General features: G+C 38.7%; 135 protein-coding genes, 1 pseudogene and 3 riboswitches (2 of these 139 only partly in view). Of the genes and pseudogenes, 34 read left to right on the forward strand and 102 right to left on the reverse strand.

Going from position 1 to position 115,343, the window contains the following annotated elements:
• The 8 genes from AC0VYH_RS17620 to AC0VYH_RS17655 form a co-directional block, all read right to left on the reverse strand.
• Positions 1 to 170, reverse strand: the 5' portion of a protein-coding gene (locus tag AC0VYH_RS17620; protein WP_226615069.1) for an ABC transporter substrate-binding protein. It extends 1,144 nt beyond the left edge of the window; 170 of the gene's 1,314 nt are visible here — the first part of the coding sequence; the start codon lies at positions 168 to 170; its stop codon lies beyond the left edge, outside the window.
• 90 nt (positions 171 to 260) lie between these two features.
• Positions 261 to 1,250, reverse strand: a complete 990-nt coding sequence (locus AC0VYH_RS17625) for a LacI family DNA-binding transcriptional regulator (RefSeq protein ID WP_430241768.1) — start codon at positions 1,248 to 1,250, stop codon at positions 261 to 263.
• Between the two features lie 129 nt (positions 1,251 to 1,379).
• The gene (locus AC0VYH_RS17630; protein ID WP_475372841.1) at positions 1,380 to 2,132 is read right to left on the reverse strand and encodes a sugar phosphate isomerase/epimerase family protein; all 753 of its coding nucleotides are present in this window, start codon (positions 2,130 to 2,132) and stop codon (positions 1,380 to 1,382) included.
• A 367-nt stretch (positions 2,133 to 2,499) separates the two neighbouring features.
• Positions 2,500 to 2,856, reverse strand: coding sequence for a HesB/IscA family protein (locus AC0VYH_RS17635; RefSeq protein WP_283153732.1), 357 nt, complete (start codon positions 2,854 to 2,856; stop codon positions 2,500 to 2,502).
• A gap of 327 nt (positions 2,857 to 3,183) precedes the next feature.
• Positions 3,184 to 4,044, reverse strand: coding sequence for a diaminopimelate epimerase (dapF, locus tag AC0VYH_RS17640; RefSeq protein ID WP_430241772.1), 861 nt, complete (start codon positions 4,042 to 4,044; stop codon positions 3,184 to 3,186).
• Positions 4,045 to 4,065: 21 nt separating this feature from the next.
• On the reverse strand, positions 4,066 to 4,305 hold the full coding sequence (locus tag AC0VYH_RS17645; RefSeq protein ID WP_226615075.1) for a hypothetical protein: 240 nt from the start codon (positions 4,303 to 4,305) through the stop codon (positions 4,066 to 4,068).
• A 136-nt stretch (positions 4,306 to 4,441) separates the two neighbouring features.
• Positions 4,442 to 5,665, reverse strand: coding sequence for a NupC/NupG family nucleoside CNT transporter (locus AC0VYH_RS17650; RefSeq protein WP_404683161.1), 1,224 nt, complete (start codon positions 5,663 to 5,665; stop codon positions 4,442 to 4,444).
• A 236-nt stretch (positions 5,666 to 5,901) separates the two neighbouring features.
• The gene (locus tag AC0VYH_RS17655) at positions 5,902 to 6,126 is read right to left on the reverse strand and encodes a DUF1450 domain-containing protein (protein ID WP_475365729.1); all 225 of its coding nucleotides are present in this window, start codon (positions 6,124 to 6,126) and stop codon (positions 5,902 to 5,904) included.
• 217 nt (positions 6,127 to 6,343) lie between these two features.
• On the opposite strand from AC0VYH_RS17655, the gene AC0VYH_RS17660 reads away from it, so the two are divergent.
• Complete coding sequence (locus AC0VYH_RS17660) at positions 6,344 to 7,408, forward strand: NAD(P)/FAD-dependent oxidoreductase (RefSeq protein WP_283153730.1); 1,065 nt, start codon at positions 6,344 to 6,346, stop codon at positions 7,406 to 7,408.
• 81 nt (positions 7,409 to 7,489) lie between these two features.
• Here AC0VYH_RS17660 and AC0VYH_RS17665 read toward each other — a convergent pair whose 3' ends face one another.
• A complete protein-coding gene (locus AC0VYH_RS17665; protein WP_194218999.1) occupies positions 7,490 to 7,798 on the reverse strand; it encodes a DUF1462 family protein in 309 nt (102 codons plus the stop codon).
• Between the two features lie 211 nt (positions 7,799 to 8,009).
• Between AC0VYH_RS17665 and AC0VYH_RS17670 the strand changes: the two genes are divergently transcribed.
• Positions 8,010 to 8,234, forward strand: coding sequence for a NifU family protein (locus AC0VYH_RS17670; protein WP_194218998.1), 225 nt, complete (start codon positions 8,010 to 8,012; stop codon positions 8,232 to 8,234).
• A 44-nt stretch (positions 8,235 to 8,278) separates the two neighbouring features.
• Here the strand turns inward: AC0VYH_RS17670 and AC0VYH_RS17675 are convergent, their stop codons facing one another.
• On the reverse strand, positions 8,279 to 9,280 hold the full coding sequence (locus AC0VYH_RS17675) for a protein kinase family protein (protein WP_430241778.1): 1,002 nt from the start codon (positions 9,278 to 9,280) through the stop codon (positions 8,279 to 8,281).
• Positions 9,281 to 9,447: 167 nt separating this feature from the next.
• Here AC0VYH_RS17675 and AC0VYH_RS17680 point away from each other — a divergent pair, with 167 nt between their 5' ends.
• Complete coding sequence (locus AC0VYH_RS17680; protein WP_194218996.1) at positions 9,448 to 9,945, forward strand: phosphatidylglycerophosphatase A family protein; 498 nt, start codon at positions 9,448 to 9,450, stop codon at positions 9,943 to 9,945.
• A gap of 31 nt (positions 9,946 to 9,976) precedes the next feature.
• On the opposite strand, the gene AC0VYH_RS17685 is transcribed toward AC0VYH_RS17680, so the two are convergent.
• On the reverse strand, positions 9,977 to 10,741 hold the full coding sequence (locus tag AC0VYH_RS17685; RefSeq protein WP_475372842.1) for a TIGR01457 family HAD-type hydrolase: 765 nt from the start codon (positions 10,739 to 10,741) through the stop codon (positions 9,977 to 9,979).
• A gap of 165 nt (positions 10,742 to 10,906) precedes the next feature.
• Positions 10,907 to 11,353 (reverse strand): DUF86 domain-containing protein, encoded by a 447-nt coding sequence (locus AC0VYH_RS17690; RefSeq protein ID WP_475373801.1) that lies wholly within the window; start codon positions 11,351 to 11,353, stop codon positions 10,907 to 10,909.
• Positions 11,354 to 11,533: 180 nt separating this feature from the next.
• Here AC0VYH_RS17690 and AC0VYH_RS17695 point away from each other — a divergent pair, with 180 nt between their 5' ends.
• Both AC0VYH_RS17695 and AC0VYH_RS17700 read left to right on the forward strand, forming a co-directional pair.
• Entirely contained in the window at positions 11,534 to 11,806 is a 273-nt protein-coding gene (locus tag AC0VYH_RS17695) for a DUF3055 domain-containing protein (protein WP_098444844.1), read from the forward strand.
• A gap of 49 nt (positions 11,807 to 11,855) precedes the next feature.
• The gene (locus AC0VYH_RS17700) at positions 11,856 to 12,125 is read left to right on the forward strand and encodes a hypothetical protein (protein WP_226615082.1); all 270 of its coding nucleotides are present in this window, start codon (positions 11,856 to 11,858) and stop codon (positions 12,123 to 12,125) included.
• An 11-nt stretch (positions 12,126 to 12,136) separates the two neighbouring features.
• Here the strand turns inward: AC0VYH_RS17700 and AC0VYH_RS17705 are convergent, their stop codons facing one another.
• Positions 12,137 to 12,442 carry a YutD family protein gene (locus tag AC0VYH_RS17705; RefSeq protein WP_194218993.1) on the reverse strand — a complete coding sequence of 102 codons (306 nt, stop codon included), beginning with the start codon at positions 12,440 to 12,442 and terminating at the stop codon, positions 12,137 to 12,139.
• Between the two features lie 126 nt (positions 12,443 to 12,568).
• Here AC0VYH_RS17705 and AC0VYH_RS17710 point away from each other — a divergent pair, with 126 nt between their 5' ends.
• Positions 12,569 to 13,228: a YhcN/YlaJ family sporulation lipoprotein gene (locus tag AC0VYH_RS17710; protein ID WP_303535528.1), complete on the forward strand. Its 660-nt coding sequence runs from the start codon at positions 12,569 to 12,571 to the stop codon at positions 13,226 to 13,228.
• Between the two features lie 51 nt (positions 13,229 to 13,279).
• Here AC0VYH_RS17710 and lipA read toward each other — a convergent pair whose 3' ends face one another.
• Positions 13,280 to 14,167: a lipoyl synthase gene (lipA, locus tag AC0VYH_RS17715; RefSeq protein ID WP_475372843.1), complete on the reverse strand. Its 888-nt coding sequence runs from the start codon at positions 14,165 to 14,167 to the stop codon at positions 13,280 to 13,282.
• A gap of 183 nt (positions 14,168 to 14,350) precedes the next feature.
• Between lipA and AC0VYH_RS17720 the strand changes: the two genes are divergently transcribed.
• Positions 14,351 to 15,337, forward strand: a complete 987-nt coding sequence (locus AC0VYH_RS17720) for a M23 family metallopeptidase (RefSeq protein WP_430241785.1) — start codon at positions 14,351 to 14,353, stop codon at positions 15,335 to 15,337.
• A 42-nt stretch (positions 15,338 to 15,379) separates the two neighbouring features.
• Here AC0VYH_RS17720 and AC0VYH_RS17725 read toward each other — a convergent pair whose 3' ends face one another.
• The 15 genes from AC0VYH_RS17725 to AC0VYH_RS17795 form a co-directional block, all read right to left on the reverse strand.
• Positions 15,380 to 15,484, reverse strand: a complete 105-nt coding sequence (locus AC0VYH_RS17725; protein WP_194218990.1) for a methionine/alanine import family NSS transporter small subunit — start codon at positions 15,482 to 15,484, stop codon at positions 15,380 to 15,382.
• A gap of 1 nt (position 15,485) precedes the next feature.
• The gene (locus AC0VYH_RS17730; protein WP_475372844.1) at positions 15,486 to 17,012 is read right to left on the reverse strand and encodes a sodium-dependent transporter; all 1,527 of its coding nucleotides are present in this window, start codon (positions 17,010 to 17,012) and stop codon (positions 15,486 to 15,488) included.
• Between the two features lie 233 nt (positions 17,013 to 17,245).
• Positions 17,246 to 18,823, reverse strand: a complete 1,578-nt coding sequence (locus AC0VYH_RS17735) for a Na+/H+ antiporter NhaC family protein (protein ID WP_475367896.1) — start codon at positions 18,821 to 18,823, stop codon at positions 17,246 to 17,248.
• A gap of 150 nt (positions 18,824 to 18,973) precedes the next feature.
• Positions 18,974 to 19,154: riboswitch (Lysine riboswitch) on the reverse strand.
• Positions 19,155 to 19,311: 157 nt separating this feature from the next.
• On the reverse strand, positions 19,312 to 20,082 hold the full coding sequence (gene yunB, locus AC0VYH_RS17740; RefSeq protein ID WP_475372845.1) for a sporulation protein YunB: 771 nt from the start codon (positions 20,080 to 20,082) through the stop codon (positions 19,312 to 19,314).
• A 137-nt stretch (positions 20,083 to 20,219) separates the two neighbouring features.
• Positions 20,220 to 20,513: a YunC family protein gene (locus AC0VYH_RS17745; protein ID WP_430246990.1), complete on the reverse strand. Its 294-nt coding sequence runs from the start codon at positions 20,511 to 20,513 to the stop codon at positions 20,220 to 20,222.
• Between the two features lie 93 nt (positions 20,514 to 20,606).
• The gene (locus AC0VYH_RS17750; RefSeq protein WP_475372846.1) at positions 20,607 to 21,995 is read right to left on the reverse strand and encodes a bifunctional metallophosphatase/5'-nucleotidase; all 1,389 of its coding nucleotides are present in this window, start codon (positions 21,993 to 21,995) and stop codon (positions 20,607 to 20,609) included.
• Between the two features lie 15 nt (positions 21,996 to 22,010).
• Positions 22,011 to 22,832 (reverse strand): sulfite exporter TauE/SafE family protein, encoded by an 822-nt coding sequence (locus AC0VYH_RS17755; RefSeq protein ID WP_430246987.1) that lies wholly within the window; start codon positions 22,830 to 22,832, stop codon positions 22,011 to 22,013.
• A gap of 11 nt (positions 22,833 to 22,843) precedes the next feature.
• Positions 22,844 to 23,698, reverse strand: a complete 855-nt coding sequence (locus tag AC0VYH_RS17760; RefSeq protein WP_475365732.1) for a DUF72 domain-containing protein — start codon at positions 23,696 to 23,698, stop codon at positions 22,844 to 22,846.
• 168 nt (positions 23,699 to 23,866) lie between these two features.
• Entirely contained in the window at positions 23,867 to 25,264 is a 1,398-nt protein-coding gene (sufB, locus tag AC0VYH_RS17765; protein WP_194218983.1) for a Fe-S cluster assembly protein SufB, read from the reverse strand.
• A gap of 101 nt (positions 25,265 to 25,365) precedes the next feature.
• Entirely contained in the window at positions 25,366 to 25,809 is a 444-nt protein-coding gene (gene sufU / locus AC0VYH_RS17770) for a Fe-S cluster assembly sulfur transfer protein SufU (RefSeq protein ID WP_430246986.1), read from the reverse strand.
• The gene (locus tag AC0VYH_RS17775; RefSeq protein WP_430246989.1) at positions 25,799 to 27,019 is read right to left on the reverse strand and encodes a cysteine desulfurase; all 1,221 of its coding nucleotides are present in this window, start codon (positions 27,017 to 27,019) and stop codon (positions 25,799 to 25,801) included. Before AC0VYH_RS17775 ends, sufU begins: the two co-directional genes overlap by 11 nt.
• 3 nt (positions 27,020 to 27,022) lie before the next feature.
• Positions 27,023 to 28,330, reverse strand: a complete 1,308-nt coding sequence (sufD, locus tag AC0VYH_RS17780) for a Fe-S cluster assembly protein SufD (RefSeq protein WP_430246985.1) — start codon at positions 28,328 to 28,330, stop codon at positions 27,023 to 27,025.
• 18 nt (positions 28,331 to 28,348) lie between these two features.
• Positions 28,349 to 29,134: a Fe-S cluster assembly ATPase SufC gene (gene sufC / locus AC0VYH_RS17785; protein ID WP_430246984.1), complete on the reverse strand. Its 786-nt coding sequence runs from the start codon at positions 29,132 to 29,134 to the stop codon at positions 28,349 to 28,351.
• 345 nt (positions 29,135 to 29,479) lie between these two features.
• Complete coding sequence (locus tag AC0VYH_RS17790; protein ID WP_475365733.1) at positions 29,480 to 29,656, reverse strand: YuzK family famiily protein; 177 nt, start codon at positions 29,654 to 29,656, stop codon at positions 29,480 to 29,482.
• 228 nt (positions 29,657 to 29,884) lie between these two features.
• Positions 29,885 to 30,187 (reverse strand): carboxymuconolactone decarboxylase family protein, encoded by a 303-nt coding sequence (locus tag AC0VYH_RS17795; protein ID WP_194219604.1) that lies wholly within the window; start codon positions 30,185 to 30,187, stop codon positions 29,885 to 29,887.
• Between the two features lie 251 nt (positions 30,188 to 30,438).
• On the opposite strand from AC0VYH_RS17795, the gene AC0VYH_RS17800 reads away from it, so the two are divergent.
• Positions 30,439 to 31,389 carry an L-lactate dehydrogenase gene (locus AC0VYH_RS17800; protein WP_430246983.1) on the forward strand — a complete coding sequence of 317 codons (951 nt, stop codon included), beginning with the start codon at positions 30,439 to 30,441 and terminating at the stop codon, positions 31,387 to 31,389.
• 53 nt (positions 31,390 to 31,442) lie between these two features.
• On the opposite strand, the gene AC0VYH_RS17805 is transcribed toward AC0VYH_RS17800, so the two are convergent.
• From AC0VYH_RS17805 to metX, 14 genes are all read right to left on the reverse strand, one after another.
• Positions 31,443 to 32,282, reverse strand: coding sequence for a MetQ/NlpA family ABC transporter substrate-binding protein (locus tag AC0VYH_RS17805; protein WP_430246982.1), 840 nt, complete (start codon positions 32,280 to 32,282; stop codon positions 31,443 to 31,445).
• Between the two features lie 23 nt (positions 32,283 to 32,305).
• Complete coding sequence (locus AC0VYH_RS17810) at positions 32,306 to 32,974, reverse strand: methionine ABC transporter permease (protein ID WP_430246981.1); 669 nt, start codon at positions 32,972 to 32,974, stop codon at positions 32,306 to 32,308.
• The gene (locus AC0VYH_RS17815) at positions 32,967 to 33,989 is read right to left on the reverse strand and encodes a methionine ABC transporter ATP-binding protein (protein WP_475365734.1); all 1,023 of its coding nucleotides are present in this window, start codon (positions 33,987 to 33,989) and stop codon (positions 32,967 to 32,969) included. The genes AC0VYH_RS17810 and AC0VYH_RS17815 overlap by 8 nt, the downstream gene beginning before the upstream one ends.
• Before the next feature lie 179 nt (positions 33,990 to 34,168).
• Positions 34,169 to 34,278, reverse strand: a riboswitch (SAM riboswitch).
• Between the two features lie 132 nt (positions 34,279 to 34,410).
• Positions 34,411 to 35,421 carry a threonine ammonia-lyase gene (ilvA, locus tag AC0VYH_RS17820; RefSeq protein WP_475367899.1) on the reverse strand — a complete coding sequence of 337 codons (1,011 nt, stop codon included), beginning with the start codon at positions 35,419 to 35,421 and terminating at the stop codon, positions 34,411 to 34,413.
• Positions 35,418 to 36,008, reverse strand: a complete 591-nt coding sequence (gene leuD / locus AC0VYH_RS17825; protein ID WP_194219601.1) for a 3-isopropylmalate dehydratase small subunit — start codon at positions 36,006 to 36,008, stop codon at positions 35,418 to 35,420. The genes ilvA and leuD overlap by 4 nt, the downstream gene beginning before the upstream one ends.
• 15 nt (positions 36,009 to 36,023) lie before the next feature.
• Positions 36,024 to 37,430: a 3-isopropylmalate dehydratase large subunit gene (gene leuC / locus AC0VYH_RS17830; RefSeq protein WP_475372847.1), complete on the reverse strand. Its 1,407-nt coding sequence runs from the start codon at positions 37,428 to 37,430 to the stop codon at positions 36,024 to 36,026.
• A 27-nt stretch (positions 37,431 to 37,457) separates the two neighbouring features.
• Positions 37,458 to 38,564, reverse strand: a complete 1,107-nt coding sequence (gene leuB, locus AC0VYH_RS17835) for a 3-isopropylmalate dehydrogenase (RefSeq protein ID WP_303535511.1) — start codon at positions 38,562 to 38,564, stop codon at positions 37,458 to 37,460.
• Between the two features lie 16 nt (positions 38,565 to 38,580).
• A complete protein-coding gene (locus AC0VYH_RS17840) occupies positions 38,581 to 40,122 on the reverse strand; it encodes a 2-isopropylmalate synthase (RefSeq protein ID WP_430246976.1) in 1,542 nt (513 codons plus the stop codon).
• Complete coding sequence (ilvC, locus tag AC0VYH_RS17845; protein ID WP_475372848.1) at positions 40,109 to 41,134, reverse strand: ketol-acid reductoisomerase; 1,026 nt, start codon at positions 41,132 to 41,134, stop codon at positions 40,109 to 40,111. Before ilvC ends, AC0VYH_RS17840 begins: the two co-directional genes overlap by 14 nt.
• 33 nt (positions 41,135 to 41,167) lie before the next feature.
• A complete protein-coding gene (gene ilvN / locus AC0VYH_RS17850) occupies positions 41,168 to 41,689 on the reverse strand; it encodes an acetolactate synthase small subunit (RefSeq protein WP_194218971.1) in 522 nt (173 codons plus the stop codon).
• Positions 41,686 to 43,407 carry an acetolactate synthase large subunit gene (gene ilvB / locus AC0VYH_RS17855; protein WP_408962576.1) on the reverse strand — a complete coding sequence of 574 codons (1,722 nt, stop codon included), beginning with the start codon at positions 43,405 to 43,407 and terminating at the stop codon, positions 41,686 to 41,688. Before ilvB ends, ilvN begins: the two co-directional genes overlap by 4 nt.
• A gap of 373 nt (positions 43,408 to 43,780) precedes the next feature.
• On the reverse strand, positions 43,781 to 44,686 hold the full coding sequence (gene ilvE, locus AC0VYH_RS17860) for a branched-chain-amino-acid transaminase (RefSeq protein WP_430246974.1): 906 nt from the start codon (positions 44,684 to 44,686) through the stop codon (positions 43,781 to 43,783).
• A gap of 870 nt (positions 44,687 to 45,556) precedes the next feature.
• Complete coding sequence (locus AC0VYH_RS17865) at positions 45,557 to 46,855, reverse strand: O-acetylhomoserine aminocarboxypropyltransferase/cysteine synthase family protein (protein ID WP_430246973.1); 1,299 nt, start codon at positions 46,853 to 46,855, stop codon at positions 45,557 to 45,559.
• A gap of 1 nt (position 46,856) precedes the next feature.
• A complete protein-coding gene (gene metX / locus AC0VYH_RS17870) occupies positions 46,857 to 47,945 on the reverse strand; it encodes a homoserine O-acetyltransferase MetX (protein ID WP_430246972.1) in 1,089 nt (362 codons plus the stop codon).
• Between the two features lie 150 nt (positions 47,946 to 48,095).
• A riboswitch (SAM riboswitch) is annotated at positions 48,096 to 48,206 on the reverse strand.
• A gap of 213 nt (positions 48,207 to 48,419) precedes the next feature.
• Here metX and AC0VYH_RS17875 point away from each other — a divergent pair.
• Positions 48,420 to 48,845: a TlpA disulfide reductase family protein gene (locus AC0VYH_RS17875; RefSeq protein WP_430246971.1), complete on the forward strand. Its 426-nt coding sequence runs from the start codon at positions 48,420 to 48,422 to the stop codon at positions 48,843 to 48,845.
• 75 nt (positions 48,846 to 48,920) lie between these two features.
• Here the strand turns inward: AC0VYH_RS17875 and AC0VYH_RS17880 are convergent, their stop codons facing one another.
• The 5 genes from AC0VYH_RS17880 to AC0VYH_RS17900 form a co-directional block, all read right to left on the reverse strand.
• Positions 48,921 to 50,195, reverse strand: coding sequence for an anti-sigma factor domain-containing protein (locus tag AC0VYH_RS17880; protein WP_475372849.1), 1,275 nt, complete (start codon positions 50,193 to 50,195; stop codon positions 48,921 to 48,923).
• A 21-nt stretch (positions 50,196 to 50,216) separates the two neighbouring features.
• On the reverse strand, positions 50,217 to 50,981 hold the full coding sequence (gene sigI, locus AC0VYH_RS17885) for an RNA polymerase sigma-I factor (RefSeq protein ID WP_430241070.1): 765 nt from the start codon (positions 50,979 to 50,981) through the stop codon (positions 50,217 to 50,219).
• A 337-nt stretch (positions 50,982 to 51,318) separates the two neighbouring features.
• On the reverse strand, positions 51,319 to 51,636 hold the full coding sequence (locus AC0VYH_RS17890; RefSeq protein ID WP_430241072.1) for a thioredoxin family protein: 318 nt from the start codon (positions 51,634 to 51,636) through the stop codon (positions 51,319 to 51,321).
• Positions 51,637 to 51,705: 69 nt separating this feature from the next.
• The gene (locus AC0VYH_RS17895; protein WP_303535493.1) at positions 51,706 to 52,038 is read right to left on the reverse strand and encodes a toprim domain-containing protein; all 333 of its coding nucleotides are present in this window, start codon (positions 52,036 to 52,038) and stop codon (positions 51,706 to 51,708) included.
• Between the two features lie 153 nt (positions 52,039 to 52,191).
• Complete coding sequence (locus tag AC0VYH_RS17900) at positions 52,192 to 52,719, reverse strand: TraR/DksA C4-type zinc finger protein (protein ID WP_194218965.1); 528 nt, start codon at positions 52,717 to 52,719, stop codon at positions 52,192 to 52,194.
• 139 nt (positions 52,720 to 52,858) lie between these two features.
• On the opposite strand from AC0VYH_RS17900, the gene AC0VYH_RS17905 reads away from it, so the two are divergent.
• Positions 52,859 to 53,362, forward strand: coding sequence for a peroxiredoxin family protein (locus AC0VYH_RS17905; RefSeq protein ID WP_430241076.1), 504 nt, complete (start codon positions 52,859 to 52,861; stop codon positions 53,360 to 53,362).
• A gap of 219 nt (positions 53,363 to 53,581) precedes the next feature.
• Here AC0VYH_RS17905 and AC0VYH_RS17910 read toward each other — a convergent pair whose 3' ends face one another.
• The 9 genes from AC0VYH_RS17910 to AC0VYH_RS17950 form a co-directional block, all read right to left on the reverse strand.
• Positions 53,582 to 53,830 (reverse strand): YusG family protein, encoded by a 249-nt coding sequence (locus tag AC0VYH_RS17910; protein ID WP_194218963.1) that lies wholly within the window; start codon positions 53,828 to 53,830, stop codon positions 53,582 to 53,584.
• Between the two features lie 163 nt (positions 53,831 to 53,993).
• On the reverse strand, positions 53,994 to 54,383 hold the full coding sequence (gene gcvH, locus AC0VYH_RS17915) for a glycine cleavage system protein GcvH (protein ID WP_194218962.1): 390 nt from the start codon (positions 54,381 to 54,383) through the stop codon (positions 53,994 to 53,996).
• A gap of 101 nt (positions 54,384 to 54,484) precedes the next feature.
• A complete protein-coding gene (locus AC0VYH_RS17920) occupies positions 54,485 to 54,844 on the reverse strand; it encodes an arsenate reductase family protein (RefSeq protein WP_475372850.1) in 360 nt (119 codons plus the stop codon).
• Positions 54,845 to 55,116: 272 nt separating this feature from the next.
• Positions 55,117 to 56,901, reverse strand: coding sequence for an acyl-CoA dehydrogenase family protein (locus tag AC0VYH_RS17925; RefSeq protein ID WP_194218960.1), 1,785 nt, complete (start codon positions 56,899 to 56,901; stop codon positions 55,117 to 55,119).
• A 30-nt stretch (positions 56,902 to 56,931) separates the two neighbouring features.
• A complete protein-coding gene (locus AC0VYH_RS17930) occupies positions 56,932 to 58,107 on the reverse strand; it encodes an acetyl-CoA C-acetyltransferase (RefSeq protein ID WP_475372851.1) in 1,176 nt (391 codons plus the stop codon).
• Positions 58,108 to 58,126: 19 nt separating this feature from the next.
• The gene (locus tag AC0VYH_RS17935) at positions 58,127 to 60,523 is read right to left on the reverse strand and encodes a 3-hydroxyacyl-CoA dehydrogenase/enoyl-CoA hydratase family protein (RefSeq protein WP_194218958.1); all 2,397 of its coding nucleotides are present in this window, start codon (positions 60,521 to 60,523) and stop codon (positions 58,127 to 58,129) included.
• A gap of 186 nt (positions 60,524 to 60,709) precedes the next feature.
• Complete coding sequence (locus AC0VYH_RS17940) at positions 60,710 to 61,624, reverse strand: proline dehydrogenase family protein (RefSeq protein WP_194218957.1); 915 nt, start codon at positions 61,622 to 61,624, stop codon at positions 60,710 to 60,712.
• Positions 61,625 to 62,063: 439 nt separating this feature from the next.
• Positions 62,064 to 62,339, reverse strand: a complete 276-nt coding sequence (locus AC0VYH_RS17945) for a YusU family protein (protein WP_475372852.1) — start codon at positions 62,337 to 62,339, stop codon at positions 62,064 to 62,066.
• A gap of 45 nt (positions 62,340 to 62,384) precedes the next feature.
• Complete coding sequence (locus AC0VYH_RS17950; protein ID WP_194218955.1) at positions 62,385 to 62,717, reverse strand: hypothetical protein; 333 nt, start codon at positions 62,715 to 62,717, stop codon at positions 62,385 to 62,387.
• Positions 62,718 to 63,102: 385 nt separating this feature from the next.
• Between AC0VYH_RS17950 and AC0VYH_RS17955 the strand changes: the two genes are divergently transcribed.
• The 9 genes from AC0VYH_RS17955 (at position 63,103) to AC0VYH_RS17995 (ending at position 71,882) form a co-directional block, all read left to right on the forward strand.
• Positions 63,103 to 64,584: an FAD-dependent oxidoreductase gene (locus AC0VYH_RS17955; RefSeq protein ID WP_475372853.1), complete on the forward strand. Its 1,482-nt coding sequence runs from the start codon at positions 63,103 to 63,105 to the stop codon at positions 64,582 to 64,584.
• Positions 64,585 to 64,657: 73 nt separating this feature from the next.
• Positions 64,658 to 64,837: a hypothetical protein gene (locus tag AC0VYH_RS17960; RefSeq protein ID WP_475372854.1), complete on the forward strand. Its 180-nt coding sequence runs from the start codon at positions 64,658 to 64,660 to the stop codon at positions 64,835 to 64,837.
• Positions 64,838 to 64,909: 72 nt separating this feature from the next.
• Entirely contained in the window at positions 64,910 to 65,554 is a 645-nt protein-coding gene (trhA, locus tag AC0VYH_RS17965; RefSeq protein WP_194219595.1) for a PAQR family membrane homeostasis protein TrhA, read from the forward strand.
• Positions 65,555 to 65,663: 109 nt separating this feature from the next.
• Positions 65,664 to 66,527 carry an ATP-binding cassette domain-containing protein gene (locus AC0VYH_RS17970; RefSeq protein WP_475372855.1) on the forward strand — a complete coding sequence of 288 codons (864 nt, stop codon included), beginning with the start codon at positions 65,664 to 65,666 and terminating at the stop codon, positions 66,525 to 66,527.
• Positions 66,524 to 68,779, forward strand: a complete 2,256-nt coding sequence (locus AC0VYH_RS17975; protein WP_475372856.1) for an ABC transporter permease — start codon at positions 66,524 to 66,526, stop codon at positions 68,777 to 68,779. The genes AC0VYH_RS17970 and AC0VYH_RS17975 overlap by 4 nt, the downstream gene beginning before the upstream one ends.
• Complete coding sequence (locus tag AC0VYH_RS17980) at positions 68,776 to 69,342, forward strand: RNA polymerase sigma factor (RefSeq protein ID WP_226615125.1); 567 nt, start codon at positions 68,776 to 68,778, stop codon at positions 69,340 to 69,342. Before AC0VYH_RS17975 ends, AC0VYH_RS17980 begins: the two co-directional genes overlap by 4 nt.
• On the forward strand, positions 69,323 to 70,123 hold the full coding sequence (locus tag AC0VYH_RS17985; protein ID WP_226615126.1) for a hypothetical protein: 801 nt from the start codon (positions 69,323 to 69,325) through the stop codon (positions 70,121 to 70,123). The genes AC0VYH_RS17980 and AC0VYH_RS17985 overlap by 20 nt, the downstream gene beginning before the upstream one ends.
• Before the next feature lie 9 nt (positions 70,124 to 70,132).
• Complete coding sequence (locus AC0VYH_RS17990; RefSeq protein ID WP_475372857.1) at positions 70,133 to 70,999, forward strand: ATP-binding cassette domain-containing protein; 867 nt, start codon at positions 70,133 to 70,135, stop codon at positions 70,997 to 70,999.
• Positions 71,000 to 71,123: 124 nt separating this feature from the next.
• Positions 71,124 to 71,882 (forward strand): potassium channel family protein, encoded by a 759-nt coding sequence (locus tag AC0VYH_RS17995; RefSeq protein ID WP_475372858.1) that lies wholly within the window; start codon positions 71,124 to 71,126, stop codon positions 71,880 to 71,882.
• A gap of 151 nt (positions 71,883 to 72,033) precedes the next feature.
• On the opposite strand, the gene AC0VYH_RS18000 is transcribed toward AC0VYH_RS17995, so the two are convergent.
• From AC0VYH_RS18000 to AC0VYH_RS18015, 4 genes are all read right to left on the reverse strand, one after another.
• Positions 72,034 to 72,837, reverse strand: coding sequence for a cupin domain-containing protein (locus AC0VYH_RS18000; RefSeq protein ID WP_475372859.1), 804 nt, complete (start codon positions 72,835 to 72,837; stop codon positions 72,034 to 72,036).
• 316 nt (positions 72,838 to 73,153) lie between these two features.
• On the reverse strand, positions 73,154 to 74,158 hold the full coding sequence (locus AC0VYH_RS18005; protein ID WP_475372860.1) for a S8 family peptidase: 1,005 nt from the start codon (positions 74,156 to 74,158) through the stop codon (positions 73,154 to 73,156).
• Between the two features lie 114 nt (positions 74,159 to 74,272).
• Positions 74,273 to 75,634 (reverse strand): PhoH family protein, encoded by a 1,362-nt coding sequence (locus tag AC0VYH_RS18010; RefSeq protein ID WP_475373802.1) that lies wholly within the window; start codon positions 75,632 to 75,634, stop codon positions 74,273 to 74,275.
• Between the two features lie 150 nt (positions 75,635 to 75,784).
• Positions 75,785 to 76,555, reverse strand: coding sequence for a GNAT family N-acetyltransferase (locus AC0VYH_RS18015; RefSeq protein WP_475372861.1), 771 nt, complete (start codon positions 76,553 to 76,555; stop codon positions 75,785 to 75,787).
• Positions 76,556 to 76,711: 156 nt separating this feature from the next.
• Between AC0VYH_RS18015 and AC0VYH_RS18020 the strand changes: the two genes are divergently transcribed.
• On the forward strand, positions 76,712 to 76,870 hold the full coding sequence (locus tag AC0VYH_RS18020) for a Fur-regulated basic protein FbpA (protein ID WP_194218945.1): 159 nt from the start codon (positions 76,712 to 76,714) through the stop codon (positions 76,868 to 76,870).
• 135 nt (positions 76,871 to 77,005) lie between these two features.
• A complete protein-coding gene (locus AC0VYH_RS18025; RefSeq protein ID WP_226615133.1) occupies positions 77,006 to 77,278 on the forward strand; it encodes an HU family DNA-binding protein in 273 nt (90 codons plus the stop codon).
• Positions 77,279 to 77,432: 154 nt separating this feature from the next.
• Here the strand turns inward: AC0VYH_RS18025 and AC0VYH_RS18030 are convergent, their stop codons facing one another.
• The 3 genes from AC0VYH_RS18030 to AC0VYH_RS18040 form a co-directional block, all read right to left on the reverse strand.
• Positions 77,433 to 78,074, reverse strand: coding sequence for an MOSC domain-containing protein (locus AC0VYH_RS18030; RefSeq protein ID WP_475372862.1), 642 nt, complete (start codon positions 78,072 to 78,074; stop codon positions 77,433 to 77,435).
• 98 nt (positions 78,075 to 78,172) lie between these two features.
• Positions 78,173 to 78,292, reverse strand: coding sequence for an FbpB family small basic protein (locus tag AC0VYH_RS18035; protein ID WP_370314259.1), 120 nt, complete (start codon positions 78,290 to 78,292; stop codon positions 78,173 to 78,175).
• Positions 78,293 to 78,408: 116 nt separating this feature from the next.
• Positions 78,409 to 79,020, reverse strand: coding sequence for a TetR/AcrR family transcriptional regulator (locus AC0VYH_RS18040; protein WP_475372863.1), 612 nt, complete (start codon positions 79,018 to 79,020; stop codon positions 78,409 to 78,411).
• A gap of 148 nt (positions 79,021 to 79,168) precedes the next feature.
• Between AC0VYH_RS18040 and AC0VYH_RS18045 the strand changes: the two genes are divergently transcribed.
• The 5 genes and pseudogenes from AC0VYH_RS18045 to AC0VYH_RS18065 all read left to right on the forward strand — a co-directional run bounded on the left by AC0VYH_RS18045 (position 79,169) and on the right by AC0VYH_RS18065 (position 82,997).
• Positions 79,169 to 80,056: an ABC transporter ATP-binding protein gene (locus AC0VYH_RS18045; RefSeq protein WP_475365756.1), complete on the forward strand. Its 888-nt coding sequence runs from the start codon at positions 79,169 to 79,171 to the stop codon at positions 80,054 to 80,056.
• Entirely contained in the window at positions 80,053 to 80,859 is an 807-nt protein-coding gene (locus AC0VYH_RS18050) for an ABC transporter permease subunit (protein WP_475372864.1), read from the forward strand. The genes AC0VYH_RS18045 and AC0VYH_RS18050 overlap by 4 nt, the downstream gene beginning before the upstream one ends.
• Before the next feature lie 23 nt (positions 80,860 to 80,882).
• On the forward strand, positions 80,883 to 81,338 hold the full coding sequence (locus tag AC0VYH_RS18055) for an NUDIX hydrolase (protein WP_226615137.1): 456 nt from the start codon (positions 80,883 to 80,885) through the stop codon (positions 81,336 to 81,338).
• 111 nt (positions 81,339 to 81,449) lie between these two features.
• Positions 81,450 to 81,647: pseudogene (locus AC0VYH_RS18060) on the forward strand (c-type cytochrome); the annotation flags it as partial.
• Positions 81,648 to 81,890: 243 nt separating this feature from the next.
• A complete protein-coding gene (locus AC0VYH_RS18065; protein WP_475372865.1) occupies positions 81,891 to 82,997 on the forward strand; it encodes a hypothetical protein in 1,107 nt (368 codons plus the stop codon).
• Positions 82,998 to 83,056: 59 nt separating this feature from the next.
• On the opposite strand, the gene AC0VYH_RS18070 is transcribed toward AC0VYH_RS18065, so the two are convergent.
• Positions 83,057 to 83,224 carry a Fe3+ hydroxamate ABC transporter substrate-binding protein gene (locus AC0VYH_RS18070; protein WP_475367914.1) on the reverse strand — a complete coding sequence of 56 codons (168 nt, stop codon included), beginning with the start codon at positions 83,222 to 83,224 and terminating at the stop codon, positions 83,057 to 83,059.
• A 138-nt stretch (positions 83,225 to 83,362) separates the two neighbouring features.
• Between AC0VYH_RS18070 and AC0VYH_RS18075 the strand changes: the two genes are divergently transcribed.
• On the forward strand, positions 83,363 to 83,524 hold the full coding sequence (locus tag AC0VYH_RS18075; protein ID WP_194218936.1) for a DUF4021 domain-containing protein: 162 nt from the start codon (positions 83,363 to 83,365) through the stop codon (positions 83,522 to 83,524).
• 163 nt (positions 83,525 to 83,687) lie between these two features.
• Here the strand turns inward: AC0VYH_RS18075 and AC0VYH_RS18080 are convergent, their stop codons facing one another.
• The 3 genes from AC0VYH_RS18080 to AC0VYH_RS18090 all read right to left on the reverse strand — a co-directional run bounded on the left by AC0VYH_RS18080 (position 83,688) and on the right by AC0VYH_RS18090 (position 84,859).
• Positions 83,688 to 84,002, reverse strand: coding sequence for a TIGR04104 family putative zinc finger protein (locus tag AC0VYH_RS18080; RefSeq protein ID WP_475372866.1), 315 nt, complete (start codon positions 84,000 to 84,002; stop codon positions 83,688 to 83,690).
• 212 nt (positions 84,003 to 84,214) lie between these two features.
• On the reverse strand, positions 84,215 to 84,604 hold the full coding sequence (locus tag AC0VYH_RS18085) for a hypothetical protein (protein ID WP_475372867.1): 390 nt from the start codon (positions 84,602 to 84,604) through the stop codon (positions 84,215 to 84,217).
• 33 nt (positions 84,605 to 84,637) lie between these two features.
• A complete protein-coding gene (locus AC0VYH_RS18090) occupies positions 84,638 to 84,859 on the reverse strand; it encodes a hypothetical protein (protein ID WP_430241112.1) in 222 nt (73 codons plus the stop codon).
• A 243-nt stretch (positions 84,860 to 85,102) separates the two neighbouring features.
• Here AC0VYH_RS18090 and AC0VYH_RS18095 point away from each other — a divergent pair, with 243 nt between their 5' ends.
• A complete protein-coding gene (locus AC0VYH_RS18095; protein ID WP_475372868.1) occupies positions 85,103 to 85,558 on the forward strand; it encodes a LytTR family DNA-binding domain-containing protein in 456 nt (151 codons plus the stop codon).
• On the forward strand, positions 85,559 to 85,972 hold the full coding sequence (locus tag AC0VYH_RS18100; protein ID WP_475372869.1) for a DUF3021 domain-containing protein: 414 nt from the start codon (positions 85,559 to 85,561) through the stop codon (positions 85,970 to 85,972).
• Between the two features lie 231 nt (positions 85,973 to 86,203).
• On the opposite strand, the gene AC0VYH_RS18105 is transcribed toward AC0VYH_RS18100, so the two are convergent.
• From AC0VYH_RS18105 to AC0VYH_RS18215, 23 genes are all read right to left on the reverse strand, one after another.
• Entirely contained in the window at positions 86,204 to 86,647 is a 444-nt protein-coding gene (locus tag AC0VYH_RS18105) for a cell wall hydrolase (RefSeq protein WP_194218924.1), read from the reverse strand.
• 183 nt (positions 86,648 to 86,830) lie between these two features.
• On the reverse strand, positions 86,831 to 87,673 hold the full coding sequence (locus AC0VYH_RS18110) for a tyrosine-type recombinase/integrase (protein WP_194218923.1): 843 nt from the start codon (positions 87,671 to 87,673) through the stop codon (positions 86,831 to 86,833).
• Positions 87,674 to 87,790: 117 nt separating this feature from the next.
• Positions 87,791 to 89,203, reverse strand: coding sequence for a M1 family metallopeptidase (locus AC0VYH_RS18115; protein WP_475372870.1), 1,413 nt, complete (start codon positions 89,201 to 89,203; stop codon positions 87,791 to 87,793).
• A gap of 510 nt (positions 89,204 to 89,713) precedes the next feature.
• A complete protein-coding gene (locus AC0VYH_RS18120) occupies positions 89,714 to 90,043 on the reverse strand; it encodes a hypothetical protein (protein WP_136948889.1) in 330 nt (109 codons plus the stop codon).
• A gap of 306 nt (positions 90,044 to 90,349) precedes the next feature.
• Complete coding sequence (locus AC0VYH_RS18125; protein WP_404681170.1) at positions 90,350 to 90,745, reverse strand: hypothetical protein; 396 nt, start codon at positions 90,743 to 90,745, stop codon at positions 90,350 to 90,352.
• Between the two features lie 233 nt (positions 90,746 to 90,978).
• Positions 90,979 to 91,434, reverse strand: a complete 456-nt coding sequence (locus AC0VYH_RS18130) for a rhomboid family intramembrane serine protease (protein WP_206889187.1) — start codon at positions 91,432 to 91,434, stop codon at positions 90,979 to 90,981.
• A 294-nt stretch (positions 91,435 to 91,728) separates the two neighbouring features.
• The gene (locus tag AC0VYH_RS18135; protein ID WP_136948887.1) at positions 91,729 to 92,013 is read right to left on the reverse strand and encodes a hypothetical protein; all 285 of its coding nucleotides are present in this window, start codon (positions 92,011 to 92,013) and stop codon (positions 91,729 to 91,731) included.
• A 159-nt stretch (positions 92,014 to 92,172) separates the two neighbouring features.
• Complete coding sequence (locus AC0VYH_RS18140; protein WP_475372871.1) at positions 92,173 to 92,496, reverse strand: hypothetical protein; 324 nt, start codon at positions 92,494 to 92,496, stop codon at positions 92,173 to 92,175.
• 78 nt (positions 92,497 to 92,574) lie between these two features.
• Positions 92,575 to 92,997 carry a hypothetical protein gene (locus AC0VYH_RS18145; protein ID WP_475372872.1) on the reverse strand — a complete coding sequence of 141 codons (423 nt, stop codon included), beginning with the start codon at positions 92,995 to 92,997 and terminating at the stop codon, positions 92,575 to 92,577.
• Between the two features lie 128 nt (positions 92,998 to 93,125).
• Entirely contained in the window at positions 93,126 to 93,308 is a 183-nt protein-coding gene (locus AC0VYH_RS18150; RefSeq protein WP_475365772.1) for a hypothetical protein, read from the reverse strand.
• A 235-nt stretch (positions 93,309 to 93,543) separates the two neighbouring features.
• Entirely contained in the window at positions 93,544 to 93,891 is a 348-nt protein-coding gene (locus AC0VYH_RS18155; protein ID WP_475367584.1) for a DUF4260 domain-containing protein, read from the reverse strand.
• Positions 93,892 to 94,063: 172 nt separating this feature from the next.
• Positions 94,064 to 94,747, reverse strand: a complete 684-nt coding sequence (locus AC0VYH_RS18160) for a VOC family protein (protein ID WP_475367583.1) — start codon at positions 94,745 to 94,747, stop codon at positions 94,064 to 94,066.
• The gene (locus AC0VYH_RS18165; RefSeq protein WP_475367582.1) at positions 94,744 to 95,223 is read right to left on the reverse strand and encodes a VOC family protein; all 480 of its coding nucleotides are present in this window, start codon (positions 95,221 to 95,223) and stop codon (positions 94,744 to 94,746) included. The genes AC0VYH_RS18160 and AC0VYH_RS18165 overlap by 4 nt, the downstream gene beginning before the upstream one ends.
• 354 nt (positions 95,224 to 95,577) lie before the next feature.
• Positions 95,578 to 95,790 (reverse strand): hypothetical protein, encoded by a 213-nt coding sequence (locus tag AC0VYH_RS18170; RefSeq protein ID WP_475372873.1) that lies wholly within the window; start codon positions 95,788 to 95,790, stop codon positions 95,578 to 95,580.
• 204 nt (positions 95,791 to 95,994) lie between these two features.
• Positions 95,995 to 96,162 carry a Fe3+ hydroxamate ABC transporter substrate-binding protein gene (locus AC0VYH_RS18175; protein ID WP_475372874.1) on the reverse strand — a complete coding sequence of 56 codons (168 nt, stop codon included), beginning with the start codon at positions 96,160 to 96,162 and terminating at the stop codon, positions 95,995 to 95,997.
• 79 nt (positions 96,163 to 96,241) lie between these two features.
• Positions 96,242 to 96,463, reverse strand: coding sequence for a hypothetical protein (locus AC0VYH_RS18180; protein ID WP_475372875.1), 222 nt, complete (start codon positions 96,461 to 96,463; stop codon positions 96,242 to 96,244).
• A 539-nt stretch (positions 96,464 to 97,002) separates the two neighbouring features.
• The gene (locus tag AC0VYH_RS18185; RefSeq protein ID WP_475372876.1) at positions 97,003 to 97,263 is read right to left on the reverse strand and encodes a hypothetical protein; all 261 of its coding nucleotides are present in this window, start codon (positions 97,261 to 97,263) and stop codon (positions 97,003 to 97,005) included.
• Positions 97,264 to 97,524: 261 nt separating this feature from the next.
• A complete protein-coding gene (locus AC0VYH_RS18190) occupies positions 97,525 to 97,725 on the reverse strand; it encodes a hypothetical protein (RefSeq protein ID WP_475372877.1) in 201 nt (66 codons plus the stop codon).
• 458 nt (positions 97,726 to 98,183) lie between these two features.
• Entirely contained in the window at positions 98,184 to 98,579 is a 396-nt protein-coding gene (locus AC0VYH_RS18195; RefSeq protein WP_224600455.1) for a hypothetical protein, read from the reverse strand.
• 547 nt (positions 98,580 to 99,126) lie between these two features.
• The gene (locus AC0VYH_RS18200; protein ID WP_475372878.1) at positions 99,127 to 99,570 is read right to left on the reverse strand and encodes a hypothetical protein; all 444 of its coding nucleotides are present in this window, start codon (positions 99,568 to 99,570) and stop codon (positions 99,127 to 99,129) included.
• A gap of 547 nt (positions 99,571 to 100,117) precedes the next feature.
• Positions 100,118 to 100,492, reverse strand: a complete 375-nt coding sequence (locus AC0VYH_RS18205; RefSeq protein ID WP_475367578.1) for a DUF120 domain-containing protein — start codon at positions 100,490 to 100,492, stop codon at positions 100,118 to 100,120.
• Positions 100,493 to 100,681: 189 nt separating this feature from the next.
• Positions 100,682 to 101,131: a hypothetical protein gene (locus AC0VYH_RS18210; RefSeq protein ID WP_475372879.1), complete on the reverse strand. Its 450-nt coding sequence runs from the start codon at positions 101,129 to 101,131 to the stop codon at positions 100,682 to 100,684.
• Between the two features lie 180 nt (positions 101,132 to 101,311).
• Complete coding sequence (locus AC0VYH_RS18215; protein ID WP_194218895.1) at positions 101,312 to 101,461, reverse strand: hypothetical protein; 150 nt, start codon at positions 101,459 to 101,461, stop codon at positions 101,312 to 101,314.
• A gap of 365 nt (positions 101,462 to 101,826) precedes the next feature.
• On the opposite strand from AC0VYH_RS18215, the gene AC0VYH_RS18220 reads away from it, so the two are divergent.
• The gene (locus AC0VYH_RS18220; protein WP_475367581.1) at positions 101,827 to 103,023 is read left to right on the forward strand and encodes an MFS transporter; all 1,197 of its coding nucleotides are present in this window, start codon (positions 101,827 to 101,829) and stop codon (positions 103,021 to 103,023) included.
• Between the two features lie 53 nt (positions 103,024 to 103,076).
• Here AC0VYH_RS18220 and AC0VYH_RS18225 read toward each other — a convergent pair whose 3' ends face one another.
• From AC0VYH_RS18225 to AC0VYH_RS18255, 7 genes are all read right to left on the reverse strand, one after another.
• On the reverse strand, positions 103,077 to 103,337 hold the full coding sequence (locus AC0VYH_RS18225; protein WP_475367580.1) for a hypothetical protein: 261 nt from the start codon (positions 103,335 to 103,337) through the stop codon (positions 103,077 to 103,079).
• Between the two features lie 187 nt (positions 103,338 to 103,524).
• Positions 103,525 to 104,052, reverse strand: coding sequence for a GNAT family N-acetyltransferase (locus AC0VYH_RS18230; RefSeq protein WP_475367579.1), 528 nt, complete (start codon positions 104,050 to 104,052; stop codon positions 103,525 to 103,527).
• Positions 104,053 to 104,146: 94 nt separating this feature from the next.
• Entirely contained in the window at positions 104,147 to 104,683 is a 537-nt protein-coding gene (locus AC0VYH_RS18235) for a GNAT family N-acetyltransferase (protein WP_475369058.1), read from the reverse strand.
• A 121-nt stretch (positions 104,684 to 104,804) separates the two neighbouring features.
• Positions 104,805 to 105,224 (reverse strand): NUDIX hydrolase, encoded by a 420-nt coding sequence (locus AC0VYH_RS18240; protein WP_283153683.1) that lies wholly within the window; start codon positions 105,222 to 105,224, stop codon positions 104,805 to 104,807.
• Between the two features lie 144 nt (positions 105,225 to 105,368).
• Positions 105,369 to 105,704, reverse strand: coding sequence for a hypothetical protein (locus tag AC0VYH_RS18245; protein WP_475372880.1), 336 nt, complete (start codon positions 105,702 to 105,704; stop codon positions 105,369 to 105,371).
• 475 nt (positions 105,705 to 106,179) lie between these two features.
• A complete protein-coding gene (locus tag AC0VYH_RS18250) occupies positions 106,180 to 107,013 on the reverse strand; it encodes a DUF6843 domain-containing protein (RefSeq protein ID WP_475366334.1) in 834 nt (277 codons plus the stop codon).
• Positions 107,014 to 107,423: 410 nt separating this feature from the next.
• Positions 107,424 to 107,999, reverse strand: a complete 576-nt coding sequence (locus AC0VYH_RS18255) for a histidine phosphatase family protein (protein WP_303536498.1) — start codon at positions 107,997 to 107,999, stop codon at positions 107,424 to 107,426.
• A gap of 394 nt (positions 108,000 to 108,393) precedes the next feature.
• Between AC0VYH_RS18255 and istA the strand changes: the two genes are divergently transcribed.
• Positions 108,394 to 109,965, forward strand: coding sequence for an IS21 family transposase (istA, locus tag AC0VYH_RS18260; protein ID WP_475372881.1), 1,572 nt, complete (start codon positions 108,394 to 108,396; stop codon positions 109,963 to 109,965).
• Complete coding sequence (istB, locus tag AC0VYH_RS18265; RefSeq protein ID WP_224597157.1) at positions 109,962 to 110,726, forward strand: IS21-like element helper ATPase IstB; 765 nt, start codon at positions 109,962 to 109,964, stop codon at positions 110,724 to 110,726. The genes istA and istB overlap by 4 nt, the downstream gene beginning before the upstream one ends.
• A gap of 31 nt (positions 110,727 to 110,757) precedes the next feature.
• Here istB and AC0VYH_RS18270 read toward each other — a convergent pair whose 3' ends face one another.
• From AC0VYH_RS18270 to AC0VYH_RS18280, 3 genes are all read right to left on the reverse strand, one after another.
• Entirely contained in the window at positions 110,758 to 111,018 is a 261-nt protein-coding gene (locus tag AC0VYH_RS18270; protein WP_475372882.1) for a hypothetical protein, read from the reverse strand.
• Positions 111,019 to 111,208: 190 nt separating this feature from the next.
• A complete protein-coding gene (locus AC0VYH_RS18275) occupies positions 111,209 to 111,553 on the reverse strand; it encodes a hypothetical protein (RefSeq protein ID WP_160920859.1) in 345 nt (114 codons plus the stop codon).
• A gap of 257 nt (positions 111,554 to 111,810) precedes the next feature.
• A complete protein-coding gene (locus AC0VYH_RS18280) occupies positions 111,811 to 112,707 on the reverse strand; it encodes an alpha/beta fold hydrolase (protein WP_475365792.1) in 897 nt (298 codons plus the stop codon).
• Positions 112,708 to 113,302: 595 nt separating this feature from the next.
• Between AC0VYH_RS18280 and AC0VYH_RS18285 the strand changes: the two genes are divergently transcribed.
• The gene (locus tag AC0VYH_RS18285) at positions 113,303 to 113,599 is read left to right on the forward strand and encodes a hypothetical protein (RefSeq protein WP_475372883.1); all 297 of its coding nucleotides are present in this window, start codon (positions 113,303 to 113,305) and stop codon (positions 113,597 to 113,599) included.
• 67 nt (positions 113,600 to 113,666) lie between these two features.
• On the opposite strand, the gene AC0VYH_RS18290 is transcribed toward AC0VYH_RS18285, so the two are convergent.
• Positions 113,667 to 114,389 (reverse strand): YebC/PmpR family DNA-binding transcriptional regulator, encoded by a 723-nt coding sequence (locus AC0VYH_RS18290; RefSeq protein ID WP_194218880.1) that lies wholly within the window; start codon positions 114,387 to 114,389, stop codon positions 113,667 to 113,669.
• A 204-nt stretch (positions 114,390 to 114,593) separates the two neighbouring features.
• On the opposite strand from AC0VYH_RS18290, the gene AC0VYH_RS18295 reads away from it, so the two are divergent.
• A protein-coding gene (locus tag AC0VYH_RS18295; protein WP_475369072.1) for a DmpA family aminopeptidase crosses the window boundary here: on the forward strand, positions 114,594 to 115,343 show its 5' portion. It continues 267 nt past the right edge of the window; 750 of the gene's 1,017 nt are visible here — the first part of the coding sequence; it begins with the start codon at positions 114,594 to 114,596; the stop codon falls past the right edge of the window.

The following is a 115,343-nucleotide window of genomic DNA, read 5'->3' on the forward strand; positions in this document are numbered from 1 at the left end:
TTACCACGCGCATAAACGAGTGTTACTTTCTCTTCGTCACCTGAACTTGCATTTTCATCACCAGAACTGTTGTTATTACTTGAAGAATTGTTTGAAGAACTACATGCCGATAGAACTAGGATAAGAGCCAAAACGATAAAAAGTAGTTTACTATTCTTCATAATTCGCATAATACTAAATCCCCCTTAGATTTGGTTGAAATCGATTTCAAAATTGTAATCGATTTCAATAAACAAGTTAACGCTTACATTTATCGCAAGTTATGTAGAGTTACGAATAACAAGCGATAGTGGTAATTCTTTAACACTTTGAGTTGTACGCTCACACTGCCCTTTTAAACAATCAATAAAAATAGACATAGCTTGTCCGCCAATTTCTGCACCGGGTTGATAAATGGTTGTTAGCTCTGGTTCAATTAAGCTGGCAATTGGCTGATCGTCAAATCCGAGTATCGCTATATCTTTCGGAACATCTAATCCATTTCGCTTTGCTTCCTTCACCATTGCAGCTGCCACTTCATCTCCTCCGGTAAAGATAGCCGTTGGTCGTTCAGTTAATTCAAGAATTTTGTTAAACGTTCTTACGCCGTCTTCCATTGTGTATGTATCTTGGAAGATCCATTCTGGCTTTATTTCTAGGCCAGCTTCTTCAATCGCTTGAAAGACTCCTTTACGGCGATCATTAGACAACCCGCTTGTTGAGCCCATACAATAAGCAATCCGCTTATGTCCTCGCTCAATTAAATGCTTTGTTCCTAAATAACTCCCCTGAACTTGATTCAATCGAACCATTGGTACCGTCGCATCGTGATGATATTCATTACAAAGTATAATCGGTCCATGTGCCGTGTAGGACTGAATTTCTTCCCAATTATTTTCAATCGAAGTGAAAATAACACCATCAACTTGCTTCGTCTGTAACAAATTCAAGTATTCGAGTTCCTTCTTTTTACTAGATTTCGTCTGACAAATGATCAATTGAAATCCATTCGCTTCAGCCACGCTTTCAATTCCATTAAGAACCAGTGTAAAAAACGGATTCGTTAATCTTGGAATTAACACAGCTACTAGATTTGTTCTTCGATTTCGCAAGTTTCTAGCTGATGTATTAGGAAAGTAACCTAGTTCCCTCATTGCCTTATGAACTAATTCACGCTTGTCTTTAGTTACGTGTGGATAATCATTGATGACACGTGACACAGTCGCTCGTGATAGACCTGTATAGTGTGCGACATCAGCAATTGTTGCCATGTTTCATCCTCCTCAGAAAGTACAAAAGAACCTCCCTTCGTTTGTAACCGATTTCATGAAATCGATTACAAACAGCATAACGTAAGTTCACAGAATCTTCAACATTATTTTTTGAATATTTTAACCATTTTATTTTTTTAGCTGTATTTCTCTTAAATATTTATAACTCTGAGTCACACTTTCAATCGGATCAACATCACATTCATCCTGCTCAACAACCCACCATTTTACGCCGCATGCCTGCCCCTGCTCCACTACTTCCTGAATCGCAATGTTACCAGTGCCAAGAATAGCCGTTGCTTCTCTCTCATCATCCAAGCGGTCCTTTAAATGAATGATTGGTGTTCTACCTGAGAACTTTTGCATCCACTCAACTGGATCATGACCAACCTGGTTAAGCCAATAAATATCAAATTCAGCCTGAATGGAAGAATGCGCCTCTAAAATTCCGAACAGCTCACTACCTTCAATACTTCGACCAAGTTCAAAATCATGATGGTGATATCCTAATTCCATTTGATGCTCAGTACAAATTTCCGCTGCATTCTTCATGATCTTAGCTACCTTTAAAAAGTCCTCATGACTTCTTCTTTCAGGTGGAAGCCACGGGCAAATAATTCGGCTGTTTCCAAGTACTTTTTGTTCCTCTATAACAGTTTCCAAATCGTTTTCAATCCGCTCAATCGGGATATGATGTCCAATGACGCTTAACCCAAGTTCATCTAATTTGTTTTTTACTTCTGATGGTTCATATCCATGCAATCCTGCAAGTTCAACACCTTCGTAGCCTATGGCCTCTACTCTTATTAACGTTTCGAAGAAATCCTTGTCACATTCGTTTCTCAACGTGTAAAGTTGTAACCCAACTCCAATTTCAATCATGTGTGACACTCCTTTTCATAATTAGAATAGACATTCCATTCTTCCTGGCAAAGTCGATCAATTTGTAAATTTACAAATTGATCGTTTGAATGTTAACTCTCATAGAAGATAAATTTTCTTCACCATCACTGTGTTCGATGGAACGACTAAAATCCCTTTTTTTAGACATAAAAAAAGAAATTTTTCATTATTGAATCTGGATTAAGGTTACATTTAAAAAGCTCATAAATTGTTCAGAGAGCTTAAGGCAAAACCTATAATGGAAAGAGAGTAATAAAAAAACTCCCCCACACGTTCAATAAACAATTGAACGTTGGAGAAGCTTTAAGATACGGGTCATGACTCACCCTATCCGATATTTAATTTCTTAACAATTCTCCGGCGTACCAGCGTTGGTCGCTGTTTTAAACGAAGAACCACAGCCGCATGATGCGATCGCGTTCGGATTATCGATGGTGAATCCGCCGCCCATCATGTTTTGTTTATAATCAATATTCACACCGTTTAAAACGGGTGCGCTTTCGTTATCCATAATAATCGTTACGCCATGCTGAGCGTCGAGAGCTTGATCATCTTCCTTCATTTCTGTATCAAAGCCCATGCCGTAGCTTAAACCAGTACAGCCGCCACCTTTAACACCTACGCGTAAATAAAGATTGTCGCCTTCTTCTTGCTTCATCATTTCTTTTACCTGTGCTGCTGCAGCTTCAGATAAATGGATCATTTAAATCCCTCCAATCACCGTAATGCTACTATTAGTATATCGTGCTATAGAACTAAGCTCAACAATTGAACACTATCAAACAGAAATACTCACTTCGCTAGCCTGATGATTGTATTTCAACTGTAATATCAGATTATGCTTCTTATCAAGTTTTTGACCATATGCCAATAGTTCCGGGTAATTCAAGCCAAGTACTATATCGGCTTGAGTCATTTTTGCGCATAGAATTTCACGCCGTATCTTTTCACAGTCGGAGTCTTGAATGATCCTTCTATTCATAACCACTTATTATTCTAAATCAATATCCTATCATTTACAAATATCCAGTTATTTCCCTGTATAATAAACTCCAGTTGATATCGTCACTGCTGGACCTGTCATCCAGATGTGATCATCTTCATCCCACGTAATTTCCAGATCGCCGCCTGCGAGATGAACTGTCACCTCTGTACCCTTTAATGTTTTGTTATTTAATACGCCTGCTACTACTGCTGCACATGCGCCTGTTCCACAAGCTTGAGTAATACCAGAGCCTCTCTCCCATACTCGAAAATGGTATTCACTGCTAGAGACTACTTCAACAAATTCAACATTAATACTTTCTGGGAATAGCTGATGATCTGTAAAATAAGGTCCTGCTGTTGTGAGAGGAGCCTTTTCTATATTATCGACAAACATCACCATGTGAGGATTCCCCATCGATACTCCCGTCATTTGAAGCGGTTCTTCTTCAAAAAACACCGTTTCATCAATAACTTCGTCTTCTGAATTTCCGATCATTGGAAGACTTCCTCTTGTCCACTCCGGTCTCCCCATATCAATCGTAACAGTCTCCACACGATCACCCGCTAAATGAACTTCTGCCTGTACAAGTCCTGCTAGCGTTTCAATGGCAAATTTCGTTGAAGAAACCAGCTGGTTTTCATATGCATACTTAGCTACGCAGCGGAGGCCATTGCCACAGTTTTTCCCTTCAGAACCATCTTTATTAAAAATTCTCATCTTCACTTCTGCTTGATCGGATGGGCAAATCAAGATCATTCCATCCGATCCTATACCCGTGTAAACATCCGATACTTCTCTTGCGTATTGAGGAAGGTTCTTTTCTTCTAACTTTTGCTCAAATAAGTTGATGTAAATGTAATTGTTACCAAGACCATGCATTTTTGTATATGTTATCTCTTGCAATGCTTTCACTCTTTCTATATTTTAATGGCTCTTTCGAACAGCTTCTGTCGTCCAGAAATAATCACTATCAATTTTCTCAATCATGAGCTTGCCGTTACAGCAAGGCATCACGAGTCTTGTTTTGATTTCTTCACAACCTTGTTGGTAATCTCGTTCTGTCATAGGCGTTAAAACATTCTCACTATGACAAAATGGACAATGCGGAACATAGACGTCCCCCATCATACGATCATATGGCAATGTATGTTCAAAGCTACTCACGAGTGATCCCCCCTGTCTATTATTTAGACAAGTATACCGTAAAACAGGCAAAAAACAACACCGCTTCGCCTTCCGTTTTCAATACAACCAATCAAAACGATATAAAAAAAAGCCTCTATAAAAGAGGCTTTCAAAATTAGAAAATTAGCATACCTGCGATTGCAGCATTTAAAAGGTTTGCAAGCGTACCTGCAAGGATTGCGCGCATTCCAAGCTTTGCAATTTCAGGACGACGTTTAGGCGCTAGACCTCCAAGGCCTCCAAGTAAAATAGCAAGAGAAGAGAAGTTCGCAAATCCACAAAGAGCAAAACTGATAATCGCAACTGATTTGTCAGTTAGGTTCCCAGCACTAATTTCTGGACCGAAAGAAGAGAAAGCTACAAATTCATTAAGAATTAACTTCTGTCCAATGTAGTTACCTGCTTGAACAGCATCTTGCCACGGAACACCAATAACAAAGGCAAGTGGTGAGAAGATATACCCAAGAATTTGCTGAATCGTTATGCTTCCTGCGCCAAACCATCCACCTACTGCTCCAAGTAAACCGTTTAGCAGGGCAATCAATGCGATAAACGCAAGAAGCATCGCTCCAACGTTTAAAGCAAGTTTCAGACCATCTGATGCACCATGTGCAGCAGCGTCAATCACGTTTACGTGATCTTCGTTTCTTTCCATCTTAATTTCTTTCGCTGTTTCTGGTGTTTCAGTCTCTGGCATGATGAGCTTAGCCATTAACAATCCACCTGGTGCTGCCATGAAACTTGCCGCTAGTAAATACTCAAGCGGTACACCTAATAAAGAATAACCAATTAGGACCGAACCAGCTACCGAAGCAAGTCCTCCTGTCATAACTGCAAAAAGTTCTGATTTCGTCATTTTATCTAAATAAGGTTTGATGACAAGTGGCGCTTCTGTTTGACCAACAAAGATATTTGCAGTAGCTGAGAGTGACTCCGCTTTACTTGTTCCAAGCGCCCATGAAATTGCTCCACCAAGAATACGGATAACCCACTGCATAATTCCAAGGTAATAGAGCACAGAAATAAGAGAAGAGAAGAAAATAATGATCGTTAGTACTTGAAATGCAAAGATCATTCCAATGTCTTCATTTCCAATTAAGCCACCGAAAAGGAAGCCAATTCCTTCATTTGCATATCCAATAATATCCTGAACGAATAGTGATAGTTGTTTTAAAGCAGCTTTACCCGCTTCCCATTTTAATACTACAAATGCAAATGCAACCTGAATGGCAAGTGCACCCAGTACCGTACGTAGGTTAATCGCTTTGCGATTTGTAGAAAAGATTAGTGCGATGGCAAATAACACAGCCATACCACCGAATCCCCATAAAATTTGCATATTTTACACCCCTTGTTAATTATTGAACCCGTTTATAAGCATAGCCTCCCCCATTACCAGATTTTAAATAGAAATATTATAGCAATTAGCTAAATACAGCGCTTACAAACAGTGTTTTGTTATCTGAATATTCGACATTTTTCGCGTGTACGCGGAAAATAAAAAGTCCGTTCTCTCTCTATTAGACTTCAATGGACCTTTGTCATTATAACACAGAAACTGAGCAATGAAAGCCCTTAATTTTCATCGATTAATTTTCGCATTATTTTCTCTATTAAAGCTTCAGATGTATCCGCATTTACTAAACGTCCATCTACGATAGCAAAAGACTCAGAGTAGCAGTTCCCACAATAACCAAGACAGCCGTAGTCAATTAATTCAATATCGTGGATCTTCTCCAGGGCCTCCCATACGAGCTTATTCTCTCTCAAGTTTCCCGCACAAAATTCGATTGTCTTCACAGTAAAGCCACTCCTCAGTTAAGCATTTAAGAAATGTTATTGTACATAAGTCACAGTTTCGCTATACTTTTAACTGTCATAACATAATGAATCGTATAACTATATTATAGCGCGTGTCGCTTCCTTTTTTCTTCCTAATTCATCATTTCTTCTTCATCTTTTCTACTTATTATAGGGAGACAGCGTTATGCAATTTTATTAAAGGGGACCTCTTATCATGAAAAGGCTAGTGCTATTAGGCGGCGGATACGGTGGTATGCGTATCCTACAGAAATTATTTGCATCTGATCTACCAGAAGACCTCACAATTACGCTTGTTGACCGCAACCCTTATCACAGTATGAAAACCGAATATTATGCCCTTGCCGCTGGAACAGCAAGTGATCATCACATACGTGTTCAATTCCCAGTTCATAAGAAGCTAGAAATCAAATACGGCGAAATCACTAGTATAAATCTAGATTCAAATGTCATTCACCTAAATGACGATGATGACCTTGCATATGACACGCTCGTCATTGGACTAGGATGCGAAGATAAGTATCATAACGTACCAGGTGCAGATGTTCATACTCTAAGCATTCAAACGATTGATTCATCTCGAAGAACGTATGAAGTATTGAACAACCTCGGCGCTAAATCTGTCGTTGGTATTGTTGGTGCAGGACTTAGTGGAGTGGAGCTAGCAAGTGAACTTCATGAAAGTAGGCCAGATCTTCAAATTAAGCTATTTGATCGAGGACACACTATTCTTTCTGCCTTCCCAGAACGACTTGGAAAATACGTTCAATCCTGGTTTGAGGAGCGTAATGTAGAAGTTGTTAGTGAATCAAATATTACAAAGGTCGAACCCAATACGCTCTTTAATCATGGAGAGCCTGTCCACTGTGATTCAATTGTATGGACAGCTGGCATCCAGCCTAACAAAATCGTAAGAGATCTTGACGTTGAAAAAGATGCCCAGAAGCGTATTGTATTAAATGACTATCATTCTGTTCCAAGTCATGAGAATGTTTTTGTTGTAGGAGACTGTGCAAGCTTGCCACATGCACCAAGTGCTCAGCTTGCTGAGGAACAAGCAGAACAAATTGCTCTCGTATTGCAGAAGCAATGGAAAAAAGAAACGCCACCTGCGCTTCCACCAATTAAAATCAAAGGAACGCTTGGCTCACTCGGAAGCAAGCATGGCTTTGGTGTCATGGCGAATCGTCCACTTACTGGCCGAGTTCCTCGTCTACTCAAGTCAGGTATATTATGGATGTATAAGAATCATAACGGTTAATAAGGTTGACCTTTATAAGAAGTAAATATACTTTTTCGTAAGATAAAACCCGTGAACAAATTTGTTCACGGGTTTTATCATTTAAGCCGTTGCAGAACGGTCTTCTAGAACAGCATATAAGTCTTTTAATTTAGGGTTACCTTCTGACACAATTTCATTTCGGACGACAACAACTGGATAGAACAGATCTTCATCAATCACTTTTGAAGCAAAAGCCGCCTCATAACCGGAGAGTTTACTATGAATGTCAATATATCGAACGACTATTTGGCGATCAGGATACTTGCGGTCGAGGGCCGCTTTAAGCCATTCAGCCGTTTCTTCTGAAGAAGGCAAGTTTACACAGCTTGCACAGCGCTCACCTGCTCCATAGACGAGTACTTCTTCCATGGTGAAAACGTCCTTTCTATTCAATCAATTTACCTTCATTGTACCCTATTCCTATCATGTAGAAAAGAAGCATTCGCCTTTTTCATGTTCCAATCTTGTATATGGATTCATACCATGATAAAGTTAGGATGAGAATTATAATCATTCTACATTAGCACATAGATTTTTAACTTAATCATTAGTATAATGGAAGTATGAAGGGAGTCGATGAATGATGCAAGAGCAAGTACAAGATGTATTGAATAAACTACGTCCATTCCTTCTGCGTGACGGTGGAGACGTAGAGCTTGTAGACATCGAAGAAGGCGTAGTTAAAGTACGTTTAATGGGAGCATGCGGCAGTTGCCCTAGTTCCACTATCACACTTAAAGCAGGTATTGAACGCGCACTTCTTGAAGAAGTTCCTGGCGTAACTGAACTCGAGCAAGTATTTTAAACCAAACACATCCACCCCCTCTGTCATGGAGGGGGTTTTTATTTTTAACTTAACCAATCTACTCTTCTCATTTGCTTGCCATATTCACCCATCAATTCCTGAAACAACAAACGGTACATTTCCTCCCTTTCTCCTTCTCTTCTCACAAGTTGCTTTAAATTCACAAAACTTTTTTCTTTCTCCTTTAAATTGCCATCACTATAGTAATGCTCCACTGTCTCTACATATGGAAGAGGGAATAACAAACGAGCATACAGTAGATTCCAGTCCATTTGAGTTAACGTACGCCTCTCATGATAATTCCACATAAATTGCCTGATGCCTTCAAAATTCCCCTCGCCCTCAACTAGCTCATATCTAATCCACTCAGCAAGATCTCTCGCTGGATGGTCAAGGATGAGATCATTCGGAAATAGCCCTTCAGATGTACGGTGATAATTGGCTGTATACCGATTAAACGCAAGAGTTCTAATCTGAAATGGATTCATTCCCATGTCAATACCACAGTCCACAATGTACTGAATCGCATTCTCTGATAAGCCAGAATAATAGGGGAATGTTTCTATAAACCATTCATCAAATTCTCTGAGAGGCTGAGTCTGATTCTTCAATTCCTCACGAAAAGATTCAAGTTGGTCTATCCTGTACTGCCACCGCATCTGCCAAGGTTGAATTTCTGGTAATTCACTATAAGCTGCTAGGAGATTACCTGCTTTCCTATGAAATAGCGCTAGCCGACTCCCATCATTGTGATGAATGCGAATATTTCGATCATACGGTTTTTGATAAAGAACATACGCCTCATTCTGAATTGTCTCTATATACTTCCCTCTTCTTGAAGAAATCGGTAACATTGTAGGTTCATTCTGTTGATTAAGAAAGTTTGCAACCATTACATACCAGGGAAATTCACTTTCTTGTTCACTTAATGCACGTCTTAAAATAAATTCAGATTGATCAGATGTGCGAAGCAAATATCCACTATTTTTAACATTATGTTGATCTATAACGATGCCATATTGATGAAAAACCTCTCGTTCAAGCATATTAACCCTCCGGCAATTCGTCTTAATACCGTACTATATGCCCCGCGCGCCCAATCGGTGTAAAGTAGTCACAGAAGTTTAGTGTCATATTTCTTCCTGACTTACCATATACTAATATAATCAATAACATCCAATACCAATTTACTATAAAGTTAGGTGGGACAAGAATGGGCCAAGAACCTATGGACCTTGTAGAACAAGCAGCGAGAAGTAAATTAAAAGAACGTGGTGTCGAGATCAAAGATATCGCAGACCTTGTTTTCTATCTCCAAGAAAAATATCACCCTAACCTTGAAATGGAAACTTGCATACAAAATGTAGAACGTGTACTTTCAAAAAGAGAAGTGCAAAATGCAGTGCTCACGGGAATTCAGCTTGACGAACTTACGGAAAGAAAACTGCTTGATCAGCCTCTACAAGATATATTAATGAAAGATGAAGGTCTATATGGAGTAGACGAAATCATCGCTCTTTCAATTGTAAATGTATACGGATCGATTGGCCTTACGAACTATGGTTTTATCGATAAACAAAAGCCTGGTATTCTCGAAAAGTTAAATGATAAATCCAGTGGTGCATGCCATACCTACCTTGACGATATTGTGGGAGCTATTGCGGCAGCTGCATCTAGTCGACTTGCCCATAGAGCTCAAAAAACAGAATAACGGCAAATATAAAAACGCCCAATGGGCGTTTTTATATTTGCCATTCATCTAGCGTAAGAGCTGTGTACTCTGGTTGCTTTTCGACTGATAACAAGTGTTCTTTCGTTGTTACACCTGTATGAACAAGCAATGTATCCAAACCGGCATTGATGCCTGCAAGAATATCGGTGCGATAATTGTCCCCAACCATCAACGTCTCTTCTTTCGGTGTTCCAAGTTGAGCAAGAGCTTGTTCCATAATAATAGGTTCAGGCTTCCCAATAAAAATAGGGTCTACTTCCGTTGAAACAGTCACGACTGCCGTCAATGAACCATTACCGGGTAACAATCCTCGTTCAGTTGGAATCGCAATATCTCCGTTTGTCGATATAAAAGTAGCTCCGTTTCGAACGGCAATGCACGCCTTCGCAAATTTTTCGTATGTGATTGAACGGTCAATCCCAACGACAACATAGTCTGGATTGTCGTCTTGAATCATTAAACCTTCATCCGTTAAGGCATCGCGAATGCCTTCTTCTCCAATCACATAAACCGAAGCATCTTGCTTCTTATTAGAGATATAACTTGCTGTTGCCATGCTTGTTGTAAACACGTGATCTGGCGTACATGGTACACCAAACGTCTCAAGCTTACCAGAAACTTGTTCTTTCCGTTTTGATGAATTGTTCGTCACAAATAAATAGGGAATATTTGCTTCCTTTAAACGCTTCACGAACTCGACTGCTTCGTGAATTTTTTCAGTGCCCCGATACATCGTACCATCTAGATCAATTAAATAGCCTTTATAGTTTTTCATGTTCTTTTTATCCTCCTTCTACTTATCCAATCCATAAGAAAACCGCTTTCATTGATGAAAGCGGTTCATATATTCGGGTTTTGAATGAAAGATGTCAGCTGCTCGTTTCTTACTCTTTTCATCAAAAACACCTTACTTTCTTTACAATGTGTGTTTACCTTAACATCAATCTTCATTATCTGGAAGAAAAGCTGAAACAGCCCCTAATTCTTGATTTAAGTATGTTCTTATATCAGTAGGAAACTGCTCTAGTGCACTGAGGTTTTTCCGAAGATTTTGCTCCAACGCTTCATGATCAAGCATAACATATTGCTGCATTAGTGGTTTTCTCATGGCCACGACTTCTTTTAACATAATAGTATTTTCAGTTGAAATTACTTTTTCATCAGCTAGAATTTCAATAATATCTTCATAGCTCCCGGGATCTCGCATAATGAACCCATCAATGATGCTGTTCCCCACATCAATCATGCTCTCAATGACAACGTGATGAATTCGCTCTAATCCGAGAAAATGAAGTTCTGTTTGAAAAGAACTTTCCTTCATGAGAACAATCATTTTATCGAAATAAACCAGCTGTTCTTCTATTTTCTTACGATCCACAAAATACATACTCATGCACCTGCCTCTAACACTTATGATTCAATCACCATTTTCTGAAACGGTATTAAATACTTCTCTTCATTTTATCATATCTTAAAATGCAACGGCTTACATTTTCTAATGAAAGCTTGTATGAGAACGCCTCATAAGATGGTATGATAGCGTTAACTAGAAAAGGAGGGTGCTATGATGGAAGATGAACGACTCATCTACGACGAACAGGAGGCCACTGAAGCCAGGTTCGTCTGCTTTATGGGAAGCAATCATCGGTTTGACCTTTGTATTGTAAAATCAGATCGCTTTTATGGAAAATCGTTAGTCCTCGATATTCAAGGAGGCAAATTTGCAATTATCGGCCACGATGATCTAAATGAGCCTGGAAATCTCGAGCATGCCTACTCTCTCAATGAAGAAGATGCTGAAGAACTTCGCAACTTCTTGAGAGAAGTCTTAAGTCACTAATATTTTATCAGACAATGAATACACTACCTCCTAAAGGTGGTGTTTATTCATGTTTGATGAAGAAGATTATCAAGACTTCGCTAACGTAGAGAAAGGGCGAAATTACGTCCTCCCTGAAGATACGCCAGAAGGTCCATACGGTTCACCGGTGAATAAAAAGCTCGGTAAAACCTCACCTTGGCGAGAAGGGCAGCGTTCCTATAGTGCATTTAATTACGAAAATAAAAATCTTCACCAACATTTACCTCGTCAGGACCCTGGCTCACATCCACCACACGATGATCCAGAAAAAGACTCCGAAAAACCATACAAAGCATAAGCCCATAGGGCTTATGCTTCTTGTTGTTGTTTCTTCGGTTTTTCCTTCTTCTGCTTCTTTAATACAAAATAAGGGCAGCCGAAGTTGCAGTATTCATATAAATAATCAAGCACCGTGCTGAATTTTGTATCGAAAGTTGCTTTTTGGTTACGGTCCTCAAAGAATCCTTTTAATCTAAGCTGACCATAGCCCCAATCCCCAACAATGTAATCATATTTATCCAGAATCTCACTATATCGAGCAAGAAAAGCTTCTTCGTTCCAACCTTCTCTTTCATCCTTCATCAACTCAAACGTATGTTGATTTACTTTTATCATTCTTTATCCCTCATTTCAAAATGGGCTCATTAGTCTTATGATACCTTTTTTATTCGATTTGTCCAAGTAATACCAGTAAAAAAGGAACAGAGTTCGGTCATGATAACAGTATGGAGGTGAAGGTTATTGAAAAAACAAATTCTGCTCATACTGCCACTCGTATTAGGACTTGGGGCATGCCAGGGAGAAAATGCAACAGATTCCTTTGACCACGCAGATTTAACACCTGTTAAAACGGATCCCGATGAATACGGTATGAACACCGCTAACTCTCAGGAAAAGTCCAAAAAGGGTGGCTTTGGATATGTGCGTCATACACGAAATACAAACAACATGAATTCTCAAAAACAACCCGAGAACATTGCCTACCTTGATCGTGATCGTATGTCAGATATGATCGGTTCAATGGCAATTGTTTTACCTTATGTCAATGATGTCGCAACGCTAGTAACAGATGAAGAAGTTCTCATTGGCTATAAAACAACAACAAAAGATCGTGATGCCACTGCGGATCAAGTAAAGAAAACGGCTCTTTCTGTCATTCCAAGATATTATCACGTCTATGTTTCTGACGAAGAAGGAATGATTGCTGAGGTCGAGCGATATCAAAATGCCTCCACTGCAAATGGAGAACTCGAGAAGAGCATAGAAGAAACGATTGCCAAAATGAAGAAAGCGCCACAAGGGAAAAAAGTAAGTGATGGAGAGAATGAGAACGGTGAGATGAAGGGCGAAATGAATGAAGACTTAAATGATACAGATGGAAAAGAAATGATGTCGAAGTAAAAAAATCGGCCCGATAAAGGCCGATTTTTTATCTTTCTAATTACTTATCCATTACTTCGAAGCTTGCTTGGCTGCATTTACTTGCTCGTCAGCATGATAAGACGAACGAACCATTGGACCAGATTCACAGTGTTTAAAGCCTTTTTCCAGTGCGATATCTTTTAGCTCCAGAAACTCTTGAGGCGTCCAGTATTTTTCTACTTTTAAATGCTTTTTCGATGGTTGTAAGTATTGTCCAAGTGTAACAATATCAACATCATGTGCACGAAGATCATCAAGTGTTTGAATGATTTCCTCTTTTGTTTCACCTAATCCTAGCATGATGCTGGATTTAGTCGGAATCTCAGGATTCATTTCTTTTGCACGCTGAAGAAACTCTAGTGTACGACGATATTTTGCGCGTGCTCTCACTCTTGGCGTTAGGCGCTCCACTGTTTCGATATTGTGGTTCATAATATCCGGTTTCGCATCCATGAGTGTTTCAAGCGCTTCATATTGGCCACCCATGTCGGATGGAAGAACTTCGATCGAACAGAACGGATTTTTACGACGAATAGCACGTACGGTTTCAGCAAAAACAGCCGCACCACCATCTTTTAAATCATCTCGTGCTACAGCGGTAATGACCACGTGTTTTAGTCCCATCTGTTCAACGGAATCCGCAACGCGTTCAGGCTCTGCCCAATCAAGCTCAGTTGGAAGACCAGTTTTTACTGCACAGAAACGGCATGCACGAGTACAAACATCACCAAGAATCATAAAGGTTGCCGTCTTACGAACAGCCCAACATTCATGAATATTCGGACAACTCGCTTCCTCACAGACCGTATGTAACTTTTTCTCGCGCATCATCTTTTTTAAGCCTTTATAATTTTCGTTTGTATTTAGTTTTATTTTCAACCACTCTGGTTTTCTTAAATATTCTTCTTTCTTACTCACTACACTCACCTCACCTATTACTTTTCTGTAATAAAGAATACCATAGGTAACTCATTCTTTTCTATAAAAAGTGTGAATCTATTGAGGATTAAGACTTTAGACCTTCCATTATTTAGTTCTAATGATTTACGCACGGAAAACCAAACTAAGTGTAATGACAAATTACGAAAGGAGAAGAAACACTTGAGAAAATATAGTTTTCTTATCCTTATTCTTTTCTTCCTCATCCCTATAAACGTTCGAGCTGCTGATATAGACGAAGATAAACTAAGAAGCGAACGGAAGATGTTATTTCATAAGATGGAAGCCGTCACACAGGTCCCCTGGTACATCTATGCTGGTATTGATCAATATGAACGAAGCATTAGGCGCTCACAAAAAGATATTCCTCGTGAAAAAGGTGCAATAGCTATCTATATTACGCCTGAGAAATGGTCTGGGAGTACGAATCCAAATAAAGAAGATCACGATCCTATCTCGATATCGTTCTTTAATGGAATTGGCCTCGATGGCAATGGAGATGGCAAAGCCGAGCGTACTAATGACGAAGATCTACTTTATACAATTGGGTCTTTCATACAACAATATGGAAGTTCTTTAGAAGATATTCAAATTGGTCTTTGGGATTATTATCATCGTGACCAGGCAGTAAGGACGATTACAAGTAATAGTGCTGTTTATCATACATTCAAAACGCTTAAACTCGATAAGCATGCTTTTCCCGTACCACTTCACGCAAACTATAGTTACCGAAGCACTTGGGGCGATCGACGTGGCTGGGGCGGACTTCGAATTCACGAAGGAACAGATATTTTCGCTTCTTATGGTGTTGGAGTGAAAGCGACAAGTTACGGAACTGTCGAAACGAAGGGGTGGAATGAATACGGTGGATGGCGGATCGGGATTCGGGATATCGATGGCAATTACCACTACTATGCTCACCTAAATGGGTTTGAAAAAGGCATTGAGAAAGGTCATGTTGTACAGCCAGGTGAAATCATTGGGTATGTTGGTAGCTCTGGATATGGACCAAAAGGAACGGCTGGAAAGTTCCCGCCACATCTTCACTATGGCATCTATAAAGACAACGGAAGAACAGAATGGTCGTATGATCCCTATCCTTCGTTGAGGCTCTGGGAACGACAGGAACGAATACGCAACAAAAAGTAAGCAAAAAAGAAGAACTAGCTCGCTAGTTCTTCTTTTTATGTTCTATTGTTTTTTTGATACTCTTACAGCATTCAAAATGCTAGCCGCAAGACCACCCCATATAATAACCATTCCAACTACCATCATGAAAATCGCGCTACCACCCATATTAGCTTACCTCCTTATACTTTTGCTGTTCAGCTTTAGCGTCCCATTTCTTTAGGCTGAATAGAATTCCAACCAGAAGGGCGAATCCTGCGACAGCCCAGCCACTATAAAGAATAAAGCCGTTTGAGTAGCCTTCATAGTTCCCAGTCGGTGTATCAAACTGACGAAGAAGATTTGTCTTAAAGAGATCGAACATCATATAACCAAGTACGAGAGGAGTAATGACTCCAAGACAAGCTTTCCACCAGTACTTCAGTGAAATGTCTGAAATGCCGTTTGCATGTGACTCAAGCGTATTAAGCTCACGAAGTACCCATGCTACAACAACGACTTCCACTAGTCCTACAAAGGCAATTCCGAACTGGTTAATAAAGTAGTCAGCTGCGTCAAGGAAGAACAATCCGCCCTGCGTTGCAAACAGAATCGAGATAATAGAGGAAATCCCTCCACCAATTAGAACAGCTTTCGTACGAGAAATTCCGAACTTCTCAGAAACACCTGCAACATATGTTTCTGAAATGGAAATGAGCGAAGACAAACCTGCAAGTACAAGTGAAGCAAAGAATAAGAATCCGAACAACCCGTTCAAAGCTGGGAACTCATTGATAATTTGAGGGAAGACAACGAAGGCTAGTCCTACGCCACCGCTCACTACTTCGCCAACGCTAAGCCCCTGCTGCTGAGCCATAAATCCAAGCGCTGAGAATACCCCAATACCTGCTAGAAGTTCAAACGCCGAGTTACCAAAACCAGTAATAAACGCGTTATTCGTAATATCTGATTTCTTAGGTAAGTAACTAGAATAAGTAATCATAATAGCAAAAGCAATGGATAAACTGAAGAAAATTTGTCCGTATGCAGCAACCCAAACACTTCCTGAAGTAATGCTGTCAAAATTCGGTGTAAAGAATGCATTTAGACCTTCAGCAGCACCAGGCAGTGTCACTGCTCGAATCACAATGATTAAGAAAAGAATAATTAATGTAGGAATGAAAATTTTATTAGCACGCTCAATTCCCTTTTTAACACCTGCAAGAAGTACGCCAAGTGTAATGATCCATACTGCAATTAATGGGAGAAATACGCCTGGTACGATACTACCTGTTTGTCCAGGATCAACCGTTAATTTCAGATAATCATTGAAGAGGAATGCTTCTGTATCAGAACCCCAACTTTGATTAAATGCAAAATAGCTATAAGAGATGGCCCACGCAATAATTACCGCGTAGTATGTGGAGATGACGAATGCAACGATAACGCCCCACCACCCAAGCCATTCCATCTTCTTATTCATTCGAAAGAACGAAAGTGGTGCGGATCCACGGAATTTATGACCCAATGTAAATTCAAGAATAAGAATTGGGATTCCGGCTGTTAATAATGCAAATAAATAAGGAATAAAAAATGCTCCACCACCGTTGTCATAGGCTACGGCCGGAAATCTCCAAATGTTCCCTAGACCTATTGCTGAACCAACTGCGGCTAATATAAAACCAGCCCTTGTCCCCCATTGCGCACGATTTTCCAAATAAATTACCCCCTTAGACAAATGTTAACCTTTTTCACCATAAGCCCCCTTCCAGAAAAAGGTTAAGACTTTTAAGTAAATTCAGATTATTTTGTTTATAGTATATCTAGTACGTATGTCCTTGTCAAAACAATCTTTTTACATTTTTCGTATGAATCGTTCAATTTTCTATATAAATCTCTCTATTTTTGTGAAAATACATAAAAAAACAGGAGGAATATCCTCCTGTTTGATTAATGATTTGCCATTTCAACTGGTCTGTTGGCATATTTTCCTTTTAGCATGAAAATTAATAATCCGAATAGAATCGCTGTTGCCACAAGACCAAGAATGGAACTACCAGTAAAGCCAAGAACCAGATATCCTAGTAACGAAATACCTGCAACGAGCAATGCATAAGGCAACTGTGTCATCACATGATCGATATGGTGACTACCCGCGCCTGTTGAAGAAAGAATTGTTGTATCCGAAATTGGTGAGCAGTGATCTCCAAATACAGCTCCTGCAAGAACAGCGGCAAGTACAGGAAGCATGTAGGTAGGATCCGTAGCAGCAGCAATCTCTCCTGCGATCGGAAGCATAATGCCAAATGTTCCCCACGAAGTTCCCGTTGCAAACGCCATAACACCTGCAAGTAGGAACAAAATAGCTGGTAAGAAGCCAATCACAATGTGGTCATTAACAAGTCCTGCAAGATACTTACCAGTCCCTAGTGAGCCGATAATTTCAATCAATGTCCATGCAAAGAAAAGAATGTATACGGCTGGAAGCATTGATTTAATGCCTTCCCAAATTCCTTTTCCAAGAACCGCTCCACCCATTCGTTTTGGAAAGAAGAAGAGGAGAGAAGTTATAAGTCCAATGATTCCACCATAAAGGAGAGAAGCAGCAACGTCTGTATTTTCAAAGACAGACAAAGCTGTCACGGCTGTATCCGTTCCGCTAACAGCCTGAATTCCTGTGATGACCATAAACGTCACAGTACCAGCAATTAGCATAATAATAGGCCATGCAAGATCAGCTACTTTCCCCTTCTCACTTTCAGGTAGTCCTGATGTTTGACCAGGTACGGCACCTTGATTCGGATCAAGCACTTCTCCTGTTTTCTGTGCACGGTCTTCATGTACTCTCATTGCCTTAAGATTAATGTCAAAATAACTAACAAAGAACACCATCGCAAGTGCAAAGAGAGCATACAAATTCATTGGAATCATTCTTATAAAAGCTTCTAACGCGCCAACACCTGTAATGCTATGCGTTGCTAATACACCACCAATTAACGCGATGATATAAGCGCCCCAGCTTGAAATAGGTGAAATAATACACATTGGTGCTGCAGTTGAATCAATGATATAGGCAAGCTTTGCCCTTGAAACATTGTGCCTGTCCGTAATCGGTCTACTTACGTTCCCAACTGCGAGCGAATTAAAGTAATCATCAATAAAAATAATAATACCAAATACCGCTGTGACAATCTGTGCGCCTACTCTTGTTTTCACGCGTTTCATGGCCCACTCGCCAAATGCGCGACTTCCACCTGATATCGAAATAAAGGCCGTCATCATCCCTAATAAAAGCAGGAAGAAAATAATGTACATGTTCCAAGTATTTAAACCACCGCTCTCGGAATCAATGAAGATCCCTTTTACGATTGTATAAATTTCTTCTAATGAATTTGGTACACTCCAATTGTTGATCATTAGCGCACCAAGAATAATGCCTACTCCTAAAGAAGGAAGCACTTTTCTAGTCACCACTACCATTAGCAAAGCTACGAGTGGTGGAATAATGGATAGAACTGAATTCTCCATGAATATCCTCCTAATAAATGATTGGTCATCATAACCGGAATGGACGCCTATCCCTCAGCCTTCTCGTCGTGTTTGAACGCAAAAAAGCGAGCAATGATAGGATTGGTCCTATCATTGCTCGCTTCACCGAGTCAATGTTAAGTGTCCACCCCGATCAGTAGTTCTCCATTACAAGTTAGACTCATAATGACAGTTCGACACTTCTTCAATGTCGCCCCAACACAAATAATGTGACCGTTATTTATGCTTCGGCAGATCTCCCTTTCGATGCTGATCATTGGTGTCATTCTCCCAACACGTACTCATGAGGATCTGCTCCTCTACCTCATCGTATAAGATAAGGAACAATATTAAGTTCAGTTTTAAAGTATACCTTACTTTCGTTGTTTGTGCAATTGTAGATTATTCCAGAGATATTTCTATTAGAAGGGAACCATTTTTTTAGCTATCGACATTGAACATTGAAGCTGGTTAATGGCCTCCTTTTCTTAATCTGGCTTCGGCAAAACGATCGATGGATTTCCACCATTTCCATTATCACCATTATAATAATAAGGAACGTCTCCCTGAATAAATAAATCTCCAATTTTTACAGAGTTCGAAACTTCAGTATTCTTTGTAGAGAAAGGAATAATTACGTTCATCTCAACTTTAATATTGATATACACTTCAAGATACGTGTTGTTAATTCCCGTTTCTTTCACCTTTGTATCAATATTAGAGACCACATCTCCAATCATTTCAAACCGTACTGGAATCCTCGGCCCAAAATTTGAAAGAAGAACATTATTTGTAGCCATCCCTAAAGGTATGGAGTATACGATTCCTTGTTGATTTTCGGTACCTTCGTAATCGATATCTACATCATTCTTAAAGGTTTCCAGCTTATCTAAATCACCAGCTTCAACATAATCTAAGTAAGTTTGAACTCGTTCTGTGGCCTCTGAGATCAATCGATTATAAACTTGCGAGTTAAAGCTATAACTTGGTACTCTTTCGGAATCATTACCATGAACGATAATTAAATTCTCAACGTCAATACCGTCTGCGATCTTCTTTGAAATGGCATCATTTATTGCTTGCGCAGCAACTTGACGTGTTTTTGTTTCAGCAATACTGATTAAGCTTGGTTCAATTCCTTTATTAACAATCCATAATCCTTGAACAGTAGTAAAGATAAAAATAATAAAGGAGATGACAAAAACATATCGAAAGGGAAGCGGCCCCTTTCTAAAGAATTTTCTACGAGTTCGAAACAACATGAACCCTCCCTTCTCTTCTTCATGTATATGCCATGGAGAAGAGAAGTATGGACAATTTCCTAGAAAGAGCCAAATTCAAGCTATTAAATGTTTCATAATCGAAAAGAAAGCCGTAGCAACTGCTACGGCTTTCTTCACATCATCTTAAGCATCGCGTCTCTACCCTTAGTTCCAATCGTAATGCCTCGCGCTTCTGCTTCAAGCGTAACAGATTCGAGCGGTGCATCAAGCAGTTGTTCAATAGACCGTACACCAACAGCTCTTCCTGCGATAATCTTTCGGTCACTTAACTTTTCATTAAGTAAGGCTACATCGAGTGCGCCGCACATGATATACCCATTGTCATTCATGACCGCTAGAAAATTCGTTTTCGGAAGCTGCATACTGACCGCTGTAAAAGGATGACCGTCAATCATGATTGGTGACATAGTGATCACGTCATTCCCGCCTCCTGACCTGAATGAATATCACTATATCTATATGAGACAAAGAGCATGTTTGACAATCAAACACTGAAAGTTTTAATGTCTATTTTCTAAACGCCATGCAAGGAGATCTCGAAGCATTTCAGGTAAAAAGTATTTCTTTTTAGCATGCTTCATTTGAGGATAGAATTTCCCAAATGTGAACATATCAGCCGTGGCAACGGCATATTCTTCATCAGAAACAAGCTTATTTCCGTTGTGAAAAACATCTGTTACATGATAGAGGCCGTCGTCCATTTTGACAGAGGTAACCTCAAGCCCATCGAATGCCATGATCCCCATTACCTCTCCTCGGAAACCGAGACCTTTAAAACTTAAATTCACTATTTCATCTGACATAGAATAAGAAATGATTTCTCGTAACTCGCTTCCTTTTAGCACCACTTTGCAAGGATTAACAGGATGAGGGCAAATGCGATGAAGGTCTTCTCTTGATACATTTCCTTCTGGTAACCCATCAAGCAACATACCAGCGTTAATCATGCCAATATCCGCTCCACACCACTCTCTAAGAGCGGCAGCTAACTCATCAGCTAGAACCGAGCGTTGAAACCATTCAGATTCAAGAGGCTGTTCAAGACGACAGACGACCTCTTCAAGCATCTTATGTGCATCGATACTTAGTTGTTGAATCATCGCCTTCGCTTCCTCGTCTTCTTTACGATTCCGGACGGTTATCGCATATGCTTCCTTCTCAATCACTTTCTTTGTTTCCATATCAAAACAAATCGAAACTTCTCCAACGTAATTCCCGTTTTTACCAGACTGAGTAATAAGCGTATCCTCTACAAGCATGCCATGCTTCAGCACATGATGGGTATGGGCTCCAATAATAACGTCAATCCCATTCATTTCCCTTGCTAGCTGTTCATCATTACCTAAGCCCATATGAGACATCAATACGACAACATCTGATTGACTGCGTACTTCATCAATGAGGGACTGTAAGAAATGGAAAGGAGAATCTATCTGCCATCCAAGTAGTGAGTAGAATTGTTCATAAGGGATGGTAACACCAATAATTCCTACTTTAATGCCATTTAACTCATGGATCTTATAAGGCACAGCCCAGGAAGGCCTTGTACCATCTTGGTGATAGAGATTGGCGACAATTACACCGAACTTAGCGTCTGAATAAAGCTCTTCTAGTTCTTTTTTTGAAAACGTAATACCCTCATTGTTACCGATAGTGGCATAATCATATTCCAGCTCATTTAGTAACTGAACGTTACCTTTCCCGACAGTTCCTTCTGTCATTGGATGCACCTTATCAGAGTGATCTCCTAAATCAAGAAGGAGATAAGGTGTCCCTTGAAGCTCATGCATTCGCTTCTTCTCTTTCAAATATGAAGAGACTTTTGACCAATTTGCGAAATGACTGTGAAGATCGTTTGTATAATAAAATTGTAATGTTCTAGAAGTCAAGACACTCTTCCTTTCTTATCCCATCGTTCCCTGCCAGATTAATCGGACACCTACAATAATTAACATCCATCGTAAAATAACAACCACTGATTTGTCCGAAAGTTTCTGATTAATAAATGAACCGCATTTTGCTCCAATCCATGCACCTGGAATGAGACCGATTAGTAAAAACCACTGAATGTTACCAAGTGCTAAATGCGTCAGGGTACCCGTTATACTTGAAAGAAAAATCATAAACATGGAGGTTGCAACAGCAACCGATGTTGGAAAACCAAATAGTAGAATCATGGCAGGAACCATAAGTGAGCCGCCACCAATTCCGAATAGACCTGAAATGACCCCAACGATAAATGAAACAATAACAGCTGCTACGGCAGAAAAGTTATAGTTCATCTCTGTCCCATTCGGATCCGTATACGTTCGTTCAAATTGACCATTTAGTTTCATAGGGCGTAAACGGTTCCTTACCATTAATAATATGGAAACAAGCACCATAAATACCCCAAAATAAATGGAAAAATAATCAACCTGAATAAATTTATTTAGCCACGCCCCTAGAATAGCCCCTGGTCCACTTCCTAGAAAAAAAAGCGCTCCGCTTTTATAATCAACGCTTTTCTTTTTCATGTAAGCAAGTGTAGAGGAAAGACCGATCACGACGAGGACAACGATCGAGCTACCTACAATTTTCTGAGGCGTTAAATCAGAAAGCCAGTTCGTATATTGATCGATAATGAGAAGAACAGGAACGATAATAATGCCTCCCCCAAGACCGACAAGGCTTCCAATCGTACCTGCTAATAGACCAATGATAAATAATAAGAACCACGTCACCATAGGTATACTCCTTATAAATCAAAGAGATCAAGTTGCTTCGGATTTAAATTCGTGTACTCAATATCAAGCATTTGAATCATTTCCTTAGCATTATTAGCAGCATGACCTCCTGAATTATTATTAAATAAAATAAATACATTTTTACATCGTCGTTCTAATTCTAATATTTGTTCCTTCCATTGTAAGAGTTCTTCTTGATTATAATCATATAAATACCGAACTTCCCTCCAGTTATGGCGATTACCTGGATTCGTCCATCCATTTGTATTTCGACCATGTAACCTGACAAGGACCTGATCCTGGTTTAGGGTTTCCATCACTAAAGGAACCGATCCCTCGCCAGCTTGTGGCTCATCGCAAATCGTATGGATAAAACCCTGTTCCTCTAGAAATGAGAGCGTCTTATCACGAAAAGCTTCATGATACCAGGACTGATGTCGAAATTCTACCGCACATGGAATATCTCCCATCCGCTGTTTACAGTCCCTCAAGATGTTAACATTATCTTTATTCACATCAAACCAGGGAGGAAATTGAAAAAGCACCATCGCAAGCTTTCCTGCATTTCGCAGGGGACGAACCGATTCCTTGAAAGCTTGAAACATTTCATCTCTTGTTTCAAAGGGAATATCCCCACGTTGATGGCCAGTCATACCCTGGTAAGCCTTAACGACAAACCGAAACCCTTCTGGTGTCTCATCTACCCATTTCTGAAAATTACGTTCTGGTTGCACAGCATAGAAGGACGAATCAACTTCAACAGTAGGAAAGTGCGAACCATATATCGAAAGTTTTTCATTGCTTTTTACACCTGGTGGGTAAAGATCATCATGGTCTCCCCACCCTGTTACGCCTATGTAAATCATGCAATTCTTCCTCTCATCTCGATTCTCTTTCTCTATTCTCATATCATTACCCGAAAATAGCAAGTGAAAATCCCTCATACTATTTTGAAATAACAATTAGAATTTAGCCCTTTACACTTTCACATATAAAAAACGAACCGGAAGATCCGGTTCGTTTAAAATGGAAGCTTAACCGATTGAACCTTCCATCTCAAATTTAATGAGACGGTTCATTTCAACCGCATATTCCATAGGAAGTTCTTTCGTAAATGGCTCGATGAAGCCCATTACGATCATTTCAGTTGCTTCTTCTTCAGATACGCCACGGCTCATCAGATAGAAGAGCTGCTCTTCAGAAACCTTCGATACTTTCGCTTCGTGTTCAAGTGAAATGTTATCGTTTAGGATTTCATTGTAAGGAATTGTATCAGAAGTAGACTCGTTATCCATGATAAGCGTATCACACTCAACGTTTGAGCGAGCACCTTCCGCTTTACGGCCAAAGTGAACGATACCACGATATGTTACTTTACCGCCTTGTTTTGAAATAGATTTCGAAACAATTGTCGAAGAAGTGTTAGGTGCTAAATGAATCATCTTAGCGCCAGCATCCTGGTGCTGTCCTTTACCAGCAAGAGCGATGGAAAGCGTCATACCACGAGCGCCTTCACCCTTTAAGATAACAGCTGGATACTTCATTGTAAGTTTGGAACCAATGTTACCATCGATCCATTCCATCGTAGCATTTTCTTCCGCAACTGCACGCTTCGTAACAAGGTTAAACACGTTGTTAGCCCAGTTCTGAATCGTCGTATAACGGCAGTATGCATCCTTCTTAACAATGATCTCAACTACAGCACTGTGTAGAGAGTTAGTTGTATAAACCGGTGCAGTACAACCTTCAACGTAATGTACAGAAGAACCTTCATCAGCGATGATAAGCGTACGCTCGAACTGACCCATGTTCTCAGAGTTAATTCGGAAGTATGCTTGTAGAGGCGTATCGACTTTCACACCTTTAGGAACGTAGATGAATGAACCACCTGACCATACAGCAGAGTTAAGAGCTGAGAACTTGTTATCCGTTGGAGGAATTGTTTTCGCAAAATACTCTTTAAAAAGATCTTCGTTCTCTTTAAGTGCAGTATCTGTATCTTTAAACACAATCCCCATGTTCTCAAGGTCTTCTTGCATGTTATGGTAAACTACTTCAGATTCGTACTGTGCAGAAACACCCGCAAGGTATTTTTGCTCAGCTTCAGGGATACCTAATTTATCAAATGTCGCTTTGATTTCTTCTGGTACTTCATCCCATGATCTTTCAGACTTCTCGGAAGGCTTTACGTAGTACGTAATTTCATCAAAATCTAGATCAGCAAGGTTTCCGCCCCATTGAGGCATTGGCATGCTGTAGAAATGTTCAAGCGATTTCAAGCGGAAGTCAAGCATCCACTGTGGTTCATCCTTCATGCGAGAAATTTCTTTTACAATTTCAGGAGTTAATCCACGCTCTGAACGGAAGATCGAAACGTCTTTATCACTAAAACCATATTGGTATTCGCCAACTTCAGGCATTTTTTTAGCCATTTTATTTCCCTCCTTGACATTACACATGTCAGTGTTTGGCTGATGTTCTCTTTCCATCATTCTAGTATGAAAAAGAAGCGGTGACAACACCTGGAAGCGGGTTAAGCTTCATCCTGTTCCTTGAAACCCTTCTCCATTGCCTTCCAGGAGAGTGTTGCACATTTAATACGAGCAGGAAACTTCGAAACGCCTTGAAGTGCTTCAATGTCGCCTAGATCGAAATCTTCTTCTTCATATTCTTTCCCCTGCATCATATCAGAGAAAATACCGGATAGCTTCAAGGCCTGATCAACTTCAAGTCCTTTAACTGACTGTGTCATCATCGACGCTGATGCCAGGCTTATAGAGCAACCTTCTCCAATAAACTTCGCATCCGAAATCTTCCCATCATCTACTTTCAGCTGAAGCTGAATTGTATCTCCACATGTAGGGTTATTCATGTTTATTTTAAGGGCGCCTTCTTCAAGCTCCCCTTTATTTCTTGGATTTTTATAATGATCCATAATGACCTGTCGATACAACTGGTCTAGATTATTAAAAGACATTACCGAAAAACTCCTTTGCTTTTCGTAATCCGGCTACAAACGTATCCACGTCTTCTTCAGTATTGTATAAATAGAAGCTAGCACGCGCAGTAGCCGATACCTCTAGCCACTTCATTAGTGGCTGAGCACAATGGTGTCCAGCGCGGACAGCGATGCCTTCTGTGTCAAGTACGGTTGCCACATCATGTGGGTGAACGTCATCACTATTAAAAGTGACAACCCCAGCACGTTTTTCAGGTCCGTAAATGGATACGCCTTCGATAGTTGATAACTGCTGCATAGCATATTTAGCAAGATGAGTTTCATGCTGTTGGATGTTGTCCATGCCAATTTCATTTAAGAAATCAATCGCAGCTCCAAGACCAACCGCACCTGCAATGATTGGTGTGCCCCCTTCAAATTTCCAAGGGAGCTCTTTCCATGTCGAATCATACAGACCAACAAAATCGATCATTTCTCCACCGAATTCAAATGGCTCCATGTTTTCAAGGAGCTTTTTCTTCCCGTAGAGGACGCCTATCCCAGTAGGTCCGCACATTTTATGACCAGAAAATGCAAAGAAATCGCAGTCAAGATCCTGAACATCAATCTTCATATGAGGGGTGCTTTGAGCCCCATCAACAACCATAACAGCGCCATTTCGGTGCGCAATCGCGGCAATTTCTTTAATCGGGTTAATTGTCCCAAGCACATTCGAAACTTGCATAACAGAAACAATTTTTGTGTTTGCTGTTACCGTTTTCTCAACGTCTTCCAGCGCAATTGTTCCGTCTGGTTGAAGAGGAATATATTTTAGAGTGGCTCCAGTTGCTTTTACAACCTGTTGCCATGGAATAATGTTGCTGTGATGCTCCATCGGTGTGATGACAACTTCATCACCTTCTTGAAGATTTGCACGTCCATAGCTTGAAGCGACCATATTAAGGGCTGTGGTTGTTCCGCGAGTAAAGATCACTTCTTCTGTTGAAGAAGCATGAATAAATTCACGAACCTTTTCACGTGCGCCTTCATAGGCATCTGTCGCATGTGTTCCAAGCGTATGAACACCACGGTGAACGTTTGAGTTAATTTCCTTGTAGTAACGCTCTACTGCGTCAATTACTTGAGTAGGTTTCTGAGACGTTGCTGCACTATCAAGGTAAACAAGAGGTTTCCCATTTACCTCTTGATGTAAAATGGGAAACTGCTTGCGAATGTCCTGGACATTCATCATTTAATTAACTTTCCCTTCAGTTACCTCAACCGCACGTTTACGAACACCTTCGATCGGAAGTTCGTTAATAACTGGAGCGAGGAAACCGTGGATGATCAAACGTTCAGCCTCTTGACGGGAAATCCCGCGACTTTGCAAGTAATAAAGCTGAATTGGATCAACTTTACCAACAGATGCAGCGTGGCCTGCCATAACATCATCTTCGTCAATAAGAAGGATCGGATTTGCATCCCCACGCGCTTTCTCATTCATCATTAGAACGCGCTGTGTTTGCTCACCGTTTGATTTCTTAGCACCGTGTTCAATCTTCGTAACACCGTTAAAGATGGCGCTAGCACTATCTTTTTGGACACCGTGCACAAGAAGAACACCCTCAGAGTTTTGACCGTGATGGAAAATCTGATTAGTGAAGTTCTGACTCTGGCTTCCACGACCGATTGTTACAGTCTTAGAATCAGCATAAGAACCATCACCAATAAGGTGCGTTGTATTTGTAGAAACCGTGTTTCCATCGTTCATTTGAGCAAGAGCCCAATCAACTTTACCGTCTCGTGCCACATTTGCACGGCGATTTACGTAAGTAGTGACACCTTTTGCAAGGTTATCAACAGAACCAAACGTAACGCGAGCATTCTGTCCTACATGAACTTCAGCAATAATGTTCGCAACGGATTCAACATCGTGACCATAAGATAAGAAGTTCTCAACATATGTCACAGAGCTATTATCCTCTGCTACGATAATCACGTGGTTGAATATCCCAGCTTCAGGGTCTTCTTGCCAATTTAGTGCTTGGATTGGCACTTCAACTTCTACATTGCGAGGTACATATAAGAAAGTACCGCTATTAAGAAGTGCTGCATGAACGGCAGTTAAACGGTTCTCATCAACCTTCATAACGTCTTTCATGAAATACTTCTCAACTAGATCACCATGATTTTGAAGAGCTGTTTGAATATCTGTGAAAATCACACCTTGTTCTTTCAGCTCATTCGATAGCTGATTGAAAACAGGTGTAGAGTTACGGTGCACAAGAAGATTTCCTGACTGTTGATCTTTAGCAACAAGATCGCGCACATCTTCAGGAAGATCATCAAGTGATGAAATCGCTTCTCCAGCTACATCGTGTTTAAATGAAGTGAAATTCCACTTATCGATTTTTGTTTTATCAGGTCTTGGCATTGGAAGACTTTCTGACTTCTCTAAAGCCTTTAAACGAAGAGAGGCCATCCATTGCGGCTCCTGACGTTTTTCTGAATAAGATTTAATGTATTCTTGATCGAATGCAATTTTCGTATCCACTGACATTGTCATCCTCCTTACTGCTTACGCTTCTTGACCAACTGTTTCGTCTTTAATTCCAAGTTCTTCTTTAATCCACTCATAACCTTCTTCTTCAAGACGCTGTGCTAGTTCCGCACCGCCTGATTTCACAATGCGACCTTGCATCATAACGTGTACTTTATCAGGAGTAATGTAGTTCAATAGACGCTGATAGTGAGTAATGATCAAGCAACCGAAGCTCTCATTGCGCATAGCATTAACACCTTTAGAAACAACTTTAAGCGCATCGATATCTAGACCGGAGTCAATTTCATCCAGAACAGCGATTTTTGGTTCAAGCATCATAAGCTGAAGAATTTCGTTACGTTTCTTTTCACCACCAGAGAAACCTTCGTTAAGGTAACGCTGTGCAAATTCTTCACCCATATCAAGTTCAGCCATTTTACCGTCTAGCTTTTTGATGAATTTCATTAGAGAAATTTCATCGCCTTCTTCACGACGAGCATTAATTGCAGAACGAAGGAAATCAGCGTTTGTTACGCCACTTACTTCACTTGGATATTGCATTGCAAGGAAGAGTCCAGCTTTTGCACGCTCATCAACTTCCATTTCAAGTACATCTTCATTATCAAGGAAGACACTGCCTTCAGTGATTTCGTATTTCGGATGGCCCATAATTGCTGAAGCAAGGGTAGATTTCCCTGTACCGTTCGGCCCCATTACTGCGTGAATTTCTCCACCATTTATTTCAAGGTTCAATCCTTTGATAATCTCTTTTCCCTCAATGGAAACATGAAGATTCTCAATCTTTAGAGTTGATGCTGCCATTTGTGAATACCTCCAATAACGTTTATACTATTCCTTCCTTATTGTAGTACCTATAAGGTGTATGTCAAGGAATGTGTGCTGAGTCATTCTCAATCTATTTTCATTCTTATTTTATAACAAATCCAAACTAATATCAAGGAACGCAAGACTCATACTTTCTAGCGTTAGCCAAGGTATAGCTTGCTATTCAAATTGAGAATGAATCGTTTATATTTTCGTTGCATACCTTTCTAAGCCTACCATTTAATCACCAGAGCTACAACGAAATACACGTGATTATCTTCATACAAAAAAACCAGTCGTAAGACTGGTTTTTCGTATATCATAGTTATTTTGGATGCTGATTCATCTAGATAGTTTACGGTCGAATTCACTAACCATTTTGAGACTCCGACGGTGATCCAGCTCACGCTCTCGCTCGACTTGCATTCGCTTGTTGAAATTACGACTATACTCCGCATAGCCAACTCCGTGAGACTGGTACATCGCCTTTTCCATTTCAGGTGTGTGGTTTAACCGCATGGGGCTAATAATGAATCAATCCTTTCAATATCGTTTTACTTACAAAAATTACTTTACCACGTTACATTAGTAGCTACAAACAGCATTTTAAGGGCTGAGGGGGGTTCCGGAGTGGTGAAAGAAGTTCTGAATAGTTAAAAAACATCCATTCTTACTTTTCCTCCCATATCCACCCTATTTCAGTCCTTCGACACAATACACTATTTAAATAGTAGAAACACGAATTCATTAATGCTTCGGTTGGTTCAAATCTTTCATACATTCCTGTACGAGAGTAACGGCCTGGCTCATCGCTGCGCCACCACCAAATGCAGCTGTCACTCCTACCGTTTCAAGTATTTCTTGTTCAGAACATCCTTGATCAAGACAACCTTTCGTATGGTAGATAATGCAATATTCATCTTGTGAAAAAATAGATATACCGAGCGCAATCATTTGTTTCTCCTTTTGACTCACTTCCCCATCTTTAAAACACGCTTCAGTAAATGCCGAATACTTCTTGGCTAACTGCGGCATCTTCTCTGTAAACATTCCTAATCCTTCTTTATAATCATGTAGCGCCGCTTCTGCAAAGTTGTTAAATTCCTGTTCCTGTTTCAAGACACAGGCCTCCTTTATTCAATATCATCCGTACTAGTATGAGAATTGGGTAACAAAGCTATCCATCATTTTCTTTAAATTGTTTTTGGATGAGTGCGTTTACATGTGATGTATGTCACACTAATAAGTAAACGGATACGTTATGATGCTTATGAAGACAATATCTACTAGCAGAGGTGAAGATGATGTATGAAGGAAAAACAACGCGCGTAGCATTAATTGGCACTGGATTTGTAGGGACAAGCTATGCCTTCTCGTTATTGAATCAAGAACTAGTAAACGAACTTGTACTAATCGACGTAAATAAAGAAAAAGCCGAAGGGGAAGCAAGAGACTTAAATCACGGCCTTCCTTTTGGCGCTCCAATGAAAATTTGGGCTGGCGACTATCCCGATTGCAAAGGCGCAGATATTGTCGTGATCGCAGCGGGCGCAAATCAGGCACCAGGTGAAACACGCTTAGACCTTATTGATAAAAACACTGCGATCTTTAAAACAATCGTTTCAAGCGTTATGGAAAGTGGATTTGATGGTATTTTTATCGTTGCAACGAATCCTGTAGATGTGCTTACTTATGCGACTTGGAAGTTCTCAGGCTTGCCTAAAGAACGGGTTATCGGCTCAGGTACGATTCTCGATACGGCTCGATTCCGTTATTTACTGAGCGACTATTTTAATGTAGATTCTAGAAATGTACATGGCTATATTCTCGGGGAACATGGTGATACTGAACTTCCTGTCTGGAGTCATGCTACAATCGGTAGTCGACCAATCATGTCTCTTATTAAAGATAAACCAGAGGCTAAAGAAGATCTTGATGCGCTTTTCGTCAATGTTCGCGATGCGGCTTATCATATCATTAATCGTAAGGGAGCAACATACTACGGTATCGCAATGGGCCTCGTACGGTTAACAAGAGCAATTATTCGAAATGAAAACTCTATTCTTACCATCTCTACGTTACTTGAAGGCGAATATGGTTTAGATGATTTGTATATTGGCGTACCCGCGATTGTAAATAACAACGGCATTCGTGAAATTATTGAACTTGACCTTGATCAAACCGAGCTAGACCAATTGCACCATTCTGCAAAAACGTTAAAAGAAGCGATGAAGCCAGTTTTCCAACATTAAAATAATTAAAAAAAGGTCCTCCGTCGTTTTGGCGGAGAACCTTTTTTTCTTTCTTATTCGTCTACTGGTACAACAGCGCCATCGTATTCTTCTTCAATAAAACTCTGAATTTCATCAGAATGAAGAACTTCTACTAACGCCTTGATCGCTTCATTGTCTTCGTCACCTTTGTTTACTGTAATCACATTCACATATGGTGAGTCTGAATCTTCAAGTGCGATGGCATCTTCTTGAGGATTAAGCCCTGCATCAATCGCATAGTTTGTATTGATCATCACTGCATCACCTTCACCTTGCTGGTAAATCTGCGGAAGCAGTGAAGCCTCAACATCTGTTTTGAAATCAATATTCTTAGGGTTTTCAGCAATATCTTCAACCGTTGCATCTGAAGCCTTTACGCCTTCTTTTAATGTGATAAGACCCTGTGCTTCAAGTAATGAGAGCATACGTCCATGGTCAGAAACAGAGTTACTCATTATGATCTGAGCACCATCAGGAAGCTCATCTAAGCTCTTGTAATCCTGTGAGTAAACACCGATTGGCTCGATATGAATGCCTCCAGCATTCACGAAGTCATAATTATCGTTTTCTTCCATTTGCAAGTCCATATAAGGAATTGTTTGGAAATAGTTTGCATCTAATTCACCATTTGCAAGCGTCTTATTAGGTAGAATATAATCCTGGAATGTTTTAATTTCAAGCTCTATTCCTTTTTCCTCTAACATCGGCTTAGCTTCTTCAAGAATTTCAGCATGGGGGATGTTTGAGGCACCTACTACGATTTTCTTCGAATCTTCACCGTCACCAGAACCTTCGCTGCTTCCGCCATTATTCCCACACGCAGCAAGCACTGCAAGAGCAAGAACTACGATTAGCGATAAAAACTTTTTCATCATAATCTCTCCTTTTCTCCTCATTATCTTTTGTCTATTACTCGTGTTGCAATGTCTCCACAAACCTGAAGAATCGCAACAATTACTAATATCAATACTGTTGCAACAAGTGTCACATCAGGATTATTCCTTTGGAAACCTTCAAGATAAGCTAGGTTTCCGAGACCCCCTGCGCCTACAACACCAGCCATAGCGGTGTAGCTTACAAGAGCTATCGCCGTCACAGTAATCCCTGAAATAAGGGCTGGCATTGCTTCTGGTAGAAGCACTTTAAAAATAATCGAACCATTGGATGCTCCCATTGACTGAGAAGCTTCAATGACCCCTTTATCTACTTCACGTAAAGCAATTTCAACCATCCTCGCATAAAATGGCGCTGCTCCTGCAATAAGGGCTGGAAGGGCAGCATTAGCACCTAGCATCGTCCCTATAATGTAAACCGAAAGAGGGATCAGCAAGATAATCAAAATGATAAATGGTATGGAGCGAAATAAGTTCACGACTCCGGCAATAATACTATTCACAAATTTGTTTTCCCATATGTTCCCTCTACCTGTTAGAAACAACAATAAACCAAGGAGGATTCCGAGAATAAACGTTGCCAGAACCGAAATTGCCGTCATGTACGCTGTTTGTAGAGTGGCTTCCCACATAGATTCCCACCTGACGTTAGGAAATAACGATTCAGTCATTCGTAATCACCTCCGCTTTAACACCTTGGGCCTGCACATAATTCAAGGCCTTTTCTACCACAGCTGGTTCCCCTTTAAGGAACACAGAAAGTTTTCCATAAGGACCATCCTGTGTATGAGAAATCTTCCCTTGAATAATGTTGACTTCCACATCAAATTCACGAATCAACTCTGTCACAAGTGGTGAACCTGTTTTTCCTTTCACAAAGGTAAACTGAACAAGTTCTCCATCCTGACTCGTTGCCAGATGTGCAATCGATTCCTTCATTTCTTCAGGCTCGCTTAGCTGATTAACAAAGTCTTTCGTAATCTCTTCCTGTGGATGGTGGAAAACTTCAAGGACAGAACCATTCTCCACTACTCGTCCATTCTCCATAACGGCTACACGATGGCAAATTTTGCGTATGACGTGCATTTCATGCGTGATGAGGACAATCGTTAGGCCAAGTTTCTGATTAATTTCAGTCAGAAGTTCTAGAATGCTATCCGTCGTTTTAGGATCTAAAGCAGAAGTAGCTTCATCACAAAGCAAAACCTTTGGATTGTTAGCAAGTGCTCTCGCAATACCCACTCGCTGCTTTTGTCCACCACTTAGCTGTGAAGGATAAGCTCCTTCCCTACCTTCGAGTCCAACAAGGTTAATTAATTCATCAACACGCTTCATTCTCTTTTCTTTCGGAACACCTGATATTTCAAGAGGAAAGGCGATGTTATCACGTACCGTTCTTGACCAGAGAATATTAAAATGCTGGAAAATCATACCGATTTCCTGTCTTGCTGCACGAAGATCTTTCCCATTAAGAGAAGATAGATTATTACCAGCTACTGTGACTGTCCCATCAGTAGGTCTCTCAAGAAGGTTAAGCATTCGAATTAGCGTACTTTTCCCAGCACCACTGTAGCCAATAACACCAAATATTTCGCCTTTTTTGACTTCAAGGTTAACATCCTTAACGGCTTCCACCTTCCCGGATTTCGAAAAGAAGGTCTTATTAATGCCTTTAAGCTCAATCACATGTCTCACATCCTTTATGCATTTGCATGATCAGCTACCTGAAAAAGGACTTCAGTCCCATGCCTTTGTTCTTTATTTCTGTGCACTTAGAAGCCTAATTCGCTTATCACTTTGTATAGTAAAGTAAAAAAATGCCCTTCTGCTTTGAGCAGAAAGGCATTTGATAAATCGATGTCTTCCTCTCATTTCTCAAAGCAATCGCTTTGCAGGAATTGGCACCTTTTCAAACGAGTCGTTTGACGGTTGCCGGGCTTCATAGGGCCAGTCCCTCCACCTCTCTGAATAAGAGATATATAGTTGTTATTACTTTACTGTGGTTAAGTGCTAAATGAATTCTAGCATGGTACTTTATGAGTGTCAATTACTGAGCAAAAAGTCGGAATAATCTAAAATATATACTTTGAATCCCATTAGAAAACCATCAGCTTATTCGCCTGATGGTTTTCGCTCGTTGAGAAAGTTGTTTATAAAGGGATATTTTCGCAAGATCCGCATTCCCTCCACTAACAACAACACCAATTCTCTTACCTTCTAAACGATTTGACTTGCATAAGACAGCAGCTATCGATGCAGCACCCGCACCTTCTACAAGCGTTTTGTGTCTCTCAAGCATAAAGACAATCGCTGCAGCAATTTCTTCTTCTGACACGGTTAGCATATCATCAACAAGCTCTTCAATAATTGGAAAAGTTAATTTTCCAGCTTCTTTCACAGAAATACCGTCTGCAATCGATTTGACAGATTGAAGGACAAGAGGACCAGTACCTTTAAATCGATTCCATGTCGCAGATGCTTCAGAAGCCTGGACTCCGATGATTTTCACGTGAGGAAAGAACGACTTAATCGCCATCGCCATTCCAGCTAACAATCCTCCACCTCCAACAGGTACGAGAATCGTATCTAAGTCAGGACATTGTTGCATCATTTCGAGTGCAACCGTTCCCTGTCCTGCCATTACTTCAGGATCATCGAAAGCATGAACGAATGTGGCCCCTTTCTCAACACGCTCACGATCCGCTCCACTAAACGCTTCGTTATACGATTCTCCTTCAAGAACAACCTCTGCTCCATAAGATCGCGTCGCATCAATTTTGCTTGTCGGTGTATGGACGGGCATATAAATCTTAGCTTTAATTCCACGCTCTCTAGCAGAAAGCGCCACTCCCTGAGCATGGTTTCCAGCCGATGCAGCAACAATCCCTCGCGCTGCCTCAATATCCGTTAGCGACGCAACTTTGTTATAGGCACCTCGAAGTTTGAAGGAACCCGTTCGTTGAAGGTTTTCCATCTTCATGAAGACATCTTTATTTGTATAATCATTAAGCGTTGTCGACTGCTGAAGCGGGGTCCTGTGGACGGCTTCCAGCAAATTCTCCATTGCTTTTACGACATGAACGTTATATTTCTCCTGGTAATTCCCAACGTCATTCACTCTCCTACAAGTTGTTTTTCTTCATATAATTTAATTTTATCTTCGAGAGATAAAGTTCGAGATACTTCATCCCATCCATTTAACAGCATTTCTTTCCAATAAGGATCGATCTCGAACGACGCATTTAGTCCTTCTCCATCAATTACTTGCTGTTTACTTAGGTCTACGCTAAGTTCGTATCCATCCTTTGCTTTTTGAAAAAGCTCCGAGATCGTTTCTTGATCAAGAGCGATAGGAAGTATACCGTTTTTTACACAGTTGTTATAAAAGATATCAGCAAAGCTTGTCGCAATGACAATTCGAAAACCATAATCTAGAAGGGCCCATGGAGCATGTTCTCTTGATGAACCACACCCAAAGTTTTTACCCGACACTAGAATAGAAGCATGCTGGTATTGTTGTTCGTTCAAATTAAAATCTTCACGCGGTTGACCATCATCATCAAACCGCCAATTGTAAAAAAGAAACTGACCAAAGCCTTGCCGTTCAATTCTCTTTAAAAATTGCTTCGGAATAATTTGATCTGTATCTACGTTAACCTGCTCAAGGGGATAAACGATCCCTTTGTATTTATTAATCGGTTCCAGGACGTCTCACTCCTTTTACACTACAAGAGGTTTTATTTTTCTAGCGTCTGTAAATCGGCCTTCAATGGCAGCAGCTGCAGCCATAGCTGGGCTGACAAGATGTGTTCTAGCGCCATTCCCCTGACGCCCTTCAAAATTACGGTTAGATGTAGACGCGCAGCGCTCGCCTGGTGGAACAATGTCATCATTCATCGCAAGACACATGCTACATCCTGCTTCTCGCCACTCAAACCCAGCTTCTTTAAAGATCGTATCTAACCCTTCTGCTTCAGCTGCATCCTTCACTGATTTAGATCCAGGTACTACGAGAGCTGTCACACCTTCATGAACTTTTCGACCACGAACAATATCAGCAGCTGAGCGCAGATCACTTAATCGTGAATTCGTACACGATCCGATGAAAACATATTGAATATCTATATTCTGAATAGGTGTTCCCGGTTTAAGATCCATATAGGCAAGTGCTTGCTTAATTGCTTTTTGGTCACCTGGATCTGCATAATCCTCAGGGAAAGGAACGCGAGCATAAACAGAAGATCCCATTGAAGGATTCGTCCCCCATGTTACTTGTGGCTCGATTTCGTCAGCTCCAATTTCGAGCACTTCATCATACGTTGCCCCTGGATCAGATGCGAGCTCTTTCCACTCAACAACGGCTCGATCGAAATCTTCTGGAACATGTCTTTTTCCTTTTAAATAGGAAAAGGTCGTCTCATCTGGGCTAATAAGCCCTGCTTTTGCGCCAGCTTCAATCGACATGTTACAAACAGTCATACGTTCTTCCATTGTCATATTTCGAATCGCTTCGCCTGTGTACTCCACAACCGCGCCAGTACCTGCATTAACACCAAATTTAGCAATAACAGCAAGAATTAAATCTTTAGCGGTCACCCCAGAACCAAGGCGTCCGTTCACACGTATTTCAATTGTTTTGGGTCTTGATTGCCATAGCGTTTGAGTAGAAAGAACATGCTCTACTTCACTCGTTCCAATCCCAAAGGCAAGGGCACCAAACGCCCCATGTGTTGAGGTATGACTGTCACCACAAACGATCGTTTTTCCTGGCTGCGTTAAGCCTAGCTCAGGACCAATGACGTGAACAATCCCTTGATCTGGATGATTAATATCGGCGATTTCCACTCCAAATTCATGACAGTTCTCTTCAAGCTTCTCCATTTGAACTTTTGATACAGGGTCATTAATAATATGACGTGCAATGGTTGGAACGTTATGGTCCATAGTAGCAAAGGTTAAATCTGGTCTTCTTACACTTCTATTATTCATCCGCAGACCCTCAAATGCCTGCGGAGAAGTTACTTCATGAACAAGATGCAAGTCTATATATAGGAGATCCGGGCTACCTTCTTCTTCATGCACAACGTGTTTATCCCAAATCTTTTCAATAATCGTTTTCGGCTCCACACCCATCCTCCTCTTACCTGTTTGTCTTTAAGCGTATGCTTCCATGATGCCTGCTGTGGCATCCGCTTCTTCTAATTGATAAATCACTTTCTTGATCATAGCGTCTGTCCCAAGTGCTTTCGGCGAGCCATTTGCAAGATCATTCGTATAATATCCGGCATCAAGTACTTCTTTCACAGCCTTTTCGATTGACTCCGCTTCTTCATTCATATCGAATGAATACTTCAGCATCATTGCACTTGATAAAATCATCGCCAGTGGATTCGCAAGATTTTTCCCTGCGATGTCTGGCGCTGAACCGTGTACTGGTTCATACATTCCAAAACCGTCGCTACGAAGACTTGCGGAAGGCAACATTCCAAGTGATCCTGTGATCATCGAGGCTTCATCGCTCAAAATATCTCCAAATAGATTCTCCGTTACAATAACATCAAAGTGAGCCGGGTTTTGAACCAGTTTCATTGCTGCCGCATCGACAAGCATATGCTCCACTTCTACTTCAGGATAATTCTTCGCTTTTTCTTCAACGATTTCTCTCCACATTCGGCTTGATTCTAGAACGTTCGCTTTATCTACGCTCGTTAATTTCTTGTTTCGCTTACTTGCAGCTTCAAATCCCTGATCCACAATACGTTCGATTTCTTCTCTTGTGTAATGAAGCGTATCAACAACTTCTTTCCCATTTTGACGACGCTCACTCGGAGTACCGAAGTACAAACCACCCGTTAATTCGCGAACAATTAACATATCCACACCTTTAATCCGATCCGGTTTAAGTGGAGATGCATCTAATAGACTTTCAAATGCCGTCACAGGACGAAGGTTCGCAAACAAGCCTAGTTCTTTTCGAATACCAAGAAGACCTCGTTCAGGACGAAGATGGCCAGGAAGAGTTTCCCACTTAGGACCACCGACAGCACCTAGTAGAACAGCATCGCTTTCCCTACAGATGCGCAGTGTTTCATCTGGTAGTGGCGAGCCATCCTCATCAATAGCAGCCCCTCCAATTCTTCCCTGTTGAAATTCAAACGTATGGCCAAATCGATCTGCCACGGCATTTAGAACTTTCATCGTTCCTTCCATTACTTCTTTACCAATTCCATCACCGGGTAATACCGCAACTTTTCTCTTCATCCTTCTAACCTCCCTGTTAGACGTGCGCTTTTTTATTAACTTGATAGCTTTCACGAGCAAGAACGCGATTCACTGCATTCAAGTAAGCAATAGCGGAAGATTCAAGAACATCCTGCGCTGTGCCGCGACCATTCGACTCAACCCCGTTATACATGACTCGCACATGAACTTCAGCAAGAGCATCTCTTCCACCACCGACGGAATTAATTCGATAGTCCTGAAGCTGAAGTGTGCCAGGAATCATTGCTTCAAGCGTGTTATAGATCGCTTCTACACTACCCGATCCTGTTCCAGCTTGTTGAATCATGGTTCCATCAGGCTTCTCAATTGAAATAGTAGCCGTCGGAATGTTTGCAGTTCCATACTGTACTTGAATACTATGAATCTCATATTTATCAACAAATTCATCTGTTTGAATATCAGTTAACAATGCGAAAAGGTCATCTTCCGTAACCTGCTTCTTCTTATCAGCAAGATCTTTAAAGTCTGCAAATGCCTCATTAATCTTCGCTTCGTCAAGTTCAAAGCCTAAATCCTTCACTTTATCTCTGAAGGCGTGACGGCCAGAGTGTTTTCCAAGAACAAGACTATTCGACTGAACACCGATAAGCTGTGGACTAATAATTTCATAGGTTGTTTTTTCTTTTAATACTCCATCCTGGTGAATGCCTGATTCATGAGCAAAAGCATTCGCCCCAACAACTGCTTTATTACCAGGAACCGCCATGCCAGTAAGCTTGCTGACAAGGTTGCTTGTTCGTTTAATTTCATCAAGCTTCAATCCTGTTTCTGCTTGGTAGAAATCATTGCGAATTCGAAGCGCAACGGCAACTTCCTCAATTGCTGCGTTACCAGCGCGTTCTCCAATACCATTAATCGTTCCTTCTATTTGAGTCGCGCCACATTCAATCGCAGCTAGGGAATTCGCTACCGCCATCCCTAGGTCATTATGGCAATGGGCAGAAAGATCAACGCCCTCAATATTCGGAACATTGTTTCGCAAATAAGTGAACAGTTCTCCGTATTCCTGTGGACTTCTGTATCCAACTGTATCTGGAATATTAATGACAGATGCTCCTGCATCAATCACTTCTTTAATAATCTTTGCAAGAAAGGAGCGGTCGGAGCGGCAAGCATCTTCTGCTGACCACTGCACTTTCGGGAAAAATTTCTTGGCATACTTCACTGCTTCAACTGCTGTTTCAACTACTTCATCAGGCGTCTTCTTTAGCTTGTGAGTCATATGAATGGGAGACGTTGCAAGAAAAACATGAAGTCTTGGATCAGCGCCACCTTTTAAAGCATCCCATGCTGCATCAATGTCTTTCATATTCGCTCTCGCAAGACCAGTAACGGATACATCCCTTACAGTATCAGCAATGTTCTTCACACCCTGGAAGTCACCTTTGGAAGCAGCAGGAAAGCCTGCTTCCATAATGTCGACTCCAAGTCTCTCAAGCTGCTTCGCGATTTCCAGCTTCTCTAATGCATTCAGATTGACTCCGGCTGACTGTTCTCCGTCACGAAGCGTTGTATCGAATACATTAATCTTTCGCACTGGCAACCACTTCCTTCTTTGATTTTGGTTTCACGAATGGCATCATCGCACGAAGCTCTTTTCCTACTTGCTCGATTGGATGATTCTTCTCTTTCTCGTTGATCGCGTGGAATTCTGGACGATTTAGTTTATTTTCTAGGATCCAGCCCTTCGCAAATTTACCTGTTTGGATATCTTCAAGAATATCTTTCATACGCGCTTTTGTATCAGCATCAACAACACGTGGTCCAGATACGAAGTCCCCCCACTGAGCTGTGTCAGAGATCGAATAACGCATACCAGCAATACCATCTTCATACATCAAGTCAACAATAAGCTTTAGCTCGTGCAAACATTCGAAGTAAGCGACTTCTGGTTGATATCCCGCTTCCGTGAGCGTTTCAAATCCAGCTTTTACTAGTGAAGATAATCCGCCACATAGGACCGCCTGTTCACCAAAAAGATCTGTTTCAGTTTCTTCTTTGAAGGATGTTTCAAGTACCCCAGCACGAGCACCGCCGATTCCTTTTGCATAAGCTAGTGCAAGCTCTTTTGCGTTACCAGATACGTCCTGATAAACACCGAATAGTGCTGGAACCCCTGCACCATCTTCAAATGTTCTTCTTACAAGGTGTCCAGGTCCTTTTGGAGCAACAAGGAAAACATCCACATCTGATGGGGGTACAACTTGATTGAAGTGAACGTTAAACCCGTGAGCAAAGACTAGCGCATTTCCAGCACGAAGACCTGGTTCGATTTCCTCTTTGTACACTTCAGGCTGATACTCATCTGGAAGAAGAATCATGATAACATCTGCTTCATCACTTGCTTCCTTTACTGTTTTTACATCAAAACCATCTTCCTCTGCTTGATTCCATGAACGCCCTTTACGTAAGCCGACTGTTACATCAAAACCACTCTCGCGAAGATTTAGTGCATGCGCATGACCTTGAGATCCGTAACCAACTACTGCGATTTTCTTTCCTTTTAGCATTCCCTCGTTGATATCACCGTTATAGTATACTTTTGCCATTTTCATTCATCCCTTCATATTTAGGTTTATTAGTTAATTTAAAATGGAATACTGCTTCAAATCTGTTACTGACTTTTGACTTCCTCTTGGGAAAGCCGTTATACCTGTTCGAACCATTTCCTTAATGCCATATGGCCTAAGAAGGTCTAGAATCGCTTCAATTTTGTCGGAGTTACCCGTTACTTGTACGGTAATGCTCTCTCGACTGACATCGATGATAGAAGCCCTAAACGGCTCAATAATTCCTGAAATCTCACTTCTAATTTGGGCGTTACTTATCACCTTAATTAACGCTAATTCTCGGACAACGATAGCTTGATCCGTTATATCAGTTACTTTCAAAACATCAATCTGCTTATTGAGCTGTTTGATCAGCTGCTCAATCTTCGCATCACCGTCGACATTAACGACAAAGGTCATTTTGGATACCCCTTCTGTCTCGGTATGACCAACCGTTATGCTTTCAATGTTAAATTGCCGCTTGGTCATCAACCCCGTAATGCGGTTTAGAACACCACTTTGGTTAATCACTGTTGCAGTTACGATTCGTTTCATGGTTTCACCCCAATCATCTGATGAAGCCCTTTACCAGGTGCAATCATTGGATATACATTTTCCTTTCCAGCTACTCTACAGTCGATCAAAACTGGATCTCGGTGAGAAAAGGCTTCTTCAAAAACAACTTTTGCTTCTTCTTCATTGGTTACTTTAAAAGATTGGATACCGTAAGCTTCACCAAGCTTCACAAAATCTGGCTGTACAGGTATAAGGGATTGAGAATAGCGTTCTTCATAAAAAGCTTCCTGCCACTGCCTCACCATTCCAAGCGTCTGATTGTTCATGATGACTACTTTCACAGGAAGGTTTAACTCTTGCAGAGTCGATAGCTCCTGTAATGTCATCTGAAATCCCCCGTCTCCTGTAAGAGCCACAACCGTTTGTTCAGGGAATGCGAGCTGTGCTCCAATCGCGGAAGGGAAACCAAAGCCCATCGTGCCAAGTCCACCAGATGTTACCCATCGGTTGGCATCTGCAAATGCGTAGTACTGAGCCGCCCACATTTGATGTTGACCAACGTCCGTCGTAACAATAGCGTCTCCCTTCGTGTATTCATGCACGAGTTCAACTACTCGCTGTGGAAGAAATTCCGTTGAAGATGTTTTCTTCCAAAGTGGGAAATCTTCACTATTTTGAGTTAGCACCTTACGCCAATCCTCTGTATCTGGAACTGGTGAATCAATATCTAGAAGCTTCTTCAATGCCTCTCTTGCATCAGATACGATTGGAATCTGAGTAGGAACGTTTTTCCCAATTTCTGCAGGATCAACGTCGATGTGAGCAACCGTTGCATGAATGGCAAAATGGTCAAGGTTACCTGTTAATCGATCATCAAATCGTGCACCAATGCTAATTAACAAGTCACATTCATAAAGTGCCATATTCGCTGTGTACGTTCCGTGCATTCCTCCCATTCCAAGGAATAGAGGATGATTGCCAGGGTAGCTTCCTAAACCAAGTAATGTATTGATGACTGGAATGCGATGCTTCTCAGAAAAAGCGACGAGTTCTTTTCCTGCATTCGCGTGGAGAACACCAGCTCCAGCTAAAATCACCGGTTTCTTTGCTGCACCAACCGCATCCGCGAGCTTCTTGATCTGCAAAATGTTTGGCGAGAAAGTTGGCTGATAGCCGGGTAGATGAATAGTAGAATCATAGCCGGGTGAAATGGTTTTGTTCGCCACATCCTTAGGGATATCAACTAGAACTGGACCGGGACGTCCTGTTGTTGCAATATGGAACGCTTCTTTAATAATTCTTGGTAGATCCTGAACGTCACGCACCTGATAATTATGTTTTGTAATTGGTGCTGTAATTCCCATAATATCTGCTTCTTGAAAGGCATCTGTACCAATCACCGTACTTGCAACCTGCCCAGTGAAGATAACCAGTGGTAATGAATCCATCATGGCATCTGTAATCCCCGTTACGAGGTTTGTTGCTCCTGGACCTGATGTTGCAATAACTACACCAGGTTTCCCACTAACCCTCGCATATCCTTCAGCCGCATGAATGGAACCTTGTTCATGCTTTGAGAGAATGTGTTTAATTGGCGATCGATAAAGTGCATCATAGATCGGAAGAACTGCTCCTCCCGGATATCCGAAGAGAACTTCAACATTTTCTTTTTTTAAAGAGTCAATCAATACGTCTGCCCCGGTCATTTCCGCTGTTACCGCTTCGGCTTCTGGTTTAGCCTTCGCCCGCATATTCATACCCTCCAATGCTTTATTGTGTTGCACGCCTCCGTTCGATAACGGGTTTGCGTATTTCACTGTTTATTACTAATAAAAAAAAGCCTTCTCATCCCTACGCCGCTTTTTTTACGGTCCATAGGGGCGAAAAGACTTCACGGTACCACCCTACTTTGCGACAAAAAGATGCCGCCTCATGAGCAAACTGCTCGTTTTGATAACAAGTGTTTTTAGAACACTTGGCTGATCCTATGTTACTTGATTCAGATCAGCACTCGGAGGGGATGTCGATACAGGGGGTAATACCGGCTTCCACCACTACCGGCTCTCTGGTTAATACCAATTCCTGTTTCTTTTGCCTCGTCATCGATTATTGATATTTATTTTGTAAGAATTATCCTGCTTGAACGTCTCGTTTTGAAGGGTAAACACTGACACCATCGACAGTGACGATATCTCGAAATGCTCCAAGCAACTCGTTCGTCGTTTTACCCGGCTTTGCTTCACCAATTTCTCGACCATCTACTTTTACGACCGCAATAACTTCAGCAGCTGTTCCAGTTAGGAACACTTCATCTGCAACATAGACATCATGACGTGTGAAAGTTTCTTCTCTCATGTCATATCCCTTTTGTCTTGCTAATTCCATAATGGCATTTCGCGTAATTCCTTCTAATGCACCAACATATCCAGGCGGTGTTTTGATCACATTGCCTTTTACGATGAATATATTATCAGCTGATCCTTCAGCGACATATCCCTGATCATTTAACATTAGAGCTTCGCTGACACCAGCTAAATTCGCTTCGATTTTTACAAGAATGTTATTTAAATAGTTGAGCGATTTAACCTTCGGACTTAAGACATCCGATCGGTTTCTTCTACTTGCTACCGTTACAATATCAATTCCTGTTTCATATAATCGCTTAGGGAACAAGGCTAGTGATTCTGCAATAACGATCACTTGAGGTTCCTTACATGTGAAAGGATCAAGTCCCAGGTTCCCAACTCCGCGTGATACAACAATGCGGATATAGGCATCCTGAAGGTTGTTTTTCTTCAGCGTTTCCACAATAATGGCGGTCATTTCCTCCATAGTGTGCGTTATTTTAAGCATAATTGAATGAGCTGAATCATAAAGCCGTTGTAAATGATGTTCTAATCGAAAGACATTTCCGTCATACATGCGAATTCCTTCGAATACCCCATCGCCATAGAGAAAACCATGATCGTATACAGATACTTTGGCATCTTCTTTCTTCACAAATTCTCCGTTAAGGTAGATCCACTGTTCACTCACCTTGTTCACTCCTTTCTGTTTGTTAAGTAGACGCAGTAAAGCGTTAGTGTTTAATGATAGGACCAACGTAATCCGGGGTCCTAATTGTGTGTTTGAGTTATTTGAATACTTTGTTTAATTGAGGATTATATTACGCCGGTTTGGACTTAAGGTCAACACCTAAAATATAAGTTTTTTGATAATTTCGATATATCAATCTATTTGGAAACGCTTACAACGTTGGTATGCGTGAGATTTAATCACACGAAAAATTTTTAATTATAAATTCAATAAAACGCTTACAGTTTTAGTTGTTTTATGACAAGGAAATTTAAAAGAAAGATCTGGATCCATCTGTACCTTTTCTTGGCCAAGCCCTCTCCTGATCTTTAAACCATTCCCAAAAAATTTTAAATATATCTTATATACTTTACACCTGCCAACGCCATACGCAGTGCTATCTTCTGTGAGAATTCCTATACTGAGCTATAACTCATTCAAGTATAAACCTGGATTGTTCTAATTATTTTATCCAATTTGATACGAATTGAATGAAACAACAAACCTATCTCAATGAGTAGCATCATAGCGAAGCTCTCGTTTTTATGAAAAAGCATAGTAGAAAAAATCACGACTCGATTTACTTATTGAAAAAAAAAAAGATTAAACTAGTAACGACCAAACGGCTTAGTCCTCTTTCGTAATTGACCATTGCATCACCAAAAAGGTAAGCTTTCTTTCTGTATGTTTATTTACAGTTGTCATGTGTATATATGATGAGCTTTGAAGACTAGCCATCTTAGTCTCTCATTCAACATTAGACTTAATGAAGTAAAAAACTGCTAAACTAAAAAAAGCTCTCTTCAAATGGAAGAGAGCTTTAGTGCTGAATTATACGTTAGCTTCAACTTTTGCTTTTGCAATGGCCTGATCCAGGTCAGCAATTAAATCATCAATATGTTCAATTCCAACAGATAAACGAATGAGGTCATCTCGCACACCGGAAGCTGTTAGCTCTTCCGCACTTAGCTGCTGGTGGGTCGTGCTAGCAGGATGAATAATTAAACTTTTCGCGTCTCCCACGTTCGCTACATGAGACCAAAGTTCAACTGAATTAATGATTCCTGCTCCGGTTTCGCGTCCTCCCTTTATTCCGAATACGACGACAGCTCCAGCGCCTTTAGGTAGATACTTTGGCACCAATTGATTCGATACGTGATCCTCATCTTCAGGATAGCTCACCCACTCAACTGCCGGATGATCTTTTAAGTAAGAAACGATTTTTCGAGTATTTGCAATGTGCTCTTTCATACGAACATGGAGTGTTTCAACACCTAGGGCAATTTGAAAAGCGTTAAATGGACTAAGCGCAGCACCTGTATCTCTTAGGAGCTGGACCCTTGCTTTCACGATATACGCGGCTTCGGGTAGCGCTTCTGCGAATACTATGCCATGGTACGTGTGATCGGGTTCGGTGAAGCCCGGGAACTTAGGTGAATTCCAATCAAATTTACCACCATCGACAATAATCCCTCCCATTGTGGACCCGTTTCCGCCAAGCCATTTTGTGGCGGAATGAACGACGATATCTGCTCCATGCTCAATTGGTCTACAAAGATACGGAGTAGCAAATGTATTGTCTATAATAAGTGGGATTCCAGCTTCATGTGCAATATCTGCTACTTTTTCAATATCTAATACATGTAGACCCGGGTTGCCTATCGTTTCTGCAAAAATAGCTTTCGTATTTGGAGTAATGGCTGATTTAAATGATTCCAGATCTTCAGGATCAACAAAATTGGTCTTTATTCCGTATTTCGGAAGTGTAGCAGAAAAGAGGTTATACGTTCCACCGTATAAAGTCGAAGCAGATACAATTTCGTCTCCGCTATTGGCTACATTTAGAATGGCAGTTGTAATGGCAGCCATACCACTTGCAAGAGCTAGTGCTCCAACACCACCTTCTAGTTGAGCAATACGTTCTTCAAGTGTACCGACTGTAGGGTTGCCGATGCGCGAATAGATAAACCCTTCTTCCTTTAAGGCAAATAAATCGGCTGCGTGATCAGTATTATTAAATCGATAAGCATTCGATTGATAAATCGGTAGAGCCCTTGCGCCTGTAGCTGGATCAGCTTGTAAACCTCCATGAATTCCAATTGTCTCCAAATTATATTTTTTCTCTGCCATTTCACTTCACTCCTTCGATATTTTTAGTTAATGTTACTTGTTCCTTTATAAGCGGTCCCCATTTATCAAACTCAACGAGAAATCCATCATGACCAAATTTCGTGTTGATTAAATAAAACGGAGAAGAATGAGCTTGAGCAAACAATTTTTCTAAATCTTCTGGAGGATAGATTAAATCCCCTTTAAATCCAATAGCAAGAATGCTCGCTTTAATGTTCTTGATGATGGATATAAGATTACCTCGCCCTTTACTAATATCATGTGTGTCCATTGCCCTTAATAAATACAAATAGCTATTTGCATCAAATCGGCTTACAAGCTTATTTCCTTGATAGTGTAAATAAGATTCCACTTCGTACTGTGCTTCTTTATGATTTTCTTCTGAAGTTTCGATCGCCGCTCGACCGAATTTTTTTTGAAACATTTCATCTGTCCGATAAGAAATCATACCGATCATTCTTGCAGTTGCAAGCCCCGATGTTGGCTGGTGATGAGGATCGTAGTATCCATCCTTCCAATCAGGATCGTTTGTAATAGCAAATCTAGAAATCGCGTTATAAGCTATTCCATACGTATTTAAGCTTGGAGTTACTGCAAGTGGAATCAGATGCTCCATTCCATCTGGGTAAAGGGCACCCCATTCAAGAACCTGCATTCCTCCAAGTGATCCACCAATCACAGCATGAAGGTGATCGATACCTAACACTTCAAGTGCCTTTTTCTGTGAGTGCACCATATCTCTCACTGAAACAAATGGGAAGTCCGCTTTATACTGTTCTCTGGTGACTGGATTAATCGATAGCGGTCCTGTAGAACCGTTACATCCTCCAAGAACGTTAAACGTTATAACTTGAAATTCGGAAGTATCGATATAGCCATCCTTTCCTATTAATCCTTTCCACCAGCCGGGCTCCGAATCACCAATTGTATATTGATTTCCTGTTAATGCATGACAGACAAGAATAACGGGAGCGTCTTCTGGTCCAACGCGTTCATAAGCGAGTTCTACTTCATGTAGCGTCTCGCCCGACTCAAGTGTGAACGATCCAATCAATACGTTCTGAGCTTCGTATCTCGTCTCACTTTCCAAACCCCTATCACCCCTTTCGAGCAATCCGTCTTTATTCATTAAGGCTATAATAATGAGCCATAAATCTAGAACCAATGCTATAAGAAAACGTCGCTTCAATATAAAAAAACCTCTCCGAAAGACAGAGAGGCTTGATTTATTCATCAGCTCCGCTTATCTTTCAGGATTTCTCCTGCAGGATTTGGCACCTTTTCAAACCACAATTGGTTTGACGGTTGCCGGGCTTCATAGGGCCAGTCCCTCCGCCTCTCTAGATAAGTAAGAATATTTTGTTTTTGTTTAATTGAGTTTATTTTAGCAAGGTGTCGCATTAGTGTCAAACACTTTTTCGGAATTATCATTCTTTTCATTTTTTTAAAGAATGTCTAAGTTAATCCAAATTATCGTGAAACAGAGCCTACAGTGTATTAAGTTTGATTAGAATCGAATTTTTGATAGAGTAGCCTTAGAATAATTTTGAAGAGGTGATTGATAGTGCAAGCGCCGTCCTTTGCGTTAGAAGAAGTACAAAGCGGAGAAATCATCAGCTTAACGGACTTCAGGGGGAAACCAGTTATGATTACATTCTGGGCTTCCTGGTGCCCCGATTGTATGAAAGATTTACCGATGAAAGAACAGTTCTACCAGCATGCAGATACTGATACATTAGCATTCTTAACAATTAACGTGACAGGTCGTGAACGGTCAGAAGAAGCCGGTAAAGATTTCACGATCAAAAACAATCTTCCTTTCCTCGTTTTACAAGACAGTGGACGAGAAACTTACGACAAATTTGGTTGTACAGGTGTCCCAACAACTGTATTGCTTAATCAAGATCATCAAATCGCACATGTGTTTGATGACAAATCATCATTTCTTGATATCGCAAAGGCATTGCCCGACATCATGACATCAAAATAAACACACCATAAAAAAAGCCAGAGGGATCCCTCTGGCTTAAAATAATGAAAATAAAATAAATAATAGCATGTTGCGTTATTTGTCTTTTTTATCTTTCTTATCTTTCTTGTCTTTCTTGTCTTTCTTGTCTTTCTTGTCTTTCTTGTCTTTCTTGTCTTTATCCTGCTTTTCGTCTTTCTTTTTGTCCTTTTTATCCTCTTTTTCTTGAGCTTTTTCTATTTTTTTATCCGATTTTTCCTGAGATTTCTCTATTTTCTCGTTTACTTTTTCAGCTTTCTTTTTTTCTTTGCCTTGTTCTTTAGCTATTATAGAATTAGATTTGTCTTCGTTTTTCTCTATTTTATCTTTTTGCACTTTGTTGTTATCTTTAGAGTCTTCAGTTTGATCTGACGGACTGGTTTCTTGTTCTGAAGGCGTGTTCTTTTGTTCTTTCTCCACCTTTTCAACCTTATCAGAAGAGCTTTGCTCAGGCTCCTGAAGAACTAAATCACTATCTTCTCGATTCTGATTAGGTACCGTCTTATCGTTCAACTGGACGACAGAATCTTCTAGCTCCAAAGAGCGATCTTTCGACTTTGATTCCACTGCGGTCATGCTTTCGGTCTCTAATTCATCCATGTTTTTGACAGACAAATTCCGTACATCCTCTATTGATAACGTAGCTCCCCGATCAACAGCAGCAAGATAAGTCATATATTTTCCTGGTGTTATCCCATTTTCTATAGCTTTTGCTCGAGTACTATAGTCAGTATCAAGTATGGTTGTAATAGCAACTGCTTGATTGACTAATGCTTCATTCTGTTCTATTCCTTGAATCGTATTCTCAAGCTGATCCTTAATCGCCTGATAACGCTCTTTCTTCTCTACATTTGAGGCGACAATAAGCAGTTTTCTATCTTCTGTTAGATACCCCTCTTTGTCGAGTTTCGAGACTAGGAGCCCTCCAAATTCGCTTAGAGGCATGTTCGTTACCTCTTGATCTAAGTTTAACCCTTCACCGTCCGAATTCCACGCTTGATATTGAACAACTTCAAGGTCGGAGTTGACTCCAACCTCAATACTTGGATTGATATCAAAGCTTACATAGGCCGCAACTGCGTCATTTTGTCTAACAGGAATCACACCTGTCACGATTACAACTAATAACAAAATTGCTGCCATACCGGCCAGGGTGGGCATAGAGGGGGTAAAATAACCTTTTTTCTTGTTTAATGGTTTTGGTGTAAGTTTAATTTCAGAGCCGATTGTTAACGTATGATTTCGCTTCAAATTGATCGTAGTAAACTCCCCATCGGGTGTTAATACAACCGCTTTACGTCCACGAATGTCCATTATGACCCCATTTTTCATCCCCTGGCCCCCTTAATTCAACTACTGTATATATGATTTCAGCGCATTAAATCCACCCAGATGAATTAACGCCACTGCTATTATATACTTTCGATTACGTTCAATCGTTTTTCGACTGCATGTAACGAGCGCTAGCAAATCTTTTATAGGGAGCTGCTTTTTTTCTAGCAAATAACTTGAAAGAATGTCATCTTGAGCAATCAATTGCGCAATCATCTTTGCATTTTCTCTTGCATCAATATGTTTAGGACAGTTTTTGCTCAGAACTTTAAACGTAATGCTAAATTTCTTCAACAATTGTTCGTATTCCTCAATTTCATACATTCTTACTTCACGCTGTCTGTCCATTTCGTATACATCAAGTGCAGCTTTCTGTTCTGCAAAACTATCTTCTAGTCGGCCTTCCTCATCAAGTTCCTCAGGCTCAAGATAAATATACTTATTTTGTCTTGCTTCTTTACGGATATGGTCGATGACTCTTCTTCTAATCACCATATCAGCAAAGGTTAAAAATCTACTTCCTTGTCCTTTTCGAAACTGATCCATCGCTTCGTTAAAAGCTGAAAGTCCGATACTGAACTCATCCATCGAATGATTGATATAACGATTACAAACTTTGGACGTGATTTTCTTAATAAACGGTTGGTAATCTTCTAATAGCTGGTTTCTTAATAACTGGTTTCCGTTTTGTATACTATCAATTTTATCTTCTAATGTAATATTATCTTTTTTATTTTCTTTATGATTTGCGAAATTTCCCATTGTGCTGATTGAAATGGTTGTCATGTTATACACCTCTCATCTTGCAGTCAATTTCTAATTGATTGCTTCTCGGGTTGGATTCTTAGATGTTTTTAGTTTGAGAATTCTAAATTAGTAATTAAAATAAAAATGCGTCACCATTCGTATCAAACATCGGAAAGGTGACTCTATTCAGTTATACCATTCAATCAGCATGAACGAAAATACAATTTTATGACAATGTTACTGTTTCTTTACTTCCTGTTATATTAATTTATCATTATTAATCTTGCTTAATTTTCAGCGAATTGCGTATTCATTCAAGCCCGTCTTGAAGCGATTTTCTAAAACCAGAAAATAACGATAAATTGGTCAAATATCATCAAACGAATTTGTGTTCACTAAGAAATGCATCCACAGTTACGACTGATTCGAAGGCAAAAAGGGTCTTATTTCCGCCCTTCTCCCTAATAACTGTTAATGCAGGTACACTTTGTATTTTAAGTGTTTCCGCTACCCAAGGAAAATAATTTAAATTACATGAGTAGATATGTGATTCAACCCCTTTAGAGCTCGAAACAATTTGTAACATTCGCTCTGCAATTTTACACGTCTGACAAAAAGGCGTGTAAAAGAAAAAAACAGTGCCTTCCTTTTGTAAAAGTTCACTAACCATGGATTCATCGGTTATGTCTTGCATGTTAATACCCCATTCTATGTAAGAGCAAAAAGGAAGCTTCGGTAAGCTTCCTTTTCGCTCATTTCTTGATTATTGGACGGTCACTACTTTAAATTTCGCCGCCCTTAAAATCCTATTTAAATAATTTAGAGGTGTTTCTGCTACTTCACGATGAAGCATTGTAATGTAGAGATGTTCGGCATGTGGAATTTCTTGTGTAAGCTGCCGTCTTAATTTCTCACCGGCATCATCAGCATCTACAAGAACATATACATCCTTCTCCTCAAGCTCTTCACTAAGTTCTTCTAACCTGTCAAAACTAATCGTTCCATAAGTGCAGATAATCTCCACTTGCTCATCTAACACTCTCATTAACTGTTCTTTATCTGTCTTTCCTTCTACAATAATTACTTTATCAGTCATGGCACAACGCTCCATTTCAAGCTGTCGTATCAATTCATTTACTATAGCATATGGTAGTTGAAGCATTTCGTTTCAAGGCATATGATTTAATTTATTCATTTTGAAGTGTTAGATACAACAGCTACTCATTGAGCCAGATGAATGACAGCTTTGTTAATCATTGTCTTGATCAGGATCGTCCTCTTCTAAATATGTTTCAGATGTTGAATTACCGTGTTCATTCTGAAGATCATCTACTGTGCGAAGGCGATCATCGACTCTATTGCCTGACGTTTCAAATGTAGCCTCATCATCCGGTCTATTGCTGTCTTTGGCCTCTTCCAATTGATCTTGTGCTTCTTTGGTACGTATTGCATAAGGAATGGCTTCAAGACGTTCTTTATCAATTTCTTCACCAGTATCCACACATATTCCGTAATTACCTTCTCGAATACGATCAAGTGCTGTATTAATTAAGCTTAGTCGTTCTCTAGCTGCATCTTCTAGTGTAATATCTTTCTCGCGTTGATCCAATTCAGAAGCCATATCAGCAAAATGATTGTCGTACGATGTTAATTCTCCTGTTTCCTCAGATAGTGCGGCATTTTCATCTCGGTGACTTGCACCACCATCTAAAAGATCTTTCTTTTGATCTAATAATTGTTTTTTAAAATGCTGTAATTCTTGTTTCGACAAAGCCATAGTAATTCCCTCCATAGGTCATTTTCTTTTCCAGTACCTATTTTCCCTTTACCCTACTCACACTAAACCACACAATTATGTTTTATCATGCTCAACTGGTGGAAATAAATCAATAAGATTAAAGATTGGAGTGGTCATAATGGCAAAGTTAAAACTTGGACAGGAAGTACCATCCTTTTCGTTAATTAATACAGAAGGTGAACTGTTTCAATTTGAACAGCACCAAAAGGAAGACAAGCGTTGGCATATGCTCGTATTTTTCAGAGGAGAATGGTGCCCTGTATGTAATGAGCAATTAGAAGAGCTTCAAGAGCATCTAGGTGCTTTTAGAAAGTTAGACGTCCATCCAATTGCAATTGCAAAAGATAGCTTAGAATCTCTTAGAAAAATGAAAGAAAAGCATAACCTCGAGTTCCCAGTACTAAGTGACAAAGAGAATGCGGCAATTGACTCCTTTGGCGTTATGATGCATCGAGAAGACGACCCTTATGAAGATCACGGTGAGCATGGAGAGCCTGCCATCTTTCTTATCGATGAGAACGGCAAATTAATGGCGCAATATTTACAGTCGAGCCCATTTGGAAGACCGTCAGCTGATGGTCTAATCACAACGATTAAATATATTCGCAAAAACAAAGCATAAAAAAAACCGGCCAAATGGCCGGTTTTTTTGCAGTAATAAAGTCGTTGGCGTTAGAAAAGAAGTGCTTGTCGGGCCTTAACGAGCGTATTCGCTTTTCTTGTCTAGCTACTACGCTCAGTCCCTCGATCACTTCTCCTTATGATTTGAACACAAAGAGCGTGTTCGAATCATAAGGTTCCAGTGCTTGTCGGGCCTTAACGAGCGTATTCGCTTTTCTTATTAACACCAGCCGAGGTCGCAGTCTTCTACATACCTTCCATTTTGCTCGATTACTTGTTCGTAATGATAAATTTTGTTCTGCTCCATCTCAAATCCTTCAAGAAACTCATATTGATTTCCTTGATCTGAGAATAAGATACGGCCAATTCTTTCCTTGTCCATAAACAAGTTCATCGCTTGTTGATCAAATTTACCATATACCTTTCGAGTAACGTCGATTCTTTGCATTGGGCGAGGTGTCTCAATCATTGGTATCATCCCCTCTTTATTGTGTCATTCCGTAAAGCCATCATGTATTCATTCTATGACTGAAATTAGGAAACACATTCATTAATAAGAGTTTACGATGATGAGTGGACTTTTACGCTCATAATTCGACTAGCAATGGAGAGCTATAAAATGAATGACTGATTTATTCGTCTTCGCTTACCATTTTTTCGTATGCTTCAGCTGTCATTAGTTCTTCTACTTGAGAAGGCTCAGAAGGTTCTACAACGACCATCCATGCTTTTTCGTATGGTGAATCATTAACGAATTCAGGGCTGTCTTCTAAATCCTCATTGACAGAAAGAACTTTGCCTGAGATTGGTGCGTATAGCTCAGAAACAGTTTTTACAGATTCCACGCTACCGAACGGCTCGTCAGATTCAATCGTGTCGCCTTCTTCTGGAAGCTCAACAAAAACGATATCTCCAAGTTCTGATTGTGCGAAGTCTGTAATACCGATGCGGATGTTTCCGTCTTCTTGTACTTGCACCCATTCGTGTTCTTCTGAGTAGCGAAAATCTTTTGGTAAGTTCATTAGTAATTCCTCCCTGAAATAATTCCTCTTAATAAAGGTTAGTAGTCAATATTATTTACAATAACTATCGTATAATAGTTATTATTAATTAAGCAACTATTTTATCGTTTCCATGTTTCCTTAAATACATCCTCTTTAAACCCAACAGTAACTTTTTCTCCGTCAGTTACGATTGGACGTTTGATTAACATCCCATCAGAAGCAAGGATTTCAAGCAATTCGTCTTGAGTCGATGTAGCGACCTTATCTTTTAATCCAAGCTCTCGATATTTCTGCCCACTCGTATTAAAGAATTTCTTAATTGGTAAGCCGCTATGATTAAGCAGGACAGCTAACTCATCTTTTGAGGGCGGATTTTCGACGATGTGTACTTCATTTACTTCAATATCGTTTTGCTCGAACCATTTCTTCGCTTTACGGCATGTACCACATTTGGGATATGCATAGAATGTAATGGGCAAATCTGTTCCTCCTTAAAGACACTCAAGTAATTATAACGTTAGTTTACCACATGAGAGGAGTTGGACAAATACAGATGCACCTAAAAGTAAATTTCGTCATCTATTAACAAAATCCTTTCATTATTCCACTCACTATTTTTCCTAATTAAGAGAAAAAAATCCCCCCATTTCTGGAGGGACAATAGAGAACATGGTTTGGAAGTTAGTTTTGTACCTGTCGGTTATGACCAATTCAAATTGTTATTTTACATTAGTATAGCGATGATAGCTTATTAAACCGTAAAACGCTGTTGTTCAAGAATGCTTGCAGCGATTTCACGTTTCTTCGCAATAACATTAATTGGCGTATAACGTGATAGTTTACGAAGAGCAGATATCATCATGCGAAGTGAATCGCCTGTTTCGACGGCAACCAAAGTCTCTTTAGCATGAGCTTCAATACGGTTGAAAGCTTCCTGACAGAAAACTTGTGTTAGAAGAAGTTTATTTTGTTGCTTTTCTGCACCAGTTTTATTAATCGCTTTCTCTGTGCGGAGTACGGCTGATTCCATAGAGTAAATTTCGCTTACGATATCTGCCATGTTTGATAAAACTTCTTGTTCTTTATCAAGAGCCTTGCCATATTTTTGAACAGCTGTACCTGCAGTCATAAGCATAATCTTCTTTGCCATCTTAACGAGATGCTTTTCCTGTTCAAGAGGTGCATCACCAATTTCTTGTGGCGTTAACATCATGAGCTCTTCTTGAAGTGCAGTAGCCTTTTCAAGGAATGGAAGCTCGCCTTTCATTGTTTTACGGACAAGCGTGCCTGGAACTAGAAGGCGGTTGATTTCATTCGTTCCTTCAAAAATACGATTGATACGAGAATCACGGTACATTTTCTCAACTTCATATTCAGACATAAAGCCGTATCCACCGTGAATTTGTACTGCCTCATCTACAACATAATCTAGCGCCTCTGAAGCAAACACTTTATTTAGTGAACACTCAATTGCATACTCCGCAATTGCTTCTGCGACTTTCGCTCCGTCTTTTTGTTCTTCATCCGAAAGCTTTCCTAACTTCTGCTCAAAAAGACCTCCTGTGCGGTAAGTAGAACTTTCTGTCGCGTATGTTGCTACTGCCATATTCGCCAGTTTCTCTTGTATGAGAGAGAACTTTGCAATTGGCGTGTTAAACTGCTTACGCTCTAAAGCATACTTAGCGGAAAGTTCGATCGAACGCTTCATTCCACCAATAGTACCTACTGCTAGCTTATAGCGACCAACGTTCAAGATGTTAAACGCAATGATGTGCCCTTTACCTGCTTCTCCTAGTAAATTTTCTTTTGGCACGGCTACATCTTCAAGAATCAATGTTCTTGTAGAAGAGCCTTTGATGCCCATTTTCTTTTCTTCGGGACCAGTTGAAAGACCTTTGGAATCCCGCTCAACAATGAAAGCAGAGAAATGTTCGCCATCAATTTTTGCATAGACAATGAATACATCTGCGAAAGCGGAGTTCGTGATCCACTGCTTTTCACCGCTTAGAAGATAGTGTGTTCCTTCAGCATTGAGCTTAGCTGTGGTTTTAGCCCCAAGAGCATCAGAACCTGAACCAGGCTCAGTCAAAGCATAAGCAGCAATTGTAGCTCCTGACGCAAGACCTGGAAGATACTTTTTCTTCTGCTCTTCGTTTCCGAAAAAGACGATAGGTAGAGAACCGATTCCAACATGGGCGCCATAACTTAGGGAAAACGAACGAGCACGAGCGAATTTCTCAGTAATAACAGATGAACTGATTTTATCAAGGCCAAGACCGCCGTATTCTTCTGGGACGTCCGCTCCAAGAAGTCCGAGATCACCAGCTTTTTCGAGAAGCTTCCGTGAAATTTCAAATTCATGATTCTCAATTTTATCAAGCGCTGGAACGACTTCCTTTACTACAAAGTCTTCCGTTGTTTTCCCCATCATGACATGCTCATCTGAAAAATCCTCCGGTGTGAAAATATCTTCTGCCTTTTGATCTTCAATCAAGAAGCTTGCACCTTTAACCGTTTTGTTCATTGTATTAGACATGCTTGTTTTCCTCCCTTGTTTTCGTTGCTCTTAAAGAATTTCAAACACTCCAGCAGCGCCCATTCCTCCGCCAATACACATCGTCACAACGCCAAATTGTTCTCCGCGGCGTTTCATCTCATGAATTAAGCTTAAGGTTAACTTCGTCCCTGTACATCCAAGTGGATGACCAAGTGCAATCGCTCCACCATTTACATTCACTTTGTCTTCATCAAGTCCAAGCTTTCTAATGACGCGAAGAGATTGTGATGCAAAAGCTTCATTTAATTCGAATAACCCAATATCAGATAGCTCAAGTCCAGCGAGTCGAAGAGCTTTAGGAATCGCTTCAACCGGTCCGACTCCCATTATTTCGGGTGCTACACCAGCAACAGCAAATGATCTGAACTTAGCCATAGGCGCTAAGCCTTCACTTTCAGCTTTTTCTCGATCCATGACGAGAACACTTGCTGCTCCGTCACTTGTTTGTGATGAATTTCCGGCGGTCACAGAGCCTCTAACATTAAATACTGGACGTAACTTACCGAGAACATCAAGTGACGTATCTGCCCGAACACCTTCATCCTGTGAGAAAAGAACTTTCTTTTCCTGTAATTTGTTTTTCTCATCAATCCATCTTTTCGTTACTTCGATCGGAACAATTTCATCCTGAAACTTCCCATCTTTGATTGCCTGAGCTGCACGCTGATGACTCCTTAGTGCAAAAGCATCCTGATCTGCTCTGCTAATCTCAAAGCGACGTGCGACTTCTTCCGCTGTGTGTCCCATTCCCATAATATATTCAGGTTTTTCTTCTACAAGAGCAGGATTGGGCTTTATTACATGACCGCCCATCGGCACAAGACTCATCGATTCCACTCCACCAGCCAATATGGCACCGGATTGGCCAAGCATTATGCGTTCTGAAGCATAAGCGATACTCTGTAAACCTGAAGAACAATATCGGTTGATTGTAATGGCCGGAACCGTCTCAGCAAGACCTGCTCTAGCTCCAATCATTCTAGCTACATTCAGCCCTTGTTCAGCTTCAGGAATAGCGCATCCCATAATCACATCATCTATTTCACCATCAAAACCGCCGGCACGCTTTAACGTTTCCTTAACGGTAAGTGCTCCAAGATCATCTGGACGCATATTGGCAAGCGTTCCACGGTTTGCTTTTCCAACAGGTGTTCTAGCACCGGATACAATAACTGCTTCTTTCATCAAACTTCCCTCCTCCATACTAGTTGCGCAGCGGTTTTCCTTTAAGTAACATATGCTGCATTCTTGCTTGCGTTTTTGGCTCTCCTAGCAGGCTGAGGAACGCTTCACGCTCAAGATCCAGAAGATACTGCTCATCGACTAATGTTCCTTCTTTTACTTTTCCGCCCGCAATGACGTGAGCAAGTTTGGTCGCAATCGTTAAATCGTGATCGGACAGGTAACCGCTCCATTTCATCGTTTTCGCTCCCATTAGCATTGCAGCATAACCTGCTTCTCCAGCAACTGGGATCTTTTTAGCAACAGGTGGCTGATAGCCTTGTTCAGCAAGGAAAAGTACTTTTTCCTTTGCATCATGAAGAACGTGATCCGCGTTAGCACTAATACCATCCTGAGGTCGAATGAATCCTCGTTCCATTGCTTCATGAGCTGATGTTGAAACTTTCGCCATCGCAATCGTTTCAAAAACGTTGGCTGCAATATCAGTTAAGTTAACATTAACTCCTGGAGGCGTTTGCTCTAGCTGACGCATATAAAGTTCTTTATTTCCGCCTCCACCTGGAATCAAGCCAACACCTACTTCTACGAGGCCCATATATGTTTCTGAAGAAGCTTGAATGGAAGCTGCTGGCATACACACTTCTGCACCACCGCCAAGCGTCATCTGAAACGGCGCTGCTACGACTGGTTTTTGAGAGTAGCGAATACGTGCCATGGACTGTTGGAACTTCCTTGCAACCATTTCGATTTCAAAGAAATTATCATCTTGAGCTTCCATTAACATATACGCGACGTTGGCACCAACACAGAAATTTTTGCCCTGGTTTCCAATCACAAGTCCTTCGAAGTTTTTCTCCGTTTCATCAACGGCTTCATTAATCATCTGGAGAATATCCATTCCAATTGCATTGTTTGGGGAATGGAATTCAAGGCCTGCAACCCCATCTCCAAGATCAAGAAGCGTTGCTCCAGTATTTTTCTTAATCACGCGATTTTGCGCTTTTAATCCTTTAAGGTGGATAATTTTCTTACTTTCCTCAACTACTCTTTGCTCACCATTATGGTAGAAAGATTGAGTGGCACCTTCCTGCTTATAGAAAGACGTTTGCCCTGAGGCAAGCATTTGATCAACCCATTCAGGAATCGTTTCGCCTTCTTCCTTCATTCGAGCCACTGATTTCTCAACTCCAAGAGCATCCCACGTTTCAAAAGGACCCATTTCCCATCCAAAGCCCCATTTCATGGCACGATCGACGGCGTCGATATCATCAGCAATTTCATAGGTTTTCTCAGCAGAGTAAAGCAAAACAGGCTTCATGATGTTCCAAATTAATTCACCTGCGCGGTCATTCGCGTAAGCAAGCGCTTTCAGTTTATCCGCTTTTGACTTCGCTTGTTTACTTGCCTCAACAGAAGCTGTTTTTAATTTCTGTCGTGGTTCATATTCAAGCGTAGATGGATTTAACTCTAGAATTTCGCTTCCTTTTGCCCCTTTTTGTTTTATGAAAAAGCCCTGACCTGCCTTTGCTCCAATCCAGCCTTTTTCTTTCATCTGTTGCATAAATTCAGGAATCCGGAATACTTCTTTCTCATCACCTTCAACCTGTTCAAAAACGTTGTTCGCTACGTGAATAAACGTATCAAGTCCAACTACATCAAGTGTTCGAAACGTTGCACTTTTTGGACGGCCGATTGCTGGGCCAGTTACAGAATCTACTTCTCCAACTGAAAAGCCGCGATTCATCATTTCTCTAACTGTGACAAGCAGGCCATAAGTTCCAATTCGATTGGCAATGAAGTTTGGCGTGTCTTTCGTTTCTACGACACCTTTGCCGAGAGTATCTTCACCAAATGTTTTCATATAGGAAAGGACGTCTGGATCCGTGTCTTTCGTTGGAATCACTTCAAGAAGCTTTAAATATCTTGGTGGGTTAAAAAAGTGCGTACCAAGGAAGTGCTTCCTAAAATCTTCTGATCTACCTTCAGCCATTGCTTCTACGGAAATACCGGAAGTGTTCGAACTAACAATGGTTCCAGGTCGTCTATATTCGTCTACTTTTTCATATACTTTTTTCTTGATCTCCAGGTTTTCGACAACAACTTCAATGATCCAGTCAACTTCTTGCAAGCGCTCCATATCGTCTTCCATATTTCCCGCTTCAATTAATTGAATGTGATCTTTCTTAGAAAGCGGTGCCGGTTTTTGTTTCTTAAGTTTCTCAATCGCTTCTGCTGCAAGTCTATTTCTGACAGAACGGTCAGCGAGTGTAAGTCCTTTGACTTTTTCCTTTTCATTCGGTTCCTTTGGTGCAATATCCAATAGCAAACTTGGAATTCCTACATTCGCCAGGTGGGCGGCAATGCCTGATCCCATTACTCCTGCTCCTAATACAGCTACTTTATGAATGCTACGTGTCATAGCGAACCTCCCCTGTTGAATGAATGCTCATTCATTTTTAATTCAAAAAAAAGAGCGAGATCATTTCCTCTGTCTATACTATAAAATATATTCTGAAATTTAGCAATATATCACACGGATTTTTTTGACAAAATTTTATAAATTTAAACAAAGCTTATTTTAAAGCGGACATTCGTCCGCTTTTCACTATTTCATCATTCCTTTAAGGACGAAAGCTACGTTTGCAGGCCTTTCAGCAAGTCTTCTCATAAAATATCCATACCAGTCTTTTCCATAGGGTACGTAGACACGCATTTTGAAACCTTCTTTAAGGAGCTCATCTTGTTTATCTACACAAATACCATATAGCATTTGAAATTCAAATTGAGAACGGGGGATATTGTATTCCTCTACGAGCTTCTTTGTGTATTCAATGATGCGATCATCATGGGTCGCAATGGCTGTGTAATTTCCATTCAATAAGTGCATTTTAATGATTTTTTTGAAATTCTCGTCGACATCCTTTTTATCCGGAAATGCGACTTTTGGTGACTCTTTATAAGCACCTTTAACAAGTCTAAGATTTGGAGATAGATCGTTCAGCTTTTCTACATCTTCAGCTACGCGGTATAAGTAGGCTTGAAGAACTGTACCAATGTTCGTATACTCCCTCTTTAGGTTAGTAAAAATCTCTATTGTTTTTCCGCACCTCTCAAAATCTTCCATATCAATCGTAACAAAGACATTGTGCTGATCAGCAGCTTCAAGAATTCGGCGCATATTTTTCATCGTCATATCGTAATCAATGTCTAACCCCATTGATGTGAGTTTAAGAGAAAGCTGAGAATCAAGATTTTCTGCTGCAATTCGCTCAATTGCTTCAATACAGTGGTTTGTCATTTCATCAGCCTCAGCGGCGTTATCTACAAACTCACCAAGATGATCGATTGTAACAGAAAGTCCCTTTTCATTTAGTTTCTTAATAGCATTTACAGAGCTATTAAGAGACGCACCGGCTACAAACCGGCTAGCTCCAAAGCGCATACCATACCGTTTCGCTACTTTTGTAGCTACTTTATTCTTCCCCATGTATAAAAAGAAATTACGCATTACTTGTTCCATCATAACCCCTCCATGTAAACGCATACAAAACGTCTAAAAAAATATATAGTGGAGAAAATCGGCATATAGTATCAAATACCGCCATATTTCGCCTTTAATGCTATTCTACCATGATATGCTGTCGTTTAGTCTATTTTTGATAGATTTTCTCGGTAATAAATTTTGTTAAATATTTACTTGAATTAGTATTCTATACCCCGCTCTTCACGAAAAAAACTGGAACTTAAAATAGTATATTTAAATGTTTCAAAATCGGATACTTCTCTTCTCATCTATTTTCATAACCTTTTTTCTTAACAATCACCTCATTTCTCAAGGGATGAGCTTCTGAAATGAAACAAAATCCTATATTAGCTTAAATGGTTGATTCTCGAATAAGCTAAAATCAAAAACGTTCGTTAATGTAGCCAAAAAAAAAGAAACCAGGGAAGTCCTGGTTTCACTTATCTGATTCTTTCTGGTTATCCTGTTGGGCTTTACGATGCTCTTCGTTCATACTTTTGATTTCGGTCACTAGCTCTTTCATGGCATCCTTCGCATCAGGATACGTTTGATTCCAATGTTTCGCAAGAGGAGGCATCGTTTTTGAAAGATGCGTGTACATCGCCCATAGCTTCACTTTTTCCTTCAGCTCAGGGCTCGTATCTCCAAGGAGAAGCTCGGTGTATTTATCCATCAATCCATCGACTTGTTCCTGAAGTGTTTCAAGACTCATTTCATTCACTCCAATCACTAGCAGAATATCCTGATTATAGCATAATTAATGGGATACTCGACCGTTCACCTGAACTTCTCTTAACCTTCCATAATCAATGCGTTCTTGATTTTCTTTAATTGCCTTTATCAACTCTTCTATAAGTACCTTTTCATCCGTCACAATAAAGAAACGGCATGATATCATCGCGAAGTCGCCAAAAAATGCTCTGCAACCAGCATATCGTTTTGCATCACGGACTGGCTGATAAGGAAAAATAAAATTTCCACTTTGTTCAAATGCAGGATCAAGAGGATGTTCTTCAAGTTTCTTAATCAGCTCTCGAATCGTCAGCTCTCTTCCATGCTCATTTGTTCCTATTTCGATAATTTCAAGCAAGGTTGATTCCCCCTTCTTTACAAGATTCGAAAGCAAACTGCTCTGATAGAGGGCCGAAAGTGGAATGCACTCATTTCATGCGCTTTGATCCGAATCAATAGGCTATTATACATGCATTATCTAACATAGCCAAAAAAAAGAGTCAGAATAAATTCTGACTCTACAATGGGTCACAAAGAGTGAGTATATACAGAGGGGGGACCTGACCTCACTCTTTAATTTATCTTATGTTTCTTTTAACTTTGTGGCTGGACAAGTACCCCGGTACAAACATGGAAATTTCTCATTCATTAAGCTTCTTCTCGACACACTCATACATGATTTGCAACATCATACCTATTATAATAGAAGGATATCAAGCTCGGACCATCTTGGAGGGATCATTATGGATATTGTTGTTATTGGTGGTGGCATTGGCGGACTGACTGCTGGAGCATTACTGACGAAAGAAGGCTACAACGTAACAATACTTGAAGCATCGAATGAATGGGGTGGATCAGCAGGAAAATTTACACGAGGGCATTTTCTCTTCCCTGTTGGAGCGACGATGGGGATGGGGTTTGAAGAAGGTGGATTACACTATCGCATTTTCCAAGAACTCGGTTTGTCCTTCCCTGTTTTTTCGTTGGATGAAATTATGAGAATATACGATGGCAATCGCGTCATGCCTTATTATACAGATCGAAATCGCCATTTATCAGAATGCGCTACCCAGTTTCCAGAACACTCCAAACAAATTGTTTCTTTCTATCGAGAAATATGGAAAATTGGAGCCGAAGTACGTAAGTTAATTGGACCTCTCCCTGTTGTACCTCCAGTCACCCTATCAGAATGGAAAGGGCTTCTACTATCTCTCAAACCAGGAACTCCCGGACTGGTTCCCTACCTTCGGAAAACAATGGGAGATCTTCTAAAAAAACATAATCTTAATGATGCACTAGACTTTCACCATTTTATTGATGGACAATTAATTGATAGCATGCAAACAACTAGTGAAGAGTGCTCAGCACTTATGGGTGCTCTTGCTCTCGATATTTATCACGAAGGGGCATATTACTCTGAAGGTGGATTGTATCGCATCGCTGAAACACTACAGCAATATATTGAACAGAACGGTGGTCGAACTTACCAGAGAAAGCAAATTCAATCGATTCGGCGTGAAAACAACCGTTGGGTAGCTGTCGATCAAAAAGGGGAGAGTTGGAGAGCTGATCACCTTATTAATAACTTACCTGTACAGGGCTTTGTTCCACTTCTTCCAGAACCACTTCAAGAACAACTCCCCACTAAGTTAAGAAAACGAAGTCAAATGACTCAGTGGGGAGCTTTTACGATGTATCTTGCTTTAGATGAAAAAATCATCCCTGAATATACGTCCCTCTTTAGTCAAGTCTTTTCGGATAATGGAAAAATGACCGAAGGAAATCACCTCTTCTTGTCACTTTCAAAATCCAATGATCTCTTTCGTGCGCCAGAGGGCTTTCGCACATTAACAGTCAGTACACATACAGAGCTTCACCATTGGGATACGAAAGACAAATACGATCAATATAAAAAGGAGCTAACTGAGAAAATGCTCACAGGTATTGAAAGAGTGATACCTAATGTAAGAAGTGGAATCGAATTACAAATGACAGGTGCACCACGAGCATGGGAAAGATTTACGAAAAGACCTAAAGGCATGGTTGGAGGTTTCCCACAAACGAATGAATTTAGTTTGTTCAACAGTCTTTCTCACCGTACTGGTCTCAAGGGATTGTGGCTTTGTGGCGACAGCGTTTTCCCTGGAGCAGGTACTATTGGGGTTTCTACTAGTGGATATCATGTCTATCGCTCTATCACTAAGGAAATGGTGAAAATAAAATAAGTCATTTTAGAATAAAATCGCTTCCTTAAGGCACAATGAGACTATCATTTAATGTTGAAGGAGCGAACCAACCGTGGATCAAAAGAATAATTTAGTTACTACTGACAGTGAAAAGTTACTTACTTCAATGCGAGAAGAAATTGCGGAAGAGTTTCTCGTTATGGCAGCTGCCACAGAACAAGTAGAAGAAAAAGATTTTTACACTTATCATATCTTAAAAGAAGCAGAAAAACTACGTAATCTTAAAAAATAAGGTTCGATCAGAAATGACGTTCGGGAAATCATGTAGTATACTTCTAGTAATTGATCTAAAGGAATGATGCGAATCATGACAACTCATACGTTTACAGTTGGCGAGGAGCGAGCAAATTATATTACTCACGGAATTGGAGCTATCATAAGCGTTGCCGCTCTAGTCATCTTAATTGTGTTTGCGTCTCTCTATGGAACTGCCTGGCATATTGTAAGTTTTACACTTTTCGGTACAACGATGCTGATGCTTTATACGGCCTCTACACTCGTTCACAGCTTTCCACCTGGGAAAGCGAAAGACTTTTTCGAAATACTTGATCACTCTTCTATCTATTTCTTTATCGCTGGTACTTACACCCCTTTCTTGTTTATTGTAATTGAAGGTTGGCTAGGTTGGACACTATTTGGCATCGTGTGGGGACTCGCGATTATTGGAACAGTATTTAAAGCTTATTTTGTAAAAAAGTTTCTATTTATCTCAACCATTCTCTACGTTTTAATGGGCTGGCTGATCGTTCTTGCCTGGAATCCACTCACGCAGAACTTGGCTCCAAACGGAATGATGCTTCTCATTGTTGGGGGTGTTCTCTACACAATTGGAGCGGTATTCTATGTCTGGAGAGCTTTTAAATACCATCATGCAGTTTGGCATCTTTTCGTGGTAGCTGGAACACTTGCTCATTTCTTCTGTGTTCTCTTCTATGTATTACCTCTTTAAAACCAATCCTCTGCACGCATCGTGCAGAGGATTTTTGTTTTCCATAACAAAACCTTTTATCGACTATAATCGTCTTAGCCATAGAATACTAGTAAAAGGATGAACGATTTTGATTGAAGTATCTCATCTAACTAAACAGTTCAAAAAAGAGAAGATTCTACATAACCTCACTTTGTCCATCGAAGGAGGCATGGTAGGGCTTATTGGTCCAAATGGTGCTGGAAAAACAACATTTATGAGAATGCTAGCTGCGGTCTCAAAGCCTTCTTCCGGAGAAATCTATCTTAAAGGTTATTCACTTAACCGAGAAGCTTCAAATGTTCGGAAAGAAATCGGTTACCTCCCTCAACATTTCAAGCTGTATCCGCAGCTTACTGCATCTCAGTTTTTGGACTATGTTGGGAAGTTGAAACGAGACCATCATTATGATCATGAGCGAGAAAAAAAACGATTGCTTCATGCCCTTAATTTAGAAAAGCAACAGAATCAAAAAATTAAGACGTTCTCAAATGGAATGCAGCAACGTCTCGGCATTGCCCAGGCGCTTTATGGAGAACCCGCTGTGATGATATTCGACGAACCTTCTGCTGGACTTGATCCTGAAGAACGCTTACGCTTTCGCAACTTACTAGCTGATGTTTCTAGCCGAAAAACCGTCATTCTTTCTACGCATATTGTAGAAGACATTGAAGGAAGCTGTGATACGCTGATCGTTCTAAATAAAGGGCGCATTCTTTTTCAAGGCACACCAGATGAGCTTCAACGTAAGGGGAATGGACTTGTTTGGGAGTTCGACCTCTTTGATAATAACTGGGACCAACTAAATGGATTACAAATGACACTTACAAAACGAAAAGCAACAGGATTAAGGTATCGAGCAATATCTCCAGTAGCACCATTTGAATTTGCCGAAGCCGTGGATCCTACCCTTGAAGAAGGGTACATGGCACTGATTGGGCGTGATGGACTATGAGAAAATGGCTTATCCAGTTTAAGCTTGAATTTTCTTTTTTGTATAAAAACTGGTTTTTCGCACCTCTTCCTTTCTTATATTTGATCTGGTTACTTTTTAGCATGAGTGCAGATCAAGAAGGAGGACATGGCAACCTCTACAGAACAACCTATGAAACAACGCACTCTCTTATATTCATTCTCGTTATTGGCTTAAGTATTCTGATTGGCGTTTATTTAATACGACGAGACGTTGGGAATGAATCATTTGAGTGGCACCAATCATTTCCCGTGTCCAATTTCGTATTCATATCAGCAAAATTGATGTCCGCGCTCATCTATATGACGATATATACGGTCCTAATGAGTGGAACCTACTTTATCTTTGCTATGAGAGATAACATTCCGGTGGAAGAAACGTTCACAATTCTGCGTTTCTATGGGACTCAATACGAAGTAGCGTTCTTTATTAGTTTAACTCTTGGCATGCTTTTATCGGTACTTATTAAAAATCGCTTTGTTTACTTAATCGCCTTCTGCGCCTGGATGTTTGGTACGCTATTCATGGAAATTTTCATTATTGATCAAGGCGGACACTTTTATCTTAAAGCGTTCCATCTAACCTACTTATTTGTCGATTCTGTTCTTGTTAATGGCACCTGGGGAATTGAATTAATGAAAGAAGAACTACAGTTACAGCGCATTTTTGTTTTAACGGTTTCTTCCTTTCTCCTGGTACTCATCATTTTCATTCTCAATAAACGCAGACCTCATCCATATACGTGGCTGTGGAAGGTTGCACTCATGATCAGTATAGGAATTGTCGTGATTTCGTATCTTCCATATGCTTCTTTCTGGAAGGAGCGAACTGATGAATTTAGTAAGATTAAACAAGAATCTCCATTGATAACAGACGAACAAAACGGTCAAGCTAGTTACATGTCTTTCCCTTCCCTTTCTTCTCCTAATACTCTTATGAAAGAGGAAGAAGAGCTCTATCAACCAGAACGATTTGAAATAAAACAATTTGACTTATCCATTCAGCATGAAGATCAATCACTTTTCATTGATGCATCTCTCACTCTACCATCAGCAGAATTTCAAACAAAGGAGTTCATGAAATTCACATTGAATCAGACATTCTCAGTTAACCAAGTCACGATTGATCAACATCCAATTCCATTTACTCAAGAGAATGATTTTCTGACCGTTACTTTACCTGAAAATATGAAAGAACCTGTTATTCGTATTCAATATGAAGGACCATACAAACTATGGGCATCTAATAATGGTCAGGAATACTATCCGGGCCATGTTGGAAATGATCAAATGATTATGCCTTCTCAAACAGCCTGGTATCCATTGCCAGGGCATCAATATTTATATGACATGAACGGAGAATCACAAACGAATATTGGGATTCCGAATAGAGCCACTTTTAATGTTGAAGTTTCAAGTATGGCACTACCCTTATATGGCACAATCGATGAACTTAAAACAAATGTTGGAACCTATAAACTTCAAGGGAAAACTTCTAAATTAGACCTTTATGCTGGAGATCTGACTGAAGTTGATTCTACTTATTATCCAATGTCAATCGTAACGGACAGTTACAATCGTGATCGTGCTGTTGAGCTCATGAAGGAATTGGACAAACGCCTTCTATACACCAACCACTATTTAACGAAAAAAATAGAGCCTATGCGTCATTTTTTTATCGTTCCTGTAGAGAATATTCGCTGGGCCAATTACGTGAGACAACAAGGTTTTATTGATCAAAACTATATCCTAAGCGAATCCACTTTCTATCAAATGGATGAAACTTATCTTATGAAATTGCTCTTTCAAGTGAGTCTATTCCATGATGGTACTGAGATATATGGGTATGAGGACGGCGAGCTAGTAACAAGTGCCATCCAAAGTGCTTATACGTACATTTATGAATTAGAAAATGGAAATAAAAAAAAGGCCAGTCAAATCCGCGACCTTGTTATCAAGATTCAAGATGATATCCCACTGGAAGACTACAGTGAGGAAGAAATCAAAGCTAACCAGATTTTCACAATGATCAACGAAGCCATTGCTGATGGAGATAGTAAGCAAGTGAAAGAAGTCCTAGATCGAATATATAGCGAACGCTGGGTAGACCCGGGATTCGCAGCAGATTTCACCTTGTTTCGAGAACCTTCTACTCTCATTCCTTACGAAGAATGGCAGAAAATATGGGATGAAGTGATGCAAGGTCATCAGACTAGAAAGGAGGATGGTTCATGACAGATGAGGAACTAGTAGTCGCTATGGCACGTGGAAATCAGGCTGCTTTCGAAGCCCTTGTTCATCGTTATCATGCTCCGCTTCTTGGTTATCTAGAACGGATGTTACGTGATAGAAGAAAGGCCGAAGATGTTGTTCAAGAAACCTTCCTGAAATTAATTAAACAACTAAAAACAAAGAAAACCCCAGAAAAGATCAAGCCCTGGCTTTACCAGGTGGCCACAAATCAATGCCGAGATTATTGGAAAAGCGCGGGATTTAGGTCAGAAAAGCAAATTCTCGACTTCATTCCAGATCAAGCTGACCGAGAACCATCAGTAGTGGAACTATTTGAAAGGCAAGAATCACGCGTGGAGTTTCTCAAGCAGCTCGATACGCTTTCTGAGACGCAAAGAGAAATTGTGTATTTACGGTTTTACCAGGAATTAAAGTATCAAGAAATTGCAGAAGCTTTGGAACTTCCACTCGGTACAGTAAAGTCGAACTTATTTCATGCCTTGAAGAAACTAAAAGCTTCAATAGAACGAAAGGAGGAAGTTAGCCATGCAAGACATCGATCTTGAATTAGAAAAGTTAGAAGAAGATCTAGAGCAGCCGATCAAGTCATATCTGGCAACGTCACCCCGTTCAGAGGATACACAGAAGCTGCTTCTTTCGTTACAGGATCCTTTCGATGAACTTAAACCTTCTCAAATCGAATTTGATTTCGATGAAAAACCTGAGCCTGCAAAACCGTCACTAACAAAGCAATGCCTTAATCAATTCCGTTCTTATCACTGGGCTTACTGGCTGATTAGCGTATTGATTTTTGCAATGTTAACGATGATTTCGGCTGGAAGCATGGAATCAGACAGTTTATTTCCTATCGTTGTTCCCATTTATCTATTATTTGGTGTGCTTTATAGTTATAAAACCTGGAACAAAGAAATGCGGATGGTCGAATCGATTACACCTTTTCCTCCAGCACTTCTTCTCTTAAGTAAATTGCTTGTTGTCTTAGTCGTAAACATTGGTTTGGCCCTGTTATCTACCTTATATATTGTGAAAGATAATACGATGGTTAACCCCGCTACGTTTCTTTTGCATTGGTTCGCGCCGCTTCTCTTTCTGACAGGTTTGCTTGCCTTTGTCATGTTCCATAAAGGGGTAATTGCCGGATTTATCGCCTCACTTGCTGGATGGGCGCTTACTTTTCTTGTATTACCTTATACTGTTTTCGAACTATCTGGTGAAGCACTTCAACAAGACTTACTCTTTGTTGTCTCCTACCTTATTATCCTTGGACTTGGAGTTGCCATGCTCTTCTTATCGTATCGGAAGAGTTTGCATCTTCAATATTTGTGAGATTAGGGTATGATTCAACTACAAAACATCAAATATACTCGAAAACAATTCTCACTTGCTATTCCCGAACTAACACTTGGTTCCGGAATCACCATTCTAGTTGGTAAGAACGGCGCTGGTAAATCTACCTTACTACAACTTCTAGCAACAGCAATAAGACCACATAGAGGCATCATTGAATATGGTGGGAGAACAGTTGATACCTCCCTCCCCTTTATTCGTAAGAATATCGGCTTTCTTCCAACAGGTATCGAATTATATGAAGAAATGAGAATGAAGAGGTTCCTTAGGTATATGTGTGAATTAAAAGGGGTCCTTCACCAGGATGCCGTTGATCAAACGATGGAAGCCCTACATATTCAAACATGTAAAAGGAAGAAAATTAAAGCTCTCTCTCAAGGAGTGAAACAGCGTGTTGGTATTGCACAAGCCATTCTTGACTGTCCTCCTATTTTGCTACTTGATGAACCGTTAAACTACCTCGATAGTCGTGAACGAAAGAACGTCGTCTCCCTTCTATCAAGATATGCCGAAAAAAGGCTTGTTCTTATCGCGACACATGAGTTAAATGAATGGGAAGATATTGCTGACGATTTAATATGGCTTCATGAAGGGGAAATTCTTTTTCATGGGTCCATTTCTCTTTGGAAAAGAGAGCTTCCTTTACGTGTGTGGGAAGGGAAAATCCTTCTTAACGAAATCGCTCAACTAGAGCAGGGGCGGATTATTCACATGAAACGATTAAATAAACAGTACTTGATTAAATACATTGATATCACAAAACCCTTCGATCATTTTCGTGAAGCGGAAACAACCATTGAAGATGCCTACTTCATTCGCAAGAAATCATGGGATGGAGACATCATCCCAATCTAAAGTTCTTTTGCTTTTATCAAAAAAGCTTAACTTCAGTCCCCCAATTTATGGAGGACTTCTTTTTTTGCAGGGAGATTCTTCTTGATAGCGAAATAGTGATAAATAGACAAAAGAAGGTGATCCATTGCAAAAGCAGTCTCTAGGATTGATTTATGAATTTGTGCTCGCCCTTCTCCTTATTTTTTCACTCGTCATTGATTTACCCGATCCCGAAGGCGCAGCGCTCGATTTTTTTATTTGGATTTTATTCTTACTTGATTATGCGACGCGGCTTTTTTTAAGTGATCACAAATGGACTTTTATCAAACAACATCCGCTGGATTTGATTGCTATTATTCCGCTCGATCAATTGTTTCGGACCGCAAGACTCGTCCGCTTTATACGGGTGATTCGATTAGTCGCACTTATTAATCACCGCACGTCTGTTTTTGAACTCTTTCTAACCAAATATAAAATTGATCGTGCGTTTGTCTATGTTATCTCACTCCTCTTCATTTCAGCGCTTTCGATGAAATGGATTGAACCAGAATTTGAGACATATGGTGATGCCCTCTGGTGGGCAGTTGTGACTACTACTACGGTGGGGTATGGAGACCTCTATCCTGAAACAGCTGCAGGCAAACTGGTTGCTGCGGTATTAATGATGGTCGGAATTGGAACGATCGGTGTTATTACAGGAACCGTTGCGGCTATGTTTTCAAATAACAGTCGAAATAAACTCCCTACTGAGTTAGATGACATTAAAAGAAAAATCAATCATTACCCTAATATTAGCCAGCTAGACTACAAGCATATGATCGAACAACTTGAAAAAATAAAGATACAAGAAGCAAATAGAACGGATGACCCACAAAACACGAAAGAAAGTGATGTCTCCTTTTGAAGTTAAACTTCCAATTAGCACAAATATGGTTTCACCTCAGAAGAGCTAATCCTTTTTAAGCTCTTCTGGGGTGAAAAATTTCTGTTAAACAATTCGAACCCTGATCAAACTACGACCGTAGAGCATCTTGTTCATTTTCTTAAGCTATTTTCTACATTTTCTTACTTTGTTGAAGAAGTTTGGACTGTCCAGTTCGCTCCCAATTTTCCACTATTTCATAGGCTTTTTCAGGAGAGTAACCCTTTCCAACCAGCACTCCCATTAGAATAAACTCTTGAAGAATGTGTGTTGCATTTATACCTCTTTCGACATCTTCCAACCCTTCATTTACTAAGAATTCCGTGTATTTCACCCATTCATCTGGCGTTTTGCCAAACACAGCTGAGTTTCGATTACGCTCGCCTTCTTCCGCCGCTATAGCATCTTCTTTTGTCTCATGAACCGTTCCAAAAGGATGATTAGGTGGAGCATAGATCGAGTAAAGCTTAATCGGAACATCTCCAGTATTTGTGAGATTGTGCCATGTGCCAGCGGGTATAAATACAGCATAATCATCATAAACCTCTCGTTCATAATTCAAAGAATCTTTACGTTTCCCCATTTGCACCTTTCCCTGCCCTTGTTCAATTCGCAAAAATTGGTCAACGTTCGGGTGCATTTCCAAACCAATGTCTTCACCAACATCGATACTCATTAACGTTAATTGTAAATGTTCACCTGTCCATAAAGCTGTGCGAAAGGTATCGTTTTGCTTCGTTGCTTCATTAATATTAGCGACAAATGGTTTCGGTCCATAATCTTTGAATTCCCTACTTCCAGCATTGTTAGAAGATGGAGATGCAAGACCTTGCTTTGTCAATTGAGGCAAAGGTTCGTAACCAGGCTGTCTCTCCTCGTTATAAGTTGGCGGACGTTGATAGTGATGATAAGGATGCACAGAAGGATCATAGTACATAGTTTCTCAATCCCTTCACAATGTATAAATTATCCTATGCATCTATCATGGGTGTGTACCTAATAAGAACTAGGAAAATATCATTAACCTTATGAAGATCCTCCTAGCTCACATCAAAAATGAATGCTTTGTTGCATAGTGAATCCTTTTACATACTTTTTCTCAAGTCCACTTCTTTTGAACCTGATTCACCACCTTAGATTGGAAATATCATGCACCAACATATTTATATAACACACAAATCGTAGTGCGAATCTTAATTCGCACTACGATTTGTGATGTAAATGATAATATTGATTTCACTTTACTTGTGAAGTTATTTCGTTACTTTTTCTGATTTCACTTCAGTTTGATCCCACGCGGTTGTATAAATATTAAAGAGCGATTCGAGCTGATTCATAAAATTTAAAGCGAGAAGGCCATTTCCTTCAGCTTGCTTTGTACAACCGATAGGCACGGTTCTCTTGATAAGCTGTGAATAAATTTCAGCTTCACTAAGCGTGCGCTTAAATTCCTTCTCAGAAACATTCATGAGAAGTGCCAGTCCCCCTGATACGTGCGGAGCAGCCATTGAGGTTCCAGAAAGAACAGCATATTCACTACCAGGATAAGTTGAAAGAATATCTACACCTGGTGCAATTAAGTCAATCTCATTATTCGTATTGGAAAATGGAGCGAGCGTGCGTTGGAAAGAGGCCGCTCCTACTTCAATTACTTCATTATAGGCACCTGGATAAGCAAATTCAGATGTGTCTTCTCTATCGTCTCCTTCATTACCAGCGGCGCACACAACTGAAATATTTTGATTCACGGCATCTTTAATAACATCGTGAAGTTCTGGTACATCAGATGGTCCACCGAGCGACATCGAGATCACATTTACCCGTTCACCTTCTGTCCCCTTCCAATCGATGGCATACCGAATCCCATTAATGATAGATTGATATGAACCACTTCCTGCTTCATTCAGTACTTTAACGATCAAGAGCTTTGAATCTGGGGCAACACCTTGAACCCCTTTTTCTCCGTTCGTTGCTGCAATCGTTCCGGCGACATGCGTACCGTGACCATTATTATCATCATAACGATCTGCATCTCCACCGAAATCTTGCGTAAAGTTCTTACCTCCAATAATACGTGATTGAAGATCAGGATGATCAATTTGACAACCTGTGTCTACTACCGCAATGATTCGTCCTTTTCCTTTTTCAGATTCTTCCCATACCGCTGGTGCTTGAATCATTTCAATCCCATCTGGAAGAATTCCTGCTTCTTGAACGACTGCATTAACCTTGAATGGTATTAATCTAACATCACTCATGTTTAGCGCCCCTCTCTTTTAACTGAATTATCTGACAGAAAAGATCGGTTTGTCTAGTTCCATATGGTCTAATTTCCCATTTTATTTTTTGAGGATATCATCCCTTCGTACTACTTAAAGAAGTCGAGCAGCTATTTCAGCAAGCTTACTTCGCTCTGTACTCGTTAAGTGGACAATTCCTACCTCATCTTCCTGCTTTAGCCGTTCAACAGCATACGTTAAACCATTGTTCACTGAATCGAGGTAAGGATGATCAATCTGTTCGGGGTCCCCAATTAGAACAATCTTCGTTCCCTCGCCTACTCTTGTTAAAATCGTTTTCACTTCATGTGGAGATAAGTTTTGAGCTTCATCAATAATCACAAATTGATGAGGGATGCTCCTCCCTCTTATGTACGTTAACGCTTCGACTTTTAGCGTCCTCAAGCCAGTTAAAATGTTTGTTAACTCTTCTTCATTACTGGCATCAAATAAAAATTCTAGATTATCATAGATTGGTTGAATCCAGGGTCTAAGCTTCTCTTCTTTCTCACCAGGTAAAAAGCCGATATCATTTCCAACTGGTACCACGGGCTTTGAAACAAGTAGCTTTTGATAATGCTGCTCGTCTTCCGTCTGACTAAGTCCTGCAGCAAGTGCAAGAAGCGTTTTCCCCGTTCCCGCCTTTCCAGTTGCACAAACAAGTGAAACACTTTTATCCATCAACAGTTCCATTAACATACGCTGCTGCACGTTTTTTGGGAGGATTCCCCAAATATGTTCACTTTCTCGGTTTAGGCCTTGAATTACTACTTTCTGATTTCGAATTAATACTCTTCCAATCCCAGAATGACTACTTCCAAAAATATCTTTTAAAAGGATAAAATCTTGACTATAAACTTCTGTGTTCATATACTCACGCAGAATATTCATAGAGAGTTCGCCGCTCTTATAAAGAGAGTCAATGATTTCAGGAGGCACTAGAATTTCATGATAGCCTCTATGAAGACGATCGACGTGCTCAATAAGACGATCATTTTCATATAGTTCAGGAAAAAAAGATGGTAACTCAAGTGATTTTTTTAAGGCATCTGCTTTCGCGATCATTAACATATCATTTGAAACAAGAACGACATCTCCTATATCATCCGTGCTTAAGTTAATCGATACTGCAATAATGCGGTTATCATTGGAATCTTCACTAAACTCATTTCGTAGTTTATCAAAAGAGCGATGATTTAACTCAATTCGAAATGTTCCTCCAGATTCAAATGGAATCGGTTCATCGAGCTTGCCTTTGTTTTTATCTCGCAGTTTTTTGTACATTCTGCTAAATTCTCGTGCATTACGACCTACCTCATTCATCAACCGCTTCTTAGAATCGATTTCTTCAATCACAATCGCTGGAACCACAACGTGATTGTCACCAAATCGAAATAGGGAATGAGCATCATGCAAAAGAATATTGGTGTCTAGAACAAAGGTTTTCAACAACAGAACAGCTCCTTTTTAACGGAAGTTTAAGAAGGCGAAGGATTAATTCTTCACGTTGAGTATTCCAGATTCTCTCTTCGCAATCCTACCTTTTTACAGAAACACAATGAGATTTACAGCATCTTCACAAAAGGTTGGCTACTGTTTGCGCTTCTATTCTCGGATATATTGCTTATACTCCGCATACTCCCTAAACCCCAGCTTTCGTAGAATAGGTTCAGAAGTACCGACTCTCGCTTGCGTCACCGCTATCTCGCATCCTCTTTGACTCGCTTTATATAAACGTGCCTTCAGCATGTTTTTGTAAATCCCTTTCCCTCTATATTCAGGCAGAACCGCTGCTCCATTTAAATAAAGAGCTTTCCCATCCTTACTATAGCGATAATTTGAATAACCGATTGGATACTTTCCGTCTAGTAAGAGCGTATAGCCTCCTCTTCGCTCAGCGAACTGAAGATAAGAAGCTCTTTCATTAATAGCAGCTTGCATCGCCTGATTGTCATAACCCCAAACCTTCCCTGCGGTCTCTACATGCCCAAGAACGTCTTCTTTCGTTGTCACTTCCTTATGGATATATTCTGATGATGACGGAATTTCTTCTGTTAGTTCCTTTGCTAAACCAACGTATGTATCTGCGTGGTTCATCCCCAATTTAATAAGCTTTTTTTCGAGTTCACTAGACTCAGAACTTGTTTGGATCCACCAGGAGAAGGGACTGTTCTGAAAATACGCTATCGCTTCTTCAACCTCGTTAAGAGTTCGACTGAAGCGAACAACCTTATTCGCATAGACGCTTGCTGATTTATCATTTTTGATCATCACTAGGTCATCTTTTTGAATATAGTGAATAGATTCAGGTACAAGAGCTTCTTCGTAATCCCATTGAATGGCTTCAATTGCACAAATAATTTGCTCCTCATTCATTGCTCATCATCTCATTTCTATAAAAAGCTTCAATTATGTATAAGGCGCTCTAAGAATCCTACATGTCCTTTGTCCAATCTGTCACATCTAATTTTGATTAAAATGCATAGCCCCAGGACATACTGGGAATAAAAAATCGTTAAGGAGGATGTGCTCATGGAAACCAATCAGCTCAGAAAAGCACTAGAGCAACGTAGAAATTACTACATTTCGAAGCTTATTGAGGCAGGAGCCTATTCCACCGCTGACCACCATCTGTATCAATGTACACTGACGGACCTTCAAAAAGAGTACAAACAACTATCCAACTATTAATATCCTATAATCACTGGAGATTCGTTAAGAGTCTCTTTTTTATATTCTTTTATTCACGATGTATAAATCACTGATGTACTGGCGAAAATAGTGCCATAGCATTGAAACTAGCAAATTTAGAAAGGATGAAACTTAGTGAATAAAGCGGAACTTCTAACGACAGTTGCGGAAAGATCGGAAATGTCAAAGAAAGATACTGCAAGAGTGGTAGACACGTTAATGGATACGATTGCTGAGGCACTTGCGAAAGGGGAAAAAGTGCAGCTTGTAGGATTTGGTAATTTTGAAGTAAGGGAACGTTCTGCCCGAAAAGGACGCAACCCGCAAACTGGTGAAGAAATTCTCATTCAAGCTTCAAAGACACCTGCTTTTAAACCTGGGAAAGCATTAAAAGAAAAAGTTGTTTAACTTACAGATAAGCTGGATCCACTCGGTTCCAGCTTTTATTTGAGGAGAAATCAATGGAACTGATGCAGATTGTTAAATACACCGTTACTTTCGTTACGATTATTATGCTGATCGTCTTTTATTATAGAATGGCTAAAAAATAATGGCGCGCAACTTAAAGCGCGCTCAACTGTTTACTTAGCTTGTTATACCAGTTTTCATTCAGTTCTTTTGCAAGTAATACCTTTTCGAGCCCAGCGCGATCTTTTCGATCATTGTACGTAACGCGATTGACTAAAGCAACAGTTACATCATGATCTGGACGACTCTCAAGGGTTATTTCATCCCCGGCTTTAACTTCACCTTCTTCTAACACTCGGAGATAATAACCACTGTATCCATTTTCCATCACAAATAAGTGCATGTTATCAACTTCAAACTTCTTCGCGAGTTTAAAGCATGGCTGCCTCGGTAAGCTAACCTGTACTTGAATCTCACCAATTCGATAAATATCACCGATACGAGCTTCTGTCTCATCCATTCCAACTACTGTAAAATTCTCACCAAATGCACCAGCCTTCAGTTCACATCTTAAACGTTCTTCCCAATAGGCATAATGCTCCAAGGGATAAACACAAATGACTTTCTCTGATCCTCCGTGATGAACAAGATCCGCTTGCCCATCTCCTTCTACTTGTAATTTAGATACATAAACTGATTCACTCACTGGTTGTTTGTATATGCCTGTAGAGATCAACTTCCCTTTGTAGCGCGTTTCAATAGGTTTCCCTACATTCAAACTTACTAATTTCGCCATCCGACCGCCTCCTTTCTATAGTTTAGCACTGGGAGAAGCAACAAATATGATTCTAATTCATGCAAAAAAACAGCCGATTGACGACTGTTTCCTTTGAATTAAACGTGTCTATTATCAATACGTTTTTCTATTTCAGCTAATTCTTTTTCATTTTTAAGAAGTTCTGCTTTATTTTGATCAACGAGCTGTTTAAAGGTTAACTTTTTCAGCTTTTTCAACAAAATTCACCAACTTTCCCTCTGTATGGCTTCATTATACAACAGGTGTGTGTTAGATAAATTAACAAACTATTAAAATTTTGTGAAAATTTACACACATTTCAGTTTATGAATGATTATTCAGATTCATTCCTACTTGAAACTGGACCACCACTTAAACCATAAAAGAATAGTTGAAGAACATCGTCGAGAAAGTCCTTTCGCTCTGACCATGTTTCGGCTGGAATGCGCTGCACCTCTGTCTTTAAGGCATTGAGATATAGCATAATCGACTCCATCGAAAGTGAAGCATTAATTTCTCCTCGTTCACGTGCCTTTTCTAAGAGTTGCACAAACAATGGAAGTGTCTGAGTTCGATAAAAATGTTCTACGTAATCCTTTAGCTCTTCATCTGTCGTTAACATTTCTGCTAGAAGCGATGGATTAAGGCTTTGGACTGCCTTATGCTTTTCAAAAATAATCAATTCAATCACTTCAGCGAAAGAATGCTCCTGCTGAACTACCTCTTTAAAGGCTTTAAATTGATTGTTCATATAGTCTTTAAGCACCGCTCTTACAAGCTCTTCCTTACTCGTAAAATGATTATAAATCGTGACCTGAGAGACATTAGCAAAACGAGCAATGTCACTAATCTTTACCTTCTTTATACCTTCTTTGTTAAATAACGTAAAAGCTGACGCCATTATATCTTTACGCTTCTGTTGTTTACGTAATTCAAATCCATTCATTCTCATCACCACCATTAGTATATCACTTATTGAACTTTTTATTAAATATGAGTTCAATAAATGTTGCTTATTATCATAGAGTCATTTATGATAATAATGAAATATATAATAAATTATAGTTCAAAAATTAGCTGAGGGGGACACCTCAATGATCGAATTAAACGGGTTAACAAAACAATTTCCAAACGGAAAAGGGATCTTCGATGTTACGTTCTCCATTCCTAGAGGCGAAGTATTTGGATTTCTCGGCCCGAACGGTGCTGGTAAATCGACAACGATACGTCACTTAATGGGATTCATGAAGCCTTCAAAAGGCACGGCTACGATAGATGGAGTGAATACGTGGAAAGATGCTGCCAAAATCCAGAGGAAGATCGGATACCTCCCTGGTGAAATAGCCTTTCTAGATGGAATGGATGGCATCGGTTTCCTTCAATTAGTTGGCGGAATGAGAGATCTAAAAAACACCACATACCGTGATCAGCTAATTGATAGACTTCAATTCGATGTAAAAACTCCTATTCGTAAAATGTCCAAAGGAATGAAACAAAAAGTGGGGATCGTAGCTGCTTTTATGCATGAACCTGAAGTTATTATATTAGACGAACCAACCTCTGGTCTTGACCCGCTCATGCAGCGAATTTTCATTGAAATTGTAATGGAGCAGAAAGAGAAAGGCACTACATTCCTAATGTCTTCTCATAGCTTCTCCGAAATTGAACGAACGTGTGACAGAGCTGCGATCATTAAAGATGGAAAAATTGTTGTCGTCGAGAATATTCATGATCTGCAGCAAAAGCAGCGTCGTCTTTTTGATGTTACGTTTGCTACTGAAGCAGAAGCAAAGCGTATCAAAGAAAGTAACCTCGAGGTCATATCAGTCATAGATAACCGCGCAGAAATAGCGGTTCAAGGTGACTACAATCAATTTATTACTGCTTTAGGAGATTATCAGATTCGGAACATTGATATTCATGAACAAAACCTTGAAGAAGTCTTTCTTACTTATTACGACAGGGAGGCAGAGAAATCATGAATATGACACTCTATGCTAGGATGCTAAAAGTCCATGCCAAGTCCATCTCTAGCTATGCAATTGGCTCTGCACTTTACCTGCTTCTTATCATCGGCATCTACCCTTCGATTGCAGATGCACCTGGTTTGAATGAATTAATGGAGTCTATGCCCGAAAGCTTTCTAGCTGCATTTGGAATGGAAGGTGGATTTCAGCATGTAAGTGACTTTATTGCAGGGGAATATTATGGATTACTGTATATAGTCATTTTATCGATTTTTTGCTTAATGACAGCTTCACAGCTAATGGCTCGTCACATTGAAAGAGGATCAATGGCTTACATTCTCGCAACACCAAACTCACGAAAGAAAATTGCGTTCACTCAATCTCTTGTGCTGCTCACCGGACTTCTTATTATCGGATTAACAACTGCTCTTGCAGGAGTCATTGGAACAGAAATATTAATTGATGATAAGCCGTTTGAAGCCATGACGTTTATGAAGGTTAATCTCGTCGGTATTCTTTTGTTCTACGTCATCTCAGCCTACTCGTTTCTATTCTCTTCCTTATTAAATGATGAGCGACAGGCACTAGGACTTTCTGGATTACTCACCATCGGCTTCTATGGAATGGATTTAATCGGGAAAATGAGCGATAAACTCGATTGGATGGTGAATCTCTCTCTCTTTTCAACATTTCGGCCAGTTGAGATTGCCAGAGGTTCTGTTGAAATCTGGCCATCAATGACGTTCCTTTTCTTACTAGGTACCGTCCTTTATGCCCTTGCCATCATGATCTTCGCGAAAAGAGATCTTCCTTTATAATAGGATGAAAAGGAGCGATAGGCATGAATTATGTGAAGGAATTGCGTGACGTTGTTGGTCATCGGCCACTGATCTTAGTCGGGGCCGTCGCAATAATCTTAAACGAAAATGGAGAAATTCTACTCCAACAGCGTAACGAAAAACAAAAACGCTGGGGGTTACCTGGTGGATTGATGGAACCAGGAGAATCAACGGAAGAAACAGCCGTAAGAGAGTCTTTTGAAGAAACGGGTTTAACAATCCAAAAGCTCACTCTTTTCAAACTCTATTCTGGTGAAGAATTTTTCACGAAAGCAGATAACGGTGATGAATTCTACTCTGTCACAACGGCTTATGTTACAAACGAGTATGCTGGAGATCTCACCCACACAGAAGAAAGTATAGCTTTAGGATACTTTTCTTCAGACCATCTTCCAGAGCTGATGGTTGGAAGCCACAGACGAATGATACGAGATTATATTAGAAATAAAACACAATAAATACCCAAAAAGCAGTGGAACTCGTTCCACTGCTTTTTGGCATTTCAACGCATTTTCCAAAACAGCACTGACTTTTCAATCAATTGTTAATAAAGGGTTTACATAAAATGAAGGTTTCCTTATACTAGAACACCTTCTCAGTTTGATGTTCCAACGCTACTTGGCGTCTTTGCAACAGCGCCTTATTTACACGATGGAAGTGCTGAAACCATCGACGACGCTATTGAACGCCATGAATATGAAACAAAACCTCAATTCGAAGAAGGCGAAGTTGCCGCAATCGCTGAGTACGTGCGTTCCATTGACTAAACTGAATGAACCTCTACATGTAAAAATGTTTCACCTGTCAACAGCTTTAAAGCTGCCATCCATTTAAAAGGACGGCAGCTTTTCTTTGTAAATGATCGCTTTCGATATGAAATATAGTACTGATTACCTCATTTCACCTTATTACCTGTCTATTCGTTCGGTTTTACTCGGGATGTGTTAGAATGAGAAGGTCGTTTTGACAAAACTATGAATCTCATTAACTTACATAAGGAAGTGAATATCATGAGGAAGCTATTCCTTTTCCTTCTCGTTGCTTTAGTAGCTTTAGTTACCGCATGTTCGAACACCGCCTCAACAAACGAGCAAACTGACGAACAAGCTGATCAGCAAGCAACGAATGAAGATGAAAACAAAGAAAACGAAGAAAAGACGGAAAAAAAAGAAGAGACTCCTCAACCTTTCAAAGCCATGGAGCCTTCTGAGGACGCTAAACCGCTTGATGAAACCATGACCGAAGAAGAATTAGCGAAAATGCCTGTCGTTGAAGCCCACGGTGAAGACCGCACAAGAAATACACCCGTTGGCGAAACGCTAATGGAAGGCACAACTGATGAAACGGATGGTATTCTAAAAGATTACCGCCTTGTTGCTTACTATGGTCAACCGAACTCCACTCAAATGGGCATTCTCGGTGAGATGGAACCTGAAGCCCTGATGACGAAATTAAAAGAACAAACACAAGCTTATTCCGATGCTGATCCAAACCGGCCAGCGATTCCAACAATTGAGTTAATCACAACGATTGCTCAGCGCGATCCAGGACCGAATGGAAAATATTATCATATGACCTCAGAAGAGGATATTGACGAATACGCAGAGCTTGCTAAGAAACATAATGCCATTTTAATGCTAGATGTTCAGCTTGGTCGTGACACTGCTCTTCATCAAGTGAAGCTTCTTGAAAAATGGCTTAAGCTTCCTTACGTTCATGTTGCCATCGATACGGAGTTCCACGTAGAAGAAGGTCAAACACCAGGTATCGATCTAGGTAGTGTGGATGGCTCAGAAGTACAGGAAGTTGTCGACTATGTATCTAAATTTGTTGAAGATAATGATCTACCTGATAAGATTGTTCTCGTCCACCAGTTCACTGATCACGCTGTGACGAACAAACAGGCAATCAAGCCAACAGATAACGTAGAGGTTGCTCTAAACTTTGACGGATACGGCGACTATGGAACGAAAATGTCGCTTTACCGTAAATTTGTTCGAAATGAGCCTGTTCAATACGGCGGATTTAAAATTTTCTATAACAAAGATAAACCGGTTCTAACCCCATCCGAAGTGTTGCAACTTGATCCAAATCCATCGATCATTAATTATCAATAATGGATGTCGCCCAAAAGCGCCTCACCCTTTTCTATAAGGGCGAGGCGCTTTTTTTAATCTTAGTTGTTTTTAAAACAAGTCTCACAAATGAACGTACCTTCGTTTTTCAGAAATGCTTTGATTTCCGTCATACCTTTATGTGAAGGATATCGCATCTTAACATAGACAACATCATTTCCTTTGATTTCTTTTTTACAAATACTACAAGTTGATTTTTCTCCGAACACTCCTACCACCTCCATAAAATGGTTATTTCTTTCATACGGACAAGTGTGTGAAATGTTTCAGAAATAGTGGTTATCCGGCTCATTTAATAGGTATACTTTTTCCATGATTAGCCAACCTATTCAGTGGAGGTGAATATCATGGACAAAAAGACACCAAGCAAAAGCGAAATAAATCAAAACAATAGAAACAAATTTACGAATGAATATGGTGCGGATTTAGATGAACAGGCGATGAATGGTGATTACGGCATGCTCGAAACTGAGGAAGAAGATCGAGCGAACAAAAAAGCGAAGAACTGATTAGATGGGGTCACCTTATCAAATAAGAAGGTGAGCCCTTTCTCTTTAAAAAGAATTGTGTCTTTATGTCCGTTTCTATTCACCTTTAAATCGGCCCATCACAAGCAATTTTTATAACTCCTCCATCAAAAAACAGGCTAATGTTGCAACCCTATAAACGCATTCAATATAAATCCGGTTGTTTCCCATATTTCAAAGTAATCATATATGGAAAGAGGAAGATCAATAATAGCAAGAAAACGACAACACCTCCAATAAACAAAGACACTGTGAATTTCTCGCTATAAAAAAGAAAGAACATCAAATAAATATGAAAAAGAATAAAGAAAGGAATATAGCGAGATCTTCTTAATTGAGAATAATGAGGTGCCTGACAGTTTGGACATGTTATCCCTGAAATAAACTGCTTCATTCCAATTGTATTCTTTGTCATCTCTATCCACTTAAATTGATAACCACAATTCTTACATTTCGGCATGCACCATACCCTCTCTCTTTAACATTCATTTATAGCATCATCTACCCTTTTTCAGCTAAAAATGAACTACTCAAGATAAGATTAATATCTGCTAATCTACTTCTTTTATTTTTTTAAAATCTCTCTTAATTACTCGTTTTGTACTTGAAGTTGATCCGTTATTTCCACCCACTCTATTTAGCTTATTCACATCATTTTTATTGTTCCTTAACTTACTCGCCCTGATCGTACGTTTGCAGAAAATTTTTTCTAACATATATGGTATAAACTATTACAACCACTGAAAAAAGCATATTCCCGAAAAAGGGTTGCTGAGATTGATTCGAAACAAGTATTGAACTAATGAATCCGAAAACAATGGAATAAGTAATCATCATCCAGAATCCCCACTTTTTCAACCTCATATATCCATAAATCATCCCTAAAGAAAGAAAAGCGATACCTACTCTCACTAACCTTTCCGGTGCATCCGGTAATCCAACTCGATCTGCCATTCCGATAGAATTCGCATTCGGATCATAAAAGACTGACGTTACTAGTAAAACAACAGCTCCAAATAAATAGAAATAACTTATGAGTGAAACACCTATAGGTCTTTTCAACGATCTCCTCCTTGCTCGTTAACTATAAAACGGTTAAAATTCTTCATCAACTTCTTCTTCCTTTTCTCGCTTTTGATGGTAGGTTCTCTTCTTTTCATCTTCTCTTATGAAAATAACTAGGTGCAAAGCGATACCAAATACAATAATGCTAATACCAAGCTCATCAAACCAAGTCACATAAAACCCATCAAAATAAGCAAACGAAAATAATAAAAAACCTAACGTTACATAAATCGCTGCTACAATATGTCCCATCTTGATTAACCTCCGCACTTTATTTCCTCACTCCCAATTATTTCAAAACAGTATCTTACTGGCAATCATTTCTTTTAGCAGCTTAAATTGTTCTTAGCAACCTCCGTCATTGCAACGTAAGAGAAACGTCGCCAGATGCATCTGATCCGCAAGTAATGACCCCTTACCTTCATTCTAATGACATCCACCTTTTCCAGATCTATACTAACCATAAGAAGGACGCAAAAGGAAGGACGTGAACAAGTGAAAATTTCACTCGACGTTGACGGGAAGTATCGAGAAACTAGCGTTACGATTCACTGCAAAGAAGTGGATGATTCAATTAAAGAGATACTCGATTATCTTAATACACAAAAAACAGAGTTCATTGTAGGAAAAAAAGGCGAGCAGCAGCACATTATAAAACCAAATCATGTGCACTACTTCCATTCAGAGGGGGATCAGGTCATGGCGACAACTTCCGATGGTGTTTTTAAAGTGAAGGAGAAATTATATGAGCTAGAAGAGAGTCTTCCATTTAGTACATTTATACGCCTCTCCAAATCCGTTATTGCTAATCTGCACGAAATCAATCATTTTGAGCCATCTTTTAACGGAACACTTGCTGTACACTTCCACTCTGGCAAAAAAGAATATGCTTCAAGACACTATGTAGGAAAATTGAAAGACGTTCTAAAAATGAATAGGAGGAACAAATAAATGAAAACATTTCTATTTAGAAGTATGATAGGACTATTTTTCGGGGGATTCCTGGCTGTTTTGCTGACGTACGCTGTGATCTTTTTCGGAGAACAAACGACACTTGATTCAAGCCTTTTTGTGACAAACTCCTTAGGTGCCATTTTCTGTGGATGGTTATTTACCGTCACACCCCTATACTTTGAAATTCATTCACTAAAACTTTCACAGCAAACCGCTTTGCATTTTTTCACAGTAACGATCGTTTACTTTATCTTAGCGTATGGAATCGGTTGGATTGAAGGTGGAGCAATAAACATTCTTATATTCCTCATTATATCAACCGTTTTTTATAGCGTGATGTGGATAGCTTTCTATCTATACTTCAAGCATGAATCAAAGAAATTAAATGATGACCTTCAACATATTAAATAATTGAGAACTTTCTTTATATAAAATCTTAATAGTATCAACTAAACTCTCGCCTTAATATGGTGAGAGTTTAATTTTTTATCAATTTATTTGATGATAACAGGAATTTACAGTCCTTTCTTCAAATATCATTTAATTATTTTTTCAATTAGATAAAATACAAATGAAAAGCGAATGCAAGTAGCATCCGCTTTCAAGAAGGCTTTCATATCTTAATTTCTGAATAGAAAAGACTCACCCACCAATATAGACACTGCCACATGTTCCAGGTGCTGGTTCATAATAACAATGATTTTTATATTGACCAGCGAAAGGCTGACCGTACCATGTAGGAGGACAAGGACCATATGGATTGAAATACCATAGAGAATATTTCCCTGGGTGTTCTCTCCAATAATCCAAATTCTTTTTCGCTAACCTTTTCTCAGCCGATCTTGCTCTGTTGTAGAAGACATTACCCTTTTGAACTGCTTCAAAAGAATAATTCCCTCCCTGGACTTGATAAATAACTTGAGGAATAGTTCTCACATCTTGGAAATCTAAACAATTCGCTTTTGCACGATTCACAATGACATTCCCTACATATAGCATGCCTTGCTTTCCTTCACCCTCGGCTTCAGCTCTCATCATCCTTGCCATTAAATCGATGTCTTTACTTGTATATTTTACTCTTGGCATTTTTCCCACCCCAACAGTATTGTATGAAAGAAGGCTGGTTTGATGTCATTATATTTATATATTGCTGAAGAAAAAAAGAAATGAATAGGTGCTTTTAAGATTAACTTGCTGACTTGAAGAATCATTATAATGGCACGTGTGCCCGTCAGCTCAATACTTAGTATGGTCGTTTAGATGAGCTTCTTAGAAATACTTCGTATAGAAATCGTACCGTAATTTTCCACTAAGCTGGGCGTACAATTTGGTTGTTTCACTTTTCTCGTGCCCCATCAAACTTTGGATTACCTCGAGAGGAGCGCCGTTGTTAATCATATGCGTCGCGTAGCTATGTCTTAATTGATGAGGGTGAATCTCTTTTTTTAGCCCTGCATTTCTAGAAATTCGTTTAATGATATAGCGAATAAGGTCAATACTCATCCGTCTTTTTGGCCTTCTTTCAGTTATAAATAAGCAAGGTTCAAGATCACCACGCTCATCAAGATAGCGTTTCAACCAGATTGAGCAGCGTGTGTTAAAATACACTTCTCTCTCTTTGTCCCCTTTTCCATGAACAATGACTGAATTTGTATGGAAATTAATATCTTCACGATTGATCTTCACAACTTCACCAATACGACAACCAGTTGAGTAAAAGAATTCAAACAAAGCTTTTTCCATCGTGTTCTGACAACCCTCTCTCAAGAGTTCAATTTCTATTTCAGTAAGAAACTTTGGTATCCTTTTACCAAGCTTAGGTTCTTTCAATTTAGCAGCTGGATTTTTCTGAATAAACCCTTCATCATAAGTCCATTTAAACAACGATCGTATACACCGGATACGATGCCCTAAGCTAGAAGGCTTTAAATGACTCCCCATTTTCAATAAATATGATTTAAGCTGATTTGTCGTAATCACATTCATATCAACATTACCAAAGTGACATAAGAGCTGATTGTACTGAAAATAGTAAGTCTTGAGCGTTAATGGAGAATATCCTTCAATTTTCTTATCAAGATTATACTTTTCCCAAACAAGCGATAACAACATTCACTTCACTCCCCCAAGTTACGAATCTAGTAATCTTGATTTTATTATGTCCAGGAAGTCGAAAGTTTATGCTAGAGTTCTTCAACAATCGCTCCGAGATTGCTTAATAAAACCTTTTCAGTAACCATCCAACCAAGCTTCAAATTCATCATTATTTTCAAGGTTTAAGTAATACTTAATAAATCTTACAAATTCTTCTGTATCAACTTCTTTATACTGATAGTGATCGAAATAGGCTTTCAGAAAATTTTCGGCTTTTTCCTTCCCACCATACTTCTGAAATAACATTCCTAACTTTGCCGTTGATTTTCCATAAATATATGAGCTTTGTTCTCCCATTAGATATTCATCCAACGTTAGATTAACCGGCAAAGGAAAGTCTTTACTTATTTCATTTCCAAATTCAAAAGAAAAATCAGTTTCCCCTAGATCTGAATAAAACAACATAGTAGCTAGTTCGCTCCAACCCTCATCTAACCAAGCATCATTATAGGGATCATTGCTTATCATCCCATAAAACCACTGGTGAGCCATTTCGTGGACCACCATACTCTTGAGTGAATCTGTATCAACTTGTTTCGTATTATAATAGGAACCTGCGGTGACGACCCCTGGGTATTCCATACCTATGCTATCCAGAATAATATCCAACTGGCTGTTTGGATAGATGCCTATATGTTCTTGAAAGTATTCAAGAGCATCTTTTGCTATAGCAGCAATTTCTTCCTCATTCTTCGAATGACCATCGACCCCAAATACTCTAATATTTGTATGATTCACTTGCCTCTCAACGATATAGGGACTTTCAAGCAATGCTAGAAATACTTCTTTCACGTTTTCAATTTTAAATGCATTTCCGTTATCACTTGGTATGCCATCTGCTTCACTAGTGGTGACGACCGTATAATTTGAAGGAACATTATATGTCAGGAGAAAATCACTGTATGGTGTATGATAGGATTCTCCTTTGAAACGGTAATCCTCCTTATTCCACCCATTTCGATATGTTGGCACCATAGGATACCATTGCGCTAAATAAAAATCCGACTCTTTTTTAGTAAACCTCAGACCTTTTTCTGGAAGTGTGAAGTTATATAAAAATTCTACATTTACTGTTTCATTAGGAGCTAATGCTGGAGTTAATGGTATCGTTAGCGAATCTTTTTGGAGCGTGAACTCTACTTTTTTTTCATTTAAAGAAACTTCAATCATACTAAGATCTGAAGGTGTTTCAAGCGAAGGAGAGTTTTCTGCGGTGAACATATTGGGTATGAAATAAAAAGGGATTTCATTCCAAGTATCGTTTGAAATATTCTTTATCAAAATAGAGGCTTTTACAGTGAAGGTCTCGTTATTGTCCATTTCAATCATTAAATCATATTTGCTTTCAGTACCAGGTGGAATTCCTACAGCGTTAAACTCTGAAGCCTTTAAATGATTTTGATCTATCACCTGATTAAAAGGTGCCTCGCAAGAACACAAAAATATCAGGGTAGAAAGAAGGTAAACTAGATACTTCAGTCTCTTCACACGTAATCCCCCATTAAAAAGTAGATTTTAAAGAAGGTGCTGACGCTTGTTTATTACCTAGCGACCTTGTATGTATATAACTGGAAGTAACTATAAATGTATCAAAATCTCAATTCTAAATCTATACATTCAACAGAAACACCTAATAACTAGCAAAGAAGCACAAAAAACTTAGTCGCAACAAAAAGAAGCGATTCTAAACTACAGAATCGCTCCGATTTAATGGAGCAAGTGGACAATTCAATGGCCCCCAATATTAAAAGAATCATGAGAACCGTCCCCAATCATTAGTTTTACAAATCTATATCCTGTTATATCGCAACCAAAAGATTTGTAAAGTTTGCGTGCCTTTCCCCTCTCTTCGCTAATGCTACTCAGAAAAAATATGAAATTTGAATCTGTACTCAAAGATCATTTTCTATATACTTAATCAATGCTTTAGCGATACCTTGATCACGATATTCTTTCTATGTAACATTAAACAGGTTTGTTTATTAGCTTCTTTTACGATTAAAAGGTAATGCTTTGCAATGCGATTCGAGGAGTAAACCAAACTGTGTATGGTTCTTTTTTATCTTTTGAAATTATAAGTAACGTATTTTCTTTTCTTTCTATCTTAATTACGTTCATAAACTTAAGTTCAATAAGTGCCTTATCATTATGTGCATTAATTAAATCTATTTTACATCGTTGTTCATGAATCGATACAAGCATGAGTAAACGGATACCAACATCATCCATTTTATTTATCATGAATATTCCTTGTTCCTTCTCATATAAATAATCAGGTTCACATTCAAATAACTCTATTAAATCATAGTCATCAACTTTAATACCCATACAAATACTCTCCTTAAGATTTTTTATGGACGGTTACCAATTTCCCATAAGGTTTTAAAACAACTTTAATATTATCATGTATATAGTAGAAAGTATCACTATCACCTGAAGGAGAGGTTCTTATCTTTAAGTTTATCTGATATGTTAAAAAATCGTTGACTGAGTTGGCTGAACGATTAATGAAGATCGATCTTCAACCTCTACTCTGCTATGATATTACAGAACTACTCCGAGGTTGTTGATTAACAAATTAAGTAATAATCGAACTTTTTTACTGACACCTTAATTTCTTGATTTCGATATTAATTACTTACTTTCTTTAGTAAAGCTCATAGTGACTATATATCCCGTAGCAATAATACCACCAAGACTCAGCTCCTCATAACTATGAAAAAGAAACGCAGGGAGGATAGAAGTCGGGATAAACCAGGAAGAAGCAAGATAAAGTGATGGTAAACCAATAAGGGTTAGCTTTTGCACATTCACCCTCCACTTACCAGTTTTGTTGTATTCTTTTATTAGTAAAGGGAGACCTAGATATCCCCCAATAGATAGGTAGCTTAATGCTGCAATAATCTCCCAGGGAAAGACGTTAAAGGTTGCCCGCTGCTTGCTATCAAAATAATCATTCAGCTCTCCTAAGACAACTAATAACACAATAAATCCAGTCATATAGAGAACGTAGTGCCAACGAAATTTCATTATATCCCTCAAAACTTTTAAAATTTTTTCATCCTCAAATAAAAAGGCAAATCAGACTTCACTTTAGCCTAATCATCCAAAGAAATACTCCTAGAATTGATTAGAATGCTTACTTCTTTATTCAGCATTTGCTCCGAGTTAATGGAGCAAGTGGACAATTCAATGGCCCCAATATTAAAAGACTTGATATCGAGATAATTGGACAAGGTACCCTTCTTAGTTAGTATACAAATCTAGAATAAAAAGAAACTCATCAAGATTCCCAGCATAAATCCAACCACGTGGGAAACAGCTCCGCCCAAACCTATAAAGTTTCCTAAAATTGAATAGAAAATAATATAGTTTGTTTTCCAAGTACCTAATTGGAAATTGAATAGATCAGGAGTTTGTATAAATAGGTAAAATATACAACCTACCAATGCAAAGATCCCAGGAGAAGCCCCTGTTCCTTTATTAAATGAAGAAAATATAGAAAATAACAAGGAAACAATTACATTTCCAATTGTATAAATGAGAAGAAACATAATGCTTCCAATTTGGTTTTCTAGCACTAATCCGACGAAATAAATGCCAAAAGCGTTTCCCATGAGATGAATTATGTTCATATGAAAGAATGGAGCAGTAATGAGTCGATACCATTCTCCCTTACTCATATAGTCAAAACTCTTTCCTGTACCCCATTTAGACAATTTATTGCTCCACATTCTATCTGTGAAAAAAATAACTATGTAAATAACAAATAATGCAAGTGTCACAGGAGGGGTATTTAATATGGTAATGTTATCGACTTCCTTTCTAAAAGTGATATACAATATTTATTTACCTTTTTGTCTTTTTATTTTATTACCTCTATCCACAGTTACGGTGACTACTCTTATTAGATAATAGCTCCGAGTTTGCGGGAGACTTGAAATCGAGATATCTCCGAGTTTAACTTGTTCCTGATAGTGAGGACTCAAATCATGATACTTAAATATTTGTGATTATTTCTTACTTCTTCGTTCTAAAAGTATAGGTGCTATATTTAGTAAGATAGAAACAATTGTCAAAAACCATAATGCTCTTTCCATACCTGGTACTACATCCAGTAAAGCTGCCCAGTCTTCCACTCTTACCCATCGAGATACAAGACTGTATTCTGCACAAAGTGTTAATGATGTAAATGATAATCCCATCGCCATCGCAAGCTTATAATCCTTTCCTGCTGCATACAAAGAAAGGTTTATAACAGTTACTACTATGGCAATGACCCCTAATATTGCCCACATTACTATACCTCCATATATATTCACTTAAATTCTAACCCTTTTTACTTATTAAAGATTACTGCTCTGCCAGTTAAATAGGTTAAACCACTGATATTACTTGTGCTTATGTAATAAAGGGCTAATGCTCTATTGAACAATCGCACCCGTTAGTTTAACTACTCAAACTATTTCTGTTTTTTCTTTCTTGAAAATACCAACCAATAACATAACGAGTCCTACTGTGAAAATAAAGGGGAAAATATACCACATTATCAACCCTGCCCAACCACTTCCTACACTGACTGCATAGGTTAACCCTATCGCAAAAGCTAAAGCTGGTGAAATTGGTACCATAAGAGCAATGCCCCATACCTTATATTTTTTATTTTTTGGTTTATCTATGCTTAGCAGAAGAGCTACATACACACCTATAAATGCAATTACATACCCTATAACAATTGCCATTTTACCACTCCTCTCTGTTTTAATATCCTCTTCTTTCACTAGCCTGCTCCTAAACCTACATAGAGCGCTTACTTTTTATTAAGTAAACGCTCCGAGATTCTTGAATAACTACTTCACTTAAGTGTTTATGATATTCAGTTCTTTTCTATCTTTTTTTCTGATTAGCGTAAGAACATACAAGTACAAATAAACTGGAACCATGACAATAACCAATATTTCTTTATTCAATGAATTGCTTGATAAGAGTAAAGACAACACTAGACCTGCTAAAGAATAAATTATGAATTCAATGAGGGATCTGTATTTAGATAATGGTTTAAATCTAAGAAATCCATCTGCAAATAAAGTTGTGGGGAGACCGTAAACTATAAATACAATTGCAAAAAAAATCGGTAACGAAATTAAAGTAGCAAAAGTATCAGTATATTCTCTTTCTAATTCAAGCACGTAGTTAAGAGTAAATTCTCCAATTACTAAAACAAAAACTGAAAGTGGTGCTGATATAATTATTGCTAGTAGTATCTTTTGTAGATATTTCAATTCCTTCCCCCTCTAACCATACACGCGTCCACACTCCTGCCTAAAACCGATAGAGCGCTTCCTTTTATTCAGCGATTGCTCCGAGATTCCGGAAAACTTGATTCCGAGATATTATAATCCTGTGATAATTAGATATTATGGCTTTTCCCTAATCTTACCCCATTAACAACAACACCAATTGACCCTGTAATAATAAATACATAGGTAATGAACAAAGGTGTTGAGGATAGCGTTTCAGTAAATAATCTAAACAAACCAACCGCAAAAATAAGAAAACTACCTATTAGTGCAACAACTATTCTATTCGTCATTTTCACTCCTCCTAAATAAGTTATCTTCCCTTTCAAAAATTTAATGCTTTAAATGGAGATTCAAGATTCTATTTAGCAATCACCAACACATATGTAATACCAATTATTTCAAATTAGTGCAAACAACTCAATCTTTTCTTTCACACTAAAAGAAGCTTATCTTATTACAGATAAGCTCCGAGATTGTTGAAGAAAGGTTTGACATCACAATCACACCTTACAGTTCAAATGGTATCTAAACTTTTTGTAAGTGCGTAGCCTTAAAGTTACTTGGATACTTTAAACCGTAGCCGATTGTCCGATCCATTCCAATATGTGCGACCCAAATAATACTTAATGCCAACATCAAATCTTGATGTAAAATAACACTAAGAATGATGAGTATTAACGGAATGACATACGTATGTCCAAAATTATAAATAGTTGAACCTATTGAATTATTAATCACGTACCCCAACATAGATAGATCTGGTACAAGTAAACAAAGGAAGAATAGCCACCAACTCCCGTCTATACTGGCATAAAAATACACTGAAACAAGTAAGACAATCAATCCTTCAATATGTAATAATGATTTACTCATTTTAGACCCCTCATTCCAATTCTCACTAATTTTTGTATTCTAACAGATTAGGTTTCACAAATCGTTAATTTCTCCGATTAATACTAATAATCCAAGAATATCGTCCCAACACATAAACTGGAATGCTATTCCTCAATCGCTCCGAGATACTTGAATAACCACCTAAAATCTATTAGCTAGTGGAATTAATTGTTACTGCATGGTTCTCATTTACTACTATTTGATCATTCGTATTTACCTCTAGATCAATTGGATAAATAGCAGAAACCTTATCAGAAAATATCCATCTTCTACCTGGTTGAACTAACAAAATAAAGACGCCAATTGCACGATTCCCCATAAAATTAAGTGATTCGTCGCTTATTTGTTTGTTATCACGCTCGTTAATCCCAAGGTCCATTAATTGTCTTCCAGTTTTTATTGCATCATCCACAGTAAGGCTAATTTCACTAATACTTAGAATGCTACTTTGTGAAAATGGTTCATCACTAGCTTTGGTTATAGAATGTCTGGAGATAAACTCAACTACATTTTCAGAAGGGTCATAAAAGTATAGTGAATGGCCAGGAAGGTTTGGGAAATCCGCCTCATCTTTTCCTTCTTCTTCATTCAGTTCAACTTTACCTTCTAACCATGCTTTAGCCTCTTTAAATTTATTTGAAGGGATATTGAAAGCAAAGTGGTAATAAGGATCGCCTTTTACATTTCTTGATGTGAATTTCAATTGACTTGAACCAATTGATACCTGAAAACTTTCTTGGCATTCTTTTGTTAATGGCATACCTAAAGTTTCTGTATAAAAAATTTTCATTTTATCAAGATGTTTTGTTTTTAAAGTAAGCCGCCTTATCCTCACAAGGTATTCTCTTCTCCTCTTAGGCGTACTATTTCCATCCACTTTGTCATTTCAAATTTCCCACTTTCTTGTTTGAGTTCGTCCGGAACAGAAACAAAACTCATGAACTCCAAACTGTTTCCATCTGGATCTTTAAAATAGACAGAAGCATTCCCCTGATTAGGCCTTACAAATGGCTGCACTGATGTCCTGTTTCCGAAAGGTACAGCTTCTATTCCTTTACTATGCAACCAATTCACAGAGTTCTTCATCTCTTCAAATGGAATTCTAAAAGCCACATGTCTTAGTGATGGGTGGTATGCGGTTAAATATTCTTCTCCTTCCCAGAGCCCTAGCCAACTTTTATGCCTCTCAATCCAGATAAAAGCAATTCCAACTCCTTCCCAAGCAAGCTCTAACCCCAAGCTTTGATAAAATTGAATAGAACATCTTAGATCTTTAACTGGTAAATGAGCTTCGTAAAGTCCTTCAATCATATTTATCCACTTCCTCTTTTCATATTTTCTATGAATTAAGTGTATATAGGAATTTAATATGACGCCTCGGCTGCGAGCATTAAATAAGCTACAACTTTAGAAGGAGACTTATACATGAGCCAGATAATCTTACTAGAGATTATAATCCCAGCATTTAAAAGAGCCTATCTTATTAAAGATAAGCTCCGAGATAATGGAAGACCCAATATCAAATTACTTTTATTCATTCCGTCATTCTTACTCAATCTAAATATTTTATTATTGTTCTTTTATCATTTAGATCTAAAATAATCTCATAACAAAAGGCTACTATTAAACCCGAGCAGATCAATTTTAAATATCTGCCTAAAAAACTTATATTTTCTTAAACATCAAATAAACACCTGCAATAAAAGGGATAATTAGGAGAAAATAAACGGGCACTTGAATGTAATATATCCAATGATTATAAAAAGATGAAGTGCTCTCATCTGCCACCAAACAAAGAACTGAGATCATAATGACTAAAGCACCTACAAGACAAGTAGAGCAAGTTAATAATAATCCATAAAGTTTATAAGATGACATCAACAGTTCCCCTCTTACCAATAATTTAATCTAACAGTGTTTTATAACAGCTAATTTATATTAAAACCACTAAAAAGGTTTTTTTTACACTTCTATTTTGTGTTTTTTAGCTATGTTAAAGCTTATTGTGGATATTGGAGCTAAAAAAGGGGTTTCTCAGGTTATTCAAAGATCGCTCCGATTATATTGAATAGAATCAATGGATTACTTTTGGTTAAAACATTCCTCGCAAATGAACTTACCTTCATTATTCAAGTATGCTTTTATCTCTGTCATACCTTTTCTCTCAGGATATCGCATCTTTACGTAGACTACATCATTTCCTTTTATTTCTCCACCGCAATTTGAACATTTTGGTGTATTTCCAAACATCTCTTTCACTCCTAATAAAAACTTAGTTTAGTGTTATTACGATAAATCTGTAAAAAAGTTCCGAGATTGTGTAATAAGATTATTTCTTTTTAATTATGTATACACCTATTAGAACAGATATTAAAATTAAAATTACTGATGTCCAAGGGATGCTTGGATTACTTGAACCAAGGCTACCTCCAGCTATCATAAAACCCGCAGATTCTTTAACTGCATTTGATAGCTGATCAAAACCATATGCAATAACTGCTGTTAATAAAGAAAAACCTATGAGTAATAACCCTGCTACTCTATTATCCATCCAAAAACACCTTTCATTCTAAAAAATATTCCTGTGTATCTTGCAGTAATCGTTCCGAGATACAGGAAGATCACTTGTAAAATATTCAATTGTACCTATCTCGCTTTAACAACAATTATCTCTTAAGCCAGTTTCAAACTTTCAAGATGATTTCATTCGTTTGTACTTCTTATACTGCATTATTACAAATACACAAATAACTATAATGAATGAAATGGTAATAGAATATCGAGAAATCATAAAAAAGAAATCCGGATATGTAATTTCTACAACTGAAGTCACTCCATTTACATCTGTTGTAGACTTCATTCTACTTACACCAGCAAACAAAATTAAAAAGGAAATAACCAATGAATATAAACCAGTTTTAACTAACATCTTTTCCAAAATGAATCCCTCCGTATAACGAAAAAAGGCTGCAGAATTTGCTCATTAACAATTATTTCAAATCAAGGCGAATAACTCAATCTTTTACTTCATATTAGAAAGAGCTTATCTTTTATTACAGATAAGCTCCGAGTTAGTTCAGCAATCTTCCTTTATGCCTCACCCATTCCGAAGCCAAGCAAAAGAAGGAATCCTATTGTGATAAGTGCAATAACATTAAGTAGTGATAATAACCATTTACCAACACCCTTTTTACCTTTAATCCCAAAAATAACTCCTAATAATGGGAATAAGAGCATTGAGATTATTGCTATTTTACCTAATGAACCGAAAGAAAAGCCATTTATCATCAAAGAAAACAAAATAATAAATGTTCCTAAACAGATGGTTGAAAGGACATTGTAATTTTTCAATTTAACCCCTCCTAATTTTGAACTGTTTAAACTAAACTTTAAATTACTTCCTTAACTCTTCTGCTACGTCAGTTTAATTAGCTCAATTCCCTTTGCTTATGTAAGAATGGCGAATATTCTATTGAGCAATCGCGCAAGACTTGATTTCGAGATTTCTTGGAATAGATCTTAAAATAACGCTCCGAGATACTTGAAGACTTGTTTCAGAGATATCTTCTAGCAAATCCAAACAGAAATAATAAAGTTATCTACCATTAATGATTAGAGTTCTTCCGTCTTGGATCTTTTAATATCAAAAAAACTTATCATTCCACAGACCAATACGCCTAATAATAAAACACTTGTAAGAATCCAATTATCTCCCCAACTATTGATCGCACTAATTAAACAACTTAATGCTATAGCAAACGCTCCATACTTCGCTCGCCATTTATCTAATTTAGACAAATTAGCCCTCTTCATCCTACACCTCCAAAAAAATCAAGCACTCAAATCAAAACTTTATACTGGAAACGCTCCGAGATTGTGGAACATTGATATTTGTTATGATTGTTTCCAACTACTAGTTTGTATCCTTAGAACAGAAGCCATTACTCCTATGAGGCAAAAGATAATTCCTACTGGCAAGATGAAGAATAGTAAAAAGTCTGGAATTATTCCAAGGTACGGTAGAATTGTACATACCGGAACTGCAACGGTCAGAGTTAATAAGATAATCAAATCAAGTTTTTTGGTATTCAAATAAAAATCCTCCTAAAAGCAATACAATAGTTTTATTAGCATCTAATCTAAGTCAAAATGCTTAATACCAATTATTTCAAAATAGAACTAATAAATCCATCTTTTTCCCCAAAAGAGCCTATCTAATTAAAGATAAGCTCCGATTTTGTGGAAGAAGTAAAACAAAACTTCTTCTTCCACTACTCTGTTAGACCGAACCCCATAATATGATCAGTATAAAGAGCATAACTATCATACTCAATGACATTGTCAGGGTTAGCAAATGGGACAATCTTTACATTACTCAAAACAAGCATCCCGTTAAAGTTTGTCACGCTGCCTTCATTTATTAGAGGGAACATAGTATCCTCAGATTTCAATAGCGCCTTATCAAGTAACGTCATCTTGCTCTCATTTGGCTCTGCGGTATTTAGTTTATCTGCAATGATTAAGGAATTTGATGTAGTGATTTGAATCTTTCTCTGCTCCTCCACTCCATCTTGCATGTCCTCTACTAGGCATTGTGCCGTCATTATCGATAATTTCTTCATGTCGTGTCCTGGGTTTAATTCATGACCTGTAAATTCAACTTTCAAGATATATCCCTCCATTTATTCATTCTTCCAATACCAATTATTTCAAAATAGTTCTGAAAAATCCATCTCTTATACAAAAAAGAACATATCTATTTTGAGATATGCTCCGAGATACTGGAAGATGGTAAATTTCGTACAAAAACTTATGATACACTTAGATTAAGTAAGTTCAATATCTAACATTTCTTTTTTCTCGAACGGAAGGATTAGGGGTGGACTTTTATGCTTTGGCTTATGTTAATAGTAATATTTCTGCCTTTTATAGCAAGACGGATAGAAAGGCATTTTCAGCGATTAAAAAAAGAAAAAAATGAAATGAAGGATATCTTCAGTGATTGAGAGAAAATAATATCCAACTTTTTTACCTATTGCTTTAGTTAACAAGAAAAATATACCACAGAGGAACTTCCACAACACTGGAAGTTCCTATTTTTTGTGAAGTATCACATTAAACTTTAACATAGCCATTTAATTAAAAGCTCCGAGATTGCTGAACAGTGAATATCAGTCACCAAACAGTTTATAATCAATCTCTACTTTCAACCGATCAATTTTTTTGTATCCAAACCTTCCAATTATCGTAACTTTCTATGTTGATTACTTTATCAACTTTTTCAATCTCCTTGTTTTTTGAATCACTCTTTAAAAAGCCTACACGATATCCTTCATCGCTCTCTAACATTATTTCAAAAGGGCTCCAATTTTCATTTGGTGCCATTAGGTGTGTAATGTTGTTCACTTTCCACCTATTATCTTTTTCTATGAAATGAACTTCCGCAACCCAAATTCCCTTTTGTGTATATGTCCCTTCTAGTACCACCAAAGTTAAATCATCGGCTACTTGATGAGAACCATAAATCTTCACATCTTTAAATTTATCGTACTCATCTATTGCCTTTTCTGGACTGTTTTCACCGTCTTCTTCCCACTGAATACAACCTGCTAAACTAATAGCTATCAACAATACAAGCATAAAAAATCTTATCCTCAAGATTTCATCCCCCCTTCTGAATAGATTTCCAATTTACTTAAAATTAATTTTTCTATAATACGACTAATCCCTTAATACCAATTATTTCAAATTAGTGCGGATAACTCAATCTTTTACTTCAAATTAAAAAGGAGCCTATCTTATTACAGATAAGCTCCGAGATTATGGAACAAGTAACTACTCATTAAATGTATGGAGAATTTAATTATTACTGTTTATAGATGAACTTATAACCAAAGTAAATAATCAGTAATGCTATAAAAGTAACTATCAAGTTTTCTATGGATGCACACAATTCTCCTCCGACACAGAAAGATGGCTCACTCGGATTTTTGAAAATGGATGATATTAAGCGAATACCAAGCCCCTCCTTAAAGAGTGTTTAAATTGGTATATTCGCTTTTCTCACAGTGTATACTTAATCTTTTCAGCAAAGCACTATCGCCTTGTCCTTCAATAGCTCCGAGATAATGGAAGACTTGGTTTCGTGGATATGTTGGAGCAGTTCTTAAATTAAAGCTCTTCGTTAATGGTACAAGGTTCTTGTTTAAGAGATAACTACCTCAACTACATCTCCATTTTTTAAGATGAATTTATCACGAAGCTTTATATCGGTGGCAATTTCAATAATTGTCTTTGGATGGTCGCCATTTCCACTCTCATTGGCATCAGTTCTTAAAATAAATGAATTCCTTCCAAATATTTCACAAGGGAGTATACTGACAGATACTGCTCCACCATATTCTTCTTTTTCCAAACGTATAACATCATAAGGGAGATTATATGGTTCATTTAGTTCTACATTCAATGTTCCAGGAAACAAAACTACCCCTGTCTTCTCTTTATAAATGTCCTGATATTTTTCAATCCAATATGAATAATTGCCTAACCCACTCACTACTTTCCCTGAGAGTTTTATCAATTATAAAACACCCCTTATTTCAAGAAATTATTAGTATTTATTGTCAATACCAATTCTTAGTTATCTTTTAAATCCTTTCCCAACTACCAGTTCTTTTTGAACTAAACTGCTCCGTTACCACAAAAAGCGATCCCCCCACTGTGCAGCTATCGCTCCGAGTTTGCGGAAGACTAGATTTCAATACAACTCCTATACTTTATGACTTTTAAAACTTTGGAATGCTTTTACAGCCTCATTATTAGAATCTTTGCTTAAAATGAATTCACATACTTCTTTCAGTTCGTGATTTGAAATTAGTTTATTTGGAATTGAACCAAAGAATAATAACATCTCTCTATAAGCTAGATAATTAGGAGAAAGTTCTATAGCCCTTCTCGTATGGAATAATCCTGATTTGTATGCGCCTTTATAGTCTTTAAAAACATGACACATGAGGTTACAAGCTATTCGATGTAACCTACTATCTTCTTCACTGCTTAAAAGGTAATAAATGAATGTATAAACACTAATGTCTTTTTCTTCAAATGCTATTACCATTATTTCATTTGCAAATTCATCCATATCCATTTCGCGTTTAATAACCCTAGCTTCTTCAAAATCACCATCTGAAATAAGCTTAGCCAAATTAGATTTTTTCAAAATAAGCAAGCTCCCTTTCCTAATAAACCTACGAAATCCATCCAATTTAGTTTAATACAAGCGAATGTTTTGAAACTGAGTCTTCAACAATCTTTTCCCCATTCTTTATTAAAGAAAATGCGACTATTCTTAATGAATAATCGCTCCGAGATAATGGAAGAAATACTTTCTACATCTACTTTAATCACGCTGCCTTTTACCTATGTTATAACCAGTAATAATCCCTACTATTGTAAGAAATAAAATATCCTCTTCAAAGTCATTGAAAAACACCCCATATAATGCCCAAACTATTATAAAAGTAAATATTGAAATAAATAATCCTTTCATCTTCATTCCACCTTTTATACCTTCAGTTCAATATCTAAAACTCTATTCCAATTGTTTCAAAGGAGCGTAAATAACTCAATCATTTATTTTACAAAAAAAGCCTATCCTATTACAGATAAGCTCCGATTTTATGGAATAACTTAAATTAACTTTTTTACTAATATTAGTTACTTACTCTTTAGAATTATTGTACAATTAATGTTGGAATATTTTAAGGAGGTATTTTTTATGTCAAAAACTTTAGCTGTTAACTCCACAAAAGTAGCAGGAGTGAGAGCAAGTTAAAAATCCAATAACCTGACGTGCTTTAACTCCTGCTAATACACCATTTGAATGTAATTTCATTTATAGCAGGAGGAACACTAATGAAGAAATATACACTAGCCGCACACAATATTAATTTCTTATTTTGGTCGCAAATCTTTGGAAGTATTCGATTTATCACACCAGTGCTAACTTTGTTTTATTTTTCTCGAGGATTAGATGAAACACTTATTCTTTTAGTCATGACTTTCTTTAGTCTCGGAGTTCTAATAGGTGAAGTACCTACTGGTATATTTGCAGATCGTTACGGAGCAAAGACCTCTTTTTTAGTAGGCTCATTATTAGGTATTGGTAGTCACGCTTTATTACTTTGGGCTTATGATCCTTGGGTTTTCTTTTTAAGTAGCTTATTAACCGGAATTGCTGCAACCTTCTTTAGTGGCGCAGATGAGGCTTTAATTTATGAGTCGTTAATCTTATCAAACGAAGAGAATAAGATGGATAAGGCGATGGGTCAAATTGGTTCCGCAAAATTTTTAGTTACAATTATTGTTGTTATTATAGGTGCGATTCTAGCAAAAGATTTATCTGATGGACAATTTAAACGGTTAATTGTTTTAAGTTTGTTTTTTATGTCCATTGAATTCGTTTTGTTATTGTATATAAAAAATCCAACAAACCAAGGAACATATACCAATGATATTCGATCACAACTTAAAGAGGGATTCTTTGTAATAAAGAAGCATCCTCAAGTTTTATGGATGTTTATGAATATTACTCTCGTATTCATTCCCGCGACTGCAATTTTTGGAGAGTTTGATCAAAAGTTATTAGTTGATGCAGGTCTTCCTGTTTACCTTATTGGTATTGTCTATGCTGGTGCTGCTCTTTTAGGATTTACAGCATCAAGGTCAATAGGTTGGATGACAAAGAGGATAAGTCGTGTACATCTCTTATTTATAACAGGTCTTTTAGCTGTTTTGGGTCTTATAGGAGTTGCAACATTCACCTCCTATCTGGGAACGGTATTAGGAGTGTTATTAGTTCTTAAACTTGTAAGTGCAATTAGATACCCTGTTTACTCTCAACTTTCTAATGAAATCATTCCATCGAATGTTAGGGCAACTACGATCTCTCTTCTATCCATTTTAGATTCAGGATTTGACATTCTTATTTTTCTAACTGTGAGTAGTTTAGCACTAACTGGATTTTCAATGATGTTTGTTGTATGTGCAGGAATTGCTCTAATAGGCACACTAATTCCAGTGGTACCTAGAAAAGCTATAAACTTAGAATAACTACTGAAAAACACTCGTATTCATCGAGTGTTTTTCATATATATTCAAAGTTTTTAGTGATTCCCACCAGTTATGTAATTCACAATATTACCAGTAAACATCAGAATAAAAAAACTAAACAACATAAGTGTGTTAGATACAATTAGCCAATAGTTTCTTATCAACGCTGCAGAAACTATACCAACTGGAGCTATAATAAATGTTATAAGCCAAAAAGGACTAGCAACTTGAAATATTACGTTTGGAATCCAAACACTCACACTCAAAATCAGGCTAGATATAGCCAGTATATTTAAAAGATTTTCTTTGTTCACAACATCCACCTTTCTTTATCTAGAAACTGAGTCTTCCGTTAAGCTACCCATACCTTTAGTACCAATTATTTCAAATTATTGGGAACAACTCAATCTTTTCTTTCACATTAAAAGGAGTCTATCTTACTACAGATAAGCTCCGAGTTAGTAGAAGACTTGAGTTCAAAGTACTTTTTTAAACGAGTCGTTAATTATTATAATACTCTTCTTGAAGTATGCTCATAAGGATCTCATCTGAATATGTATTGTTCATATATAGGGATTGCCTTAAGACTCCTTCTTTTTTAAAGCCTGCTTTTTCGTATGCTTTAATTCCTCGAAGGTTATGCGAATATACTTCTAATTCCAAACGATTGAGTCTAAGTTCTTCAAAAGTAAATTTAAGTGCAAGTTTAGTTGCTTCAGTACCATAACCTTTGTTTAATACTTTTTTATCGTGAAGTGATATTCTAAAGCCAGCCTTTTTATTTTCTAGGTCTATATCTAACACTGCTAAGTCACCTACTACTATATTATGATCCAAGGTACAAATAGCAAAATCATAGCGCGTAGAATCTTCACTAAACTGTTTGTAACTTTCAATAATTTCATTCAGTTCGAAAGACTTTCGAGTGCCGGTCATATATAGAAACTCTTTATCCTGAGTTGACTGAAAGATGCTTTCCATATCTTCATCTTTAATAGATCTTAAATACACATAATGACCTTTTATCATTTTAGATTTAGCCTCCGGACAATCATTTATTGTGAAAATAAATCAAGTATCTTATTGAACAATTGCTCCGATTTAATCGCTGACATAGAATTAATTAAAACTTCTTAATTAATTCTATGTCAGCGTAATGATCAGCTCTATATTCATTATCTCCATAAAATCCATTAATCGTATCTAATCCAAGTCCAGTCCAAAATCTAATAGCCGGCCAATTTTTTATTGCTACACTTGCTCGGACCTCTCCAAATTTATACTCTCTTAAAATACTTAAGAATTCACTAATGACTTCTTTCCCTAGTCCTTGTTTGTGATATTCCTTGTCGATGTATAGATAGTTAATATAATAGGTTTCATTCTTCGGATATCCTTGATAGGTGGTAAGTATTCCAACAATAGTATCCGTTTCCTTCACTCTAATCACCTGGATTTTAAACTTGTCTTTGGTTCCATTGGGAGGTAAGTCGCCATCAGTAAAACAGCGATAAGCATATTCATAATCTAGGCTACCGCCGTCCCATTGGTGTATGTATCTCCCTTGTTCATATAACTTTTGAACAATATGAATTTCATTTTCACTAAGATCTTGAATTGTAAGCCTTGCTGTTTCCCACACACTTGGAATTAATTTCATCAGCACTCTTAACTCACTCCTGTATTCTTGAAGATCGTTCTTCAACACTTATGTTGCTATGATATTCCAGAATTGCTCCGAGATTATCGAATAATGTATGAGTCATATATTTTCTAGTTTGCTAGTTAACATTCCCTTGAAAAGTGTAAGCTGAAGAAGATTTCATTAATTCCTCTACTCCATTTTTATGGTAGGGCATTAACTCGTTAGCAGTATTAAAGTCTACCCACTCTATCTCAGTGATCTCATTTTTATCTTCAATTTGAACCTCTCCATCAATAACAGTAGCTTGAAATGTAAACATTAAACCGTGATGTTGCTGCTTAGTGAAAAATGCTTCATTAACTGCTAGAATCGGTCCTGCTTCAATTTCTAAACCAGTCTCCTCTTTTGTTTCACGAATAACTCCTTGTTTTAAGGTTTCTCCAAATTCAACTGCTCCACCTGGCAAAGACCAAGTTGAATGTGCATTGTTCACCATTAATACTTTTTGTTTTAATGGGTCTAAAATAAAAGCATAAACTACATCTACTCGCTTCATTTCTAAAACTCCTCTATTTGTCTAATAAATAATTTACTGGAAAGAGCGATTACCTAAGTATGCGGTAATCGCTCCGAGATTGCGGAAGATAGAAAACCTTTAATGATGTGGGATTATAAAATTTTTGAGAACTCATTGTTCCTTTTATTCGATTTGTTCAATTTCTTTTGTATGAAAATCAATAGTATAGATCTTTTTTACTTTTACTTTGCCACTACTATGATCGTAAACTCTAATATAATATTTTGTTCCTTCTTCTTTAATAAAGTCTACGGTGTATTTCTGCTTTTCTTTGTCACTTAGTTTATTAAAAATCATAACTTCTGCATCATCCTTAGATAATTTGCCATTCTTTTCGGCTATTTCATCACTAACTGTTACTCCGCTCTCGACTTTTTTCTCAGAAACATTTCCTGCGCAGCTTACCAATCCAAATAGTAAAGTAGCCATTACAATGCCAAACGATGAGCTTCTCTTCATAGGAACACTCCTATCTTACAGCTTCTTTCCCTAAATCCAATATTAAGAAAACGCTCCGAGATTGTTGAAGATCACTCAAGAGTTCTTTAGTCGTTATTATTAAGGTAACAGGATGACCACAAAAATTGATATAGAGATAGCATTTCTAAACCTTTTTATGGATTCGTAATATATATGGTTTCTTTTCGTTAATTAAATTCGGTGGAATCCTTACGTATCTTTGGTTACATCTTCAAGAATCTTTTGTCCCTCTAGTACTGTTATTCTAAATATGCGTAAATCTTATGGAGAGTTTTTACTCTGCAGCAGTTATATTAGTTATGTGTTATAAAGACCGGAAAAACGCTGGCGATGCGTCTATACTTGCTAAAAAGTCTTTCATATCTGCTATTGTATGGGGATTATAGTATTCATACCTTACGCACAAGACTCAAGAGAGAGAACTGGGAGTGATTAGGGCTTCGAAACGAAAAAGCTAATACTTGTAGAAATCGGAAAATAAATGTTCGATGACTTCATATTCTTGATCACTATAGAGCGGGTTACCCGTAATACTAAATTGGTCTCCACAGTTTGTGTTTGTTACGTGATGAACTTCATAGCTTTGACCTTCTTTTCCATCAAAATGAATACTACCTGAGCGACTCCGATAAATACAAGAATCATCAATCCTTGTTCTTTTGCCATCACTAGTAACGTAATAAAACTCATCATTTATCATACCTTTAGGCTCATCAGAAGATGTCTTTGCTACACCGTATTCTATACGATCTTCTACACTTGTATATTCTAATTCTTCTTTAGAGACTTGAATTACTTTTTTACCCTTTTCTTTTACCAGACGAGGTTCCTCTTCTTGGTTATATTTGACGACAATAACGCCTTCATACCCCTTAGGAATGAGATACTGCATATCAGTCTTTTGTTCTAAATCGAGTTGATAAAAACCCCATACCCCTGCAAACAACACTAGGACGAACAAGGTGTTGCTAATAAAAGATTTCGTTTGAAACTTTCTAAGTTTGCGATTCTGCCATTCTTCCGCTGTAAAGAAAAAGACCGCAGCTCCAACAGCAACAACTGATAAATCCTCAATTACAAAATATGTAGCAACCGCTAAAGAAAGATGAATAAATGCAGCGACGATAAAGCGATAGGATGATAATTTGTTCGAAACCCAATCAGATAAAAGAGATACGGGAATTCCAAATATTAAAGTACCAAAGGCTGTATAAGCCATAATGACCACTATAAACATGAAATCATCAATCCCAAATGGTTCACTTGAACCAATAAACCCACTTAGCATCCACAATAACCCCATAAATAACGTAGTAAATACAGCGGACAGAAGTTTATTTTTAATTGGTTTCTCCTCCCTTGTTAACCATTTAATAAAATGCTAATGTGAATTAATTCACATTAGCATTTTATCACAAATAGGGTTATTTCTAATACTCTTGTAGAAAAAGGTCTGATCCGATTAAAAGACTGAAATGCTTCGTAGCAAAGGAATGATTAAGAGAATCTGTCACAAAAAGTTACAGGAACGATCAGTTTTGGAAAGTTTAAAAAGTTTTCTCATTTTGATATTCACTATTGTATATGAAAACAGGGTGCAAGGTTGCGGTCCATTAGCGGTTGTTGATACTGGAGCTAAAAAGGGAAACCCGTCCAAAACTGGTTTCCCCACTTATTCAAAAATCGCTCCGAGTTTGTTTAATACTGAATCCTTATCCAACCAGCATCCTTGGGAAAGTCATCTCTAGTAAGTAATCGTTTTGAGATTAACTGGCGATAGGATGTGATCGTTCCATCGTGTGACACGACATAAATATTCCCTTTCTCTTCTTGCTTGCACCCTCTCAAGAATTCTTCTCCAATAATCCGAAACTCTTTCTCTGGTAAAGCATTTATACCATCTTTCCAAAGCTCTTCAGAAACCTGGTGATCTAAATTAAATTCAGGAAATACCTTTTCAATGTTTTCCCGTTTCATCATTATGTCACAAGGAAGCGTTCGCCATTCTTGTTTTTGTGGAAACATTCTTGGAGAAACCAGGGGACTAACAATTGCTTTAACTTTCGCACTTCCTATCCATATTTGAGCAGTTTCTAGCGTTCTTTGAGTAGGACTTATAATGAGCGTGTCTTCACTTTTCAGATGAAAAGTATCTCTTAATAAATATGCTTGCTCTTTTCCTTCTTTTGTTAGAGAAGGATTTTTCATATGTAAACTATTAGGTGTATCTAGTGTATGCTGTCCTTGACCATGTCGTACAAATATTAGTTCCATAATTCCCTCCCTAAACTTATTATTTACTCTTTAATCGCTCCGAGATTATGGAATACCTCAAAAACTGATTTATTTTTCAAATTCGATGTTTGGTAGAAGCGTAACATTATCTTGTTTGCTTAAAATATTTGTTACATCTTTTACCGAATCTTCATCTAATCGGTATGTTAGGCTATCTTCTGGTAAAAGACTTTGAATGAACCCTTCTCCATCTTCAGTAATCCATAATTGAAACGCTTTATTATTGCTTCCTTGTGACTGCTAGACTAAAGTAGACAGTTTTCGCTATATAAGATGAAACACTTATTTACCCTAATATACCAGTTAAATAAAGAGCTCTACCATTGTATGATTAGATAGTTTATATCATAGATCAGTGGAGGGCCGAACAAAGGTGGATAAGTGGGAAATGTATATGGAAATTCAACAGCTAATCAAACAGGGATTTAGTAAGTCTAAAGTGGCAAACAAGCTAGGAGTATCAAGATCGACTGTCTATCGACACCTTAAGAAATCTCCTTCGGACATGGCCGTATGGGTAGAATCCTTACAAACAAGAAAGAAGATTCTTGACCCCTATAAGGCGTTAATCTTATCTTGGTTGAATGAGCACCCTGATCTTACAGCAGCCCAGGTACAAGATTGGTTAATGGAGAGGCACAAAGATCTTAAAATTGGTGAGAGCACGGTTCGTGCTTTCGTAAGAGAGTTACGGAAAGACTATCAAATAACGAAAGAAACGTCACCAAGAGAATACGAAGCGATACCTGATTCACCCATGGGGCAGCAGATTCAAGTTGATTTTGGTCATACAAAACAAAAAACATCTGATAATAAAGAAATGAAACTAAACTTTATTGCCTTTGTTTTGTCTAACTCAAGATATAAATATCAGGAATGGCTAGATCGACCATTTACCACTCAGGATGTCATTCAGGCACATGAAAATGCGTTTCAATGGTTCAGTGGGATTCCAAAAGAATTAGTTTATGACCAGGATAGCCTTATAGTTGTGAGCGAAAATGGTGGCGATCTTATTTTGACGAAAGAATTTCAGCAATATAGAGAAACGAGGAAATTAAACCTACGGGTTTGTCGTAAAGCAGATCCAGAAAGCAAAGGAAAGATCGAAAATGTGGTCGGGTTTATCAAGTACAATTTCGCCAAACATAGAGTGTTCCAAAATATTGATGCGTGGAATGAACAAGGATGGGAATGGTTACATCGAACAGGTAACTATAAAATCCACAATACAACAAAAAAAAGACCGGTCGAAGTGTTCTCCTTGGAAAAGCAACACTTAAGACCAGCCAAAGGAAATATTCATTTCCTAAACAATTATGAAAACAGTATAACAAGAAGTGTGCATAAGGACAATACCATACGGTATTTGTCTAACAGGTACTCTCTTCCATTAGGAACGTTTCATAAATATGAAACTGTCTCAATCAAGGAAACAGATGATCGACACTTATTAATCTATCACCGTGAGACTGGAGAACTTCTAGCCAAACATCAGATCCCGGATGGCAGAGGACGCTTAATGAAAGATCGGCAGCATACGAGAGATCGTACAAAAGGGATAGATGCCTTTATAGATAACGTAGCTAATCGGTTTGAAGAAACAACAATGGCGTTTGATTACCTGGATAAACTTCGTGAGAAGTATCCAAGATACATTCGCGATCAGTTACAAATGATCCTAAGAGAAACAAAACAACAAAACGCACAGATTCTAACGGCAGCTCTACAAGAATGTATAGAAAGAAACTTATATAGTGCAACAGATTTCAGCGATATCATTTTATACCTTCAACGACAACGACAGGATCATGAGACACCGAATGATAACGCTGAGATTGTATCACCATTAAAGAGCGTATCAGGTTGGATGATGGACACAGAAGCACAAAAAAGAAACGTAGATACCTATACTGTGTTATTGGAAGAGGGTGAGGCAAATTGAGTCAGTTCCAGCAAGTACAAGATTTACTAAGGTCTTTACGACTAGCTGAGACGGCAAATCAATTGCCTGAATTGATCAGAGAAGCTGAGAAAAAAAACTTATCTTTTACTCAGTTTCTCCTGGATCTTGCCACCTATGAACAAAATCGCAGAGATGAGAAGCAACTGGAGAAACGTTTTAATTGGGCGACCTTCCCTTTCCATAATACAATCGATGATTATGACGTAAAGGAGCAAAAATCCTTAAGTAGTAAGAAGTTAAACCAATTAAAAGATTTAACATGGATTGAGCAGCTTTATAACATTATTTTTCTTGGACCGCCAGGTGTCGGAAAGACCCACCTATCGATAGGTTTGGGTATAGAGGCGTTAAATCAAGGTTATAAAGTCATTTTCACCACCATGGGAGATCTAATTCAAGCGTTAAAAACAGAAGAAATCACGAGGAAATCGAAAACAAGAATGAAGCGAATTAGAGAAGCAGATTTAGTTATCATAGATGATCTGATGTTTATGGCAATGAATAAACAGGAAGCGAATATGTTTTTCCATCTAATTAATAACCTATACAATCAAACTTCAATCATATTAACGTCAAATAAAGGGCCAAAAGAGTGGGGAGAACTATTGGGCGACCAAGCGATTACGACAGCTATCTTGGATCGAATCTTACATCGAGTAGAGATTATTCATTTAAATGAAGATAGTTGGAGAATGAAGCATAGAAAAACGATTTTTGGTGAACAAAGTGTTTCAAATTAATCAGCAGAACTTGTGTCATTCTACTTGACGGTCACATTCCTTCAATAATAAGGTCGTAGGTCAATACTGGAGGCGTTTTAATAACCTTTTGATCATCAAGTTCTTTTGCATTGTTGGTGGCACCAACGAATACATCTACTTCTTCTTTCTCTTCAAACGCTACTTCTTCTGATTGTTTTTCATTTCCAATCCAAAGGCTTGCTTCTACTTTTTCAACATTTTCTAATTCGTTTGTTGAACAGGCACTTAGAGATATTGAAAGTATAATCATAATCAATAGGTTTCTTTTCATTATTTGGCCTCCCGGTTATTCTACAAACCTCCCTAATGCCTACATACACATACAATTTATTAAACAAACGCTCCGAGATAATGGAAGATGGTAACGAATCCTACTGTAGTTTTCACCTATCTTCATACGGAAGACTTAAATTCGACATTTCTTCAGGACTCTCAGATAATGTAATCAATAGAATAATATTCTAAGTTGCCTTTTCTACTTCAAATTTCAACCTATTTAAATCCCATACGTCCTCTTCATAATTTTTAATAACTTTCACCTGTACTTCTTTCCCTTCATCATATTGATCTGGATTGGATACTCTTATAGTGTGTGAATCTGGCATCTCTTCAAATATATATGGCGTGCTAGATGATTCTGCATCACTAATTGTTGACCAAGATTCGACTTTGATCTCCATTTCCCCACTTTCATTGTTGATTTTAGTTATCTCTCCTTCAATAAATGTTGCTTCTTCAACCTGAAAGCAACCTATCAAAGTAATAGCTAAAGTTGCCATAATGAAAGTTATCTTGCTTTTAAACACTTGGAACCCACCTTAAGTACATTAATAATAGTGCTTGCACTTCACACAATCCTGTGCAACAACTTAATACCAATTATTTCAAATCCGGACATAGAATTCAATCTTTACTTCATATATAAAAGAGCTTATCTTATTAAAGATAAGCTCTGAGATTCCGTAAGACTTGAAGTCAAGATATAAACTTAATGTTGTGCGAAAATCTTTCTTTTCTAACTTGACAAACACCCCGATTAGTCAGGATCAGTATTTATGATTTTTCAGTGAGTTGATATGAATTCTTTTATTACTTTTGCATACGTTTCTGGTTCCTCGTACCTCGGAAAATGCCCACTTTCATTAAATATAGATATTTTACGGTTGGTCTCTCCATTCGCAAATGCAGTCAGTTGATCATTACTGGTCACCCAATCATATTTACCTTTCATCAATATCATCGGACAAGTAATCGAATCGAGTTGCGGTAACAATGATTCAAATACTTTCCCTTCTTGATATAACTTTTGTTGATGATTCGCTGCCCGTTCCCAATTTTCCTGTGGAATACCGGAGTTTTCAACAAGACGATCAAAGAATTGTTTGTCTTCCCCATGGACATACAAATTGTCCTTATGTTCCCCCAAGTCAATAAGAGCCTCTATACATTTTTCCCAAACCTTTTCAGTTTCTCTTATCTTTGAAGCAGCAAGGTACTCATTGACCTTTTCATATTTTTCTAATCTTTTATACTCCTCAACTGCTCCCGTAATTAGTGAGCGAGCAGAGCTCTCCAGGTCAAGCGTCGGGCATTCCAACAATAGATATGTTACCTTCTCCGGATAATCCAATTGATATTGAACAGCCCAATACCCGCCAAATGAATGACCAATGAGACCCCACTTTTCTATACCCAGTTGGTTACGAATAGCTTCACAGTCCTCTACCAGATCACGAATTCCGAAAGACTCTTCGTTTTCGATTGGATCCGATCGAAGCACCCCTCTTTGATCTATTGCAATGACCCTCATAAATTTTGAAAGTCGTTTACCTTGATGTTCTATGAAATCATAGGAACCAACTCCAGGTCCGCCATGTAAATACAAAAATACAGGTAGATGGTCATCACCATGAACCTCATAATAGATTTTCTTATTATTAACCGTTAAATAGTCAGACACACACTTTCTCCTTCCTTATTAAACTGATAATTATATAATTAAGTCAGTAATAATTTAAATGAATATCCTTTTGGGTCAGATTCTACAAGTGAACCCTTTAGTTGAAAATTATGTTTCCAATTAATCCAATTAGAAGCATTAAAATAAAGCTTCCAAACAGCAAATACCCAACCAGCTTAATATGCATGGGTAATTCCTATCCCATTTTCAGTATAATATTCCATATATTGTTTAGAGGCTATAGCATTATTGAACGTTTTATTTTGGTTTCCATTACTCACAGACGTATTGCATCTCCAATATAGAAGTTCAACGAATTCCTCATTCTCATCTGCCTGAAACCCTCATATTAAACATACGATTTAGACTGAATTTAGTTTCATAACGCTAATTATCTTGAATTCAAGTCTTCCACAATCCTGCCCTTTAACTGAACAACTACTTCTATTATCCTCATCACCAATATTAACATATTATTCCACAAAATCACTGAACTCCCCTATTCACAAAACATATTTTCTAATAAACTTCGGTTAGAAACATTCAAAAAAGAAAAGACTAGAAGCATTCTATTGTATTGGGAAGGAATTTGGTCATGACATTTCCTGTTATTCATACAAACTTCTGGGACACTGTTCTTGCGGTGCCTGTAGTGATGATTCTGACACAATTAATCAAGATTCTCACACCTATACCTCGTACCTTTGTTCCAACACTAGCGATCATTCTAGGACTTGTGATCTCAGTCTTTTATAGCCATCCTCATCACCTTGTAGCTGGTATCTTTATGGGTTATTTTTACGGATATGCAGCGATTGGAAACTATGCATCTTTAAAGACATCGCTTCTAGCATTAAAAAAGAAAAGAAGAAATAAAGAACATTTTTCATAATCGAATGTCAATCCATATTAAAAGAGCGGACCTCCGAAATCCGGAAGCCCGCTCTTTTGTCTTTGTTTTATTCTTCGCCTAGTTCAACGTTATGATATACCTGTTGCACATCTTCTAATTCTTCAAGCGCATCGATCATTTTCAAGAACTGCTCCTGATCTTCTCCAGCAAGCTCAACGTCATTTTGGGCAAGCATCGTAAGTTCAGCTACGGTAAACTCAGTAATCCCCGCATTCTTAAATGCTTCCTGCACCGCATGGAACTGGTCAGGTTCAGCATAGACGATAACAACCTCATCTTCTTCCATAATGTCACGCACATCTAGATCTGCTTCCATTAACAACTCAAGTACTTCATCTGCTGATTTGCCTTCAATTCCGAATACGGCAGTTGAGTCGAACATGTAGGCAACTGAACCGTTCACGCCCATGTTTCCACCATTTTTCCCAAATGTTGAACGAACGTCAGATGCCGTGCGGTTTACGTTGTTTGTTAACGTATCAACGATCACCATGGATCCGCTTGGACCAAATCCTTCATAACGAAGTGTGTCGTAATTTTCATCTGCTCCGCCTTTCGCTTTTTCAATCGCCCGGTCAATGATTGCTTTTGGTACGTTATATGTTTTCGCACGTTCGAGAACTAAGCGAAGAGCCTGGTTAGCTACTGGATCCGGTTCACCCTGCTTTGCTGCTACATAAATTTCACGACCAAACTTTGCATAAATTCGACTTGTATTCGCATCTTTTGATGCTTTCTTTTCCTTAATGTTATTCCATTTACGGCCCATTCTATTTCACTCTTTTCTACTAGTTATCTGTTGCATGACAAATTCAAATTACTCTCTATACGTCTCGTCAATTATACCATATTTTACAGTTAACATTTGCTTTAGGGACTTGGATGAAATAGAAATAATAGTAAACTAATAGAAAAGAGGAGTGATCATTTGAGTCAGAAAAGATTGCGAGATTACGGAGTTACAATCGGGGAAATGGAGCCTGGCGAAAAAAATGCGATTACGGACGTGGAAGGAGTAACCGTCGGACATACCACTCTGAATAATGGGGAGGTTCAAACTGGCGTAACAGCGATCCTACCGCATCAAGGGAATCTGTATCAGCAGAAACTAATCGCATCCAGCTATGTTCTTAACGGGTTTGGTAAAACAATGGGAACCATTCAGCTGAATGAGCTTGGTACGCTTGAGACGCCAATTATCTTAACGAATACATTAAGTATCGGAACGGCTGCCGATGCGGTGTTTGATTATATGTTGGAACAAAATCCTGAGATTGGCAACACGACCGGGACGGTTAATCCTATTATCGGCGAATGTAATGATATGTTCTTAAATGATATTCGAGGGCGTCACGTTCGAAAGCATCACGTTCATGAAGCAATCGCAAATACTTCTAGTACATTAGAGGAAGGCTCTGTTGGAGCTGGGAGAGGCATGCTATGCTACTCGTTAAAAGGTGGAATTGGCACTGCTTCAAGAAAAATAAAACTCCAACATGGGAGCTATACCATTGGTGTCCTTGTTGTCACAAACTTTGGTATTCTTCGTGATCTGCACGTGAATGGAAAGAAAGTAGGCAAGAAGTTAAAAGAAGCTCTTCTTCATTCATGGGAAGAAAGGGATAAAGGGTCCATCATGGTGATTGTTGCAACAGATCTTCCCGTTTCTGAAAGACAGCTTCATCGCATTATTAAACGGGCTTCTACAGGTCTTGCAAGAACA

Source organism: Anaerobacillus sp. QJM3NY_32, from assembly GCF_056173645.1.

Coding starts and splice junctions, on each gene's coding strand:
- AC0VYH_RS17925 (WP_194218960.1), bottom strand. CDS start 56,901: ATGTCTAATACAATGAACAAAACGGTTAAAGGTGCAAGCTTCTTGATT.
- AC0VYH_RS17790 (WP_475365733.1), bottom strand. CDS start 29,656: ATGCGGTTAAACCACACACCTGAAATGGAAAAGGCGATGTACCAGTCT.
- AC0VYH_RS18175 (WP_475372874.1), bottom strand. CDS start 96,162: ATGTTTGGAAATACACCAAAATGTTCAAATTGCGGTGGAGAAATAAAA.
- AC0VYH_RS18290 (WP_194218880.1), bottom strand. CDS start 114,389: ATGGGCCGTAAATGGAATAACATTAAGGAAAAGAAAGCATCAAAAGAT.
- AC0VYH_RS17805 (WP_430246982.1), bottom strand. CDS start 32,282: ATGAAAAAGTTTTTATCGCTAATCGTAGTTCTTGCTCTTGCAGTGCTT.
- AC0VYH_RS18100 (WP_475372869.1), top strand. CDS start 85,559: ATGAAAACATTTCTATTTAGAAGTATGATAGGACTATTTTTCGGGGGA.
- AC0VYH_RS18005 (WP_475372860.1), bottom strand. CDS start 74,158: ATGAGTGATGTTAGATTAATACCATTCAAGGTTAATGCAGTCGTTCAA.
- AC0VYH_RS18170 (WP_475372873.1), bottom strand. CDS start 95,790: ATGTCATCTTATAAACTTTATGGATTATTATTAACTTGCTCTACTTGT.
- AC0VYH_RS17945 (WP_475372852.1), bottom strand. CDS start 62,339: ATGAGTCTTGAAACACTTCAGGAACAAGTCGATGGATTGATGGATAAA.
- AC0VYH_RS17990 (WP_475372857.1), top strand. CDS start 70,133: ATGATTCAACTACAAAACATCAAATATACTCGAAAACAATTCTCACTT.
- AC0VYH_RS17680 (WP_194218996.1), top strand. CDS start 9,448: ATGGGCCAAGAACCTATGGACCTTGTAGAACAAGCAGCGAGAAGTAAA.
- AC0VYH_RS17675 (WP_430241778.1), bottom strand. CDS start 9,280: ATGCTTGAACGAGAGGTTTTTCATCAATATGGCATCGTTATAGATCAA.
- AC0VYH_RS18245 (WP_475372880.1), bottom strand. CDS start 105,704: ATGAAGAGAAGCTCATCGTTTGGCATTGTAATGGCTACTTTACTATTT.
- AC0VYH_RS17650 (WP_404683161.1), bottom strand. CDS start 5,665: ATGCAAATTTTATGGGGATTCGGTGGTATGGCTGTGTTATTTGCCATC.
- AC0VYH_RS17775 (WP_430246989.1), bottom strand. CDS start 27,019: ATGAATGTCCAGGACATTCGCAAGCAGTTTCCCATTTTACATCAAGAG.
- AC0VYH_RS17910 (WP_194218963.1), bottom strand. CDS start 53,830: ATGATTGAGACACCTCGCCCAATGCAAAGAATCGACGTTACTCGAAAG.
- AC0VYH_RS17975 (WP_475372856.1), top strand. CDS start 66,524: ATGAGAAAATGGCTTATCCAGTTTAAGCTTGAATTTTCTTTTTTGTAT.
- AC0VYH_RS18125 (WP_404681170.1), bottom strand. CDS start 90,745: ATGAAATTTCGTTGGCACTACGTTCTCTATATGACTGGATTTATTGTG.
- AC0VYH_RS18040 (WP_475372863.1), bottom strand. CDS start 79,020: ATGAATGGATTTGAATTACGTAAACAACAGAAGCGTAAAGATATAATG.
- AC0VYH_RS18270 (WP_475372882.1), bottom strand. CDS start 111,018: ATGAAAAGAAACCTATTGATTATGATTATACTTTCAATATCTCTAAGT.
- AC0VYH_RS17795 (WP_194219604.1), bottom strand. CDS start 30,187: ATGTTTACAGAGAAGATGCCGCAGTTAGCCAAGAAGTATTCGGCATTT.
- AC0VYH_RS17900 (WP_194218965.1), bottom strand. CDS start 52,719: ATGGCTTTGTCGAAACAAGAATTACAGCATTTTAAAAAACAATTATTA.
- AC0VYH_RS18045 (WP_475365756.1), top strand. CDS start 79,169: ATGATCGAATTAAACGGGTTAACAAAACAATTTCCAAACGGAAAAGGG.
- AC0VYH_RS18255 (WP_303536498.1), bottom strand. CDS start 107,999: ATGGAACTAATATTTGTACGACATGGTCAAGGACAGCATACACTAGAT.
- sufC (WP_430246984.1), bottom strand. CDS start 29,134: ATGGCAGCATCAACTCTAAAGATTGAGAATCTTCATGTTTCCATTGAG.
- AC0VYH_RS18240 (WP_283153683.1), bottom strand. CDS start 105,224: ATGAAGCGAGTAGATGTAGTTTATGCTTTTATTTTAGACCCATTAAAA.
- AC0VYH_RS17660 (WP_283153730.1), top strand. CDS start 6,344: ATGAAAAGGCTAGTGCTATTAGGCGGCGGATACGGTGGTATGCGTATC.
- AC0VYH_RS18190 (WP_475372877.1), bottom strand. CDS start 97,725: ATGAAGAGGGCTAATTTGTCTAAATTAGATAAATGGCGAGCGAAGTAT.
- AC0VYH_RS17700 (WP_226615082.1), top strand. CDS start 11,856: ATGTTTGATGAAGAAGATTATCAAGACTTCGCTAACGTAGAGAAAGGG.
- AC0VYH_RS17670 (WP_194218998.1), top strand. CDS start 8,010: ATGATGCAAGAGCAAGTACAAGATGTATTGAATAAACTACGTCCATTC.
- AC0VYH_RS18165 (WP_475367582.1), bottom strand. CDS start 95,223: ATGATTGAAGGACTTTACGAAGCTCATTTACCAGTTAAAGATCTAAGA.
- AC0VYH_RS18285 (WP_475372883.1), top strand. CDS start 113,303: ATGACATTTCCTGTTATTCATACAAACTTCTGGGACACTGTTCTTGCG.
- ilvN (WP_194218971.1), bottom strand. CDS start 41,689: ATGAAACGAATCGTAACTGCAACAGTGATTAACCAAAGTGGTGTTCTA.
- AC0VYH_RS17625 (WP_430241768.1), bottom strand. CDS start 1,250: ATGGCAACAATTGCTGATGTCGCACACTATACAGGTCTATCACGAGCG.
- AC0VYH_RS17940 (WP_194218957.1), bottom strand. CDS start 61,624: ATGGAACAAGTAATGCGTAATTTCTTTTTATACATGGGGAAGAATAAA.
- AC0VYH_RS17980 (WP_226615125.1), top strand. CDS start 68,776: ATGACAGATGAGGAACTAGTAGTCGCTATGGCACGTGGAAATCAGGCT.
- AC0VYH_RS17735 (WP_475367896.1), bottom strand. CDS start 18,823: ATGGAGAATTCAGTTCTATCCATTATTCCACCACTCGTAGCTTTGCTA.
- AC0VYH_RS18055 (WP_226615137.1), top strand. CDS start 80,883: ATGAATTATGTGAAGGAATTGCGTGACGTTGTTGGTCATCGGCCACTG.
- AC0VYH_RS18050 (WP_475372864.1), top strand. CDS start 80,053: ATGAATATGACACTCTATGCTAGGATGCTAAAAGTCCATGCCAAGTCC.
- AC0VYH_RS18235 (WP_475369058.1), bottom strand. CDS start 104,683: ATGAAATTAATTCCAAGTGTGTGGGAAACAGCAAGGCTTACAATTCAA.
- AC0VYH_RS17890 (WP_430241072.1), bottom strand. CDS start 51,636: ATGCAAGACATAACCGATGAATCCATGGTTAGTGAACTTTTACAAAAG.
- AC0VYH_RS18020 (WP_194218945.1), top strand. CDS start 76,712: ATGGAAACCAATCAGCTCAGAAAAGCACTAGAGCAACGTAGAAATTAC.
- AC0VYH_RS18120 (WP_136948889.1), bottom strand. CDS start 90,043: ATGGGTATTAAAGTTGATGACTATGATTTAATAGAGTTATTTGAATGT.
- AC0VYH_RS17880 (WP_475372849.1), bottom strand. CDS start 50,195: ATGAAAAATGGGGTCATAATGGACATTCGTGGACGTAAAGCGGTTGTA.
- AC0VYH_RS17930 (WP_475372851.1), bottom strand. CDS start 58,107: ATGAAAGAAGCAGTTATTGTATCCGGTGCTAGAACACCTGTTGGAAAA.
- AC0VYH_RS17705 (WP_194218993.1), bottom strand. CDS start 12,442: ATGATAAAAGTAAATCAACATACGTTTGAGTTGATGAAGGATGAAAGA.
- AC0VYH_RS18220 (WP_475367581.1), top strand. CDS start 101,827: ATGAAGAAATATACACTAGCCGCACACAATATTAATTTCTTATTTTGG.
- sigI (WP_430241070.1), bottom strand. CDS start 50,981: ATGACAACCATTTCAATCAGCACAATGGGAAATTTCGCAAATCATAAA.
- AC0VYH_RS17695 (WP_098444844.1), top strand. CDS start 11,534: ATGGAAGATGAACGACTCATCTACGACGAACAGGAGGCCACTGAAGCC.
- AC0VYH_RS17800 (WP_430246983.1), top strand. CDS start 30,439: ATGATGTATGAAGGAAAAACAACGCGCGTAGCATTAATTGGCACTGGA.
- AC0VYH_RS18080 (WP_475372866.1), bottom strand. CDS start 84,002: ATGCCGAAATGTAAGAATTGTGGTTATCAATTTAAGTGGATAGAGATG.
- AC0VYH_RS18135 (WP_136948887.1), bottom strand. CDS start 92,013: ATGTGGGCAATATTAGGGGTCATTGCCATAGTAGTAACTGTTATAAAC.
- AC0VYH_RS18105 (WP_194218924.1), bottom strand. CDS start 86,647: ATGCCAAGAGTAAAATATACAAGTAAAGACATCGATTTAATGGCAAGG.
- sufU (WP_430246986.1), bottom strand. CDS start 25,809: ATGTCTTTTAATAATCTAGACCAGTTGTATCGACAGGTCATTATGGAT.
- AC0VYH_RS17745 (WP_430246990.1), bottom strand. CDS start 20,513: ATGTCACCAATCATGATTGACGGTCATCCTTTTACAGCGGTCAGTATG.
- ilvC (WP_475372848.1), bottom strand. CDS start 41,134: ATGGCAAAAGTATACTATAACGGTGATATCAACGAGGGAATGCTAAAA.
- AC0VYH_RS18110 (WP_194218923.1), bottom strand. CDS start 87,673: ATGTTGTTATCGCTTGTTTGGGAAAAGTATAATCTTGATAAGAAAATT.
- ilvB (WP_408962576.1), bottom strand. CDS start 43,407: ATGAATATGCGGGCGAAGGCTAAACCAGAAGCCGAAGCGGTAACAGCG.
- AC0VYH_RS17685 (WP_475372842.1), bottom strand. CDS start 10,741: ATGAAAAACTATAAAGGCTATTTAATTGATCTAGATGGTACGATGTAT.
- AC0VYH_RS18065 (WP_475372865.1), top strand. CDS start 81,891: ATGAGGAAGCTATTCCTTTTCCTTCTCGTTGCTTTAGTAGCTTTAGTT.
- sufD (WP_430246985.1), bottom strand. CDS start 28,330: ATGTCAGTGGATACGAAAATTGCATTCGATCAAGAATACATTAAATCT.
- AC0VYH_RS18230 (WP_475367579.1), bottom strand. CDS start 104,052: ATGATAAAAGGTCATTATGTGTATTTAAGATCTATTAAAGATGAAGAT.
- AC0VYH_RS17665 (WP_194218999.1), bottom strand. CDS start 7,798: ATGGAAGAAGTACTCGTCTATGGAGCAGGTGAGCGCTGTGCAAGCTGT.
- AC0VYH_RS17630 (WP_475372841.1), bottom strand. CDS start 2,132: ATGATTGAAATTGGAGTTGGGTTACAACTTTACACGTTGAGAAACGAA.
- AC0VYH_RS18090 (WP_430241112.1), bottom strand. CDS start 84,859: ATGGGACATATTGTAGCAGCGATTTATGTAACGTTAGGTTTTTTATTA.
- AC0VYH_RS17690 (WP_475373801.1), bottom strand. CDS start 11,353: ATGTATTTTGTGGATCGTAAGAAAATAGAAGAACAGCTGGTTTATTTC.
- AC0VYH_RS17895 (WP_303535493.1), bottom strand. CDS start 52,038: ATGACTGATAAAGTAATTATTGTAGAAGGAAAGACAGATAAAGAACAG.
- AC0VYH_RS17955 (WP_475372853.1), top strand. CDS start 63,103: ATGGATATTGTTGTTATTGGTGGTGGCATTGGCGGACTGACTGCTGGA.
- AC0VYH_RS18015 (WP_475372861.1), bottom strand. CDS start 76,555: ATGAATGAGGAGCAAATTATTTGTGCAATTGAAGCCATTCAATGGGAT.
- gcvH (WP_194218962.1), bottom strand. CDS start 54,383: ATGAACTTACCAAAAGATTTTCGCTACTCAGAAGAACACGAATGGGTG.
- AC0VYH_RS18155 (WP_475367584.1), bottom strand. CDS start 93,891: ATGAGTAAATCATTATTACATATTGAAGGATTGATTGTCTTACTTGTT.
- AC0VYH_RS18000 (WP_475372859.1), bottom strand. CDS start 72,837: ATGTACTATGATCCTTCTGTGCATCCTTATCATCACTATCAACGTCCG.
- AC0VYH_RS18150 (WP_475365772.1), bottom strand. CDS start 93,308: ATGACGAATAGAATAGTTGTTGCACTAATAGGTAGTTTTCTTATTTTT.
- leuB (WP_303535511.1), bottom strand. CDS start 38,564: ATGAAGAGAAAAGTTGCGGTATTACCCGGTGATGGAATTGGTAAAGAA.
- AC0VYH_RS18215 (WP_194218895.1), bottom strand. CDS start 101,461: ATGAAAGGATTATTTATTTCAATATTTACTTTTATAATAGTTTGGGCA.
- AC0VYH_RS18250 (WP_475366334.1), bottom strand. CDS start 107,013: ATGCTAAGTGGGTTTATTGGTTCAAGTGAACCATTTGGGATTGATGAT.
- AC0VYH_RS17905 (WP_430241076.1), top strand. CDS start 52,859: ATGGCAAAGTTAAAACTTGGACAGGAAGTACCATCCTTTTCGTTAATT.
- AC0VYH_RS17635 (WP_283153732.1), bottom strand. CDS start 2,856: ATGATCCATTTATCTGAAGCTGCAGCAGCACAGGTAAAAGAAATGATG.
- AC0VYH_RS17985 (WP_226615126.1), top strand. CDS start 69,323: ATGCAAGACATCGATCTTGAATTAGAAAAGTTAGAAGAAGATCTAGAG.
- AC0VYH_RS17810 (WP_430246981.1), bottom strand. CDS start 32,974: ATGACTGAATCGTTATTTCCTAACGTCAGGTGGGAATCTATGTGGGAA.
- sufB (WP_194218983.1), bottom strand. CDS start 25,264: ATGGCTAAAAAAATGCCTGAAGTTGGCGAATACCAATATGGTTTTAGT.
- AC0VYH_RS18075 (WP_194218936.1), top strand. CDS start 83,363: ATGGACAAAAAGACACCAAGCAAAAGCGAAATAAATCAAAACAATAGA.
- AC0VYH_RS17725 (WP_194218990.1), bottom strand. CDS start 15,484: ATGGGTGGTAGCGCGATTTTCATGATGGTAGTTGGAATGGTTATTATA.
- AC0VYH_RS17865 (WP_430246973.1), bottom strand. CDS start 46,855: ATGGCAGAGAAAAAATATAATTTGGAGACAATTGGAATTCATGGAGGT.
- AC0VYH_RS18030 (WP_475372862.1), bottom strand. CDS start 78,074: ATGGCGAAATTAGTAAGTTTGAATGTAGGGAAACCTATTGAAACGCGC.
- AC0VYH_RS18180 (WP_475372875.1), bottom strand. CDS start 96,463: ATGGATAATAGAGTAGCAGGGTTATTACTCATAGGTTTTTCTTTATTA.
- AC0VYH_RS17755 (WP_430246987.1), bottom strand. CDS start 22,832: ATGGTGACGTGGTTCTTATTATTTATCATTGGTCTATTAGCAGGTACG.
- AC0VYH_RS17760 (WP_475365732.1), bottom strand. CDS start 23,698: ATGATTTACATAGGCGTAACAGGGTGGGGAGACCATGATGATCTTTAC.
- AC0VYH_RS17935 (WP_194218958.1), bottom strand. CDS start 60,523: ATGACACGTAGCATTCATAAAGTAGCTGTATTAGGAGCAGGAGTAATG.